Origin of the sequence: Xanthomonas sp. NCPPB 1067 (genome assembly GCF_020783795.1) — a bacterium.
GTDB classification, from domain to species: Bacteria; Pseudomonadota; Gammaproteobacteria; order Xanthomonadales; family Xanthomonadaceae; genus Xanthomonas; species Xanthomonas melonis.
On sequence record NZ_JAJGQG010000006.1, the window covers coordinates 115,344 to 209,697 of the forward strand.

Annotated in this window: 81 protein-coding genes, 1 tRNA gene and 1 pseudogene (1 of these 83 running past the window's edge); 42 read left to right on the forward strand and 41 right to left on the reverse strand. The window is 66.2% G+C overall.

What is annotated here, in order from left to right; genetic code table 11:
- The 4 genes in view from lpxB to lpxD are tightly spaced (at most 24 nt apart) and all read right to left on the reverse strand, a layout consistent with a single transcriptional unit that may run on beyond the window.
- A protein-coding gene (gene lpxB / locus LL962_RS07060; RefSeq protein ID WP_228316417.1) for a lipid-A-disaccharide synthase crosses the window boundary here: on the reverse strand, nt 1–676 show its 5' portion. The gene continues 605 nt to the left of window position 1, outside the view; only the first 676 of its 1,281 coding nucleotides appear in the window; the start codon lies at nt 674–676; its stop codon lies off the left edge, out of view.
- Nucleotides 673–1,464, reverse strand: coding sequence for an acyl-ACP--UDP-N-acetylglucosamine O-acyltransferase (lpxA, locus tag LL962_RS07065; protein WP_104588059.1), 792 nt, complete (start codon nt 1,462–1,464; stop codon nt 673–675). Before lpxA ends, lpxB begins: the two co-directional genes overlap by 4 nt.
- A gap of 24 nt (nt 1,465–1,488) precedes the next feature.
- Nucleotides 1,489–1,950 (reverse strand): 3-hydroxyacyl-ACP dehydratase FabZ, encoded by a 462-nt coding sequence (gene fabZ / locus LL962_RS07070; protein ID WP_104588058.1) that lies wholly within the window; start codon nt 1,948–1,950, stop codon nt 1,489–1,491.
- Complete coding sequence (gene lpxD / locus LL962_RS07075; RefSeq protein ID WP_104588057.1) at nt 1,947–2,960, reverse strand: UDP-3-O-(3-hydroxymyristoyl)glucosamine N-acyltransferase; 1,014 nt, start codon at nt 2,958–2,960, stop codon at nt 1,947–1,949. Before lpxD ends, fabZ begins: the two co-directional genes overlap by 4 nt.
- Nucleotides 2,961–3,088: 128 nt before the next feature.
- Here lpxD and LL962_RS07080 point away from each other — a divergent pair, with 128 nt between their 5' ends.
- Nucleotides 3,089–3,283 carry a hypothetical protein gene (locus LL962_RS07080; protein WP_104588056.1) on the forward strand — a complete coding sequence of 65 codons (195 nt, stop codon included), beginning with the start codon at nt 3,089–3,091 and terminating at the stop codon, nt 3,281–3,283.
- Nucleotides 3,284–3,355: 72 nt separating this feature from the next.
- Here the strand turns inward: LL962_RS07080 and bamA are convergent, their stop codons facing one another.
- The 16 genes from bamA to LL962_RS07160 form a co-directional block, all read right to left on the reverse strand.
- On the reverse strand, nt 3,356–5,764 hold the full coding sequence (gene bamA / locus LL962_RS07085; RefSeq protein ID WP_167395378.1) for an outer membrane protein assembly factor BamA: 2,409 nt from the start codon (nt 5,762–5,764) through the stop codon (nt 3,356–3,358).
- An 83-nt stretch (nt 5,765–5,847) separates the two neighbouring features.
- Nucleotides 5,848–7,194 (reverse strand): RIP metalloprotease RseP, encoded by a 1,347-nt coding sequence (gene rseP, locus LL962_RS07090; protein WP_228316418.1) that lies wholly within the window; start codon nt 7,192–7,194, stop codon nt 5,848–5,850.
- A gap of 26 nt (nt 7,195–7,220) precedes the next feature.
- Nucleotides 7,221–8,411 (reverse strand): 1-deoxy-D-xylulose-5-phosphate reductoisomerase, encoded by a 1,191-nt coding sequence (locus LL962_RS07095; protein WP_228316419.1) that lies wholly within the window; start codon nt 8,409–8,411, stop codon nt 7,221–7,223.
- A 2-nt stretch (nt 8,412–8,413) separates the two neighbouring features.
- Nucleotides 8,414–9,241 (reverse strand): phosphatidate cytidylyltransferase, encoded by an 828-nt coding sequence (locus LL962_RS07100; RefSeq protein WP_104588052.1) that lies wholly within the window; start codon nt 9,239–9,241, stop codon nt 8,414–8,416.
- The gene (uppS, locus tag LL962_RS07105; RefSeq protein ID WP_228316420.1) at nt 9,238–9,999 is read right to left on the reverse strand and encodes a polyprenyl diphosphate synthase; all 762 of its coding nucleotides are present in this window, start codon (nt 9,997–9,999) and stop codon (nt 9,238–9,240) included. The genes LL962_RS07100 and uppS overlap by 4 nt, the downstream gene beginning before the upstream one ends.
- A gap of 17 nt (nt 10,000–10,016) precedes the next feature.
- Nucleotides 10,017–10,574, reverse strand: coding sequence for a ribosome recycling factor (gene frr / locus LL962_RS07110; protein ID WP_104588050.1), 558 nt, complete (start codon nt 10,572–10,574; stop codon nt 10,017–10,019).
- Between the two features lie 196 nt (nt 10,575–10,770).
- A complete protein-coding gene (pyrH, locus tag LL962_RS07115; protein ID WP_104542672.1) occupies nt 10,771–11,493 on the reverse strand; it encodes a UMP kinase in 723 nt (240 codons plus the stop codon).
- A 102-nt stretch (nt 11,494–11,595) separates the two neighbouring features.
- Nucleotides 11,596–13,119 carry a sensor domain-containing diguanylate cyclase gene (locus tag LL962_RS07120; protein WP_104588049.1) on the reverse strand — a complete coding sequence of 508 codons (1,524 nt, stop codon included), beginning with the start codon at nt 13,117–13,119 and terminating at the stop codon, nt 11,596–11,598.
- 267 nt (nt 13,120–13,386) lie between these two features.
- Entirely contained in the window at nt 13,387–14,265 is an 879-nt protein-coding gene (gene tsf / locus LL962_RS07125; RefSeq protein ID WP_228316421.1) for a translation elongation factor Ts, read from the reverse strand.
- A 167-nt stretch (nt 14,266–14,432) separates the two neighbouring features.
- Nucleotides 14,433–15,236, reverse strand: a complete 804-nt coding sequence (gene rpsB / locus LL962_RS07130; RefSeq protein WP_104588047.1) for a 30S ribosomal protein S2 — start codon at nt 15,234–15,236, stop codon at nt 14,433–14,435.
- Between the two features lie 389 nt (nt 15,237–15,625).
- A complete protein-coding gene (locus tag LL962_RS07135; RefSeq protein ID WP_228316422.1) occupies nt 15,626–16,351 on the reverse strand; it encodes a fimbrial biogenesis chaperone in 726 nt (241 codons plus the stop codon).
- Between the two features lie 3 nt (nt 16,352–16,354).
- Nucleotides 16,355–16,660 (reverse strand): hypothetical protein, encoded by a 306-nt coding sequence (locus LL962_RS07140; RefSeq protein ID WP_104588045.1) that lies wholly within the window; start codon nt 16,658–16,660, stop codon nt 16,355–16,357.
- A 65-nt stretch (nt 16,661–16,725) separates the two neighbouring features.
- Entirely contained in the window at nt 16,726–17,760 is a 1,035-nt protein-coding gene (locus LL962_RS07145) for a Csu type fimbrial protein (RefSeq protein WP_228316423.1), read from the reverse strand.
- A complete protein-coding gene (locus LL962_RS07150; protein WP_228316424.1) occupies nt 17,757–20,105 on the reverse strand; it encodes a fimbria/pilus outer membrane usher protein in 2,349 nt (782 codons plus the stop codon). The genes LL962_RS07145 and LL962_RS07150 overlap by 4 nt, the downstream gene beginning before the upstream one ends.
- Before the next feature lie 16 nt (nt 20,106–20,121).
- Nucleotides 20,122–20,889, reverse strand: a complete 768-nt coding sequence (locus LL962_RS07155) for a fimbrial biogenesis chaperone (protein ID WP_228316425.1) — start codon at nt 20,887–20,889, stop codon at nt 20,122–20,124.
- An 8-nt stretch (nt 20,890–20,897) separates the two neighbouring features.
- Nucleotides 20,898–21,422, reverse strand: coding sequence for a Csu type fimbrial protein (locus LL962_RS07160; protein ID WP_167395376.1), 525 nt, complete (start codon nt 21,420–21,422; stop codon nt 20,898–20,900).
- Nucleotides 21,423–21,740: 318 nt separating this feature from the next.
- Here LL962_RS07160 and map point away from each other — a divergent pair, with 318 nt between their 5' ends.
- The 6 genes from map (at nt 21,741) to asnB (LL962_RS07190) (ending at nt 30,334) form a co-directional block, all read left to right on the forward strand.
- The gene (gene map, locus LL962_RS07165) at nt 21,741–22,517 is read left to right on the forward strand and encodes a type I methionyl aminopeptidase (RefSeq protein WP_104588041.1); all 777 of its coding nucleotides are present in this window, start codon (nt 21,741–21,743) and stop codon (nt 22,515–22,517) included.
- The gene (locus LL962_RS07170; RefSeq protein WP_104588040.1) at nt 22,514–25,123 is read left to right on the forward strand and encodes a [protein-PII] uridylyltransferase; all 2,610 of its coding nucleotides are present in this window, start codon (nt 22,514–22,516) and stop codon (nt 25,121–25,123) included. Before map ends, LL962_RS07170 begins: the two co-directional genes overlap by 4 nt.
- 18 nt (nt 25,124–25,141) lie before the next feature.
- On the forward strand, nt 25,142–26,290 hold the full coding sequence (gene dapD, locus LL962_RS07175; protein WP_228316426.1) for a 2,3,4,5-tetrahydropyridine-2,6-dicarboxylate N-succinyltransferase: 1,149 nt from the start codon (nt 25,142–25,144) through the stop codon (nt 26,288–26,290).
- A 456-nt stretch (nt 26,291–26,746) separates the two neighbouring features.
- Nucleotides 26,747–27,103, forward strand: a complete 357-nt coding sequence (locus LL962_RS07180; RefSeq protein WP_228316428.1) for an arsenate reductase — start codon at nt 26,747–26,749, stop codon at nt 27,101–27,103.
- Between the two features lie 108 nt (nt 27,104–27,211).
- Nucleotides 27,212–28,345 carry a succinyl-diaminopimelate desuccinylase gene (gene dapE, locus LL962_RS07185; protein WP_228316429.1) on the forward strand — a complete coding sequence of 378 codons (1,134 nt, stop codon included), beginning with the start codon at nt 27,212–27,214 and terminating at the stop codon, nt 28,343–28,345.
- Between the two features lie 294 nt (nt 28,346–28,639).
- Nucleotides 28,640–30,334 carry an asparagine synthase B gene (gene asnB, locus LL962_RS07190; protein WP_228316430.1) on the forward strand — a complete coding sequence of 565 codons (1,695 nt, stop codon included), beginning with the start codon at nt 28,640–28,642 and terminating at the stop codon, nt 30,332–30,334.
- 50 nt (nt 30,335–30,384) lie between these two features.
- Here asnB (LL962_RS07190) and hpaM read toward each other — a convergent pair whose 3' ends face one another.
- The 3 genes from hpaM to LL962_RS07205 form a co-directional block, all read right to left on the reverse strand.
- Nucleotides 30,385–31,437 carry a type III secretion-associated outer membrane-bound protein HpaM gene (hpaM, locus tag LL962_RS07195; protein ID WP_228316431.1) on the reverse strand — a complete coding sequence of 351 codons (1,053 nt, stop codon included), beginning with the start codon at nt 31,435–31,437 and terminating at the stop codon, nt 30,385–30,387.
- A 233-nt stretch (nt 31,438–31,670) separates the two neighbouring features.
- Entirely contained in the window at nt 31,671–33,812 is a 2,142-nt protein-coding gene (locus tag LL962_RS07200; protein WP_228316432.1) for a TonB-dependent siderophore receptor, read from the reverse strand.
- 322 nt (nt 33,813–34,134) lie between these two features.
- Nucleotides 34,135–36,546 carry a penicillin acylase family protein gene (locus LL962_RS07205; protein ID WP_228316433.1) on the reverse strand — a complete coding sequence of 804 codons (2,412 nt, stop codon included), beginning with the start codon at nt 36,544–36,546 and terminating at the stop codon, nt 34,135–34,137.
- A gap of 146 nt (nt 36,547–36,692) precedes the next feature.
- Between LL962_RS07205 and bfr the strand changes: the two genes are divergently transcribed.
- On the forward strand, nt 36,693–37,178 hold the full coding sequence (bfr, locus tag LL962_RS07210; protein WP_064509054.1) for a bacterioferritin: 486 nt from the start codon (nt 36,693–36,695) through the stop codon (nt 37,176–37,178).
- A gap of 100 nt (nt 37,179–37,278) precedes the next feature.
- Here bfr and LL962_RS07215 read toward each other — a convergent pair whose 3' ends face one another.
- The 3 genes from LL962_RS07215 to LL962_RS07225 all read right to left on the reverse strand — a co-directional run bounded on the left by LL962_RS07215 (nt 37,279) and on the right by LL962_RS07225 (nt 41,423).
- Complete coding sequence (locus tag LL962_RS07215) at nt 37,279–37,935, reverse strand: thiopurine S-methyltransferase (RefSeq protein WP_228316434.1); 657 nt, start codon at nt 37,933–37,935, stop codon at nt 37,279–37,281.
- A 328-nt stretch (nt 37,936–38,263) separates the two neighbouring features.
- Entirely contained in the window at nt 38,264–40,507 is a 2,244-nt protein-coding gene (gene parC, locus LL962_RS07220; RefSeq protein WP_228316435.1) for a DNA topoisomerase IV subunit A, read from the reverse strand.
- A gap of 61 nt (nt 40,508–40,568) precedes the next feature.
- On the reverse strand, nt 40,569–41,423 hold the full coding sequence (locus tag LL962_RS07225; protein ID WP_228316436.1) for an AraC family transcriptional regulator: 855 nt from the start codon (nt 41,421–41,423) through the stop codon (nt 40,569–40,571).
- A gap of 121 nt (nt 41,424–41,544) precedes the next feature.
- On the opposite strand from LL962_RS07225, the gene LL962_RS07230 reads away from it, so the two are divergent.
- The 4 genes from LL962_RS07230 to LL962_RS07245 are packed head-to-tail and all read left to right on the forward strand — an operon-like array spanning nt 41,545 to nt 46,272.
- Nucleotides 41,545–41,985, forward strand: a complete 441-nt coding sequence (locus LL962_RS07230) for a MarR family winged helix-turn-helix transcriptional regulator (protein WP_104588030.1) — start codon at nt 41,545–41,547, stop codon at nt 41,983–41,985.
- Nucleotides 41,982–43,487, forward strand: a complete 1,506-nt coding sequence (locus LL962_RS07235) for an efflux transporter outer membrane subunit (protein WP_228316437.1) — start codon at nt 41,982–41,984, stop codon at nt 43,485–43,487. Before LL962_RS07230 ends, LL962_RS07235 begins: the two co-directional genes overlap by 4 nt.
- A gap of 10 nt (nt 43,488–43,497) precedes the next feature.
- Nucleotides 43,498–44,691, forward strand: a complete 1,194-nt coding sequence (locus tag LL962_RS07240) for an efflux RND transporter periplasmic adaptor subunit (protein ID WP_228316438.1) — start codon at nt 43,498–43,500, stop codon at nt 44,689–44,691.
- 6 nt (nt 44,692–44,697) lie between these two features.
- Complete coding sequence (locus LL962_RS07245; protein WP_228316439.1) at nt 44,698–46,272, forward strand: DHA2 family efflux MFS transporter permease subunit; 1,575 nt, start codon at nt 44,698–44,700, stop codon at nt 46,270–46,272.
- Nucleotides 46,273–46,842: 570 nt separating this feature from the next.
- Here LL962_RS07245 and LL962_RS07250 read toward each other — a convergent pair.
- Nucleotides 46,843–46,929 (reverse strand) — tRNA-Leu (locus tag LL962_RS07250).
- 189 nt (nt 46,930–47,118) lie between these two features.
- Nucleotides 47,119–48,888 carry a M14 family metallopeptidase gene (locus LL962_RS07255; protein ID WP_228316440.1) on the reverse strand — a complete coding sequence of 590 codons (1,770 nt, stop codon included), beginning with the start codon at nt 48,886–48,888 and terminating at the stop codon, nt 47,119–47,121.
- A gap of 274 nt (nt 48,889–49,162) precedes the next feature.
- On the opposite strand from LL962_RS07255, the gene LL962_RS07260 reads away from it, so the two are divergent.
- A complete protein-coding gene (locus LL962_RS07260; protein ID WP_228316441.1) occupies nt 49,163–50,728 on the forward strand; it encodes a POT-type proton-dependent oligopeptide transporter in 1,566 nt (521 codons plus the stop codon).
- Nucleotides 50,729–50,735: 7 nt separating this feature from the next.
- Nucleotides 50,736–51,344, forward strand: coding sequence for a rhomboid family intramembrane serine protease (locus tag LL962_RS07265; protein ID WP_104588024.1), 609 nt, complete (start codon nt 50,736–50,738; stop codon nt 51,342–51,344).
- Nucleotides 51,345–51,452: 108 nt separating this feature from the next.
- Here the strand turns inward: LL962_RS07265 and LL962_RS07270 are convergent, their stop codons facing one another.
- Nucleotides 51,453–51,653 (reverse strand): hypothetical protein, encoded by a 201-nt coding sequence (locus LL962_RS07270; protein ID WP_104588023.1) that lies wholly within the window; start codon nt 51,651–51,653, stop codon nt 51,453–51,455.
- Between the two features lie 224 nt (nt 51,654–51,877).
- Here LL962_RS07270 and LL962_RS07275 point away from each other — a divergent pair, with 224 nt between their 5' ends.
- From LL962_RS07275 to LL962_RS07285, 3 genes are all read left to right on the forward strand, one after another.
- On the forward strand, nt 51,878–52,147 hold the full coding sequence (locus LL962_RS07275; protein ID WP_228316466.1) for a GNAT family N-acetyltransferase: 270 nt from the start codon (nt 51,878–51,880) through the stop codon (nt 52,145–52,147).
- A 38-nt stretch (nt 52,148–52,185) separates the two neighbouring features.
- On the forward strand, nt 52,186–53,025 hold the full coding sequence (locus tag LL962_RS07280; RefSeq protein WP_228316467.1) for a DUF3298 and DUF4163 domain-containing protein: 840 nt from the start codon (nt 52,186–52,188) through the stop codon (nt 53,023–53,025).
- Between the two features lie 66 nt (nt 53,026–53,091).
- Entirely contained in the window at nt 53,092–53,592 is a 501-nt protein-coding gene (locus LL962_RS07285; RefSeq protein ID WP_228316468.1) for a MarR family winged helix-turn-helix transcriptional regulator, read from the forward strand.
- Between the two features lie 83 nt (nt 53,593–53,675).
- On the opposite strand, the gene LL962_RS07290 is transcribed toward LL962_RS07285, so the two are convergent.
- Nucleotides 53,676–55,874 carry a M3 family metallopeptidase gene (locus LL962_RS07290; RefSeq protein ID WP_228316442.1) on the reverse strand — a complete coding sequence of 733 codons (2,199 nt, stop codon included), beginning with the start codon at nt 55,872–55,874 and terminating at the stop codon, nt 53,676–53,678.
- 395 nt (nt 55,875–56,269) lie between these two features.
- Between LL962_RS07290 and LL962_RS07295 the strand changes: the two genes are divergently transcribed.
- Nucleotides 56,270–56,755, forward strand: coding sequence for a glutathione peroxidase (locus tag LL962_RS07295; RefSeq protein ID WP_228316443.1), 486 nt, complete (start codon nt 56,270–56,272; stop codon nt 56,753–56,755).
- Nucleotides 56,756–56,840: 85 nt separating this feature from the next.
- Here the strand turns inward: LL962_RS07295 and LL962_RS07300 are convergent, their stop codons facing one another.
- On the reverse strand, nt 56,841–57,620 hold the full coding sequence (locus tag LL962_RS07300) for a ferredoxin--NADP reductase (RefSeq protein WP_228316444.1): 780 nt from the start codon (nt 57,618–57,620) through the stop codon (nt 56,841–56,843).
- Nucleotides 57,621–57,822: 202 nt separating this feature from the next.
- Nucleotides 57,823–59,700 (reverse strand): ABC transporter ATP-binding protein, encoded by a 1,878-nt coding sequence (locus LL962_RS07305; RefSeq protein WP_228316445.1) that lies wholly within the window; start codon nt 59,698–59,700, stop codon nt 57,823–57,825.
- 227 nt (nt 59,701–59,927) lie between these two features.
- Here LL962_RS07305 and LL962_RS07310 point away from each other — a divergent pair, with 227 nt between their 5' ends.
- The 4 genes from LL962_RS07310 (at nt 59,928) to LL962_RS07320 (ending at nt 63,359) form a co-directional block, all read left to right on the forward strand.
- Nucleotides 59,928–61,445 carry a fumarate hydratase gene (locus tag LL962_RS07310; protein ID WP_104588016.1) on the forward strand — a complete coding sequence of 506 codons (1,518 nt, stop codon included), beginning with the start codon at nt 59,928–59,930 and terminating at the stop codon, nt 61,443–61,445.
- Nucleotides 61,446–61,763: 318 nt separating this feature from the next.
- Nucleotides 61,764–61,886, forward strand: coding sequence for a hypothetical protein (locus tag LL962_RS20890; protein WP_255626224.1), 123 nt, complete (start codon nt 61,764–61,766; stop codon nt 61,884–61,886).
- 12 nt (nt 61,887–61,898) lie between these two features.
- A complete protein-coding gene (locus tag LL962_RS07315) occupies nt 61,899–62,534 on the forward strand; it encodes a glutathione S-transferase family protein (protein ID WP_228316446.1) in 636 nt (211 codons plus the stop codon).
- A 111-nt stretch (nt 62,535–62,645) separates the two neighbouring features.
- Nucleotides 62,646–63,359, forward strand: coding sequence for a carbonic anhydrase (locus LL962_RS07320; protein WP_228316469.1), 714 nt, complete (start codon nt 62,646–62,648; stop codon nt 63,357–63,359).
- Between the two features lie 201 nt (nt 63,360–63,560).
- Here LL962_RS07320 and LL962_RS07325 read toward each other — a convergent pair whose 3' ends face one another.
- Complete coding sequence (locus tag LL962_RS07325) at nt 63,561–64,691, reverse strand: phospholipase A (protein ID WP_228316447.1); 1,131 nt, start codon at nt 64,689–64,691, stop codon at nt 63,561–63,563.
- 192 nt (nt 64,692–64,883) lie between these two features.
- Nucleotides 64,884–65,369: a DUF456 domain-containing protein gene (locus LL962_RS07330; RefSeq protein WP_228316448.1), complete on the reverse strand. Its 486-nt coding sequence runs from the start codon at nt 65,367–65,369 to the stop codon at nt 64,884–64,886.
- 227 nt (nt 65,370–65,596) lie between these two features.
- On the opposite strand from LL962_RS07330, the gene LL962_RS07335 reads away from it, so the two are divergent.
- A complete protein-coding gene (locus LL962_RS07335) occupies nt 65,597–65,812 on the forward strand; it encodes a cold-shock protein (protein ID WP_104588011.1) in 216 nt (71 codons plus the stop codon).
- Nucleotides 65,813–65,898: 86 nt separating this feature from the next.
- Here the strand turns inward: LL962_RS07335 and LL962_RS07340 are convergent, their stop codons facing one another.
- Together LL962_RS07340 and LL962_RS07345 are read right to left on the reverse strand one after the other, a co-directional pair.
- Nucleotides 65,899–66,381 carry a glycine zipper 2TM domain-containing protein gene (locus LL962_RS07340; RefSeq protein ID WP_104588010.1) on the reverse strand — a complete coding sequence of 161 codons (483 nt, stop codon included), beginning with the start codon at nt 66,379–66,381 and terminating at the stop codon, nt 65,899–65,901.
- Between the two features lie 122 nt (nt 66,382–66,503).
- The gene (locus LL962_RS07345) at nt 66,504–66,932 is read right to left on the reverse strand and encodes a hypothetical protein (protein ID WP_228316449.1); all 429 of its coding nucleotides are present in this window, start codon (nt 66,930–66,932) and stop codon (nt 66,504–66,506) included.
- A gap of 70 nt (nt 66,933–67,002) precedes the next feature.
- Here LL962_RS07345 and LL962_RS07350 point away from each other — a divergent pair, with 70 nt between their 5' ends.
- Nucleotides 67,003–67,839, forward strand: a complete 837-nt coding sequence (locus tag LL962_RS07350; protein ID WP_228316450.1) for a tRNA threonylcarbamoyladenosine dehydratase — start codon at nt 67,003–67,005, stop codon at nt 67,837–67,839.
- 26 nt (nt 67,840–67,865) lie between these two features.
- Here LL962_RS07350 and LL962_RS07355 read toward each other — a convergent pair whose 3' ends face one another.
- Together LL962_RS07355 and LL962_RS07360 are read right to left on the reverse strand one after the other, a co-directional pair.
- On the reverse strand, nt 67,866–68,636 hold the full coding sequence (locus tag LL962_RS07355; protein WP_104588007.1) for a TatD family hydrolase: 771 nt from the start codon (nt 68,634–68,636) through the stop codon (nt 67,866–67,868).
- A complete protein-coding gene (locus LL962_RS07360; protein WP_228316451.1) occupies nt 68,636–68,851 on the reverse strand; it encodes a DUF6116 family protein in 216 nt (71 codons plus the stop codon). Before LL962_RS07360 ends, LL962_RS07355 begins: the two co-directional genes overlap by 1 nt.
- A 144-nt stretch (nt 68,852–68,995) precedes the next feature.
- Here LL962_RS07360 and LL962_RS07365 point away from each other — a divergent pair, with 144 nt between their 5' ends.
- From LL962_RS07365 to LL962_RS07405, 9 genes are all read left to right on the forward strand, one after another.
- Nucleotides 68,996–69,790 carry a glycine zipper 2TM domain-containing protein gene (locus LL962_RS07365; RefSeq protein ID WP_228316452.1) on the forward strand — a complete coding sequence of 265 codons (795 nt, stop codon included), beginning with the start codon at nt 68,996–68,998 and terminating at the stop codon, nt 69,788–69,790.
- Between the two features lie 136 nt (nt 69,791–69,926).
- On the forward strand, nt 69,927–71,090 hold the full coding sequence (locus LL962_RS07370; protein WP_104588004.1) for an acyl-CoA dehydrogenase family protein: 1,164 nt from the start codon (nt 69,927–69,929) through the stop codon (nt 71,088–71,090).
- A gap of 58 nt (nt 71,091–71,148) precedes the next feature.
- Nucleotides 71,149–73,713 (forward strand): DUF3857 domain-containing protein, encoded by a 2,565-nt coding sequence (locus LL962_RS07375; RefSeq protein ID WP_228316470.1) that lies wholly within the window; start codon nt 71,149–71,151, stop codon nt 73,711–73,713.
- A gap of 123 nt (nt 73,714–73,836) precedes the next feature.
- The gene (locus LL962_RS07380) at nt 73,837–74,475 is read left to right on the forward strand and encodes a glutathione S-transferase family protein (RefSeq protein WP_228316453.1); all 639 of its coding nucleotides are present in this window, start codon (nt 73,837–73,839) and stop codon (nt 74,473–74,475) included.
- Nucleotides 74,476–74,632: 157 nt separating this feature from the next.
- The gene (asnB, locus tag LL962_RS07385) at nt 74,633–76,573 is read left to right on the forward strand and encodes an asparagine synthase (glutamine-hydrolyzing) (RefSeq protein ID WP_228316454.1); all 1,941 of its coding nucleotides are present in this window, start codon (nt 74,633–74,635) and stop codon (nt 76,571–76,573) included.
- 70 nt (nt 76,574–76,643) lie between these two features.
- Entirely contained in the window at nt 76,644–77,198 is a 555-nt protein-coding gene (locus tag LL962_RS07390; RefSeq protein ID WP_228316455.1) for an NADPH-dependent FMN reductase, read from the forward strand.
- A gap of 221 nt (nt 77,199–77,419) precedes the next feature.
- Complete coding sequence (locus tag LL962_RS07395) at nt 77,420–78,847, forward strand: replicative DNA helicase (RefSeq protein ID WP_228316456.1); 1,428 nt, start codon at nt 77,420–77,422, stop codon at nt 78,845–78,847.
- A gap of 328 nt (nt 78,848–79,175) precedes the next feature.
- The gene (locus tag LL962_RS07400) at nt 79,176–80,594 is read left to right on the forward strand and encodes a cryptochrome/photolyase family protein (RefSeq protein ID WP_228316457.1); all 1,419 of its coding nucleotides are present in this window, start codon (nt 79,176–79,178) and stop codon (nt 80,592–80,594) included.
- Nucleotides 80,595–80,972: 378 nt separating this feature from the next.
- Nucleotides 80,973–81,701 (forward strand): OmpA family protein, encoded by a 729-nt coding sequence (locus LL962_RS07405; protein WP_104587997.1) that lies wholly within the window; start codon nt 80,973–80,975, stop codon nt 81,699–81,701.
- A gap of 182 nt (nt 81,702–81,883) precedes the next feature.
- On the opposite strand, the gene LL962_RS07410 is transcribed toward LL962_RS07405, so the two are convergent.
- The gene (locus tag LL962_RS07410; RefSeq protein WP_104587996.1) at nt 81,884–82,915 is read right to left on the reverse strand and encodes a LysR family transcriptional regulator; all 1,032 of its coding nucleotides are present in this window, start codon (nt 82,913–82,915) and stop codon (nt 81,884–81,886) included.
- Between the two features lie 127 nt (nt 82,916–83,042).
- Here LL962_RS07410 and LL962_RS20965 point away from each other — a divergent pair, with 127 nt between their 5' ends.
- The 6 genes from LL962_RS20965 (at nt 83,043) to LL962_RS07435 (ending at nt 90,759) form a co-directional block, all read left to right on the forward strand.
- A complete protein-coding gene (locus LL962_RS20965; RefSeq protein WP_329957058.1) occupies nt 83,043–83,270 on the forward strand; it encodes a hypothetical protein in 228 nt (75 codons plus the stop codon).
- A complete protein-coding gene (locus tag LL962_RS07415; RefSeq protein ID WP_104587994.1) occupies nt 83,267–84,025 on the forward strand; it encodes an SDR family oxidoreductase in 759 nt (252 codons plus the stop codon). The genes LL962_RS20965 and LL962_RS07415 overlap by 4 nt, the downstream gene beginning before the upstream one ends.
- An 11-nt stretch (nt 84,026–84,036) precedes the next feature.
- Nucleotides 84,037–85,227, forward strand: a complete 1,191-nt coding sequence (locus LL962_RS07420) for an efflux RND transporter periplasmic adaptor subunit (RefSeq protein ID WP_104587993.1) — start codon at nt 84,037–84,039, stop codon at nt 85,225–85,227.
- A gap of 179 nt (nt 85,228–85,406) precedes the next feature.
- On the forward strand, nt 85,407–88,577 hold the full coding sequence (locus LL962_RS07425; RefSeq protein WP_104587992.1) for an efflux RND transporter permease subunit: 3,171 nt from the start codon (nt 85,407–85,409) through the stop codon (nt 88,575–88,577).
- Nucleotides 88,578–88,609: 32 nt separating this feature from the next.
- Nucleotides 88,610–89,341, forward strand: coding sequence for an SDR family oxidoreductase (locus LL962_RS07430; protein WP_228316458.1), 732 nt, complete (start codon nt 88,610–88,612; stop codon nt 89,339–89,341).
- Nucleotides 89,335–90,759, forward strand: coding sequence for an efflux transporter outer membrane subunit (locus tag LL962_RS07435; RefSeq protein ID WP_228316459.1), 1,425 nt, complete (start codon nt 89,335–89,337; stop codon nt 90,757–90,759). Before LL962_RS07430 ends, LL962_RS07435 begins: the two co-directional genes overlap by 7 nt.
- Before the next feature lie 138 nt (nt 90,760–90,897).
- Here the strand turns inward: LL962_RS07435 and LL962_RS07440 are convergent, their stop codons facing one another.
- The gene (locus LL962_RS07440; protein ID WP_228316460.1) at nt 90,898–91,872 is read right to left on the reverse strand and encodes a GGDEF domain-containing protein; all 975 of its coding nucleotides are present in this window, start codon (nt 91,870–91,872) and stop codon (nt 90,898–90,900) included.
- A 166-nt stretch (nt 91,873–92,038) separates the two neighbouring features.
- Here LL962_RS07440 and LL962_RS07445 point away from each other — a divergent pair, with 166 nt between their 5' ends.
- Nucleotides 92,039–92,272: a hypothetical protein gene (locus LL962_RS07445; RefSeq protein ID WP_230430202.1), complete on the forward strand. Its 234-nt coding sequence runs from the start codon at nt 92,039–92,041 to the stop codon at nt 92,270–92,272.
- A 399-nt stretch (nt 92,273–92,671) separates the two neighbouring features.
- Entirely contained in the window at nt 92,672–92,923 is a 252-nt protein-coding gene (locus LL962_RS07450; RefSeq protein WP_104587987.1) for a hypothetical protein, read from the forward strand.
- Between the two features lie 375 nt (nt 92,924–93,298).
- Here LL962_RS07450 and LL962_RS07455 read toward each other — a convergent pair whose 3' ends face one another.
- On the reverse strand, nt 93,299–93,655 hold the full coding sequence (locus LL962_RS07455) for a hypothetical protein (protein WP_228316461.1): 357 nt from the start codon (nt 93,653–93,655) through the stop codon (nt 93,299–93,301).
- Nucleotides 93,656–93,859: 204 nt separating this feature from the next.
- Between LL962_RS07455 and LL962_RS07460 the strand changes: the two are divergent.
- A pseudogene (locus tag LL962_RS07460) lies at nt 93,860–94,354 on the forward strand (transposase); the annotation flags it as partial.

Consider the following 94,354-nt stretch of genomic DNA (forward strand, 5'->3'; position numbering starts at 1 on the left):
TGCCCGGCAGTACCGCCAGCACGGTACTGGAGGCGGACAGGCCCAGCGCGGCGCGTGCCGCCTCGCGGTCGGCCTGGTAGGCGATGTCGTCGGCCATCGGGTGACCGACGAAGCGCGCGTCCACGCCATGCTTGGCGTAGATCGGCGGCTCCATCGGAAACAGGCACAGCACCAGATCGGCGCTGACACCGATCTTTTCGGCACGCTTCTCGCGCCAGGCCCACACCGACGGGCTGACGTAGTGCACGGTCTTGATGCCGCGCTGCTTGAGCCAGCGCTCCACCGGCAGATTGAAGTCCGGCGCGTCGATGCCGATGAATACGTCCGGCTTCCACGCCAGCACGCGCTCGCGGAATGCGCTGCGCAGCTTGAGCAGGCGTGGCAGATGGCGCAGCACTTCGGTCAGGCCCATCACCGCCAGTTCGCTGGCATCGAACCAGGTCTGGCAGCCGGCCCCGCGCATCGCATCGCCGCCGATGCCGACGAATTCGGCATCCGGATAGCGCAGCCGCAGCTGCGCGATCAGTCCCGCGCCAAGAATGTCGCCAGAGGCTTCGCCGGCGATCAGCGCGATGCGGGGACCCGGGACCCGGGACCCGGGACCCGGAACAGCAACTGCGTTTGTGCTCTGCTTTTCCCGGGTCCCGGGTCCCGGGTCCCCGGTCCCGGTATTCATCGCAGCAACGGCCGTTCCGCCGCTTCGATGAATTCCAGCATGCCGCGCACGTCTTCGCTGTCCCTGGCCTGTTCGGCAAGCTGCGCCTTGGCGTCGGCCAGCGGCAGGCCGGCCACGTACAGCGTGCGGTAGGCGCGCTTGATCGCGGTGATGCGTTCGGCATCGAAGCCGCGGCGCTTGAGGCCTTCGCTGTTGATGCCGCGCGGGCGGCCCAACGAATCGCTGCCGACCATGGTGAACGGCGGCACGTCGCCATTGGTCAGCGCACCCATGCCCAGGAAGGCGTGCGCGCCGATGCGGCAGAACTGGTGCGCGCCGGCGAAGCCGCTGATGATCACGTAGTCGCCGACGCTGACGTGGCCGGCCAGCGTGGTGTTGTTGGAGAACACGCAGTGGTTGCCCACATGGCAGTCGTGCGCCACGTGCGTGTAAGCCAGCATCCAGTTGTCGTTGCCGACGGTGGTGATGCCGCCGCCGCCGCCGGTACCGCGGTTGATGGTGACGAACTCGCGGATCACGTTGCCGTCGCCGATCACCAGTTCGGTGCGTTCGCCGGCGTACTTCTTGTCCTGCGGCTCGCCACCGATCGCCGCGTGGCCGATGAAGCGGTTGTTGCGGCCGATCCGGGTCGGGCCGTGGATCGAGCAATGCGGGCCCACCTCGGTGCCTGCGCCGATCTCCACGTCCGCGCCGATCAGGCAGAACGCGCCGATGCGGACATCGTCGGCCAGCCGCGCCGATGGGTCGACGACGGCGGTGGGATGAATCAAGGGTGCTTGATCACGCATCGTGTCTCACCTCCAGAAAACGGATTATTCCTTGGCGCCGGCACACATGATCTCGGCGCTGGCCACGACCTCGCCGTTGACCTTGGCTTCGCCGTAATAGCATCCCATGTTGCGGATCAGGCGCTTCATCTGCACGTCCAGGATCAGCACATCGCCCGGCACCACCTGCTTGTTGAAGCGGGCATTGTCGACCTTGACCATATAGAACAGCTTGGACAACGCATCGCGCCCGAGGCCGAGCTGGGTCATCACGCCACCTGCCTGTGCCAGCGCCTCGATGATCAGTACGCCCGGCATCACCGGACGTGCGGGGAAGTGGCCCTGGAAGAACGGCTCGTTGATGCTCACGTTCTTCTGCCCGACGATGCGCTTGGCCTCCAGGTCCAGCTCGATGACCCGGTCGATCAGCAGGAACGGGTAGCGGTGCGGGATCAGCGTCTTGATCTGATTGACGTCGATCGGCAGTTCGTAAACGGGGTGACTCATGCGTTCTCCTTGCCCATAGCCAGGATGCGTCTTGCCAATGCATCGAGCTGTTTGAAGCGCGCGGCATTCTTGCGCCACGTGCGGTTGTCGGTGAGAGGGGTGCCGGACGAATACTCGCCCGGCTCATGGATCGAATTGCGCACCACCGACTTGCCGGTGATGACGACCCTGTCGCAGATTTCCAGATGACCGACCACGCCGACATGCCCGCCCAGCAGGCAATAGCGGCCGATCTTGGCGCTGCCGGCGATGCCGGTACAGCCTGCAATCGCACTGTGAGCGCCGATGCGGCAGTTGTGCGCGATCTGCACCAGGTTGTCCACGCGCACGTCCTCTTCCAGTACGGTGTCTTCCAGCGCGCCGCGGTCGATGCAGGTGTTGGCGCCGATCTCGCAATCGTCGCCGATCACCACCCCACCCAGCTGCGGCACCTTGATCCAGTGGCCAGCATCCATCGCCAGGCCGAAGCCGTCGGCACCGATCACCGCGCCGGGGTGAATGCGCACGCGCTTGCCCAGTCGCACCCGGGTCACCAGGGTGACGCGCGCGAGCAGTTCGCTGCCGTCGTCCACCACGCAGTCTTCGCCGATGATGCTGCCGGTACCGATCACGCAGCCATCGCCCACGCGGCTGCGCGCCCCGATGCTGACGAACGGGCCGATATGCGCGGTTGGCGAAATCTGTGCGCTGGGGTCGATCACCGCCGATGGATGGATGCCGGGCGCGCATAACGGCGCTACGTCGAACAGCGCGGCGATCTTGGCAAACGCGGTGTACGGGTCCTTGGCGACCAGCGCGGTGCCGCGCGCATCTGGCGCATCCTCGGCGCGCAGGACCACCACGGCCGCCTGGCTCTGACCCAATTGCGGCCGGTAGCGCGGATTGGACAGAAAGCTCAGTTGTCCGGCGCCGGCCTGTGCCAGGGTGGCGACACCACTGACTTCGACGGCGCTATCGCCGACGACGGTCAGACCAAATTGTTCGGCAATCGCACTGGCGGTCAAACGCATCAGGGTGAACCTCTCGTAAATGTGGGAGCGCCGTCTTAACGGGGAGAAAACACCATTAAACAGTTCCCAACAACGCCTGCGTATCCAGGGTCCTGTCGCAATCGAGCGGCGAATCCAGGAGCAAGCAAATGAAAACCGTTCTTTCCATCCTTGGTGGTCTGGTCATGATGGGCGCGGTCGCGAGTGCATCGGCCCAATCCTTCGATATCGAGCAGGGCAAGGCAACCGGTGAACAGCAGTTGCAGTGTCTCAGCCTGCCTGCCGACGCAATCGCCGGCTGCCTGTCCAATGCCGTCTCCACCTGGTTCGACAGCTGGTTCTGACCGGCCCCCATCCCACCGGCGATAGACGGGCGGCCCGCACACGCGGGCCGCCTTCCGTGCTGCGGTTGGCGTTTAGAACTGGCCGCCGAAGGTGAACTGCAGGCGCTCGATTTCGTCGTTGTCTTCCTTCTTCAGCGGGAATGCATAGCTGATCGAAATGGGGCCCACCGGCGCGCGCCACAACAGGGCCACACCGGTCGAGGCGCGCAATTCGTTGGCCTTGAAGTTGTCCACGCCGCTGTAGACGTTGCCGAAATCGAAGAACGCCGAGATACGCGCCGATGGGCTGTCGAACAGCTTGGGGAAATACATTTCCACCGAGCCCACGGTCTTGAACGAGCCGCCCAGCGGCTGGCCACGGTTGAAGCCGTTGATGGGTTCCGAACGCGGACCCAGGGTGTTGTCTTCGAAACCACGCACCGAGTTGGTACCGCCGGCGTAGAAGTTCTCGTAGAACGGCAGCCCGGTGGCGGTGACGCTGCGGATGCGGTTGCTGCCGTTGCAGGCCTGCTCGGTCAGGGTTGCATTGTTGACCACGCCGCAGATGTCGCGCGTGCTGTCCTTGCCGTAGCTGTCGCCGTAGCCGAGCTCGAAACGGGTGTTCAGCACCAGCGCCGGAATGATCGGCCAGTAGTTGGAGATCTGGTAGTTGAGCTTGTAGTACTCGACCGTGGAGCCGGGCAGGGTGGTTTCCAGGCCGACGCGCTGGAACATGCCGCGGGTCGGCATGAAGAAGTCGTTGCGGGTGTCGCGCGCCCAACCGAATTCGGTGCGCACGGCCTTGAAGGTATCCGTGCCCACCGCCCGGATGTAGTCCACGATCGCCTGCGGCGTGGTACCGGGAAAGGTGGTGATCTGGTTGCTGTCCACGCCCACCATCGCCGACACGGTGTCGTTTTCGGTGATCGGCACGCCGAAGATCACCTGCGCCGAGCCGTTCTTGCTGTTGAACTGCGCGGTGTTGAAGTCCGAGTAGTCCAGCGAACGCCACGACAGGTTGTAGCCCAGCGACACGCCGTCGTCGGTAAAGAACGGATTGGTGTAGGAGAACGCATAGCGCTGCTGGAAGGTGCTGCGCGAGGCCTCCACCGCCACCCGGTTGCCGCCGCCCAGGAAGTTGTTCTGCGACAACTGCACCGAGGTGGTCACGCCGAAGGCCTGCGAGAAGCCCAGGCCGAACACGAAGCTGCCGGAGGTGGTCTCCTTGACGTTGTAGACCACGTCCACCTGGTCGTTGCTGCCCGGCACGGCGGGGGTCTCCACGTCCACGCTCTCAAAATAGCCCAGGCGTTGCAGACGGATCTTGGAACGGTCGATCGCCGCCTGCGAGTACCAGGTGTTCTCGAACTGGCGCATTTCGCGGCGCAACACTTCGTCGGAGGTACGGCTATTGCCCTTGTAGAGGATGCGGCGCACGGTCACGCGCGGGCCGGGCACCACCTGCAGGTTCACTGCAACCGTGCGGTCCTCACGGTTCGGAGTGGGAATCGGGTTGACCTTGGCGAAGGCGTAGCCGACGTTGCTCAAGGTGTTGGTGATGGCGTCGGAGGTGTACTCCAGCAACGCGCGCGAGAAGATGTCGCCGGCCTTGGGAATGACCAGGCGCTCGATGTCGGCCTGCGGCAGCACGGTGTCGCCGGTGACTTTGATCTCGGAGATCTTGTACTGCTCGCCCTCGGTGACGCCGGCGCTGATGAACATGTCGCGCTTGTCGGGGCTGATCGACACCTGGGTGGAGTCGATGCTGAAGTCCACGTAGCCGCGGTCCAGGTACCACGAGTTGAGCTTCTCCAGGTCGCCGGACATCTTTTCCTTGGAGTACTGGTCGTCGCGGCGGTACCACGAGGCCCAGTTGTGCTCCTTGGACTCCCAGTTCTCCAGGATGTCCTCATTGGCGAACTTTTCCGTACCGATCAGGTTGACGTGGCGGATCTTGGCCGCCTTGCCTTCCTTGATCGCGATGGCCACATCCACGCGGTTGCGGTCCAGCGGGCTCACCGTCGGGGTGATCTCGACGTTGTACTTGCCGCGGTTGTTGTACTGGCGGGTCAGTTCCTGGGTCACCCGGTCCAGGCTCAGCCGATCGAAGGTGCCGCCTTCGGACAGGCCGATGTCGCCCAGGCCCTTGAGCAGTTCCTCGGACTTGATGTCCTTGTTGCCAGTCACGGTGAGCTTGTTGATCGCCGGGCGTTCCTTGACCGTGATCACCAGGATATTGCCCTGGCGGTCCAGCTGTACGTCCTCGAAGAAGCCGGTGCGGTACAGCGCCCGGATCGAATCGGCCACCTTGGCATCGTCCACGGTGTCGCCACGGTTCACCGGCAGATAGGTGAACACGGTGCCGGAAGCGATGCGCTGCAGGCCGTCCACGCGGATGTCGCTGGCGACGAACGGCTCGGCGGCCAGGGCTGCGGCGGCTGGCAGGCTGAGGCCGGCGGCAAGAGCGAGGGCAAGCAGGCGGCGAGTGGGAAGACGCGTCATGTCACATCCGGTTGGAGTCGATTGCGGGTGTTGCTGGGTGCCGGCGTATGACGACGACAACAGGCGGAAAGAGTGGAGCAGCTTCATCGTGGAACCAGGCCAAGGATGTCGTTGTAGAACGCCAGTCCCATCAAGCCTGCCAGGACCGCCAGGCCGACATATTGCCCGGCAATCATGGCCCGTTCGCTGATCGGGCTGCCCTTGATCAACTCGATAAGGTAATACAGCAGATGCCCACCGTCCAAGATTGGGATGGGCATCAGGTTGATGATCGCCAGGCTCAGCGACAGCAGGCCGAGAAAATACAGGAACCAGTCGAGCCCGCGTTCGGCCGAGGCGTTGGCTGCGCGCGCGATGGTGACCGGGCCGGAGATGTTCTTGACCGAGGCCTGGCCGGTCAGCATGCGCTTCATCATGCCCAGCGAGTCGGCGGTCATCCTGCCGGTCTCGCGGATGGCCGCCGGCACCGCCGCGAAGACGCCGTACTGTTGGCGGCTGTCGTAGGGCGGCGCGGCCGGCGCCGCCGGGCGCACGCCGATCATCCACTGGCCCTGCGGGGACTTGCGCGGAGTCACTTCCAGCGCCAGGCGGTCTTCGCCGCGGGTCACTTCGATCATGCCCGGTCCACCGTGCTCGCCCAGCGTCTGTACCTGGGGGGCGATGTCCTGGGCCGCGCGGGTCGGCTGGCCGTCGATGGCCAGGATGCGGTCGCCCGGCTTGAGCAGGCCTTCGGCCGCCGAGCCGGGCACGACCTCGGCGATCACCGGCGGCTGCAGCATGAACTGCCAGCCGATCCCGGCCAGCGACGCCACGCGGCGTTCGTCGAAGCCGACCGGCAGCTGCGACAGACGCAGGCTGTGTTCGCGGGAGCCGGCGCCTTCGGCCACCGTGCGCACCTGGATGTCGCGCCGGTCCATCGCTGCCGTGGTCAGCTGCATGCTGGCATCGCTCCAGCTGCTCACACTGCGGCCGTCGATACCGACGATGCGCTCGCCCGGGCGCAGCCCGGCTTCGGCGGCCAGACCATCGGCGCTGCCGACGGTGGCCGAATAATCCTGCTTGCCGACCACGAACATCGCCCACAGCATCGCCATGCACAGCAGCAGGTTGGCGATCGGGCCGGCGGCGACGATGGCGATGCGCTGCCAGACGGTCTTGCGGTTGAAAGCCTGATCCTGCTCGGCCGGGTGCACGTCGCCTTCGCGCTCGTCGAGCATCTTGACGTAGCCGCCCAGCGGAATGGCGGCCACCACGAACTCGGTGCCATGGCGGTCGCGGCGCATCCACAGCGGCTTGCCGAAGCCCACCGAGAACCGCAGCACCTTGACCCCGCAGCGGCGCGCGACCCAGAAATGCCCGAATTCGTGGAAGGTCACCAACACGCCCAGGCTGACGATCATCCACCAGACCGACCCGATGAAATCACCCATGGATGCAACTCGGCTGCGTAGGACGGTCAGGCATGAAGAGCGTAATGGGCCAGGGCGCGTTCAGTGATCTGCCGCGCTTGCGCATCGGCAGAAAGCAGGGTGTCCAGGGAGTCGGCAGGGTGCCGGGGGAGCGTTGCCAGTGTGTGTTCGACCAACGCGGGGATCGCTAGGAAACCTATTTGGCCCTGAAGAAACGCTGAAACGGCCACTTCGTTGGCCGCGTTCAGGATGGCCGGGGCGGTTCCACCGGCGCGCAGTGCGTCCCAGGCCAGGCGCAGGCAGGGGAAGGCGTCCGTATCCGGCGCCTCGAACTCCAGCCGGCCGTGCTGCAACAGATCCAGCCCGGAAACCCCGGAATCGATCCGCTCCGGCCATGCCAGGCCGACCGCCAGGGTGGTGCGCATGTCCGGCAGGCCGAGCTGGGCCAGGGTGGAACCATCGACGAATTCGACCAGCGAATGCACCAGGCTCTGTGGATGCACCAGCACGTCGATCTGCGTGCCGGACAGACCGAACAGATGATGCGCCTCGATGACCTCCAGGCCCTTGTTCATCAGGGTCGCCGAATCCACCGAAATCTTCGGTCCCATCGACCATTTGGGGTGCGCCACCGCCTGTGCGGGCGTCACGGCCGACAATGCGGCCCGATCCCAGCCGCGGAACGGGCCGCCGGAGGCGGTCAGGATGACCCGACGCACACCGGCACTGGCATCGCACGAACGCAGGCACTGGAAGATGGCGCTGTGCTCGCTGTCGATGGGGATGATGTCGGCGCCGGCCGCGCTCGCGGTATGGGTCAGGAGTTCGCCCGCCAGCACCAGCGACTCCTTGTTGGCCAGCAACAGGCGCTTGCCGGCGCGCGCGGCGGCAAGCGTAGAGGGCAGGCCGGCGGCACCCACGACCGCGGCGACCACGGTGTCGCAGGCATCGCTGCCGGCCAGCGCATCCAGCGCTGCGCTGCCGGCATGCGCCTGGGTGGCGAGACCGGCGGCGCGCAGGCCGTCGCGCAGCGCCGGGTACAGCGTGGCGTCGGCGATCACTGCATGCGCGGGCCGGTGGATGGCGCACAGGGCCAGCAAGGCCTCGACCTGGCGGCCGGCCGACAGCACGCTGGCGCGCAGCCGGCCCGGGTGGCGCGCGATCACATCCAGTGCCGACGTGCCGATCGAACCGGTGGCGCCGAACACGGCAACCTGGCGGGGAGAAGGTCCGGCCATGCTCAGAATCCGAGAATTTCCTTGCCGAGTGCGAACACCGGCAGGGCGGCGAGGACGCCATCGATACGGTCCAGGACGCCGCCATGGCCCGGAATCACCGTGCCCGAGTCCTTCGCGCCGGCGTGGCGCTTGAGCAGGCTTTCGAACAGGTCACCGAGCACCGAGGCCAGCACGGCGACCGCGGCAACCAGGATCAGCTGCGGGGCGTGCGACAGCGTCAGCCCGGCCAGCCAGCCGAAGGCGCAGGCGACCACGATCCCGGCCAGCATGCCGCCGATCAGCCCTTCGATGGTCTTGTTGGGGCTGATCCGCGGCGCCAGCTTGTGTTTGCCGAACGTGCGCCCGGCGAAATACGCACCGGAGTCGGCCGCCCACACCATGGTCAGCGCGGTCAGCAACCACAGGTTGCCCTTGTCCGGACTGGCATGCAGCACCACCAGCGCGGCCCATGCCGGCAACACCGCCAGCGAACCGGCCGCCAGCTTGAGCGCGCGCGCCTGGCCGTTGCCGTGATCGGCGCCGAAGGTGAAAAATCGCAGCCAGGCCAGCGCCAGCACCCACCACACCACGCCCACCAGCGCGGCGATCTGGAACAGCACCATGGAGCCGGCCGAGGCCCACACCATCAGCACCATCAGCAGCAGGTTGAGCATCAGCAGCACGGTGCGCGGCAGGCTGTCGTCGATGCCGGAGAGCTTGAGCCACTCCCACAGGCCGGTCAGGAACAGCACCGCCGCCAATGCGGCCAGCCACTGGGTGGGCAGCAGGACGATCGCGCAGATGGCGAGCGGCGCCATGATCAGCGCGGCGATCACGCGGGTCTTGGTCATGCCAGGGTGGTCTCCGTCGCCTGCACGGCGATCTGGGCGCTGGTCAGGCCGAAGCGGCGTTCGCGTCCGGCGTAATCGTCCAGCGCCTGCTGCAGCACGCTGGCATCGAACTCCGGCCACAGGGTCTCGGTGAACCACAGCTCGGTATAGGCCAGCTGCCAGAGCAGGAAGTTGCTGATGCGGGTGTCGCCACCGGTACGGATGAACAGGTCCGGGGCCGGCAGATCCGCCAGGGCGACCCGGCTGGCAAGCAGGGCCTCGTCGATCTGCTGCGGTTGCAGGCGGCCGGTGGCGACCTCTTCGGCCAACGCGCGCGCGGCCTGCGCGATGTCCTGGCGGCCGCCGTAGCTGGCGGCAATGCTCAGCACCAGCCGCGCGTTGCCGGCGGTGGCACGCTCGGCGGCGGCCATGCGCTCGCGCAGCGCCGCGGCGAAGCGGCTGCGTTCGCCGATGAAGCGCACCTGCACGCCGCGGCGCTGCAGCTCGTCGACCTCGCGGTCCAGCGCATGCAGGAACAGCTTCATCAAGGCGTCCACTTCTTCCTGCGGGCGGCCCCAGTTTTCGCTGGAGAACGCGAACAGGGTCAGTGCGCCGACGCCCTTTTCCAGGCAGAAGTCGATGGTGCGGTTGACCGCCCGCGCACCGGCGCGGTGGCCGATCATGCGCGGACGTCGGCGACGCTGCGCCCAACGCCCGTTGCCATCCATGATGATGGCAAGATGGCGCGGCACCGCGTCGTTGGGAGGGGCTGGATGCATGGCAGGCGATGCCACGATCAGACCGTCATCAATTCCTGTTCCTTGGCCTTGACGACCTCATCCACGTCCTTGATGGCCTTGTCGGTCAGTTTCTGGATCTCGTCCTCGGAACGGCGCACCTCGTCCTCGGTGACCGCCTTGTCCTTGAGCAGATCCTTGACCTGCTGGTTGGCGTCGCGGCGGATGTTGCGAATGGCCACCTTGGTATCCTCGCCTTCGCCATGCACGGCCTTGCTGAGCTCCTTGCGGCGCTCTTCGGTCAGCGGAGGCAGGTTGAGACGGATCACGGTTCCCACCACGGTCGGGGTCAGGCCCAGATCCGAGGCGTAGATGGCCTTCTCGACATCCTTGATCATGCCCTTGTCGAACAGGGTGATGACCAGCGAGCGGCCTTCGGACACGCTGATGCTGGCGACCTGATTGAGCGGAGTGTCGGTGCCGTAGGCCTTGACCTTGATGCCGTCGAGCAGGGCCGGCGACGCGCGGCCGGTGCGCACCGTGGTCAGGGAATGGCGCAGAGCATCGATGCTCTTGGTCATGCGCGTGAGCGCGTCTTGTTTGATCTGGGTGAGCATCGCCGGAATCCGTGTGGAGCTGAATCCGGGGATTATAGCCGGGACTGGGGTTTCACGACTCGCGGGTCGCAAGGACCCGCGCAGCCGGTTCACTCGCCGCCCCGTCTTGATGCCGGGTAAGGGGTTGGAGATCGCTGCGCAGCCTGCAGCACTGGGTGCTTGCAAATCCCCAATCCCGACTCCCGAATCCCCAGCCTCAGCTCCGGCCCTGCACCAGGGTGCCGATCTGCTCGCCGCGCAGGATGCGCAGCAGCACGCCGGGCTCGCTCATGCCGAAGATGCGCAGCGGCAGGTCACTGTCGCGCGCCAGTGCGAAGGCGGCGGTATCCATCACTTCCAGGCCCTGCAGGATGACCTCGTCATAGGTGAGGCTGTCGTAGCGCACCGCGTCGCTGTGCTTCTTGGGGTCCTTGTCGTAGACGCCATCGACCTTGGTCGCCTTCAGCAGCAGATCGGCGCCGATCTCGATCGCGCGCAGCGCGGCACCCGAGTCGGTGGTGAAGAACGGGTTGCCGGTGCCGGCGGCGAAGATCGCGATGCGGCCCTTTTCCAGGTGGCGCATGGCGCGACGGCGGATGAAGTCTTCGCAGACGTCGTTGATCTTGATCGCGCTCATCACGCGCACCTTGGCGCCGAGCTTTTCCAGTGCGTCCTGCATCGCCAGCGCGTTGATCACCGTGGCCAGCATGCCCATGTGATCGCCGGTGACGCGGTCCATGCCGCTGGCGGCCAGGCCGGCGCCGCGGAAGATGTTGCCGCCGCCGATCACCAGGGCCACCTGCGCACCGGCCTGCTGGGCCTCGATCACTTCCAGGGCCAGGCGGTTGATGACCTTGGGATCGATGCCGTAATCCCCGTCTCCCATCAGCGCCTCCCCGGAAAGTTTGAGAAGAATGCGGCGATAGGAAAGTTCGGACATGGGAGGCCTCGGGGGTGGGGGATCGGCAAACGCCGGCAATTCTAGCGGAAGCCTGCCGCCGGGCGTGCTAAAAGTTCCTTTGGCCTGGACCGGCGTGCGCGCTCAATGCGCCCGCGGGCTCGGTGCAGCGGTGAGCTCGGTCGCGTCGTAGGCAGTGACGCGGTTGCGGCCGCGGTGCTTGGAGCGATACAGCGTGCTGTCGGCCGCCTGCAGCAGATGATCGATGCTGTCGAACTGGCGCTCGACGCCGCCATGCGTGGCCAGGCCCGCCGAAAACGTGATGTGCAACGGCCCGCCTTGCAGCTGCGCCATCGGCGTGCGGCCGGTTTCGGCCAGGATGCGCTCGATCACCATCAACGCCGCTTCGGCCGGAGTGTTGGGCAGGATCACCAGGAATTCCTCGCCGCCGTAGCGCGCGACCAGATCGCTGGTGCGCACCATGCGCTGCAGCGTCTGCGCGAAGTTGCGCAACACCTCGTCGCCCACCAGGTGGCCGTGCGCATCGTTGACGCGCTTGAAGTTGTCCAGATCGATGAAGGCGATCGACAGCGGCCAACCCTGGCGCGAAGCCAGATCGAACTCATGCGCCAGGGCAGTGCCGAGCTGGTGCCGGTTGAACACCCCGGTCAATGCGTCGCGGCTGGCCTGTTCGGTCAGATGGCGCATGCGGTTTTCCGATTCGTCGGCGTGGCGACGCGCCTCGGCCACCTCCTGCAGCTCGCGCAGGTTGCGCAGCATCGCCAGTTCGCGCGCCTGCTCGAAGATCATCTGGATGTGTTCGGGCTGCGGCACGCGGATGTCGAACAGCGCTTCGAGCTCGGGCAGCGATTCGGCGATGCGTTCGATCACCTTTTCGAAGCGCTCGGCGTCCAGCTCCAGTACGTCCTGCGCCTGCCGTTGTGCGTGTTCGGTGGCGGCGGCCGCGCTGGCCGACAGCCAGATGTCGGCCAGGCGTCCGGACAGCGCCACGCAGGCCATGAAGGGCTCCAGGCTGGCCGGATCCTCTTCGCTCTGCGCGATCGCATTCTGCAGATAGGGCGGCAGCTGCCACTGATGCGCCAGCCAGGCGCCGACTTCCGCATGTGTGGCGCCCAGATGTTCGCGCTCGGCCTGCAGCAACGCGGCGTTGTCCGGTGCCTGTTCGAACAATGGCGTATAGGTCTCAGGCGCACCCTGCAGCAGCGCCAGCGTGCCGATATCCTGCAGCAGCCCGGCCAGCATCAATTCTTCCGGCTTGCGGATGCCATACGCCTGGCCGAGGATGCGGCTGGCCAATGCCGATAGCCCGGCGCGGCGCCAGATGCGCTCGTGCAAGGGATGTGCTGTGAAGGTGCTGCGCACGCCATGCACCATCGAGAACCCCAGCGCCAGGCTCAAGGTGGCGTTGAGGCCGAGCATGGTCAGTGCCTGGCCGAGATTGTCGATGCGGCGGCGGCTGGCGTACAGCGGCGAATTGGCCACCCGCAGCATGCGCGCGCTCAAGGCCATGTCCATGCCGATGACATTGGCCGTGGTGGTCATGTCCACGTCCGGATCCTGCGCCAGCTCGATGATGCGCAGCGCGACGCCGGGCGGCGAGGGCAGGTTGCGGCAGTAGTGAAGGGCGGCCTGGAGATCTGGTTGCATGAGTCATCGCCGACAGTGGGCGCCAGCATACCGCCGCGCTCGTTTGAATGGGCGCGCCATGCTCCGCGTTCGCCGTCGGCGGCAACGCGTGCGCGAAAGACGCTGGAAGCCTGGTCGCCACCCAGGTTGTAACGGCCACCGCCGGGACATCTGTAGCCTGGCGGTCGATCGGGCGCGACGGCGGTGCGCGCGCTGGACGCGCCTGCGCAGCGGTAGCAGGCACAAAAAAGCCGCGGCATGCCGCGGCTTCTTCGGGTGTCGCAACGATCAGGCCAGGCCGGCCTGCTTCATCACTTCGGCGGCGTAGTCTTCCACCACCTTCTCGATGCCTTCGCCCACGGCCAGGCGCTGGAAGCCGATGACCTCGGCGCCGGCGGCCTTGACCGCCTGCTCGACGGTCTGGTCGGTGTTGAGCACGTACGGCTGGCCGTACAGCGTCACTTCGTTGACGATCTTGCTGATCTTGCCGCTGATGATCTTTTCCAGGATCTCGGCCGGCTTGGCCTTGTCCTTTTCGGACATCTTGGCCAGTTCGATTTCCTTTTCCTTGGCAACGAACTCGGCCGGCACGTCGGAGGCCTTGATGTGCGGGGGATTCATCGCGGCGATATGCATGGCGATGCCGCGGGCCAGCTCGCTGTCGCCGCCCTTCAGCTCCACCAGCACGCCGATGCGGCCGCCGTGCACGTAGGCAGCGACGTTGTTGGCGCTGTCGATACGGACCAGGCGACGCACCTGCAGGTTCTCGCCGACCTTGGCGATGACCGCCGCGCGACGCTCTTCGATGGTCTCGCCGCTGTCCAGCTTGACGCTCTTGAGCGCTTCGGCATCGGCCGCGTCCGCGTTCAGTGCGGCCTTGGCGACGACTTCAGTGAAGGCGAGGAAGTTCTCGTCCTTGGCGACGAAGTCGGTTTCGGAGTTGACTTCGACCAGCACGGCCTTGCCGCCGGTCTGCGCGGTGGCGATGCGGCCTTCGGCGGCAACGCGATCGGACTTCTTGTCGGCCTTGGCCAGGCCCGACTTGCGCAGCCATTCGGCGGCGGCGTCGATGTCGCCAGCGTTTTCGACGAGTGCCTTCTTGCACTCCATCATGCCGGCGCCGGTGCGCTCGCGCAGTTCCTTGACCAGGGAAGCAGTGATTTCCACGGGATTACCTCATTGGACGAATACGTGCGGCGGAGTGTTTCCGCCAGTAGAAGACGGTGCAGCGTGCTGACCGCCCCCATGGTGTCTTCGATAGCCCGGACGACGGGACGCGACGGACCCGTCGGGGCTGCGGCCGCACAGCATGGTGCGGCCGCATTGCAGGCCGATTACTCGGCAGCGGCGTCAGCGGACTTCTTGTCGCCCTTCTTGGCCGGGGCGCGGCGGCCCTTGCCTTCGTCGGCGGATTCGGCCGAGAACTCTTCCTCGCGCACCGACGCGGCGTTCGGCGCGGCGGCCTTGCCTTCCAGCACGGCATCGGCAGCGGCGCGAGCGTACAGCTGCACGGCGCGGATGGCGTCGTCGTTACCCGGGATGGCGTAGTCGACCAGGGCCGGATCGTAGTTGGTATCGACCACGGCGATCACCGGGATGCCGAGCTTCTTGGCTTCCTTGATGGCGATGTCTTCATGGCCGATGTCGATCACGAAGATGGCGTCCGGCAGACGGTTCATTTCCTTGATGCCGCCCAGCGAGGCATCCAGCTTCTCGCGCTCGCGGCGCAGGCCCAGCACTTCGTGCTTGACCAGCTTGTCGAAGGTGCCGTCGGTCTCTGCCGATTCCAGTTCCTTCAGGCGGGCGACCGACTGCTTGACGGTGCGGAAGTTGGTCAGCGTGCCGCCCAGCCAGCGCTGGGTCATGAACGGCATGCCGCAGCGCTCGGCTTCTTCCTTGATGGATTCGCGCGCGCTGCGCTTGGTGCCCAGGAACAGCACGGTGCCGCGCTTCTGCGCGACCGAGGACAGGAAGTTCATCGCGTCGTTGAAGAGCGGAACGGTCTTCTCGAGGTTGATGATGTGGATCTTGCCGCGTGCGCCGAAGATGTACGGCGCCATCTTGGGGTTCCAGTAGCGGGTCTGGTGGCCGAAGTGGACGCCGGCTTCCAGCATCTGACGCATGGTGACCTGAGGCATTGAAAAAACTCCTGGTAGCGGAATCGCCGTGCGCGGCTCGGACTTTTTTAAAGAGTCCGCACATGGAGGTGCGGGCCGCTGCGAGAGACTCGCATCAAAACGCACACGATTCCGGGGTTGGGCTTCCCTGTTGCCTCCGTGGCGAACCCCTTGTGGGGGCACCCCGGCACGGATGGCGGCAGCAGGTGTGGATTCGTCGGTGACGTCCGACGTGGACGGCGCGATGCATCGCAGGACGCAAAACAGCCGGCGGAGTATAGCCGGCCGGTTGGCGTGGCGCAATTGGCGGGAATCGGGAATCGGGAATCGGGAATCGCAGAGCCTGGTTCGCTCGAGCGTTCACCAGTCCACGATCAGTTGACGCGATCCGCCTTCCCCATTCCCGGGCCTCAATTGCCGATTCCCGGCTCCACCGCCAAGGTACTTTCGATCTCGCTGTTGATCCGGGCCACCACGCGGCCGCGACCGGCCGGGAGGTCGGTCGGCAGCGGCCAGTGCCGGGTCTGCCCCGGCAGGATGTAGCCGGCCAGGTTGTCACGGATGCTGCGACGGCTACCGCCGGCATCGATATAGGCCAGGTCAGCCAGGCGCGCGTGGCGCAGCCCCGCGTTGTGGACGCGTAGGGTGCGGCCCATGCCGCGCCCCGAGACCGTGGCCTGCAGCGCCGGATGCGGGTCTGCGGCCTGGGCGGGCAGGGCGAACACCGGCGTGGAGTAGCGCAGCAACTGGCTCTCGCCGCTGTCGGCATGCTGGGTCACCACCAGCCGGTAGCTGTCTTCGGTCTGTGCCGGACTGGGGGTCAGCCGGATCACCCGCAGCAACTGCCGGCCCTGCGGGGGAATCTCGAAGTGGCCGGGGCTGACCGTGGCGCCGGTGGCCGGTTCCAATATCTCGCGCTCGCCATCCTGGCGCCAGCGGTAGAGCTTGGCATCGGCAGGCCATGGCAGGGCCGCCTGGTTGTACAGCCAGACCGCGGTCTGGTCGCTGTCGGCCGGAATATAGGCGGTGGTCGGCGCGATCGCGATCTCGGCTCCGGTCGCAGCGCCAAGGGCCGCAAGACAGGCCAGCGTCAGGACCAGGGCAGGCAGCATGCGGCGCGTGAGGACGGTGGCCATGGCTCAGAAGGCGATGGTGGTGACGCGCGCAGCGTCGGCGGGAGCTGGGCCGGCCAGGGCGCTGGCGTCCTGACCAGTGGTGGACGCAGCGTCGTCGGCGCTGCGTGCTGGCGGCGCGATCGCCATGGGCGTGCCCCTGGAGCAGCTGGCGCGCGGTGGCGTGGTGCGCAGTTCGCAGCCGCTGAGCAGGCGCAGGCCGATGTGCAGGGTGGAATTCTCCGGCCCGCGGTTGCCGGCCGCGTAGGCCGCCGGCGCGCCGCAAACCAGGGTGGCCAGCATCAGGCGCTGCAGAAAGGCGATCGGCGTCATAAGGCAATCGTTTGCACTGGAGTCGTAGCAGATAACGACGCCGCCGAAGCGAACTTTATTAACTGTCAGTAAGTGATCGAGACGGTCACCGTGTCGTTGTAGTTGCCGGCGATCGGCAGTTGCGGAGCGGGCGCACGCCCGTAGACGGTGACCGTCTGGGCCACGCCATTGCCGGTGCCGGCCAGGGTATCGACCCCGATCGTGCTGCCCCAGCGGTTGCTGCGCCCGGCGTCGCGGTACAACTCATAGACGATGTAGTTGGCGCTACTGGCGTGGCGCATGCGGCGGCCCCCCCCGCTGGCATTGCTGCCGAGATCCAGGCCGATGTTCCAGGCGGTACGGTTGGTGCAGGCCAGGCTGATGGTGGAGCTGCGGTCGATGGCGCTTTCGATGCTGCCGGCGATGCTGCCGAAATCCAGGTCGGTGGTGACATAGGTATTGCAGCGCGCCGGCACGTTGGCCGATGCGGTGAACGGGAAGGCATTGCTGGCGGTCTTGGTGCCGCTGCCGGCGGCATTGCAGTCGGCGGGCTGCTGGATGCCGCCGATGATGCTTTCGTTGTAGGCGTAGCGCACCACCGTATCGGCGCCGCCGAAGGTGCTGGTGTGGTTGCCCACCGACAGGATCTGGTTGCCCGGGATGCGCCCGTACAGCGTGACGGTGGTGGTTTGGGAGCCGCCGGTGATGACCGGGACCGGATAGGCGAAGGTGAGAACCAGGGGCGATGGCGTGGTCGAGCCGGTCGCCCCCCAGATCTGGGTACGCGCCGCATCGCTGTAGATCTGGTAGCCCAGGCTGTCGCCGGTGGCATTGCTCATGCGTCGCGGTGTGTACACGCCGGCACTGGCGCTGCCGGCGCCCAGGTCCAGGCACAGCGTCACCCGCGCGTTGCCCAGCACGCTGAGCGCGGCGGTGGCGCAGGACACATTCAAGGTGGCCACCCCATCGGTGGCGCCGTTGGCGGCCACGTTGCCGAATGCCAGCGGCGTGCCCAGGGTGACGGTGCAGACGGTGTCGGCCCGCGCCACGGCGCAGGGTGCCAGCCACAGCATGGCCAGGATCAGCACCAGCAGCGCGCCGCGGCGTCCATGCATGGTCATGGCGCTCGCTCGGGCAGGCAGGGCAGCGGACCCACCCGCGGAATGCCGCCTGCAACCGCGGGGTAGGTGAACGTCGCAACGCAACGTCCCTGGGGCGTGTCGACCAGGATGCGGTTGTCGCCGCGCAGGTTGTCCAGATAGGTTTCGCCGTCGTAGCCGACCACCACCTGTGCGGCGTCGCCCTCGCGCTGCGCCACGCTGCCGACCGGCAGCGCTGCACCGGTGGCGTCGTGCAGCACGATGACCGCTGCCTGCACGCGGGTGATGCCGAAGCGCACCGCCACGCCGGATTGCTGGCGCGGGGTGACCGTGGTGTCGACCCGGTCCACGCGCAGCTCGGCCGGCAGGTCCAGAGTGTCGATCGAGAGCTGGTTGCGTTGCCAGGATTGCAGGGGCGTCACCAGCAGCGTGCCGCGTGCGTCGGTCACGCCGATCAGGCGGTTTTCCAGCCGGACCGGGATGCCGGCCTGCCCATCGGTGGACACCACCGCAAAGGAGTCCTGGATGTCGCGCGCCGCGAAACCGCGCCCGTTCATCCAGACCAGGCTGCCGCTGGCGCTGGCGTAGCCGAACGTGTCGCCGTCCTGGCTGGCCGCGCCCAGCGTGTAACGGCCCACCCGGTTCAACCAGCCCAGTTCGGCCAGTCCGCCACTGGCGTCGTCGCCGGCGCGCCCCTGTACGCGCCAGCCGATGCCCCCCAGATCGCCATCGCCGGGTAGCGGCTGGCTGACGTCGGCCACCAGACCGGTGCGGTTGCCGTTGCGCTGCATCGAGGCACTGGCCTGGCGCAGCTCGCCGAAGGTGGTGGACAGCGACAGATACATGCTGCGGTCGCTGCGTACGTCCAGGTTCTGGTTGGCCGACAGGTTGGCCGCCCAGTTGCGCCCGAAGCTGCGCGACCAGAACACGCTGGCGTAGCGCGAGGTGTCGCCCTGCGGGTAACTCAGCCGGACATAGCTGGTGCCCAGCGAACCGATCGACGACAGGTTGACGCCGGCCACCGCGCGGTCGCTGATGCGCGCTGGCACGCTGCCTTGCAGCGCGCCCAGATCGCGATAGGCGCCGTGGGTACGCTGGGTGCCCAGGTTGAAGTTGAAGCGGCGGTTGTTCCAGGCATAGCCCAGCACGTACTGGCCGCCGCGCAAGTCGTGCATGCGGCTATGCGCGTAAGCGGCATTGATCACGCCGCCGGCGCCGAGCAGCCAGATGCCGCCGGCACCGGCGGTGACCACGCCACCACCGGCTTCGGTGTGCGCCTCGATGGTGAAGTCGTCGCGCAGGCCGCGGCGCAGGGTGGCGCTGGCCACCGGTTGAGAGGCGTAGGAGAACGAGCGCACCCCGTAATCGCGGCGCAGATGGCCGATGCCGGCCGACCATTCGGAGATGCCGCGCGCCAGCAATTGCGGCGTGCCATAGAAGGCGAAGTCCAGGCGGCGCACGCGGCCGAAGGCGTCGGTCACCACGATCTGGGCCTGCCCTGTGCCGCTGATGCCCGGTTGCGCGGCCAGCTGGAAGGGGCCGGCCGGCACCTGGCCGCTGTACTGGCGTAGGCCATCGACATACAGCTCCACCGTGGAGGGCACGGCCGCTTCGCCGAGAAAGCTCGGCGTCGGGGTCAGCACCCGATACGGTTGCAGGGCGTAATTGCGCCCGATCTGCACCCCGCCCAGGCGGATCGAGCGGCTCCAGTCGACGAAGCCGCTATAGAAATCGCCGACCCGCAGGCTGGTGGCGGTTTCGGGAAAATCCATCTGCCAGGCGCTGTCCAGGCGCACCGCCTCGCTGCGCCAGCGCTCGTCCTGGGGGCGGTCGTAAGCCAGAAAGACGGCAGTGGTATCGATCATGCCGCGGCCGATGCCGAAGCCGCGCAGCTCGGTGGCCAGCGACACGCTGCTGGCGCCGGTGTTGCGCGTGGCGTACAGGTCGTAATTGAGCAGCGCGCCGGGCGAGGCGGTCGCATCGGGTGGGGCGATCTCCTCGGCCTTCAACACCGTGGTGGACAGCGACAACTGCGCCAGCGGCACCTGCAGGGCGAGTCGCTGCAATGCGGCGTCGTAGCGCACCTGCGCATCGGGCAGGCTGTCCAGTTCGATCGTTTCCTCGGGTGCGCGGTCGGCCAGTACGAAGCCGAGCTTGCGCAGCGTTTCGACCGAGCCACGCAGGCGGCCATCCACCAGTTCGAACGGTGCCAGGCCGCGATCGGCCTGATTCAGGGTGACATCGAGATACAGCGTCTGCGGTTGGGCAGCAGCGCTGCGCACGGGCAGGTCCGGCAGCGTGGTCATATCGGCCAGATCGCTGGCCGCGACGGTGCCCGGGCAGCCGGTGGTGGCGAGCAGCAGCATCGCCAGCAGGGCCGCATCACGGGGCTGCAGGCACGGCCAGCAAGGTGCGTTCGTCGGCCTCACCATTGATCCTTGCGACGATGGAGCCGCGCGCGAACTGCGCCACCGGGGCGCCCAGCGACCAACGCATGGTCTGGCCGGGCAGGACATAGCCGACCAGGCCGTTCAACGCGGTCCTGGTGGCGCCGTCGACGCGATGCTGCAGGTCCGCGACCTGGGCATGCCCGTCGCCGGTGTTGCGGATCTGGATCTGCGCCGTGCCGTCGTTGCCGGCGATCACCTCCGCGCTCAGCTTCGGTGTCGGCTCGCCCTTGCCGGGCGGCAGCACGAAGATCGGCACCGAATAGCGCAGCACGAACTGCATGCCCTTGCGGTCGGCGTCGGCGCTGGGCAGTTCGTCGACGATGATGCGGTAGCACCGTTCCTCGCCCGTCGGCGGTGGCCCGGCACGGATCACCCGGATCAGCTGGCGTTCGCCGGCGGCCAGGGTGCGCATCGGCGGGCTGACCAGCAACTCCTGGGTCGGCTCGAGCTGGTCCTGGCCGTCGCGCTGGGTCCAGCGATAGGCGCGGGTCTGTACCTGTACCGGCGCCCCGCCGCTATTGCTCAGCCACAGCCCGTCGGCAGACTGTTCCGCGCTCAGGCTGAGCGAGGTCGGCGCCAGCTGCAGGCTGGCCGCGTGCGCCGCCGGCAACATCCAGCCGCTACCGGGCACCAGCAGCAGCGCCAACACGGCCGGGATCAGCCAGGGCGGCAGGCGGAATGGCAGGGGGGGCAGTGGCATGCGTGGCCTCAGTAGATGATCGTGGCGGTGATCGTGTCCTGGTAGCTACCGGTGGCGGGGTTGTTGGCCGAGGGGTTGGTCACGCGGCCGTAGACCGGGTAGACCTGATTGATGCCGGTAGCGGTGCGGCTGAGCGTGTTGGTGCCGGTGGTGCTGCCCCAGACGGTGCTGCGGCCCAGATCCTGGTAGAGCTGGTAGGCGATGTAGTTGTTGGTGGTGACCAGCGGATCGGCGTTCTTCATCCGGCGGGTGGTGACGTCGTTGGCGGTGCCCGCGTTGCTGCCTGCGCTCAGTGCGATGTTGTAGGGAGTCAAGGCGGTGCATTGGGCGGTCACGCTGCCGTTGGCATCGGCATTGGCAGTCGAGGTCGACAGCACCGAACCGAAGTCCACGTCGGTAGCGGAAGCGGCGGTGATGGTGCAGGCCTTGGTCACGGCGATCTTGACGTTGAAGGTGGTGGTATCTGCTGCGTTCGCGACGCCGACGATCGAGAACAGGCCGAGGGACAGCAGGACAGGGCGGACAGTACGCATGGACATTTCCTTGACCGGTCAGGTCATTGATGACGCGACCACTCGTCGCACCCCATGCAATGCATCCGCCGTGCCAAACATAACGGCGAATTCAGCTTGCATCTACCTGTTTTCGCTGGCGCTTTTGTCGGAAATGCGATGTCTTGCGCATGACTTCGCTGGTGCGTAATTTGACGCTGCGTGCACACCGTCACGGATGAATAGGGGGTTAGTGGCGGTTTCCTGCTGCCCGGTCTGCTTGCGCAGCGGCCCGGCGGCGCTCAAATAAGCCGGGTGCGGGTCGTTCAGATTCAGCCCGAATCGGCGATAATCCCCGCCATGAGCGTCAATCTGAAAACCAAAGAAGAAATCGAACTGATGCGTATCGCCGGCCGCCTGGCCGCCGAGGTGCTCGACGTGGTGGCCCCGCATGTGAAACCGGGGGTGACCACGGCCGAGCTGGACCGCATCTGCCACGACCACATCATCAACGTGCAGGGCACCATTCCTGCCAACGTGGGCTATCGCGGCTTTCCCAAGAGCGTGTGCACCTCGGTCAACAACGTGATCTGCCACGGCATTCCAAGCGCAGCCAAGGTCCTGAAGGAGGGCGACATCGTCAACATCGATGTCACCGTCATCAAGGATGGCTGGCATGGCGACACCAGCCGAATGTATTACGTGGGCACGCCCTCGGTGATGGCCAAACGGCTGGTGGAAACCACGTATGAAGCCATGTGGCGCGGCATCCGTGCGGTCAAGCCGGGCGCCACGCTGGGCGACGTGGGCCATGCGATCCAGAAGTTCGCCGAAGCCGAGCGCTTCAGCGTGGTGCGTGACTATTGCGGCCACGGCATCGGCAAGGTCTACCACGACGAGCCACAGGTGATGCATTACGGCCGTCCGGGCGAGGGCCTGGTGCTCAAGCCGGGCATGACCTTCACCATCGAGCCGATGATCAACGAAGGGACCTATCACCATAAGACCCTGCCCGACGGCTGGACCGTGGTGACCAAGGACCGCAAGCTGTCCGCGCAGTGGGAACACATGGTGGCCGTCACCGAAGACGGCGTGGATGTGCTGACGCTGTCGGCCAATTCGCCCGCGCCGGTATGACGGACGCGCCGGCGGAGCGACCCGACCCGGGCGTCGCCGGCGACGCGGACTGGGCCGCTCAGGCCCGTCCGCTGCTGGTGCATGCGGACATGCGCCTGTGCAAACGCTTCGATCAGGGCGAGCCGATCGAGCGGCTGGTGGCCCTGCGCGCGCGCGCAGTCGATCAACTGATGCGCAACGCCTGGATCCGCTGCATCCCGGCCGAGAGTGGCCTGTCGCTGCATGCGGTGGGCGGCTACGGGCGCGGTGAGCTGTTCCCGCGCTCGGATGTGGATGTGCTGATCCTCGGCGAGGGCGCCGCCCAGCAGCAGCATGAGCAGGCGCTGGCCCGCCTGTTCGCATTGCTATGGGATGTGGGCCTGCCGATCAGCCATGCGGTGCGTTCGCCCGCGCAGTGCACTGCTGCCGCCGCTGACCAGACCGTGTTGACCGCGTTGATCGAATCGCGCCCATTGGTCGCCGACGGCGCCGCGCGTGCGGCCCTGACGGCGGCGATCGCGCCGCAGCGGGTCTGGCCGCCGCGCGATTTCTTCCAGGCCAAACGCGAGGAATTGCTGGCGCGTCACCAGCGCTTCGGTGATACCGCCGACAACCTCGAGCCCGACATCAAGGACGGCCCGGGCGGCCTGCGCGATCTGCAGACGCTGGGCTGGATGGCATTGCGCGCGTTCGGGGTCAAGGATCTCGAGGCCCTGGTCGGCCTTGGGCATGTGGGTTTCGATGAAGCGGTGGCGCTGCGGCGCGAGCGCGAAGAACTGGCGCGGCTGCGCTTCGGCCTGCACATCGTCGCCAACCGTCCGGAAGAGCGCCTGCGTTTCGATTACCAGAAGACCCTGGCGCAGCGCCTGGGCTATGCCGACGACCTGGAAAGCCTGGGCGTGGAAAAGATGATGCAGCGCTTCTACCGCAGCGCTGCGGTGATCCGTCGCGTCAGCGACCGGTTGTTGCAACGGTTCGAAGAGCAATTCGATGGCGAGGCGGTGCCCGAGCCGCTGGGCGCTGGTTTCAGCCTGCGGCGTGGCTATCTGGCCGCCGATGCCGACAGCTGGCCCGAGGGCGATGTGCTGCAGGTGTTCGCGCTATTCGCGCAATGGGCGGCGCATCGCGAGGTGCGTGGGCTGCATTCGCTGACTGCGCGCGCGCTGGCCGAGGTGCTGCACGAGCTGCCGGCCTACGACGTGGCCGATGCGGCCACACGCGAGCGCTTCATGGCGCTGCTGCGCGGCCCGCGTGCGGTGGAAACGCTCAACCGCATGGCGCGGCTGGGCGTGCTGGGGCAGTGGATTCCCGCCTTCGCCAGCGTCTCCGGGCGCATGCAGTTCGATCTGTTCCACGTCTACACGGTGGACCAGCACACCTTGATGGTGCTGCGGAACATCGCCCTGTTCGCTGCCGGCCGCGCCGACGAGCGTTTTTCGATCACCCATGAAGTCTGGCCGCGCCTGCGCAAGCCGGAGTTGCTGTTGCTGGCCGGGCTGTTCCACGACATCGCCAAGGGCCGTGGCGGCGATCATTCCGAACTCGGGGCGGTGGATGCGCGTGCGTTCTGCCTGGCGCATCGCCTGAGCGAAGGCGATACCGAGCTGGTGACCTGGCTGGTGGAGCAGCACCTGCGCATGTCGGTCACCGCGCAGAAGCAGGACATCTCCGACCCTGAGGTGATCCATCGCTTCGCCACGCTGGTGGGCACGCGCGAGCGCCTGGATTACCTCTATCTGCTGACCTGCGCCGATATCGCCGGCACCAGTCCCAAGCTGTGGAATGCGTGGAAGGATCGCCTGTTGGCCGACCTGTATTTCGCTGCACGTCGCGCCTTGCGCGAGGGGTTGGAACACCCGCCGCCGCGCGAGGAACGCCTGCGCGAAGCGCGCGAATCGGCGCGTGCGCTGATGCAGGCGCAAGGGCATGACGATGTCACCATCGATCGTCAGTTCGCCGGCATGCCGGACGAGAACTTCCTACGCTTCCGGCCCGAGCAACTGGCCTGGCAGGCCGCCTCGCTGATCGAGGTGGAGATCGGCCAGACCCTGGTCAAGGCGCGGCGCGCGGTGCCGGACAACGATGCGCTGGAAGTGTTCGTGTACTCGCCCGACCGCGACGGCCTGTTCTCGGCGATCGTGGCCACGCTGGACCGCAAGGGCTACGGCATCCACCGCGCGCGCGTGCTGGACGCACCGCACGATGCGATCTTCGACGTGTTCGAAGTCTTGCCGCAGGACAGCTTCGCAGATGGCGACCCGCAGCGGCTGGCCGCCACCTTGCGCCAGGTGCTGGCAGGCGACCTGGCGAAGGTGCGGCCGGCGCGGCGCGCGGTACCGCGCCAGCTGCGGCATTTCCGCTTCGCCCCACGGGTGGAGTTCAGTGAAAGCGCCGGCGGGCGCCGCACCCGTATCAGCCTGGTCGCACCCGACCGCCCCGGCCTGCTCGCCGATGTGGCACACGTGTTGCGCATGCAGCACCTGCGCGTGCACGACGCACGCATCGCCACCTTCGGCGAGCGTGCCGAAGACCAGTTCCAGATCACCGACGAGCACGACCGCCCGTTGTCCGAATCCGCCCGGCAGGCCCTGCGCGATGCGTTGTGCGCCTGTCTCGACCCCGCCTAGTACCTTCCGGAGACCCCCATGGCCACCACCAAGAAGAGCGCGCGCAAGTCCAGCGCGACCACCGCCGGCGCCGCGTCCAAGCGCACCGGCGCGCGCAGCAGCACCGTCGCCAACACCAAGCCGGCCGGCAAGGCGAAACCGCTGGCGGCTGTCGACAAGAAAGCGGCGTCCAAGCCTGCCGTCGCCAAGAAAGCTGCGGTGAAGAAGGTCGCCGGTGCAGCACGCGTTGCCAGCCGGCCGACCACCGTGGTGGCGGCGCCGGCCAGCAAGAAAGCCGCTGCCGCGAAGAAGCAGCCGATCGCCGAGCAGGCCATGCAGGCCGCCCTGCAGGTGGGCAACGACGAATTGAAGTTCGGCATCGAAAGTGCCTTCGAGCGCCGCGCCACCCTCACCGTGGACGAGATCGAAGGCTCGACCCGCGCCATCGTCAACCGCGTGATCGACGGCCTGGAAAGCGGCGAGTTCCGCGTGGCCGAGCCGGACGGGCAGGGCGGCTGGACCGTCAACGAGTGGTTGAAAAAGGCGGTGCTGCTGTACTTCCGCGTCAACGAGATGGCGGTGATCGACGCCCAGCCGGCGCCGTTCTGGGACAAGGTGGAGTCACGCTTCGCCGACTTCCACGAAGCGGAGTTCCGCAAGGCCGGCGTGCGCGTGGTGCCGGGTGCGGTGGCGCGGCGCGGCAGCTACTTCGGCAAGGACGTGGTGCTGATGCCCAGCTTCACCAACATCGGCGCCCATGTCGGCGAGGGCACCATGGTCGACACCTGGGCCACGGTGGGCTCGTGCGCGCAGATCGGCAAGCATTGTCATCTGTCCGGCGGTGCCGGCATCGGCGGCGTCCTCGAGCCATTGCAGGCCAGCCCGACCATCATCGAAGACCACTGTTTCATCGGTGCGCGTTCGGAGGTGGTCGAAGGCGTGGTCATCGGTCACCACAGCGTGATCGGCATGGGCGTGTTCATCAGCCAGAGCACGCGCATCTACAACCGCGCTACCGGCGAGATTTCCTACGGTTACGTGCCGCCTTACAGCGTGGTCGTCTCCGGACAGCTGCCGTCCAAGGACGGGACGCACTCGCTGTATTGCGCGGTGATCGTCAAGCAGGTGGACGCGAAAACGCGCAGCAAGACCAGCGTCAACGAGCTGCTGCGTGGGTTGGCGGACTAATTCCTTTTCCCCTGCGGAGATAATTCTGCAGATAGTCGCGCGGTAGGTGACGGCGCGAGTGCCTCCCTTCTCCCATCGGGAGAAGGTGGCGCGAAGCGCCGGATGAGGGTACGGGCGAAGCCTGGCAGTCATTGTTACACGAGTCTTCGCACGTACCCTCACCCCAACCCCTCTCCCGACGGGAGAGGGGCTTCGTCGCGCGTTAAGTGACGGCGCGAGTGCTTTCCTTCTCCCACGGGGAGAGGGTGGCGCGAAGCGCCGGATGAGGGCGCGAGCGAAGCCTGATGCAGGGTCTGCACAAGGCCTCGCCCGTCCCCTCACCCTAACCCCCGCTCCGCGCCCCGGCCCGCGCTTGCGGCGCGGGCGCTCCAAGGCACGCGCGCCAATGGCGCGCAAGCTGTGCCTTCTCGCCCCGACGGGAGAGGGGCTTTATAGGCCGATTTACCGGGAACAGAGATGACCACGCTCTACGGATTGAAAAACTGCGACACCTGCAAGAAAGCCACCAAGTGGCTGGACCGTTTCGGTGTCGCGCATACGTTTGTGGATTACCGTGACAACAAGCCGTCGCCGGAAACACTGCTGGAGTGGGCTGGCAAGGCGGGCGGATTCGACGCGCTGATCAACAAGTCTTCCACTACCTGGCGGCAGTTGCCCGACAACAAGAAGACGCCCGGTTCTGAGGCGGAGTGGAAGTTGCTGTTGCGCGAGTACCCGCAACTGATCCGCCGCCCGGTGGTAGTGACCGACGACGGCAGCGTCAGCCAGGGCTTCTCCGACAACGGTTTCAAGACGCGCTTTTCGATCGGCTGACGCCAATGCGGCCATCGTTTCGCCTGATGGGCTGCACAGCGCTGCATGCAAGCGCAGGCTGCCCGTTTCCACGCATGCGCGGCATGCATCCACCGGCAAGAGATCACGATGACCAGCGACGTCCTGCAATTGACCTGTGACCTGATCGCGCGCGCGTCGGTGACGCCCGACGATGCCGGCTGCCAGGCGCTGCTCGCCGAGCGGCTGGCTGCGGCGGGCTTTGCCTGCGAACACCTGCGCCTGGGCGAGGTCGACAATCTGTGGGCCACGCACGGGAGCGGCGCGCCGGTGCTGGTGCTGCTCGGGCATACCGACGTGGTACCGCCGGGGCCATGCGAGACCTGGACCAGCGATCCGTTCGATCCGCAGGTGCGCGACGGCGTGCTGTATGGACGTGGCGCGGCCGACATGAAGGGCAGCGTGGCTGCGTTCGCGATCGCCGCCGAAGGATTCGCCGCTGCGCATCCGGATCACCCCGGTACGCTGGCGGTACTGCTGACCTCCGACGAAGAGGGCGATGCCATCGACGGCGTGCGCCGCGTTGCCGAGCTGTTCCGCACGCGTGGGCAGCGCATCGACTGGTGCATCACCGGCGAGCCTTCGTCCACCGAGCGGCTGGGCGACCTGTTGCGCGTGGGACGGCGCGGCAGCCTGTCCGGCACGCTGACGGTGCGCGGCGTACAGGGGCACGTGGCGTATCCGCACAAGGCGCGCAACCCCATCCATCAGGCCGCGCCGGCACTGGCCGAACTGGTGGCCCGGCAGTGGGACCAGGGCTTCGAAAGTTTTCCGCCCACCAGCCTGCAACTTTCCAATATCCATGCCGGCACCGGCGCCAACAACGTGATTCCCGGCGAGCTGCAGGTTGCCTTCAACCTGCGCTACACCCCGCACTGGGACGCGCCGCGATTGGAGGCGGAAATCACCGCCATGTTCGACCGCCACGGGTTGGAGTATTCGCTACGCTGGCATCGCAGTGGCGAGCCGTTCTATACCCCGGAAGGCCGCCTGCGTCGCGTCGCACGCGAGGTGCTGGGCCAGTTCGCCGGCGCGCCGCCGGAGGAAAGTACCGGCGGCGGCACCTCCGATGCGCGCTTCATCGCGCCGCTGGGCGCGCAGTGCATCGAGGTGGGCCCGGTCAATGCCAGCATCCATCAAGTCGACGAGCACGTACGTGTGGCCGATCTGGAGGCTTTGCCGGCGCTGTACCGCACGCTGATCGAGCGCTTGCTGATCGAGTGAGTGGTCGCGGGCACGGCGTCGTTGCCGCTGAAACAGTTGCGCCAGTCAAAACGAAGGGTTAGCGTCAGCTGCATGGTCGTCCGCCTCGCCAACCTCATTAATGCCAACCGCAATGGCCTGCGCGCGAATAATCGTGCGCGGCCGATGCGGGTCTGCGACTAGGCGAAGTACCACCAAACGCCCAGGAACCAGAAAACCCGCATCGGCCGATGCGGGTTTTTTTTATGGGTGTCGTTTTCGTGCAGCACGCTAGCCACCGGCCATCAATCCCGCTGTGTCATCAGGAGTGTTTCCATGTGTTCCATCTTCGGTATCTTCGACCTGCAACCCGGCGACGATCTGCAGGCACTGCGCCGGCAGGCGCTGGAGTGTTCGCAGCGGCAGCGCCATCGCGGCCCGGACTGGAGCGGTGTGTACGTCGACAGCGGCGCGATCCTGGTGCATGAGCGCCTGGCCATCGTCGACCCGGCCGGCGGTTCGCAGCCGTTGCTGTCCGAAGACGGGCAATTGGTGCTGGCGGTCAACGGCGAGATCTACAACCATCGCGAACTCAAGACCGAACTGCTGCAGCCGTATGCGTTCCAGACCGGCTCCGATTGCGAGGTGATCAATGCGCTGTACCGCGAGGACGCGCCGGCCTCGTACCTCAACCGTCTCAACGGTATCTTCGCGTTCGCGCTATGGGACAAGGCGGCTGGCCGGGTGATCATCGCGCGCGATCCGATCGGCGTGGTGCCGCTGTACTGGGGACATGATCGCGAAGGGCGGCTGCGGGTGGCCTCGGAGCTGAAGTCTTTGGTGGATACCTGCGCCGATGCGGCGCAGTTCCCGCCCGGCCATTGGTATGACAGCGCCACCGGCGCGCTCAGCCGCTACTACGAGCGCGCCTGGCGCGAATACGGCGAAGTGGAGGGCGTGCAGGTGCCGCTGCAGGAATTGCGACAGGCCTTCGAGCGGGCAGTGCACCGCCAGCTGATGACCGACGTGCCGTACGGCGTGCTGTTGTCCGGTGGCCTGGATTCGTCGTTGGTTGCCGCAGTTGCCGCCCGCTACGCACGCCATCGCATCGAGGAGAACGACACCACCGAGGCGTGGTGGCCGCGGCTGCATTCGTTCGCGATCGGCCTGAAGGGCTCGCCCGATCTCGCCGCAGCCGAAGTGGCGGCCGCGGCGATCGGCACCGTGCATCACGGCTTCGAATACACCTTCGAAGAGGGGCTGGATGCGTTGCCGGAAGTGATACGCCATATCGAGACCTATGACGTCACCACCATCCGCGCCTCCACGCCGATGTTTCTGCTGGCACGACGGATCAAGGCCATGGGCGTCAAGATGGTGCTGTCGGGCGAAGGCAGCGACGAAATCTTCGGCGGTTACCTGTATTTCCACAAGGCGCCCAACGCCCGCGAATTCCACGAGGAACTGGTGCGCAAGCTCGACGCGCTCAACAACTACGATTGCCTGCGTGCCAACAAGTCGATGATGGCCTGGGGGGTGGAGCCGCGGGTGCCTTTCCTGGATCGCGAGTTCCTGGATGTGGCCATGCGCATGGACGCCAGCGACAAGATGATCGACAAGACCAGCAGCGGCGCAACGCGCATGGAGAAGGGCGTGCTGCGCGAGGCGTTCGCCGGCTACCTGCCCGATTCCATCCTGTGGCGGCAGAAAGAGCAGTTCAGCGACGGCGTGGGCTATGGCTGGATCGACGGGCTCAAGGCGCACGCCGCTGCGCATGTCAGCGATCGTGAGCTGGCTGCAGCGAACCGGCGTTTCCCGGTCAATCCGCCGCAGACCAAGGAAGCGTATTTCTATCGCAGCCTGTTCGAGCAGTTCTTCCCGGGCCAGGCGGCGGCCGAGACGGTGCCGGGTGGCAAGTCGATCGCGTGTTCCTCGCCGACGGCCATTGCCTGGGATGCGAGTTTTGCCGCGATGGCCGATCCTTCCGGCCGCGCCATCGCAGGGGTGCATGCGCAGGCACTGGCGTCCTGATCCGTTGCAACGGCGGCGGGCGGTGCCCGCCCTGGCGCCGCCGGCTGCTCTTATTGCTCGTGGCGCACGCAGTAACCGTAACGCTGTGGTTCGATATCTACTCCTGCCACATCGGCCTGATTGTTGCGCCACAGATTCGGCTTGAAGTCGGCGGCAGTGCAGTTGGCTGCACGGTCCACGCCGATGGTGTAGGTGAACGGCGTATTGGCGAAACGATTGTTCTCGAACACGTTGTCCTGGCTCATGCTGTTGTCCCAGCACAGGATTTCCGGCGTGCGGTAACGGATGGCACAGGCCAGGAACACGCCGGCGGCCTTGTTGCCATCGAACACGTTGTTGCTGAAGCGGTTGCGTCGCGCATCGGACAGGTAGATGCCCTGGCTGCCGTTGCGCTCGAAGCGGTTGTTGCGGATCTCGCTGTCTTCCAGATGTTCGGTAGTCAGGCCGGCGGCCACGTTGTCGTGGATGTAGTTGTTGACCATCGTGACCTTGGCGGTGCGGTTGAACGACACGCCGTCCCAGATCGCGCCGGAAACGTCGTTGTTCTCGATGGTGATCTCGCGCGTGTCGTACTCGCTCAACAGGCAGGCGCTGCGGCATTTGTTGACCTGCAGACCGGCCAGGTGGATGCCCTGGCCGGAACGCACCACCACCGCGCTATTGCTCAGATACGGACGCTCGGGCATGAATTCCTTGTCGCCGGTGCTGGCGACGATCTGCATGTCTTCGATGCTGACATTGCGGATCACTCCGGTCGGCTGCTGGTTCTCGTAGTCGCCGACCACCAGTACCGGTTGCTGCACTCCATCGGCCATGCGCAGCACGGTGGCGGGACCCTTGCCGCGCAGGGTGAGATTGCCGCGGTGGATGGAGACCAGCCCGTTCAGTGGAAACTCGCCTTTGTCTAGGCAGAGCACCGACGGCGTGTCGCTGTGCGGCAGCTTGTCGATGGCGTTTTGCAGACTCTGCCCCGGCTTCACCTTGGCGGTACAACCGGCGACCGGTGCCGGCGGAGGGCCGGGAGGAGCGGGCGGCGCGGCCGAACAGGCAGCGGCGAACACGAGCGGCAGCAAGGCGGAAGCGGTGCGGGCAAGCGGGGGCATGCGGATTCCGGTCAGTGGGGAGAGGAGGGCGATCGCGCTGGCGTGCAGCTTCGATCGCGACGGCCTCTAGTGTGTCCCACGCGACGTTAAGTTCCAGCCCATGCATGCCCGTCCGATTGGGCGCAGGTTCATTGCCTGGCTGGCGACGCGGCACCGATCGTCCGCCATGCGGCAGCGACCGCAGGGCGTTCGCCGCGACCAGATGCGACGAACGCCGTCGCGGTGCGCCACGCTCAGAAGCTGTAGGCCAGCTGCGCGTAGATGCGTCGCGGCTCGCCGGGGAAGTGCCCACCGCGTGCATTGAAGCCGCTCACTGCGTACACCTTGTCGAACAGGTTCTTGACGTTGACCTGCAGCTTCCACGCGTCCCACTGGGTCTGCCAGCTGATGTCGTAGATGGCGTACGGTTTGACGCGTTGACCCTCCAGGCTGACGCGCTCGCCCACGTAGTCGGCGCCGAAGGCGATGGCCGAGCGCCAGGCCGGCAGATCGTAGCGTGTCCACAGGCCGAAGGTATTGCGTGGCGCATTGGCGAAGCGATCGCCGGAAGCGTTGGTGATGCCGTTGGTGCCGGCATCGATGACGCGTGCGTCGTTGTAGGCGTAGGTAAGATTGAAGACCCAGCGCTCGGTGAGGTCGGCCAGCAGATCCACTTCCAATCCCTCGCTGCGGACCAGGCCGAGCGCGGACAGCTGGTTGACGCCGTCCACGATCGCGCCGTTGGCCTGCACGATGTTGCTGCGCTCGATGCGATACAGCGCGGTGTTCAAGCTGAGCCCGCCATCGTTGAGTGCGGTCTTCAGGCCCAGCTCCCATTGCGTGCTGCGCTCCGGCTCGAAGGGCCCGCCGACGCTGGCGTCCTGGCTGGCAGCATCCTGGGGCACGAATCCGCTGGCGTAACTGGCGTAGGCATTGATGCCCTCGCGCAACACCACGGTGCTGCCGAGACGCCAGCTCAGATCGTTGCCGGTGACGCGCGAATCATCCAGCCGGTTGTCGTCCTTGAAGCCGTCCCAGCGCAGGCCCGCCATCGCATGCCAGCGCGGGGTGAGGGTGAGTTCATCCTGCAGATAGGCGCCGTAGCGCTGGCTGCGGGTGCTGGTGGCGCGCCAGGGCAGCGTGTCCAGGCCGTAGTCGTAGAAGCCGCTGCGGCCATAAGCCGGGTTGAACAGGTCGATGCCCGGCACCGGCCCGCGGACACGCCCGGTATCTGCGGTATTGGCGGTCTGCGCGCGGAAGTCGGCATCCAGCCGGTAGTAATCGGCGCCCATCAGCAGCTTGTGCGCGATGTCGCCGGTGCTGGTGCGGAACACCGCATTGACGTTGCTGGAGATCGCATCGTTGTCGCGGTACTGGTTACGCAACTGGCGCGTCATCCACTCGGCGGTGCCGTCGCGGTTGCGATCGATCAGCCCCATCGGCTCGTGATAGATCTGGTGTTCGTCGTTCTTGAACCAGCGTAGCGCCATGTCCAGATCCCATGCGCTGGACGGTGAGAAGCGATACTGCGCGAACGCCACCTTGGCGCGCATGTCCAGGAAGTCGGTAGGCTCGTTGTGGTTCCAGCGGCGGTTGGTGAGGAAGGTGCCGGCATCGTCCACCGGCACACCGCGCAGCCGGTTGCCGCCGAGGTTCTGGGTGATGTCGGTGTACTGCAGGGTCAGTTCGCCGGTCTGGCCGATGTCGAACGCCACCGACGCATCACCGATCTGGCTCTGGCTGTCGGTGTTCCAGCGAAATCCGTCTTCGCCGTCGGCATACGCACCGATGCGGTAGCGCACGCGTCCGTCCTCGCGCACCGGGCCGGTGGCTTCGAACGAGGCCGCGCCGAAGGATTGGTTGCCCACCTGCAGCTCCACCCGCCGCTGCGCCTGGTGCCCAGGCTTGCGGGTGACGTAGTTGATGACGCCGCCCGGTTCGCCGCCGCCGTACAGGGCGCCGGCCGGTCCCTTGAGCACTTCCACGCGTTCGATGTTGAACAGCTGCGGCACCGAAAAGCCCGCATACGGATCGCCGCGCAAGCCGTCGTACAGCACGTTTTCCTGCCGGAAACCGCGCAAGGTGACGCCGGCGTAGCTGAAGAAACTGATGCCGCTGATGCTGCGATACAGATCGGTGATCTGGCGTGCGGCCTGATCGTCGATCAGCTCGCGCGGCAGCACCTGCACCGATTGCGGCACCAGCGCCAGTGGCGTGTCGGTACGTGTCGCCACCGCTGCGTCTTCGGATTTGTACAGGGTCTGCGCGCGGCCGACCACGTTGACGCCATCCAGGTCGGTGACGGTTGCAGCGCCGGTGCGTTGTTGGGCGACGGCACAGGGGGAGGTTGAAGCCAGGGCGACGGCGAGCGCGGTGACAAGGAGCGTGGGGCGCATTGATCACTAATGGGAATGGTTATCAAATGCATCTTAGCATGCTGTGCTCGCTTGATGGATTGGAGCGCTCATCCCTTCTCCCGCCGGGAGAGGGTGCCCCAAGGGCGGATGAGGGTGCGCGCGCAGCCAGGTGCCGTCTGTCACCTAGCAAGCCGTTCGTCGACATGGAACGCTGGTTGAGGCCGGCGCGGAATGCGTGGCATCGCAGGCGACCGGTCGCATGACGTGGGTGCGTCCTCTTCTCCAGCTCCCGTTCCGCGCCCCGGCCAGCGCCCGCAGCGCGGGTTGCGCGCGTGTCGATCAACGAGGCAATACGCCACGCCTATTCCGGCTGCAACTGCAGCGTATGGCGGGTAGCGGTCGGCAGAAATGGCGTCGGCCGGCCATGCACCCAATCGTCGTGCCCGGCGCCCCAGAACGGCGATAGCGGGTGTCCGCTCTGGCCGCCCGGCATGTGCACGATGCCGTCCTGCTCGTGGCCGGGCGACACCACCATGCGTTCGGAGGCGCCGAACGCCGGGCCTTGCACGCGCGGCATGTCGCGATCGCCCGGCAGTTGATCCGGTGGCATGCACAGCCAGCGCTGGACGAGTGGCAAAGCGCGCGCGATCGGGTGGCAGATGGCGGCGGTATTGCGCTCGCCCCAGGTGTGATCGGCAAGCGACTGGCCCGGCTCGCCCTGCGCAAGCAGCGCGGTCTGCGCATCGCGTGCGGCATCGATGAGCAGCCGATCCCAGCTGGCATGGCCCGGTGGCAGCAGATGCGCCGGGCGCTGCTGCAGCAATGGCCAGACGATGCCTTCCAGCTGTGCACGCCGTGGTGGCTGGAACGCCTCGCCCAGCGCGGACCTGGCTGGCGTCAGCAAACCGGCTTCCACCGTTGCGATGGTGTTGCTGCGGAAGTCGCGCACGATGCGGTAGCTGGCCGATCCGGCGGATGCGCGGCCGTCCCACTGCCGCGTGGCGCGTTCGATCTGCTGCAGCGCCGGATCCTTGCTGTGTTCGACCACGCCGCGCAGCAGCTGCCACCAGCGGGTCAGCAGCAGGGCGCGGTCGTCCAGCTGGATCGCGAGCAAGTCGCGCTCGGTGAAGCGTTGTCTGGCGAACAAATCGTCGCGGATCTGCTGCGCCCGCGCACCAAGGTCGTAGCCGGCGTTGCCGAGGATGGCCAGCTGTTGCGCGTCGACGACGCGACTGTTGGCGGTCCACAGCCGGTGCGAGGGTGGGTCGATCAAGGCAGGCGCCGCGTCGCTGCGCACCGGCCAGGGCTGGCAGCCGGTTGGCGGGGGCGGCGTTGCCGCCTGGGCAGGCGCGGGCGAGGTTGCAGCCGCACCGGCGAACGAGCTCGCCAATTCGGCGATGCCACTGGGGCTGCAGCCCGCATTGCGCTCAGGGCGCGCGCCGATCAGGCGCCAGGCGATGCGTCCGCTGCGGTCTGCCACCAGCAGGTTCTGCGCGGGAATTCCCGAGCGGTCTGCCACTGCGAATGCATCTTCCAGGTCGCCGGCACTGCTCATCTGCGCAAAATCCAGGCCGATCGCGCCCGGCAGCTGCGCCGCCCAGCGCAACGCCAGCAGGCTGCCGTCCGGGTTGACGTGCACGATCGGTCCCCAGGCCGCCTCGCGCACCCGCAACTGCACCGGCGCTGCACCGGCGACGCGGATGGTTTCGACATGCGTGGTCAACGCCTGCCGATGCCCGGGCGCGGGCGCCGGAATGCGTGCGAAGTCGGCGGTATCGATATAGCTGTTGGTGAATGCCCAGGCCACGTGCCCATTGCTGCCCACCACCACCGCAGGCAGGCCGGGCAGGGTGAAGCCGGTGACGTCCACCTTGCCGCCCGCTGCTTCGGCATCCGGGTAACGCAGCCGCGCGCGGAACCAGATATTGGGTGCGCGCAATCCCAGATGCATGTCGTCGGCGACGATGGCGCGGCCGTCGGCGGTGAGCGTGCCGTCCACGGCGAAGTTGTTGCTGCCCGGGGTGGGCGGCTCGGCACGCGGCATGGCGGGGGCATGCGGCAGGCGGCGCAGGTCCAGCGCGGTTGCGTCGGGAAGCACGGCATCGCCCTGTGCCGGACCGAACAGGGGCGCGTCCCAGCTGGAGCCCTGGTGATCGAGCAGTCCGGCCAGGGCCGGCGGCACCACGGCGCGGATGCGCGCGGTCGCCAGTTCGGTCTGGTTGTCGTTGTCCTGCAGATCGGCGTACATCGCCATGCCGGTCAGGATGGAGTCGTCCAGGGTCCAGGCGCGCGGGCGCTGGCGCAGCAGCAGGTAAGGCCATGGCCGCACCTGCAGGGCTGCCAGCCCGGCGTTCACGCCATCGGTATAGGCCTGCAGCGCGTCGCGCTGGCTGCCGACGGCGATGTCCAGGCTGGCATGCACGCGTGCGCGCAGCCGATGCACGCGATTGCGTCTGTCCAGCTCCAGCGCCTTGGCACCGAACAGTTCGGACAGCTCGCCAGCCGGCGCGCGGCGCATCAGGTCCATCTCGAAGTAGCGTTCCTGTGCGTGGATGTAGCCCAGCGCACGCAGCGCATCGAGCCGGCTCCGCGCATCGATGGTGACCACGCCATTGGCGTCGCGCTGAACCTGCACCGCAGTATCCAGCCCGCCGAGCGCGGCGGCACCGTCCAGCTGCGGCAGGCTGCCGCGCAGCAGCAAGTAGACGCACGCAACGACGAGCAATGCCAGTATCACGAATCCCAGCGACAGCCGGACCAGCCATTGGCGCATCGTCGTTCCCTCACGAAAGGTGCAAGTGTGGCTGCCGGGCATGACCGTGGTGCGTCTGGCCGCAAGCGCAACTGAAAGTGATTCCGATTAGATCATTGCCTGGCCGCATAGGGCACCATGCGCGCATTGCGTCGCTGGAGCACACCATGAAAGGCCATCCCGAAGTCGTCGATTACCTCAAGCAGCTGCTGCGCGGCGAGCTGGCGGCACGCGACCAGTATTTCCTGCATTCGCGCCGCTACGAGGATCAGGGCCTGATGGCGCTGTACGAGCGCATCAACCACGAGATGCAGGAAGAAACCGAACACGCGGACGCGTTGTTGCGGCGCATCCTGTTCCTGGAAGGCGATCCGGACATGCGCCCGGCCGAATTCACTCCGGGCAAGACGGTGGTGGAAATGCTGGAACGCGATCTTGTCGTGGAATACGAAGTGCGTGCCGCGCTCGCCGCCGGCATGAAACTGTGCGAAGAACATGGCGACTACGTCAGCCGCGACGTGTTGCTCAAGCAATTGCAGGACACCGAAGAAGACCACGCCTGGTGGCTGGAACAGCAGCTGGGCCTGATCAAGCGGATCGGCCTGGAGCTGTACCAGACCTCGAAGATCGACAAGGGCCACGTGGCCGGCTGATCGCGCGCGGAACTCCGCCCCGGCCCTGCAAGGCCGTGCGCCGATGGGCCGCCGCCGGTCCGGATGCGCTGCGCCACTGCCAGCAGCGCACCGGGCGCAGTCAGTGGCGTTGCAGGCGATACACTGCGGTGGACAGGGCGGTCACGCCATCGGCACGGAAGCGCGGTTCCTGGTCGAGGATGTCGCGCTGTTCCAGTCGCTGCACCCGCCACTGCGCATCGAATAGCGCGTGCACTTCGCCGGGATCCACCGCGAAGGGCGGCCCGGCTTTTTCGGCCTGTGGATAGTCCAGGGTGATCAACAGGCCGCGGCAGTCGGCCGGCAGGCGCGCGTAGGTCGTCTGCAGGTACTGCCGGCGCAGGTCGGCGGGCAGCGCCACCAGTGCGGCGCGGTCGTACACCGCGCTGCAATCGGCCAGCACGCTGGGATCCAGCGCAAACGCGTCGCCACAGACGATCTCGATGGGGCCGGCGATGAAGTGCTCGCCGGCATTGCTGGCGTGGCGCTGCGGCTGCAGGCCCGCTTCGGCGAAGAACTGCGCCACGGCCAGCGGCGACAGCTCCACGCCCAGCACGCGATGTCCCTGCGCGGCCAGCCAATGCATGTCCAGCGTCTTGCCGCACAGCGGTACCAATACGCGTGCAGCGTGTGGCAGCTGCAGTGCCGGCCAGTGCTTCTGCAGCAGCGGCATCACCTCATCCTGGTGAAAGCCGATCTGTCCGTCCTGCCAACGTTGCAACCAGAAGTCTGTATCCATGGTCTCGTCGTATCGGTGCAATGCAGTGCGGTATCGCACTGATAAAGAGTGCGCCTGTGTGGGCAGCGCGTCAGGGTTAGCCAGTGTTGCGGGCGGCGGAGTGCGTTTTGCAGCCAGGCGCATCGCTCGAATCCACGGTACTGCATATCGATCTGGATAAGACCGCCGGCTTTCGATTCTTGGCCATCCGCGTACAGCAGTGAATCTCCGGGCCAATCCGCTGCAACGCGGGTGATTCTCTGCCTCGGCTGCGTGCCGCGCCTCAGTGATCCGAGGCGACGGCAGCTACAGCCGCGCCGCTGCGCGTCCGGCGAGTGAATACCCGCGACTACTGCACCTCCAGCCCATCCACCTTCTGCCACCCCCTCGGCAACAACGAACCACGGCTGGCACGCGCGCCCACATACGTATCCAGATCCTTGAACGACAGGCTCATGGTGCGTGCGCCGCTGCGCACCAGCAGCGTGTTGCCGGGTGCCACCGCGACCACCGCGACCACGCGCTCGGTGCCGAGCTTGGCCTTGGGAATCTCGATGATCTTGTTGCCCTTGCCCTTGTCCAGCTCGGGCACCTCGGTGGCCGGCACGGCGAGCAGGTTGCCGGCGCTGGTGACCGCAACGATCCGGTCGGTCTGCGGGTTGCTCACCTGTGCAGGCGTGAGCACATGCGAACCGGCGGTGAGATTGAGCATCGCCTTGCCGGCCTTGTTGCGGCCGGTGAGGTTCTCGAAGCGGGTCACGAAGCCGTAGCCGTGCGAGGACGCCAGCACGAAGCGGGTGGCGTTGTCGGCGCTGGCCATGACCTGGAACGCCGCGCCCGAGGCCGGCGAGAAGCGCCCGGTCAGCGGCTCACCGTTGCCGCGCGCCGAGGGCAGGGTGTGCACGGCGGTGGAATAGGCGCGCCCGTCCGAATCCAGGAAGGCTACCTGATGCGTGCTGCGGCTGCGCACTGCCGCCAGCAGGCCATCGCCTTCGCGGTAGGACATGCCGGCCGGGTCCACCTCGTGGCCCTTGGCCGCACGTACCCAGCCTTTTTCCGACAGCACCACGGTCATCGGTTCGCTGGCGACCATCTCGGTTTCGTCGATCGCCTGCGCCGCGCCACGCTGCACCAGCGGCGAGCGGCGCGCGTCGCCGAACTTCTTGGCGTCGGCGGTGAGTTCGTCCTTGATCAGCTTCTTCAGTTTGGGCTTGCTGTCCAGGATGGCCAGGATCTGTGCGCGTTCCTTGGCCAGTGCTTCCTGCTCGCCGCGGATCTTCATTTCTTCCAGGCGCGCCAGCTGGCGCAGCTTGGTTTCCAGGATGTATTCGGCCTGTTCCTCGCTCAGCGCGAAGCGGGCGATCAGCACCGGCTTGGGTTCGTCCTCGCTGCGGACGATGCGGATCACCTCGTCCAGGTTGAGGAAGGCGACCAACAGGCCTTCCAACAGGTGCAGGCGGCGCTCGACCTTCTGCAGGCGATGGTTGAGGCGGCGGGTCACCGTGTTGCTGCGGAAGCTCAGCCATTCGCTCAGCAGGTGCTTGAGGTTCTTGACCTGCGGGCGGCCATCCAGGCCGATCACATTGAGGTTGACGCGGTAGCTGCGTTCCAGATCGGTGGTGACGAACAGATGGCCCATCAGCTGTTCGGCGTCCACGCGGCTGGAACGCGGCACCAGGACCACCCGCACCGGGCTGGTGTGGTCGGATTCGTCGCGGATGTCTTCCAGCCACGGCAGCTTCTTGGCGCGCATCTGCTGGGCGATCTGTTCGATCACCTTGGACGGCGAGACCTGGTACGGCAACGCGTCGATGACGATGTTGGCGTGTTCTTTCTTGTAGGTGGCGCGCGCACGCACGCTGCCATGGCCGGTCTCGTAGATCGCGCGCAGGTCGGCGGGCGGCGTGATGATCTCGGCGGTGGTGGGGTAATCCGGTCCGCGCACGTGTTCGCACAGCTCGGCCACGCTGGCATCTGGGTCGTCGAGCAGGCGCAGCAGCGCGCTGACGATCTCGTTGAGGTTGTGCGGCGGTACGTCGGTGGCCATGCCGACCGCAATGCCGGTGGTGCCGTTGAGCAGCAGGTGCGGCAGACGCGCCGGCAGCCAGGTGGGCTCTTCCAGGGTGCCGTCGAAGTTGGGCGCCCAGTCGGTGGTGCCCTGGCCTAGCTCGCCCAGCAGCACTTCGGCGATCGGGGTCAGCTTGGATTCGGTGTAGCGCATCGCCGCGAACGACTTGGGATCGTCGGTGGAGCCGAAGTTGCCCTGGCCTTCGATCAGCGGATACCGATACGAGAACGGCTGCGCCATCAGCACCAGCGCCTCATAGCAGGCGCTGTCGCCATGCGGGTGGTACTTACCGATCACATCGCCCACGGTGCGCGCGGACTTCTTCGGCTTGGCGGCCGCGTTCAGGCCCAGCTCGCTCATCGCATAGACGATGCGGCGCTGCACCGGTTTCAGGCCGTCGCCCAGGAATGGCAGGGCGCGGTCGAGCACCACGTACATCGAGTAGTCGAGATAGGCGCGTTCGGCGTATTCGCGTAGCGGCAGCTGTTCGAAGCCGTGGAAGGTGGGGCGGGTCAGATCGGTCATGTAAAGCCAGGTCCTGCGTGAAGAAGAACCCGCGCCAGGGCGCGGACTCGAAGAGCGCCGATTATCCGGATGCGGCGGGGGATGCCAAGCCGCGCGCGTTGGGGCCAGCCAGATAGCGCATGGGTGGGGCGCCGAAGTGGCGGTGGAACACGCTGACGAAGGCGCTGGGGCTGCTGTAGCCGAGCTGGTCGGCCACCGTGGCCACCGCGCTGCCCTGACTGAGCCGGCGCAGACCTTCGGCCAGCCGGGCCTGCTGCCGCCACTGCGCAAAACTCAGGCCGGTCTCGGCACGGAAATGCCGGCTCAGACTACGCGGCGACAGCCCGCCCCAGGCGGCCCACGCTTCCAGCGGGCGCGGATCGGAGGGGGTCTCGAGCAACTGGCGTGCGATGCGCAGCAGCCGGCGGTCGGCCGGCATGGGCAGATGCAGGTGGTCGATCTGCACCTGGCATAGCTCGTCCAGCAACACCGCGGCCAAGCGTTGCCGGGCTGCGTCCAGCGGCTGATCCAGGGGCCAGCCGGCAGCGCGCATGATCGCTTCGCGTGCCAATCCGGTCAGCCGGATCACGCCGATCTGCTCAGGCAGGCCATGGCAGGCGTCCGGTCGTATCACCACGCCCCAGCCACGCAGCGGCCCGGCCAGCTCCACGGTGTGCTGCCGGCCCGGCGGCATCCAGCCGGCACAGCCTGGCGGCAGCGACAAGCTGCCTTGTTCGGTGTGCACGGTCAGCACGCCGTGTTCAACGAACATCAGCTGGCCGCGCACATGCGCATGCCAGGCGGTCTCCGGCGCCCAGACCGCGCGCAGATCGGCCAGGAACGCGATCAGCACCGGGCCATCGGCCCACTCGAAGCTGTCGCGTACGCCGGGCGGCAAGGCGTCGACGGTCGTGGTTGGCCGGTTTTCGATAGGCATTGGCGCAATTGTATTACCAGGCCAGCGTGGGCGCGGCGTATGGTGGCAACCCTTGCGTCTGGTTTAATCGCGGCCAACATATTTGCGTTGACAAATATTTTATTCGAAATAAAATCTCCGCATGAGCGATCACCCCGACACCCCGCCGTCGTTCGGACTGCTGCTGCGCCAGGTACGCGATGCGTTGATGCGTCAGCTCGAGGCAGAGATGAAGGGCGAGCTGCCCGACTTCGGCTTCAGCCACTACGTCGGCCTGAAGATTCTTGCCGTGCGCTCGCCGTGCACGGCCAACGAGCTGGCGCTGGCGCTGGACCAGACTCCGAGCGCCGTGACCCGCCTGCTCGACAAGCTCGAGGCGCTGGGTGCGGTGCGGCGCGAGCCGCACGCCCAGGATCGGCGCGCGCTGCAGATCGTCATGACCGAGCAGGGCGTGGCGTTGTGGGAGCGACTGCGTCTGCGCGGCGAACGTGCAATCGAGTACGGCCTGCGCGATCTGTCCGCTTCTGAGCGCGAGCAACTCACCTCTCTTCTCATCCGTGTCCGCGATGCACTCAACTCATGAACACCGCTAGTTTCCACCGACGATCTTCGCGCCCACGCGTGCTGCGCTTGTTGCTGCCGGCTGCCGCGGCACTGGTGCTGACGGCCTGCGCCAGCAGCCGCGGTCTGACGCCGCAGGGCACGCTGCTGGAAGCCGGTGCGCTGCATGCCGAGCGGACGCTCGGACCGGCGTCGCTGAGTCCGGCAGCCTGGCCGGCAAGCGATTGGTGGCGCGCGCTCGGCGATGCGCAACTCGACGCGTTGATCGCCGAGGGGCTGCAGCATAGCCCCAGCCTGGCCGCAGCCGACGCACGCCTGCGTCAGGCGCAGGCGCGCACCGGGACCGCCCAGGCCGAGCGTGGCCCGAGCCTGTCGGTATCCGGTGGCTACACCGGCCTGCAGCTGCCCGAAGCCATGGTCGGCGAGGAGCTGGGAGGCAGTTACGGCGGCAGTGCGCAGGCCGTGCTGGATTTCCGCTACGGCGTGGATCTGTGGGGCGGCAAGCGGGCGGCCTGGGAAGCGGCAGTGGATCAGGCGCATGCCGCCGCCATCGACGCGCAGGCCGCACGGCTGAACCTGTCGGCGGCGATCGCCGAGGGCTACGCGCAGCTCGCCTATGCGTGGAGCCTGCACGATGTGGCCAGCGACGAGCTGACCCGCGCGCAGAAGACGTTGCAGCTCACCCGCCAACGTCGCAGCGCCGGCATCGACAGCGAGCTGCAGGTCCGTCAGGCGCAGGCGCGCGTGCCGGCCGCGCAGCAGCAATTGCAGTCCGCACAGCAGCAGATCGACGAGGCGCGCACCGCGCTGGCTGCGCTGGTCGGCCAGGGCCCGGACCGTGGGCTGCAGATCGCACGCCCGACCCTGGGCACCGCGCTTGCCATGCAACTGCCGAGCAATCTGCCGGCCGATCTGCTCGGCCGTCGCCCGGATGTCGTGGCCGCGCGCTGGCGGGTGGAAGCGGCCGACAAGGACATCGCCGTCGCCAGGACCCGCTTCTATCCCAGTCTCAACCTGATTGCGCTGGGCGGAGTGGTCAACCCGGATGTCGGCAAGCTGCTGGAAAGCGGCTCGGTGTTCGGGCTGGTGGCACCGGCGCTGAGCCTGCCGATCTTCGACGGCGGCAAATTGCGCGCCAACCTGGCCGGCAGCGATGCGCAGTACGACCTGGCGGTGGCCGACTACAACCAGAAAGTGATTTCCGCCCTGCGCGAAGTCGCCGATCAGGTCAATGCGGTGCGCTCGCTGGAGCAGCGCGCCCAGGCGCAGGACCAGGCCGTGCAGACGGTGAGCGCCGCGTTCGACCTTGCGCAACAGCGCTTCCGTGCCGGTATCGGCAGCTACCTGGATGTGCTCAGCGTGCAGGAGCAGCAGCTGCTGGCACGCCAGCGCATGGCCGCATTGCAATCGCAACAACTGCTGGCCTCGGTGAGGTTGCAGCGTGCGCTGGGCGGCGGCTACATGCCCGAGCCCGCACGCGATACCGCACATACCGCAGCCAGTTCCGCACAACCGCATTCCTGAGACAGCGCCAATGAGCCAGACCCCTTCAGCTTCCTCCCAGCCCGCGCCGGCCGCACCGAACAAGCGCCGTGCGGCGCTGCGCATCGTGGCCCTCGCAGTCATCGTGGCGATCATCGGTATCGTGGCGTGGTATCTGCTCGTCGGCCGCTGGCACGAAGACACCGACGATGCCTATGTGCAGGGCAACCAGGTGCAGATCACCCCGATGGTGGGTGGCACCGTGGTCAGCATCGGCGCCGAAGACGGCATGCGCGTGGAACGCGGCCAGCTGCTGGTGCAGCTGGACCCAGCCGATACCGCGGTGGCGCTGCAGCAGGCCGAGGCCAACCTGGCCAAGACCGTGCGCCAGGTGCGCGGGCTGTACCGCACGGTGGAGGGCGCACAGGCAGAGGTGTCTGCGCGCGAGGTGACGCTGCGCAGTGCCCGTGCCGACTTTGCCCGCCGCAAGAATCTGGCCGCCACCGGTGCCATCTCCAACGAAGAACTGGCGCATGCCCGCGACGAGCTGGCTGCTGCCGAGGCGGCGGTGAGCGGTTCGCGCGAAAGTCTGGAACGCAATCGCGCGCTGGTGGACGATGGCGCGCTGGCCAACCAGCCGGACGTGCAGACCGCCGCCGCGCAGCTGCGTCAGGCCTATCTCAATCATGCGCGCACCGGCGTGGTGGCGCCGGTGTCGGGCTATGTCGCGCGGCGTTCGGCGCAGGTTGGCCAGCGCGTGCAGCCGGGCAGCGTGCTGATGGCGGTGGTGCCGCTGGAGCAGGTGTGGGTGGAAGCCAACTTCAAGGAGACCCAGCTCAAGCACATGCGGCTTGGACAGGAAGTGGAGCTGCATTCGGATCTGTATGGCGGCGGTGTCGCCTACAGTGGCCGTATCCAGAGCCTGGGGCTGGGCACCGGTAGCGCGTTCTCGCTGCTGCCGGCCCAGAATGCCAGCGGCAACTGGATCAAGATCGTGCAACGGGTTCCGGTACGCATCGCGGTGGACGCCAGGCAACTGGCGGCCAATCCGCTACGCATCGGCCTGTCGATGAAGGTCGATGTGAACCTGCACGATCAGCAGGGGCAAGTGCTGCCGGCCAAGGCCGCCAGCGGTGCGGTGTTCTCCACCGATGTGTATGCACAGCAGCTCAAGGCGGCCGACGCCGATATCCATCGCATCATCCAGGCCAACCTGCCGACGCAGGCTGCCGCCAAGCTGGGCTGAGCCGGCATGTCTTCGCAAGCTGCTACTGCGCCCGGTGGCCCGGCGGCGCCCGCGGCCGGCTTTCGCCCGGCGAGCGTGGCGCTGTGCACCGTGGGCCTGGCGATGGCCTCGTTCATGCAGGTGCTGGACACCACCATCGCCAACGTCTCGCTGCCCACCATCGCCGGCAATCTCGGCGCCAGTTCGCAGCAGGCCACCTGGGTCATCACCTCGTTCGCGGTGAGCACCGCGATCGCGTTGCCGCTGACCGGCTGGTTGAGCCGTCGCTTCGGCGAAACCAAGTTGTTCGTGTGGTCGACGCTGGCCTTCACCGTCGCCTCGCTGCTGTGCGGGCTTGCGCAGAGCATGGGCATGCTGGTGGTGGCGCGCGCGCTGCAGGGCTTCGTGGCCGGGCCGATGTATCCCATCACCCAGAGCTTGTTGGTGTCGATCTATCCGCGCGAAAAACGTGGGCAGGCGCTGGCGCTGCTGGCGATGATCACCGTGGTGGCGCCGATCGCCGGGCCGATCCTGGGCGGCTGGATCACCGACAACTACAGCTGGGAATGGATCTTCCTGATCAACGTGCCGCTGGGCATCCTCGCCAGCAGCATCGTCGGCTCGCAGTTGCGGCACCGTCCGGAGCAGTTGGAAAAGCCGCGCATGGATTACATCGGCCTGATTCTGCTGGTAGTGGGCGTGGGCGCGCTGCAGCTGGTGCTGGATCTGGGCAACGACGAAGACTGGTTCGCTTCGGACAAGATCATCGTGCTGGCCTGCATCGCCGCGGTGGCCCTGGTGGTGTTCGTGATCTGGGAGCTGACCGACAAGGATCCCATCGTCGATCTCAAGCTGTTCCGGCACCGCAACTTCCGCGCCGGCACGCTGGCGATGGTGGTGGCGTACGCCGCGTTCTTCAGCGTGAGTTTGCTGATTCCGCAATGGCTGCAGCGCGACATGGGCTACACCGCGATCTGGGCGGGCCTTGCCACCGCGCCGATCGGCATCCTGCCGGTGCTGATGACGCCGTTCGTGGGCAAGTACGCGCTGCGGTTCGACCTGCGCATGCTGGCCACCATCGCCTTCATCTTCATGTCGTTCACCAGCTTCTTCCGTTCCAACTTCAACCTGCAGGTGGATTTCGGCCATGTGGCCACCATCCAGCTGGTGATGGGCGTGGGCGTGGCGCTGTTCTTCATGCCGGTGCTGCAGATCCTGTTGTCGGATCTGGATGGTCGCGAGATCGCGGCAGGCTCGGGCCTGGCCACCTTCCTGCGCACGCTGGGCGGCAGCTTCGCGGCCTCGTTGACCACCTACCTGTGGGCGCGACGCACGCAAGTGCACCACGCGCACCTCACCGAACACATTTCGGTCTACACGCCCGGCATGCAGGAGCAGGTTGCCGCGATGGGGCAGGGCGACCTGCAACGCGGCGCAGCCTTCCTCAACAACATGATCAATCACCAGGCCTCGCAGATGGGCTTCAACGACATCTTCTACCTGCTGGGCTGGACCTTCCTGGCGATCATCTTCTTCCTGTGGCTGGCCAAGCCGCCGTTCGGCGCAGGCGCCGGTGGCGCAGCGGCGGCTGGCGGGCATTGAGCGCGGGTGACAGGGCGCTTGGCCGCTCTGACATCGGCCAGGAGACATATCACGCCGGTCTACTGCAGAGCGGGTGATCTGCGACTTGGCTGCAGGGCCCTTGCCCGCCCACGCCGGCTCTCGACACCTACGCTGCCACACTTCGAACAGATAAGGCTCTGACGCGGCATCCATGCCGCGTAAGGTGGGCAAGGACCAGCCGGGATATCGGTGTGCGTAGTGCTTTTCAAGGCAACCAGCAAACCGTTTGGAGCGGTGGGGGTATCGCGGTTTCGACCGACGCAGCCCCGGCGCAGATGCGGCTATTCGTGTATTCGCGCTGGACGTGCTGCTGTTTCCGGCGTCCGGCAATGCGCTGGACAGCCTTGCCTGGGCGCATGAGGCAGGCGAACGTGAGGAGGCGTGAGGCCTCAGCTATCTGTTGCTGATTGCGGCTCGATTGCCTGGTGCCGCGATGCGTCGTCGTTTGCGTAGTTCTGCTGCGCTGTTGATCGGCATGCTCACCAATGCCATCGCCCAAACGCAAAAAACCTCGCCGAGGCGAGGTTTTCTACGATCTACCGTGAGTCGTGGTGCCCAGGAGAGGACTCGAACCTCCACGAAGTTGCCCCCGCTAGCACCTGAAGCTAGTGCGTCTACCAATTCCGCCACCTGGGCGACTCAGGAGGCGAATTGTGCAAGCTGCGCGTGCGGCTGTCAACGTGTCTTCGGCAAAATGTTCGTGCTCGCCTGCGCTGCGCGTTGCGAGAACGGCAGCGCGATCGAGGACGCAGGTTGCGTGCGTCCGTTACCGCGACGCACGGCAACCGATAGCGCTCTGCCGCGCCCGGCCGTGCGGGCGGGCGGTCAGAAGTCGGTCTGCGCGGTTCGCAGCACCGGGTACAACCGGTAGCGCTCATCCCATGAGGAATGGCGCCGGGCGAAGAACTCCAGCCGTGCCTGCGGGTCGCCGGCGAAGACCTTGTCGTTGGCGAGGCGTTGCTCGAACTGCGCCTTCAATGCGGCATCGCGGGCCAGCATCTCGCGCGCCACGTCTTCGGCGACATAGGCCTCCATGTATTCCTTGCGTTCGAAGGCCGTATTGAAAAAGCCCCATTGCAGCAGCGAATCCGGCGCCTGCGGTTCCAGCATCGCCATCACCAGGCGCGCCTTGGGTTGGGCGATCGGCACGAACAGTGAGCCGGCCGGCACGGCGCGGCGTTCCTCACGCCATTGCCCGACGACTTCCACGGTCTGGTGACCTTCGTTGGAGCGTACCGCGAAGGTGGCGGTGTCGGCGCGGAAGGTCTGCACCTGGCGCTCTGCAGCCGTGCCGATGGTTCGGAAGTCGACACCGTGCAGGCGCAGTTTTTCCGCCACCAGTGCAGCCTGTGCGGCCGGCACCAGATACCCGCCGCGCGGCGCATCCACCACCACATCGGGCTTGACCTGATCGCGCAACGGCACCTTCCAGACTTGCGGGGTGTTCTCGTCGTAGCGCGTCATCAGCGCGCCGGAGATCGGCGAGGGCGTGCGTGTGTAGGCATAGCCGCGAAACGCGACGGTGCGCGCGGCGGGGCCAGCCGCAAAACTCAGCGGCTCGGGCGTGCCGGCCAGGCGGCTGGCACGTTGATCGGCCGCCAGCGCATCGGCGCGCCAGGCGGTTCCGTGTCTGGCCGCCTGCTGCAGCACCGACACGATGGTGTTGCGGGTGACCCGCACGCGGGTGGGGTAATCCTTCCACGAATGCGTTTCCACCAGCATGCCGAAGCGGTTGCGCAACAGGAAATAGCCATGCGAGAAGCGCGGCGGCGAGACGTCGTCGGCGAATCCGGAGCTGGGGTCGTCTTCGCGGACGAAGGAGGGGTAGTACGGCAGCGGCAGCGAGCCCTGCTTTTTGAGATCGGCAAGTACGGCGTCACGCCAACGCGTGCCATCGCGCTGCAGGGCGGCGTCGCCCGCATGCACCGGTTCGACCTGCACCGAGACATCGTGCTCGAACTTGGCGCCGTCGGTGACATGCAGGTCCACATACATCAGTGGGTCCCACTGCTGCAGCAGCCGCAGCATGGCCTGCATTTCGGGCGCATCGGCCTTGACGTAGTCGCGGTTGAGATTGAGGTTTTGCGCGGTGGTGCGCCAGCCCATCTGCTCCGGCCCGCGCTGGTTGGGGCGGTTCCAGGCGCCGAAACGCTCGTGGCCATCCACGTTGAACACCGGCACGAACACCCACACCAGCTTGTCGAGGACGCCCTTGCCGGCCTTGCCGTCCAGCAGCTCGCGCAAGGCCAGAAAGCCGGCGTCCTTGCCGTCGATCTCGCCGGCATGGATACCGCCCTGGATCAGAACGACTGGCAGCTTGCGTTGCGCGGCGGCATCCGGATCCAGCACGCCGCTGGTGGAGACGACCAGCGCCTTCATCGGGCGGCCTTCGGGCGTGGTGCCGAATTGTGTGCAGCGCACCGCCTGCGGATAGCGTTGTGCGAACGCATCGCAGAGCGCGATGACCTCGTCATAGCGACCGGTCTGCACGAAGCCGCTGCGTTCGGCCACGCTGGTCAGCGATTCGGCAGCACCTACAGCAGGGAGGGAGGCGCACAACAAAAGGCCCAAGGCCAGGCGGGTGAAGCGGAGCATGCGGGGGTCCGGCGATCTGGGGAAACCCTTTGCAATGTAGCCGAGCCGGCGGCACAGGCCAATCCGCACCGTGACCTGGCGCGCGCGGATGCGCGCTATCGGATCAGGCCCGCGGCGCGCAATGCCGCGGCGCATACGCCCGCCGGCAGGACGCCATGCTGGGCCTGCCGGCACGAAGGGCATGCCGGCAGGCGAGGCGAGATGCCAGTCGCATGGCAGCGAGCCCACCGGCGCCGGTACGATAGGGCCTGCCTACCGTTGGACCGGACCGCCTTTGACCACCCCGACCTTGCCCGGCGCCGCTGCCGGCGCGCGCCTGCCGCGCCAGATTCCCTTCATCATCGGCAATGAAGCCTGCGAGCGCTTCAGCTTCTACGGAATGCGCAACATCCTGGTGCAGTTCCTGATCACCTCGCTGCTGCTGCAGGAGATCAGCGGCCCAGGCCGCGAGGCCGAGGCCAAGCACATCCTGCACAGTTTCATGATCGGGGTGTACTTCTTCCCGTTGCTGGGCGGCTGGCTCGCCGATCGGTTGTTCGGCAAATACAACACGATCCTGTGGTTCAGCCTGGTCTATTGTGCCGGGCACGCGTGTCTTGCGCTGTTCGAAGACAGCCGCAGCGGCTTTTTCGTCGGATTGAGCCTGATCGCGCTGGGGGCGGGTGGTATCAAGCCACTGGTGGCCTCGTTCATGGGCGACCAGTTCGATCAGTCCAACAAGCACCTGGCGAAGGTCGTTTTCGACGCGTTCTACTGGATCATCAATTTCGGCTCGCTGTTCGCCTCGCTGCTGATTCCGCTGGCACTGAAGAACCTGGGGCCATCCTGGGCGTTCGGCATTCCCGGCATCTTGATGTTCGTGGCCACGCTGGTGTTCTGGCTGGGACGCAACCGCTATGTGCGGGTGCCCTTGCCGCCCAAGGACCCGCACGGGTTCGGCGCGGTGGTGCGCACCGCGCTGCTGACACGCGCATCGGGGCAGGGCCGCCCGGGCTTGGTGCTGGCGCTGCTGTCGGTGTTGCTGGCGCTGGCCTGCTTCGTGCTCATCGAACCGTTGGGCATCGTCATCTGCCTGTGCATGGCGCTGGTGCTGCTGCTGGCCGGCATCGGCGGCGGCACCTGGTGGCAGCTGGAACGTGCGCGGGGCACGCATCCGGATGCGGCGGTGGAAGGCGTACGGGCGTTGCTGCGGGTGCTGGTGGTCTTCGCCCTGGTCACCCCGTTCTTTTCGCTGTTCGACCAGAAGGCCTCGACCTGGGTGCTGCAGGGGCGTGAGATGCGCATGCCGGTCTGGTTCACCGCCTCGCAGATGCAGGCGCTCAATCCGCTGCTGGTGATGCTGTTGATCCCCTTCAACAACCTGGTGCTGTATCCGGTGCTGCGCCGGATCGGCTGGGAACCCACGCCGTTGCGGCGGATGACCAGCGGCATCGCTTTCAGCGGCGTGGCCTGGATCGCGGTCGGGCTGATCCAGGTGGTGATGGATGGCGGCGAGCCGATGCACATCGCCTGGCAGATCCTCCCGTATGCGCTGCTCACCTTCGGCGAGGTACTGGTGTCGGCCACCGGCATCGAGTTCGCCTACAGCCAGGCGCCGCCGTCGATGAAAGGTGTGGTGATGAGTTTCTGGTACCTGACCACCACGGTCGGCAATCTGTGGGTGCTGCTATCGAACGTGGCGGTACGCAATGAGACGGTGACCGCACATATCGCCGATACTGGGCTCAGCGAAGCGGCGTTTCTGATGTTCTTCTTCGCGGCCTTCGCATTCCTGGCGGCACTGGCCTTCGGCCTGTATGCGCGCGGTTATCGCATGGTCGACAATTACCGTTCTGCCTGAGGTCTGCATGATTACCCTGATCCTGATCGCCATCAACGGCATCGTCTCCTGGATGGCGTTCAACAACCGCAGGTTGAACGACCGCCTGATCCTGTGGCCGCCGGCCGTGGACAAGTACAAGCAGTACGACCGGTTGGTGACCTATGGCTTCATCCACGCCGACCTGGGCCACCTGGTCTTCAACATGATCACGCTGTTCTTCTTCGGGCGGGTCATCGAACGGGTGATGCTGCAGGTCACCGGCAGCGTGCTGACCTATCCGCTGTTCTATCTGGCGGCGCTGGTGGTATCGATCCTGCCCAGCTATCTGAAGAACCAGAAGAATCCCAACTATCTGAGTCTGGGCGCATCCGGGGCAGTGTCGGCGGTGCTATTCGCCTTCATCCTGCTGCAGCCGTGGACGATCATCCTGGTGCTGTTCATTCCGGCCCCGGCGATCATCTATGCCGTGTTCTACGTTGGATACAGCCTGTGGATGGATCGCCGTGGCGGCGATCGCATCAACCACAGCGCGCACCTGGCCGGTGCGGCGTTCGGGGTGATGTTCATGCTGATCATGGCGCCAGAGGTGTGGCAGATCTTCCTGCAACAGCTCGTCAATCCGCGCTTCGGCTAAGCCAACCAGGGGGGAGGGAGGGGCGGCACCGTCGTGAACGGGTCGGGCTACTTCCTGCGCCGGGATTGTCGCAGTGGCGCGACGTCCCGGCGGATACCGCCAAGCCGCTCAGGCCGCGCTGCGGTCCTGGTCGCTTGCGGTGGCACTGCTGGACGTTGCGCCATAGGCCTGCTGCAGGCGCTGATACACCGTATCGTTGAGCTGTGCGAAGTCCGCGCTATGGGTGTCGCCGGTCAGGGCGAACTGGAACAAGCCTTCCAGCAGCGAGCTGTCGCTCGGGGCGTTGTTTCCTGCCGAATCGTTGTGCATGCGATGACTCCTCGTAGGTGAGCAAGAGCCTCGTCCAGTGCCCGGAGCCGGGTGCTGCGAGTGCTCTTGAGCTCAGCTATCGGCGCAGGCGAAACGAACTTGAGTGACGGCCCTCCAATTCGTGCGGAGTGCGTGGCGTGGGTTCATTTTCACGCTGGCGCGGCGTGGCGCTGTTCACACTCAAGGCCCATTCCCTGGCTGCAGACCACACGGAGTCAGCGACCATGCGCGCCGAACACCAACCCGCCGAGCAGCGATTCCATCTATCGGCTGATGGCCAGCGCGCCGAGCTGCAATACCGTCGCGACGACGCGCGCCTGACCATTACGCACACGGTGGTACCCGATGCGATCGCCGGGCGCGGCATCGCGTCGGCCCTGGTCGAGGCCGCATTACAGTACGCACGCGACAGCGGCCTGAAAGTCGTGCCCGCATGCAGTTACGCCGAGGCATACATGCGCCGGCATCATCAGTATCACGACCTGCTGGCCTGATGCCGGCAACAACGTTTGGATCAGGGGAGTTGGCAGGAATGGGGCGGTTGGCGCAAGTGAATGGATGGGTGGGGATCGTGCTGCTGGCCATGCTGGCGGGTTGCACGCAGCGCGAGGCGACGACCGCCGAACCGGCGGCGCCGGCTGCCGATGCTGTGCCGACGCCGGTCGCCGAACCGGTCATGGTGAGCAGTGGTCCGTTGCAGGACGTGATCGAGCATGCGCCGGCATACATGGTGGGCATCAGTTATCCGCGTGGCCTGGACGCCTATCCGGAATTGGCTGGCCTGGTCCGCGACTATGCACAGGATGCGCGCGACGAGCTGATGCAGGCAGTGTCGGGACTGGGCAACGACAAGCCTGCAGCGCCCTATGAACTGTCGCTGTCGTTCGAGAAACTGTTGCAGACTCCCGAGCTGATCGTGGTGTCCGCCGACGGCAGCCGCTACACCGGCGGCGCGCATGGCGAACCACTGGTGGCGCGTTTCGTCTGGCTGGTCAAGGAGCGCAGGCAGCTGACCGCACAGGCACTGATCGCAGATCCCGCTGGCTGGGAAAAGATCGGTCGCGAGGTCGCCATGCAGCTGCATGCCGCCGCAGCCGAGCGCGTAGTGGCCGAGCGCGTGCCGATCGAGGAACAGGCAGAGCAGGTTGCCTCGGCCGACCGCATGATCGCCGAAGGAACCACGGCGCAGGTAGGCAATTTCGCTCAGTTCGTTCCGGTATTGAATGCGGCCGGCAAGATCGCCGCACTGCGTTTCGTGTTTCCGCCGTATCAGGTCGGGCCGTATTCGGACGGCACGCAAACGGCGGAAATCACAACTGCGACGTTGCTCCCGTGGGTCGCGCCGGAATATGCACATCTCTTCGCTCGCTGATCCATCGCCTTGCAGGTGATGTGTTTGAATGGCCGCGCCATTCAGTATTGGAATCAGACCGGCGATATGAGTAGTTTCGATGCGACCGAGAACTGCGTGAACCACACAAGCGAGCGTTACACGGCATTTCCGCGGGAATCGGCCGTCGTGGTGAGGTTGATCAAGCATCTTTACAAGCGACTGCATACGATCACTTGCATCCGGCTCAGGCCTTACGGACTCAGCCCGCCGGAATACGAGATCCTGATGACGTTGTATGGCACGCCGGACCAAGCGATCACGCCGACCGAGGCGGCCGAGGCGGTTAGCGAGAAGCCGGCCAACATCACCCGGCTCACGGACCAGCTATGCGAAAAAGGCCTGATTGCGCGCGGCACCAGCGCAGATGATCGGCGCAAGATCATGTTGACCCTGCAACCGGCTGGGCTGGCGTTGATTGAGAGCTTGCTGCCGGAAGCCTGCGAGCTGCTGGCGCAGCAGACCTCCCACATCAGCGAGACCGAACAGGTGCGTCTGGAAAAGCTGCTGAAGAAACTGCTCATTGGCGTGGACTCGGTCGAGCCCTGAGCCGGTACGACGGCGCGCGTCGCCATCAACGACAACGCCGCCCGGAGCGATCCGGGCGGCGTTGTCGTTCTCAGGACTGGACGTTACGGCTTGGACTGCGGAGTCTCCGGTGTTGCGCCGTCGCCGCCCTGCGCGCTCAGGCCGCGCTTTTCCAGTAGCGGCTCGATCTGCGGCGCGTGACCGGCGAAGTTCTGGAACAACTCCATGGCATCCACGCTGCCGCCGCGCGAGAGCAGGGTCTTGCGGAAGCGGTCGCCGTTGGCGCGGCTCAGGCCGCCGTGCTGCTTGAACCATTGCTGGGTGTTGGCATCCAGCACTTCCGACCAGATGTAGGCGTAGTAGCCGGCGGCATAGCCTCCCATGATGTGGCTGAAGTAGGGAGTCTTGTAGCGCGGCGGCACCGGTGCGTAGGCAATGCCGTCCTGCTGCAGGGCCTTGGCTTCGAACGCCATGACGCCGGCTGCATCGGGCACCTGGCTGGCGCTGATCTGATGCCAGTTCTGGTCCAGCATCGCCGCACCCAGGTATTCGGTGGTGGCGAATCCCTGATTGAACTTGGACGCGGCGATCACCTTGTCCAGCAATGCCTGCGGCATCGGCGTGCCGCTCTGGTAATGCTTGGCATAGTTCTTCAGGATCGACGGCTCGTCGGCCCACATCTCGTTGACCTGCGAGGGAAATTCGACGAAGTCACGCGGCACGCTGGTGCCGGAGAAATACGGGTATTTGACGTCCGAGAACATGCCGTGCAGCGCATGCCCGAACTCATGGAACATGGTGGTCACTTCATCCCAGGTCAGCAGCGTTGGCTGGCCGGCCGGCGGCTTGGGAATATTGAGATGATTGGCCACCACCGGCTTGAAACCGGTCAGGTCCGACTGCGAGACATACGAGTTCATCCATGCGCCACCACGCTTGGATTCGCGTGCGTACATGTCGGCGATGAAGATCGCCAGCTGCTTGCCATCGGCATCGAACACGTCGTAGACGGTGATGTCGTCGCGGTAGGTCGGCAGATCGGTGCGCTGCTTGAAGGTCAGGCCGTATTCCTGGGTGGCGGCGTAGAACACGCCGTTTTCCAGCACGTTCTTCAGTTCGAAGTAGGGCTTGAGCTGGGATTCGTCGAAGTTGTACTTGGCCTGGCGCACCTTCTCGCTGTAGTAGGCCCAATCCCAGGCTTCGAGCTTGAAGGTGGGCTTGCGTGCAGCTTTTTGTTCCTTGTCGATCATCGCCTGCAGATCGGCGGCTTCGCGCTTGGCGTTGGCGACCGCAGCAGGTGCCAGCTTGCCGAGCATCGCATTGACCGCTTCCGGAGTCTTGGCGGTCTGGTTTTCCAGGGAATAGGCTGCGTAGGTGGGGAAGCCGAGCAGCTTGGCCTTGTCGGCGCGCAGCTTCATGATGCGCGACACCAGCGCGGTGTTGTCGTACTGGCCGCCATGGCTGCCACGCGACACCGAGGCGTCGTAGATCTTCTTGCGCAGGTCGCGGTTCTTGAGTTGGGTCAGCGGCGGTTGGCCGGTGGTGTTGAGCAGGGCGATCACGTACTTGCCATCGAGCTTGCGCGCCTTGGCCGCTTCGGCGGCCGCAGCGATCTGTTCTTCGGACAGGCCGTCGAGCTGCTTGACGTCATCCACGACCACCGCGGCGGCGTTGACCTCGGCCAGTACGTTCTGGCTGAAGGTGGTGCCCAGCTTGGCCAGCTCGGCATTCATCGCCTTGAGCGTGGTCTTGTCCGCATCGGAGAGCCTGGCGCCGTCGCGTACGAAGTCGCTGTAGTACTTCTCGACCAGGCGCACACCTTGCGCATCGAGGCCCAGCTTGGCGCGTTGGTCGTACAGGGTCTGGATGCGCGCAAACAGCTTGCCGTTGAGCGAGATCGCATCGCGGTGCGCGGCGAACTTGGCCGAGTAATCGGCCTGCAGCTTCTTGCGTACATCGTTGGTGTCGGCACCGACCAGGTTGAAGAACACGGTGGTCGCCCGATCCAGGGTGGCGCCGCTCTTCTCCAGCGCGAGGAGGGTGTTCTCGAAGCTCGGTTTGGCCTTCTGGTTGGCGATCTTCTCCACTTCCTTCAGCTGCTCCGCCATGCCGGCGTCGAAAGCGGGGGCGAAATCGCTGTCCTTGATCTTGTCGAACTGCGGGTAATGCAACGGCAGGTCGCTGTCGGCGAAGAACGGGTTGGCCTGGGTGGCGGCCTGGGTGGCAGCGGGGGCGGCAATGCTGTAGGACGGCATGGCAAGTCCCAGGGAAGCGGCCAGGGCAAAAGCGAGACGGGTGGTCAAGAGAGTTGCTCCAAAGTGCGACCCGTGAGGCTAACCCGGGCCGGGGGGTACTGGCTTGTGACAAAAGGCATGGCCGGGCAGCGGACGCGAGCGTTGGCAGTTGCGGTTCTGGCGTGGTGGCGACCAGTACGCTGGGGCGATCTGACGGCGAGCCACACGCTGCAGGGTCTGCAGGCAAGGGCGATTCTTCAGGCGGCATCTGCCGTTCGCCTGCCGGCGCACTGCGTTGCTGCCAGTGTCTGCGACGTCTGGCATCGCGAATGAAATGCGCGAGCGGCCTTATTCCGGGCCGCACACGTGGCTCGCCGCAGGGCAACCTTGCCACTCCGGCCAACTGCAACGTGCGGCCCTGCATCGTCCTGCGCTAGGCTGACGTCTTTGCAGTGGAGACTGGCATGACGGCGCTTTCGGCCCAGCAGTTCACCGACCTCGATGGGCGCGCGCACGCCTTGGCCGACTACGCCGGCAAGGTCCTGCTGGTCGTCAATGTGGCCTCCAAGTGCGGTTTTACCCCGCAGTACGCGGGCCTGCAGGACTTATGGCAGCGCTACCGTGCGCGTGGTCTGGTCGTGATCGGCTTTCCGTGCGATCAGTTCGGCCACCAGGAGCCAGGTGACGCCGCGCAGATCCGCCAGTTCTGTTCGCTGGACTACGCGGTGGATTTTCCGTTGTCTTCGAAGATCGAAGTCAACGGCAGCGGCGCGCATCCGTTGTGGCAGTGGCTCAAGCACGAACGCCCCGGCCTGCTCGGATCGGAGGCCATCAAGTGGAATTTCACCAAGTTCCTGATCGGCCGCGATGGGCGCGTACTGGAACGTTATGCGCCCACCACCAAGCCGGAAGCGTTGGCTGCCGACATCGAGCGCGCGCTGGGCGCATGATCCGGTAGGGCATGGTGCTCGAACCGACGGCATCGGGTCCTTCAGATGAAACGCCGCGCCGCGCTGGCGTTTCACCCGTGTCAGGTCACTTCTCGACGAAGGCACGCTCGAATACGTAATGCCCCAGCGTACCGATGCGCGGCGAGGTCTGGAAGCCGCGGCCGTCCAGCAGCGTACGCAGGTCGGCCAGCATCTGCGGGCTGCCGCAGATCATGAAGCGGTCGTTGGCCGGATCCAGCGTTGGCAGGCCCAGCGTCTGCTGCATGCGTCCATCGGCCATCAGCTCGGTCAGCCGGCCCTGGTTGGTGAAGGCTTCGCGGGTGACTGCCGGGTAGTACAGCAGCTTGTCGCGCAGGATATCGCCGAGGAACTCGTGCTGCGGCAGCTCGCGCTCGAAGTAGTCGCGATAGGCCAGATCCTGCTCGAAGCGGACGCCGTGGGTGAGGATCACCTTGTCGAAGCGCTCGTAGGTTTCCGGGTCCTTGATGACCGACAGCCATGGCGCCAGGCCGGTGCCGGTCCCCAGCAGGTACAGGTTGCGGCCCGGGTGCAGGTCGCTGATCAACAGCGTGCCGGTGGGCTTCTTGCCGACCAGCACCTTGTCGCCGGGCTGGATGTGCTGCAGCCGCGAGGTCAGCGGACCATCGGGCACCTTGATGCTGAAGAACTCCAGCTGTTCTTCCCAGTTGGCACTGGCGATCGAATACGCGCGCAGCAACGGGCGCGTCTCGGTCTCCAGTCCGATCATCACGAACTGCCCGTTCTCGAAACGGAAACCGGGGTCGCGGGTGGTGGTGAAGCTGAAGTAGGCATCGGTCCAGTGGCGGACCTCGAGCACCGTTTCGGCGCCGAAAGCGGAAGACATACCGGTGAGTGTCGTGGGAGGAATACCGGGCGATTCTACCTCAAGCCCGCCAAATGAGATGAACTCTCATTTGGCGGGCCGGGATTCGGGAGTCGGAATTGGGGATTCGCAAGAGCAGATCCCGGGTTCCGGGCGCATCAGGGCTCGTGGATGAGCTGGCAGCTCTTTCCAATCCCCAATCCCGACTCCCGAATCCCCAACCTCACCGATACCCAGCCGCCTGCAGCTCGAACAGCTCCGCATAGCGCCCGCCCTGCGCCATCAGCTCCGCATGGGTGCCGTTGGCCTCGATGCGCCCTGCCACCAGTACCAGGATGCGGTCGGCCATGCGTACGCTGGAGAAGCGGTGCGAGATCAGTACCGCGGTGCGGTTGTCCGACAGCTCCTTGAAGCGCTGGAATACCTCGAACTCGCTGCGCGCGTCCAGCGCGGCGGTGGGTTCGTCCAGGATCATCAGCTGCGCATCGCGCATGTAGGCGCGCGCAATGGCGATCTTCTGCCACTGCCCGCCGGACAGGTCCACGCTGTTCTTGAAGCGGCGGCCGATCAGCTGGTCGTACCCATGCGGCAGGCCGGCGATCAGCTCGCCCGCCATCGCGCGCTGCGCGGCGGCCTGGATGCGGCCGGTGTCGTCCATCGCATCCACCTGGCCCACGCCGATGTTCTCGCCCACGCTCAGGTGATAGCGCACGAAATCCTGGAAGATCACCCCCAGATTGGCGCGCAGATCGTCCAGGTCATAGTCGCGCAGATCGTGGCCATCGAGCAGGATGCGGCCTTCGGTCGGGTCGTAGAGCCGCGCCAGCAGCTTCACCAGGGTGGTCTTGCCGGCGCCGTTCTCGCCCACCAGTGCCAGCACTTCGCCGGCGCGCAGTTCGAAGTCCAGATGGCGCACCGTCCATTGCTCCGCCTCCGGGTAGCGGAAGCCCACGTCCTCGAACACGAAGCCCCGGCGGATCGGGCGCGGCACCGGCAACGCGCCGGGGCGCGAGCGGATCTCCGGCACGATATTGAAGAACGAGTACAGGTCGTCCAGGTACAAGGCCTGACCGGCGACCTGCGAGAACCCGATCAGCAGGCCTTCCAGCAACTGGCGCAGGCGCAGGAAGCTGCCCGCCAGGAAGGTCAGGTCGCCGATGCTGAAGTCGCCACGCACGGTGCGCCAGGCGATATAGCCGTACGCGGCGTAATAGCCCAGGGTGCCCAGCGCCGCCAGCAGCGCGCCCCACAGCGCACGCTTGCGCGCCAGTGCGCGGTTGGCCTGGAAGAACTTGTCGGCCAGTCGCCGGTAGCGCGCGATCAGGAACCGGTGCAGGTTGAGGATCTTGACTTCCTTGGCGGTCTCCACGCTGGCGCCGACCTGGCGCAGGTAGTCGAGCTGACGCCGTTCCGGCGTCCACTGGAAGTTGAGCGAGTAGCCCAGTGCGTTGAAGTGGGCCTCGCCGATGAACGCGGGAATCAAGGCGATCGCCAGCAACACGATCAGCCAGGGCGCATACACCACCAGGCCCACCGCCAGGCTGATCACCGTGATGGCGTCCTGCACCTGACCGAACAACTGGCTCATCAGGTTCATGCGGTTCATGGTCTGGCGCCGCGCGCGATCCAGCTTGTCCTGCCGGTCGGGATCTTCGAAGTCCTTCAGATCCAGCTGCGCAGCGTGTTCCATCAGGCGCACGCTGGCCGCGTTGTTGAACAGCTCCGACAGCAGCGCATCGGCATAGCCGACCATGCGTCCGAGTAGATCCGAACCGATCGCCAGGGCCAGCTCCAGTGCCAGCAATTCCAGCAACCGGTTCAGGCGCCCACTGCCCAGCGCCTGGGCGAATGACTCGAACGCCGGCGGCTGGCCCACCAGGTGGATCGCCTCGTCGATGATCAGCTTGCCGATGTAGAGCGTGGCAATCGGCATCAGCGCGCGCAACACGCGCAGGCCGATGCTGCTGGCGCTCAACCAGCGGCTGGTCTGCCAGATCTGACGCAGGAAGGGGGGCAGATTGCGCAGCGCATCCAGGCGTTCGCGCAGGGTGGGGCCGGTACGGGGAGTGGGCGCGGCGGCGCCGGAATGGGAAGCTGACATTCGCCCAGTGTGCCGGGCGCGGCGTGCTTCGGGAGTGTTGAACCTTGCCGGAGGGGGAGCGCATCGCCGCCGGACAGCTTGGCCCGGCCCGGGCACTGCGGTGCGAAGGGCTGCAGCGCTGCCGCAGACGCGCCATTCGCAACGCAGCCTTCCCCTGGCTACGCCGGTGCGGCCGGCGGTTTGTTCTAAAATGCCCGGATTGACCCCCGCCAGCCGTAGAGCCAGCCGTGACCTCGATCAAGCAGGAAGACCTCATCCAGTCCGTCGCCGATGCGCTGCAGTACATCAGCTACTACCACCCGGTCGACTACATCAAGAATCTGTCCGCTGCCTACGAGCGCGAAGAGTCGCCGGCGGCCAAGGACGCCATCGCGCAGATCCTGATCAATTCGCGCATGTGCGCCGAAGGCCATCGCCCGATCTGCCAGGACACCGGCATCGTCACCGTATTCCTGGAAATCGGCATGAACGTGCGCTGGGACGATGCCACGATGGGTGTGGAAGACATGGTCAACGAGGGCGTGCGTCGCGCCTATAACCACCCGGACAACAAACTGCGCGCCAGCGTGCTGGCCGACCCGGCCGGCAAGCGCGCCAATACCCGTGACAACACGCCGGCGGTGGTCAACACCAAGATCGTGCCGGGCGACCATGTCGAAGTGATCGTCGCCGCCAAGGGTGGCGGCTCGGAAGCCAAGAGCAAGTTCGCCATGCTCAACCCGTCCGATTCCATCGTCGATTGGGTGCTCAAGACCGTGCCGACCATGGGCGCCGGCTGGTGCCCGCCGGGCATGCTGGGCATCGGCATCGGTGGCACCGCCGAGAAGGCGATGCTGCTGGCCAAGGAAGCGCTGATGGAGCCGATCGACATCGTCGACCTGCAGGCGCGCGGCGCCTCCAATCGCGCCGAAGAACTGCGGCTGGAGCTGTACGAAAAGGTCAATGCGCTCGGCATCGGCGCACAGGGCCTGGGTGGCCTGACCACGGTGCTGGACATCAAGGTCAAGGATTACCCGACCCATGCCGCCAACCTGCCGGTGGCGCTGATTCCCAATTGCGCGGCCACCCGCCATGCGCATTTCACCCTGGACGGCAGCGGCCCGGTGATGCTGGACCCGCCCTCGCTGGAAGACTGGCCCAAGCTCACCTACAACCCGACCAATGCGCGCCGGGTCAACCTGGATACCATCACCCGCGAAGAAGTGGCCAGCTTCAAGCCGGGCGAGGTGATCCTGCTCAACGGCAAGCTGCTGACCGGCCGCGACGCCGCGCACAAGCGCATGATCGACATGCTCAACAAGGGTGAAACCCTGCCGGTCGATTTCACCAATCGCTTCATCTATTACGTCGGCCCGGTCGACCCGGTGCGCGATGAAGTGGTGGGCCCGGCCGGCCCGACCACCGCCACGCGCATGGACAAGTTCACCCGCCAGATGCTCGAACAGACCGGGCTGCTGGGCATGGTCGGCAAGTCCGAGCGTGGCGATGCCGCCATCGATGCGATCCGCGACAACAAGGCGGTGTACCTGATGGCGGTCGGCGGTTCGGCCTACCTGGTGTCCAAGGCGATCAAGGCCGCGCGCGTGCTGGCGTTCGAAGATCTCGGCATGGAGGCGATCTACGAATTCGAGGTCAAGGACATGCCGGTCACCGTGGCAGTGGATTCCACCGGCGAGTCGGTGCACAAGACCGGCCCGCGCCAGTGGCAGTCGCGTATCGGCAAGATTCCGGTGGTGGTCGAGTAAGCGCGGCAATCGAGCCGGCTGCGCGGCCGATGGGCTGGCGTGGCCGGTATCGGCAAGCGGCATGGACCAGGCGTTTACGGCGGCTATTGCGAACGCTCGTCTTCGCCAGAGCGGCAACCAGACGGCGTGCGTTTCGACCGTCCGGCCCGGAACGGCGAGGCAGCGCACGCAGCGTCGCACAATCCACCGGCAGTACGGCCCAGTTACAGCGCACCCGGGCGCGACGAAGCGTTAACGGAAATGCATCGCACCCGGGTGCGTACCGCCGCGCAGGAAGCGGCTATGCTCGGCGGACCAGCGGGTCCGCAAGCAGAACGGATGCTCCGACGCATCTGCACCGTGCTGCTGTCGTGCCTGAGCCTGAGTGGGGCGCAACAGCAAGAGGCGGCGACGGTGCTGATTCCGTCCAGCAACGACGCGTCGCGGCCTGCTACCACCTGATCCGGAGCGCGCATGGTCGCCACGCTGTATCACACCCCCAGCACCGCCGCCCTGGTCGTGCACTGGCTGCTGATCGAACTCGACATTCCCCACGTGCTGCATCCGCTGGACTTCGACCGGCGCGAGCAGAAATCGCCGGAGTATCTGGCGCTCAATCCAGCCGGCGTGGTGCCGACCCTGGTGCTGGACGGGCAGGTGCTGACCGAAGCGGCGGCGATCGTGTTGCACCTGGCCGACCTGTACCCGCAGGCCGGCCTGGCACCGCCTGTCGGTACGCCCGAGCGTGCCGACTATTACAAGTGGATGTTCTTCTGCGCCAATACCTTGCAGCCGGCCTATCGCGCCTGGTTCTACCCTGACGAACCAGCCGGTGCCGCGCGTGCCGAAGACGCACAGGTACAGGCGCGCGCGCGGCTGGAGACAGCCTGGACCCAGGTGGATGCGTATCTGCAGGCGCACGGCCCGTACCTGCTGGGCCGGCAGCTGTCGGCGGCCGACTTTCTGCTCACCATGTTGATGCGCTGGTCGCGCAACATGCCGCGACCGACCGATACCTGGCCGGCGCTGCAGGCGCATGCGCAGCGTATGAAAGCGCGCCCGGCCTTTCAGGAAACCTATCGCCGTGAGGGCCTGACGGACTGGACCTGAACCGGCGGCTGGCGACTGCGAAGTTTTGTGCGCATTACCTCCTTCTGGGTCGTTTTGCGGCGTTTGTCACATAGTACGATCGCGGCACCAACCAGAGAGCAGGGGCTCGCCATGTCGCATTCCGCATCCCGTCGAAAACTGCTGCAGTGCGCCTGTTGCGCGCCGATCGCCGCAGCTACCGCGTCGCTTCCATTTGCCGTGCGCGCCGCCCCGTCGAAGAAGACGGACCTCAACGCCGAGCAGGCGCTGCAGATACTGCGCGACGGCAATGCCGCCTTCGTGGAAAACCGCCCCAAGAAGATCATCTCCGACAGCCGCCGCCGCCTGGAACTGGCGTTGGGCCAGACTCCGTTCGTGATCCTGGTGTCGTGCTCGGATTCGCGCGTACCGCCGGAGCTGCTGTTCGGCCGCGGACTGGGCGAGATGTTCATCGTCCGCAATGCCGGCAACACCGTCGATACGACGGCGCTGGGCTCGATCGAATACGCAGTGAGTCAGCTCGGCGTGCCGCTGGTGGTGGTGATGGGCCACGAGAGCTGCGGCGCGGTGGCTGCGGCGGTCTCGGTGGTGGAGCAGAACGCGTTCTTCCCGGGCGCGATCGGCGCCATGATCGAACCCATCGTTCCGGCGGTGCTGACGGCCAAGAGCAAGGGGAGCGACGATCTGCTGGCTGCCTCCGTGAAGGCCAACGTCAAGCGGACCGTCGATCGTCTGCGCGGCGCTTCCGAACCCGCCTTGCTCGAACCCCTGCGCACCGGCGCCTGCAAGGTGGTCGGCGCCTATTACACCCTGAAGGACGGCAAGGTGGATTTCTTCGACGTCTGAGTCGATGGTGCGCCGCTGGCGGTGCGTGATGCGGACTGCCAGGAATGCGCAGTCCGCGCTGCGCAACCCGGCGTGGCGATGGTTTCGCAGCTTCCCGCGCAACGCAAAGAGCCGGCAGTGATGCCGGCTCTTTGCGTGTGTGTCATGTCTGCAGGGCAGGGCGTCGCGTGCGCCGTATGCCGTGGACGGATCGTGCCTGGCTCAGAACCACTCCAGCAGCGACACGCCGACGCCCACATACGTGGCCTTGTGGTTGTAGTCGATCAGGCTTTCGCCGTAGCCATCGAACACCTGCACGTGGCCGCGCAGCAGGTTGTTGATGGGAAACCCATAGTCCAGCTGCACGGAACCATGTGAACGATCGCCTCCGCGCAACGAGTGACGCGCGATCAAGGCGACCTCGTGGCCGTTCTTGTTGTAGACCAGGGTCGCATCGCCACGCCCCATGTAATCCTCGATGTCCGGATTATTGTCGTCGGCGCGGTCTTCCTTGATACGGAACCACGGACGCAGGGTCAGCGCCCAGTTCTCCCGATCCAGTCCGATATTGAGGATCACCCGGTTCCACGAGCGCGACAACGGGTCGGCTCGCCCGTTGGACATGTGGTTGAGGCTGATGCCGCTCATACGGCCCTTCCAGCCGAAGATGCTGTAGTTGTTGCGGAACACCAGCATCGCTTCGGGTTCGTAATTGGTCTCGCGGAACGGGCGCGACGCCTCCGAGTTGTAGGCCTGCCAGCGCGAGCTCTGGGTATAGCCCATCCAGATGTCGCCATTGTCGCCGAACAGATCCTCGGCCACCTTGGTCTTGAAGCTGAGCTGGAACTTCAGTTCGGCGCTGTCCAGCTGTTGCGGCGTGTTGACCGAGTTGGCGGGGTTCAGCGACTGTGGCGTGCGGTTGGTATCGCTGGTCCAGAATGCGGGAAGCAGATAGACCGGCTTGTAGCCGCGTAGCTGGAAAGTGCCCAGTTTGGAATCCTTGGCCAGCTCCCAACGGCGGTCCAGCAGCGAACCACGTCCGGCATTGGCCACCGCTTCCTCGATCGGCCTGTCTTGCGCTTCGGCACGAAAGAAATCGCCGACGCGGCTGAGGGTGCGCGCATCCTCCGGCTTGGCGGCCTGCTTGGCCAGCTGCGCTGCCGCGTCTGCCTGCTGGGTGGCCTGCGGCGTGTAGCCCAGGGCCTGGTCATAGCAGGCCAGGCGTGCGGCGTCCGAGGTGACGGAGGTGCAGGCCTGTGGCGATGCCGGTTGTGGAGCGATTTCCTGTGCCTGGGCCAGCGGGGCGGCTGCCAGTGCGATCAACAGGTAGGAGCGAGAAGAATGGGTGGGCATGGCGCTCGGGCCGAGGAGGGCGCCGGGCCGGCGCGACAGCAGCTAGCTTAACGGTCGCGTCTGCATACGCAGTGTGTATACGGCGGCATAACACCCGCCTGGGGTGCAGCCGCAGCGAGCGCTAGTGAGCGATGCTGGGTCGTTTATCGCCCGCGCCCAGATGAGCGCGTGGCGAGCACGGCGCGTGATGCCTCAAAAAAACCAGGCGATCGCGAACACGCCGAGCATGCATAGCCCCAATGCCAGCTTGGTGGCAGTGCCCAAGACGATGCCCAGCCACGTGCCGACCCCGACCTTGGTGGCTCGATCGGTCTTGCGCGTCTGCAGGTATTCGCCCAGCCAGGCACCGGCGAATGGCCCGACGAACAAGCCGATGGGCATGAACAGCAGTCCGGCGAACGCACCGATCACCGATCCCCACAATGCGGCCTTGCTGGCACCCACGCGGCGGGCGCCGTACACGGTGGCCAGAAAGTCGATCAGGAACGACAGCCCAGTGATCAGCCCGAGAACGAGCAATGGGATCCATCCCACGTGAGCGAAGCCGTCGGCCCAGGCCGCCAGCAGCAACCCGGCAAAGACCAGTGGCAAGCCGGGCAACGCGGGCAGGATCACCCCGGCCAGGCCCACCAGCACCAGTGCTACGGCCAACACGTAGTAGACGACGGTGATATCCATAATGCTTCGAAAATGTCCTATTTCAGACTTGATGGGATTGCACAAGGGGTGCTTGAAAATTGGTTTTGCGCGGGTTAAGTTGCAGCCGCTGCTGTTTGCAAAGGTCACCGTGAATCGTGGCCTGATGGGTAGATCGGCCGATCCGCTACATCCTCGTACCTCGCTTCCTCCTTGCAATCACAGCCACCACCGCCAGTCCATCACAGTGTCGTAGGGAGTCAGTCGAGATGTCCAACATCGAACGCGAACACGGTGTCGTGAAGTGGTTCAACGATGCCAAAGGCTTTGGATTCATCAGCCGCGAGAACGGCGAAGATGTTTTCGTGCATTTTCGCGCGATCCAGATCCAGGGCTTCAAGAGTCTCAAGGAGGGGCAGAAGGTCAGCTTCACCGTTGTGCAGGGACAGAAGGGACTGCAGGCCGATGCGGTGCAGGTGGTTTGAACCGCACGATCGGTCACTGGTATCGCAGATAGCAAAAAGGCCCGTCACCGGGCCTTTTTGCTGTGTATCGCCGACGCTGGTTCCGATCAGCGCAGCACGACGCGGCCGTTGACCACCCGCACATAGGCGTTTTCGCGCACGCCGGCCAGGTCGCGCTGATTCACCACGATCACGCGGCCGTCGTCCATACGCACCTGCACATCGAAGCTGGAACTGGTGACGTTGTTCTGGATGGCATTACCGGCCAGCGCGCCAGCCGCCGCGCCGGCGACGGCCGAGACATTCTTGTTGCCCTTGCTGCCGCCGGTCTCCTTGGAGATCTGGCGGCCGGCCACCGCGCCCACGATGCCACCCAGCACTGCACCGGTACCGGTCGGGGCCGTGCGGGTGGGGCCGACTTCGTCGATGCGGGTCACGATGCCGCAATCCACACAGCGTGGTGCAGGCTGCGAGTAACCCCGGTCATAGCCGCGATCGCCGCGATAGCTGCCGTACTGAGGTTGAGAGGTGGCGCAGCCAACCAGGGTTGCGGTTGCAGCCAGGCCGATAACGAGCAGTCGGGTCTTCATCGTGGTGTCTCCGGGGTGGTTCTGAAGGCGGTCGAGGCCGCGGCGACGTCATCCTGTGATGGTCCGGGTGAACGGTCTGCCAACTGGGTCACTCCAGGCTTAACGAAACCCGAGCGTCGGCTTCACCGGAAATCGCGATGACAGGCATCGCAGGCCGCGGCGACCTGGTCGTGCAGATCGGCCAAGGCCGCGCAATCGGCCGCGCGCATGGCCTGGGCGCGGTCGAGTACCGCACGCAGGGCCTGGGCGTGCTCGCCAAAGCGGCGGTCCTCTCCCAGGCCTGCGAACGCAGGCTCCAGGTCGGCGGCAAGCAGGCGCAAGGTGCGCACCCGCGATTGTTGCTGCGCCGGCGTGCATGCGCTGCCGGGGGGCAGCCGCAGCGCGCGCAGTTGATAGTCCATCACCTGCATCAGGCTGTCGGGGATCGGGTCGCGTCGGGCCTGCAGCACGCGCGCCACCATCACCGTTGCCACCAGTCCGATCAGCACGCCCAGCACCAGCATGAAGGCGTAGCGCGCCGCGCGCGATTGAGGGGCAGGGGAGTCGGTCATGTCGCGTGCTCCGGCAGCAAGGCGGGCGGTTGGGCGGACGCGCCGCGGATGGCGCGCGTAAAATAAGTCGATGAAAGCACAATGGCGTGAACGCTTTGCCGGTATCGACCGGCTGTATGGAGTCGGCACGGTGGAGCGCCTGGCCGCCTGCCGCGTGGCTGTGGTCGGCATGGGTGGCGTGGGCTCGTGGGTGGTGGAGGCGCTGGCACGCACGGGCGTGGGCCATCTGCGCCTGATCGATGCCGACGATCTGTGCGTGTCCAACACCAATCGGCAACTGCCGGCATTGGCCGGGCAGTATGGGCGCAACAAGGCGCAGGCAATGGCCGAACGCTGCGTGGCGATCAATCCGGAGATGGACGCCGAAGCGGTGGAGTCCTTCCTCACCGCCGGCAATATCGACACCCTGCTGGGCGATGGCTTCGATCTGGTGATCGATGCCTGCGACAGCTTCCGGGTCAAGGTGGAAACCATTGCGTGGTGCCGTCGGCGCAAGCTGCCGCTGCTGACCGTGGGTGCTGCTGGCGGACGCACCGATCCCACCCTGGTGCGGGTGCGCGACGTCTCGCGTACCGAGCACGATGCGATGCTGGCACTGATCCGCAAAAAGCTGCGCAGCGAGTTCAACTTCCCCAAGAACCCGCAACGCTACTTCGGCGTGCCGGCGGTGTATTCGCTGGAGAACGTCAAGTATCCGCAGGCCGACGGCAGCGTGTGCGGCATTCGCCCGCAACTCGATGCCGATGCCACGCTCAAGCTCGATTGCGGTGCCGGGCTGGGAGCGGCCACGCATATCACCGGTACCTTCGCGTTCGTGGCGGTGGGCAAGGCGTTGGAGATGCTGCTCAAACCCAAGTCGAAGGCTGGCGCGATCAGCCCGTCGGCTGGCATTGCCGCGGCATCGTAAATCGCCGGGCGTAACGCCCGGTGGCCTCACGCCGCCGGCAAGCCGAACAAGCTGCGTGCGTTGGCCGTCGTCTGTGCGGCGACGCTGGCGGCATCGTCCCCGCGTAGTTGCGCGATGCAATCCAGCACCGTGCGCAGAAAGGCCGGCTCATTGCGCTGGCCGCGATTGCCTGCGTCGGGTTGGTCGGGTGCATCGGTTTCCAGCAGCAGATAGCGCAGCGGCATGCTCGCCGCCAGGCCGCGCAGGCGATTGGCCCGTGGATAGGTGACCGGCCCGCCGAGGCCGATCAGGAAGTCCAGGTTCCACAGTTGCCGGGCCTGTTCCGGACTGCCGGCAAAGCTGTGCACCACGCCGCGCAGGCCGCCGACCGCCTTGATGCGGGCGATGACCTCTTCGGTGGCACGACGTGCATGCACGATCAACGGCAGGTCGTACCGTTTGGCCAGTTGCAGCTGGCCATCGAAATAGCTGCGCTGCGCCTGCGCATCCAGGCCATCCAGGTAGTAATCCAGCCCGCACTCGCCGATGGCGCAGGGGCGCTCGCGCTCGATCCAGTCGGCCAGGACCTCCAGATGCTCGGGACGATGTTGATCCAGGAAGATCGGATGCAGGCCATAGGCCGCATGCAGCCCGGGTGCCTGCGCGCAGACCGCGCGTAGGCCCGTCCAGCTGGCGGCGCTGATGGCCGGCACCACCTGTTGCACCACGCCGGCCGCGCGTGCGCGGGCGATGACTGCGGCGCGGTCGTGGTCGAATTCGCCGGCGTCCAGATGGCAGTGGCTGTCGACCAGTTCCATCAGCTGTGGCGCGACGCTGCGGGGAGCGGCGCTTTGCGGGTTTTCCAGTTCGCCAGCAGCAGTGTCGTGAGGCCGAACAGCAGTTCGTCCAGGAAAGGCAGCGGATCGGGCAACAACAGGTCCACCGCGAACAGGATCGCCGCCAACTTGAACAGTGTGGGGTAGCGCAGTCGGCCGGCCCACTCCAGCGCGCGTGCGGTCAATGGTTTCGGCATGCCTCGGCTCCTGCTGTTAGAAGTGCATGAAGTAACCGCTAGCTGAACTTAACCGCCGCGTTCATGAGCGAGCGCGTTTTCGTTCAGGGTTCCCATGCTGGAATCACGCCGTCAACAACGCGGCGGGTCCGCAGGGAGCTGGTCATGAAGAGCAATACGACAACTATACTGGTCGCTGCCGGTGCCTTGCTGGTCGGGGGCGTTGCCACTGCGGCCTTCATGAACAATCGTCCGTCCTCCGGCGATTTCGTCGCCAACGGCCAGCCGGCTCCGCGTGGCCTGGAATACGCCGACGTGGTCAAGGTGGCACCGATCACCCAGCGCGAGCCGCAGTATGCGCAGGTGATCAACAGCAGCGCGATCCGCGAAACCACCACCAGCTCGTCGCCGCGCGAAGTCTGCCGCGACGTGGTCGTGCAGGAACGGCTGCCCGAGCGCGACGGCAACGTCGGCGGCACCGTGGCTGGCGCCGTCATCGGCGGTCTGATCGGCAACCAGGTGGGCGGCGGCAACGGTCGCAAGCTGGCGACCGCTGCGGGTGCAGTGGGTGGCGGCTTCATCGGCAACCGGGTCGACCGTAATCATGTCGGCGGACGCGTGGTCGACCGTACCGAACGCCAGTGCCATACCGAGAACGCCAATTCGCAGTCCTCGCGCGTGGTGGGCTACGACGTGACCTACCGCAACGCCGATGGCACCACCGGCACCATGCGGATGGACAGCAAGCCGGGCGAGCGCATCTCGCTGGGCGATGCCGACAACACGGTGGGCTACGACGTGACCTACCGCTACGACGGTTTCGAGAAGACCGTGCGCATGAATGATCGGCCGACCAGTGATCGTCTGCCGGTGGTCGATGGTCAGCTGGTCACCCAGACGGCCTCGGCAGCCGGCGACGCGGGCTTCCGCCGCGACGAGATGGGCACCAGCCGCCAGTAATCGGACTGGAAGCATTGCAGAAGAAAGAGCCGGCGCCGCCGGCTCTTTTTTTGCGCCGGGAACCGCCAACGGCTACGGCGCGCCACCGGGCCGGCAAGTGGCAGATAATCGGCGCCTTCTGATGCGAGGAGCGGAGATGCCGGTGCGTTGCGATGACATGTTCGATGTGCGCGCGCTGCTGAGCGAGGACGAGCGGGCCGTGCAGGACGCGGTGGCGCGCTTTACCGATGCCCGTGTGCTGCCGGCGATCGGTGCCGCCTTCGACGCGGGGCGCTTCCCGCGCGAATGGGTGCCGGAGCTGGCAGCGCTTGGCTTGCTGGGTGCCAGCCTGCCGGCAGAGGTCGGCGGTGCGGGATTGGGCGCGGTGTCCTACGGGCTGATCTGCCAGGAACTGGAACGTGGCGACAGCGGCCTGCGCAGTTTCGTCAGCGTGCAGTCCTCGCTGTGCATGTATCCCATCCACGCCTATGGCAGCGACGAGCAGCGTCGGCGCTGGTTGCCGGAGATGGCGGCGGGTCGGGTGATCGGCTGTTTCGGCCTGAGCGAGGCGCAGGGCGGCTCGGACCCGGCGGCGATGAGCACGCGCGCGGTGCGCGAGGGCGACGGCTGGCGTTTGAATGGCGCAAAGATGTGGATCACCAACGGCAGCATCGCCGCGTTGGCCATCATCTGGGCCCACACCGACGACGGTGTGCGCGGGTTTCTGGTCCCCACCGACAGCCCCGGATTCAGCGCGCAGGACATCGTGCACAAGATGAGTCTGCGCGCATCGGTCACCTCGGCACTGTTCCTGGACAATGTGTTCGTGCCCGAGCAGATGCGCCTGCCGGACGCGGCCGGGCTGAAGGCGCCCTTGGGGTGCCTCAGTCAGGCGCGTTACGGCATTGCCTGGGGGGCGATCGGTGCGGCGGTGGCCTGCCTGCGCGAAGCGCTGGCCCACGCGGGCGAGCGCATCCTGTTCGGCCGGCCACTGGCGGCCACGCAAAGCGCGCAGATCCGGCTGGCCGACATGGCGCGGCGGATTTCGACCGCGCAGTTGCTGGCGCTGCAGCTCGGCCGCCTGAAGGACGCAGGCGCAGTGCGGCCGGAACAGATCTCGCTGGCGAAATGGAATAATTGCCGCATGGCGCTGGACGTGGCGCGCGACTGCCGCGACCTGCTCGGCGCGGCCGGCATCACCACCGACCATGTGGCGATCCGGCACGCGCTGAACCTGGAATCGGTGATCACCTACGAGGGCACCGAGACCGTGCATCAGCTGGTGGTGGGCCGTGCGTTGACGGGACTCAACGCGTTTTGACAAGGAGCGGGCGTTGATCGGCAGGGAGGTGGAGCGACGCCTGGGTGGCGTGATGTGGATGTTGTGCGTGGCTGTGGTGGCGACGATCGCGCCCGCGCAGGCCAGCGATGCGCCGCGCATGGCGCCGGCACCGGGTTGGGTGGTGTCCGATGCGGTGCCCGCCGCGGTGCCTGGCGCGGGTGGGTTGCGCTACGAGTTGGTGTCCGATCAGGTCGATCTGACCGGCCGTGCAGTGCGCGCGTATCGACGGCTGAGCTACACCGTGCGGCAGGCCAGGAGCCTGGACGAGGCCGGGCAGATCTCCATCGATTACCACCCGCTTTACCAGCGCCTGGAGCTCAACAGCCTGGACGTGTGGCGCGAGGGCAGGCGCATCGATATGCGCGATCGCGCACATTACGCCCGCTTGCGCCGCGAGAGCGGGCTGGAGAATGGCTTGCTCGATGGCGCCTCGACACTGTCGATTACCGTGCCCGATCTGCGGGTCGGCGATCGGGTCGATTATGCGACCACCGTCACCGGCTCCAATCCGGTGTTCGGCAAGGGCTACTACGATGTATTCGACGCGCGCTACGGCGTGCCCCTGGGCGACCGCCGCGTGCGCCTGCGTTACCCGGCCGGCATGGCGCTGCAGTGGCGGATCAGTGCGCCTGGATTCAGTCGCAAGCTCGACACCGCCGGTGCGGTGGCGACACTGGACATTGCGGCCAGCAACGTGGCGGCCGCGCGGCCGGAAAAACACGCGCCCGACGACATCGATCCGTACGGGATGATCGAGATCTCCACCGCCGGCAGCTGGGCGGCGGTGGCGGACTGGGCGACACGCTTGTATCCGGACCGGTTCCAGAACGCGCAGGTGGCTGCCGACATGGCGCAGAGCCTGCAACTGCGCCGCGAGGACCCACAAGGCGCGCTGCTGCGCGCGGTGGCCTTCGTCCAGGGCGAGATCCGCTACCTCGGCCTGGACATGGGCGAGAACTCGCACGCGCCGCATGCCCCGGAAGCGACCCTGCGCAACCGCTATGGCGACTGCAAGGACAAGGCGACCTTGCTGGTCGCCCTGCTGCAACTGGCCGGTATCCGCGCCGAGCCGGTGCTGGTCAGCAGCGACAAGGGTGGGGTGCTGGACAAGCGCCTGCCCAGCCCGTACGCGTTCGATCATGTCGTGGTGCGCGCGCATCTGCCGCAAGGCGCCGTCTGGGTGGATGCCACCCGCGACCGCGAGGACGGCCCGCTGGCACAGCGCCGGCCGCTGCCGTTCGTGCGTGGACTGCCGGTGTTGGCCGGACAGGCGACCTTGGTCGAGGTACCGGCACCGATGCCGGCATTGCCGCAGGTCGAGGTGCACGAAGACGTCGTGATGTCGTTGCGCAAACCGCAGCGTGTGGCGACCTTTACCGTCGATACCACGTATCGGCAGGGCCGCGGCGAGCGCGTGGCCGCCAGCTTCGAGAACGAGGGCGCACAGGCGGTCGGCGAGCAGTACCTGGACTTCATGCAGCAGTACTACACCGCGCTCACCCAGGTCGAGCCGCCGACCATCGACGCGGCCGACGCGTTGAACGTGCGCACGCACGAGACCTACCGGCTGCAATGGCCGGACAAGGAGGGCGACGAAGTTGGCTTCCCCTTGTTTCAGCTTGCCGACTGGATGGATGCCCTGCCCAAGGGCGCGCGCAAAACGCCGCTGGCGCTGGGCGGACCGCAGCTGGCGCGTCAGACCATCGATGTGCAGGTCGATCCGCCGGTGCGGTTGAAAGCGCAGACCCAGGTCGTCTCCAATCCCTGGTTCCGCTTCTCGCGCACGATCACGATGCACCAGGGGCGTCTGCGCATCGTCGGTCAATGGCAGCGCTTCACCGACCGGATTCCCGCCGATGGGGTGGCGCGCGCCGCAGCCGACATGGAACGCGCACGCGACCTGCTGTACTTCAATCACGATTTCGAACCGCAGCGGCGCATGCAAGCGGCCGACTGGCGTGCGCTGGAGTATCCGCTGGTGGGGCTGCTGGCGCTGATCGTGCTGGTGCTGGCATGCCTGGCCTGGTGGCGCGGCGGGGGCTTGGGCGGGATGCTGTTCGATCCGCACGCGGTTGCGCAGCGCCTGCAGATGCAGGCCGGCGCGCGCCGGAGCGCGTGGTGCGTGTTCGGCCTGATCCTGATGCTCTCGAGCTGGATGTGGGTGTCGCCGCGGCCGCTGTGGGTGCACGCCATCGCCGTGGCGATCATGCTGGCCAGTGCGCTGGTGGGCTGCGTGCTGTTGCAGCGGATGCTGCGCTGGATGGGCGGCGTGGCGCAGCTCGATGCGTTGCTGCCGGCGCTGCTGGGCAGCGCGTTGCCATGGCTGGTCTGCCTGCTGGCGGCGCTGGCCGCGCTCGGTGGCGATCGCGTCCTGCTCGGGACCGGTGTCCACGATCCAGCCGGGCTGGCGCAGGTGGCCATGGCGGTGCTGCTGATGCTGCTCGGCGGGCTGTGGTGGTCGACCGCTGCGGTCCAGGCGGTTGCCGGTGCCACCGGCTGCACCCGCGCGCGCGCCTTCGGTGCGCTGGCATTGACCGTGTCGGTGCTGGGCATGCTGGTCGCCGTGCTGGGTGTGCCGGTGGCGCTGGTGGTGATGCGCTGAGCCACGCGGCCGGCGGTGCACGCACCGCGGCGAGGCCTTGCCGCAGAATCGGTGCAGGGCTTTGCAAACACCCCCGGGGCTGTGACACTGCCAGCCCCCCATCGCTGCCGTGGAGCCAGCTTGATGTCGACCGTGCGTCCCCCGTTGACCGTCCATGGCATGTCCAGTTCCGGCAACTGCTACAAGGTACGTCTGCTGCTGGAACAACTGGGTAGCCGCTACCACTGGGTGGAAGTCGACAGCGTGGCCGGTCAGACCCGTACGCCCGGATACCTGGCCAAGAATCCCAACGGTAAGGTGCCGATGGTCGAGCGCGACGATGGCCGCGTGCTGACCGAATCCAATGCCATCCTGTTCTGGTTGGCCGAAGGCACGCCGTACCTGCCGACCGATGCGTGGCAGCGTGCGCAGGCGCTGAGCTGGATGTTCTTCGAGCAGTACAGCCACGAGCCGTACGTGGCGGTGGCGCGTTTCATCAGCCTGTGGACACCGCGCGATGCGGCGCGCCGCGGCGAACTGCCGCAGCTGCGCGTGCGCGGTGAGCAGGCGCTGGCGGTGATGGACCAGCATCTGCAACAGCACGCCTGGTTCACCGGCAGCGATTACGGTATCGCCGACATCGCGCTGTTCGCCTATACCCATTGCGCCGAAGATGGCGGCTTCGACCTGCAGCGCTGGCCGGCGATCGGCGGCTGGCTGCAGCGCGTGCAGCAGCTGCCCGGATTCGTAGCGATGCCGGCGCCTGCGGTGGTTGCGGCATGAGCCGTGCAGCCGCAGTCGCCAGGGACCGGACGATGGCCGCGTCGATGATGTCGGGTGGTCCTCGCGCGCCGATGGATGCCAGGCATTCGGGTCGACAGCCAGGCGCGCGCCTGGCTGCGGTCGCCGGCCTCCCCGCCGGCACGCAGGGGCGCTGACGATGTGCGGACTGGCAGGACTGCTACTGGCGTCGCCGCGCCTGCATGGCGAACACCTCGAGGCTCTGGTGCGGCCGATGGGCGCGGCATTGCGCCACCGCGGCCCGGACGACGCAGGCACCTGGTGCGACGCGCAGGCCGGCGTGGCGTTGGCGCATCAGCGTCTTAGCATCCTGGACCTGTCGCCGTTGGGGCACCAGCCGATGCGCTCGGCCGATGGCCGCTACGTGTTGGCCTATAACGGCGAGATCTACAACTTCGCGCAATTGCGCGGTGCCCTGTCCGCGCTGGGGCATCGCTTTCGTGGCCATTCCGATACCGAGGTGCTGCTGGCGGCCGTGGTGGAGTGGGGGCTGGACGACACCCTGGCCCGTTGCAACGGCATGTTCGCCATCGCGCTGTGGGACGAGCGCGACAACTGCCTGTTCCTGGCGCGCGATCGCGTGGGCAAGAAGCCGCTGTACTACGGCTGGGCCGGCGACACCCTGGTGTTCGGCTCCGAGCTCAAGGCGCTGTGGCAGCATCCGGATTTCGACAACGGCGTCGACCGCAACGCACTGACGCTGTTGCTGCGGCTGGGCTACATCCCGGCGCCGGCCTGCATCCACGAGCGTACCTTCAAGCTGATGCCGGGCCGGGTGCTGCGGATGGATGCGCAGACCGTGGTCGCCGGGGCAGCCGCACATCGCCCCGATCAGGCGCAGCAACCATTCTGGAATGCCCGCGAAGCGATGCAGCGCGCCTTGGCGGCGCCGTTCGCCGGCACCGAGGCGCAGGCCGAAGAGCAGCTGGACGGCGTGCTGCGCGATGCGGTGGCGCTGCGCATGGTGGCCGACGTGCCGGTGGGCGTGTTCCTTTCCGGCGGCACCGATTCGTCCATCGTCACCGCGATGATGCAGGCGCAGAGCGCGCAGCCGGTGCATACCTTCAGCATCGGCTTCGAGGGCTCGCATCACGACGAGGCGCCGCTGGCGCGCGAGGTGGCCACCCATCTGCAGACCGACCACACCGAGCTCTACGTCAGCGGCGCCGATGCGCTGGCGGTGGTGCCCGGCTTGCCGGACATGTTCGACGAGCCCTTCGCCGATGCCTCGCAGGTGCCCACCGCGCTGGTGGCGCGGCTGGCGCGCGGTGGGGTGACGGTGGCGCTGTCCGGCGATGGCGGAGACGAATTGTTCTTCGGATATGGCCGCTACCAGCGCGCGTTGCGCAACTGGCGCATGCACGGGCTGGTGCCGGGTCCGCTGCGCCGGCTGATGGCGGTGGCCGCGCGCAATGCCGGCGAGTCCTCGCGCACCGGCGGCCTGGCCGCGTTGGTGGCCGAGGCCGGCGCGCGCGGCATCGGCGACATCTACCGCAACCGCATTTCGCGCTGGCGCGATCCGGCCGCCGTGGTCCTGGGCGCGACCGAGCCGGACAGCTTCTACAGCCTGGCCGATCCGTTGCACGGGTCGGGCACGCCGGCCGACGCGATGATGCTGGCCGACTTCGCTGCCTACCTGCCCGACGATCTGCTCTGCAAGGTGGACCGGACCACCATGGCGGTGGGCCTGGAAGCGCGTGCGCCGCTGCTGGACTGGCGCGTGGCCGAGTTCGCCTGGTCGCTGCCGTTGTCGCTCAAGTACCGCGACGGCGTCAGCAAGTACCTGCTCAAGCGCGTGCTGCGGCGCTATCTGCCCGATGCGATGGTCTATCGCGGCAAGCGGGGCTTCGGTGCGCCGGTCAGCGCCTGGCTGCGTGGGGATCTGAACGGCTGGGCGGACGATCTACTGGCACACGGCACGCTCGCATGCGAGGGAGTCTTCGCTGCCGACACCGTGGCCGGGCTATGGCGCGACTTCAACGGGGGCGAGCGCAAGTGGCATACGCATCTGTGGACGGTGCTGATGTTCCAGGCCTGGCAGGCGCACTGGCGCGCGCAGCGCGCGGCGATCGGTCGCTGAGCGAGCCGCTTCACCGCTCGTGTGCGCATTGCCGACTAGAGTCCGGCACTGGTCCCCAATGGAGCGTTCAATGAGCAAGATCACCGTCGCGGTGCTGGTCGGCAGCCTGCGCAAAGAGTCGTACAACCGTCAGCTCGCACGCGCGCTGGAACATCTGGCCGGCGACAAGGCGGTGTTCGAGTACGTGGAGATCGGCGATATCCCGCTCTACAACCAGGATCGCGACGGCGACTTTCCGACCGAAGGCACGCGTCTGAAGCAGCAGATCCGCGCTGCCGACGCGGTGCTGTTCGTGACGCCCGAATACAACCGCTCGATCCCCGGAGTGCTCAAGAACGCGCTGGACACCGGCTCGCGCCCCTACGGCGACAGCGCGTTCTCCGGCAAGCCGGCGGCCGTGGTCGGCATCTCGGTCGGCGCGATCGGCACCGCCACCGCGCAGCAGCATCTGCGCAACGTGCTCGCCTATCTGAACATGCATGTGCTCGGCCAGCCGGAGGTGTTCCTGCAGTACAAGGATGGCCTGTTCGGGCCGGACGACAGCATCGCCAATCCGGATAGCCGCAAGTTCCTGCAGGGCTTCGTCGACGCCTACTTGGGCCTGGTCGGGCATCTGCAGCGCTGAGTTGATCACAGCACGCGCCGGTCCGCTGGCGCGGCCGCAGCAGACGCGGCGGTGCGCGCAGAGCCAGATGGGGCAAGGATCGCAGCCGATGCGACAGGGGCGGCTTACAACGCCGATGCACCGGCTGTCCACCAGTTATCCACAGAGTTGTGCATGGTCGTCGGCTGCGCCGATGACTATGCTTCCTGCCCTCGTGTCTCCCGCGTCAGGTCTGTTTGTCCATGTCCGCTCGTCCTGGTTTCCGTTCCAAGCGCAATCGCGATCGCGACGACGATTACGATCGTCCCGAGCCGCGGCTCGATCAGCTGCGGGTACCGCCGCACTCGGTCGAGGCCGAGCAGGCGGTGCTGGGCGGGCTGATGCTGGCACCGGAGGCGTTCGACCGGGTCAACGATCAACTCACCGAGAACGACTTCTACCGGCGCGACCACCGGTTGATCTATCGTGCCATCCGCGAGCTGGCGGAGAAGGATCGCCCGTTCGATGCGGTGACCCTGGGCGAGTGGTTCGAATCGCAGGGCAAGCTGGAGCAGGTGGGCGATGGCGCCTATCTGATCGAGCTGGCCAGTACCACGCCGTCGGCAGCCAACATCACTGCCTATGCGGAAATCGTACGCGACAAGGCGGTGCTGCGGCAGCTGATCGAGGTGGGCACCACCATCGTCAACGATGGTTTCCAGCCCGAAGGCCGCGAGAGCGTGGAGCTGCTGTCGGCCGCGGAAAAAGCCGTGTTCCAGATCGCCGAGGCGGGCGCGCGCGGGCGCACCGACTTCGTGGCCATGCCCGGTGCGTTGAAGGACGCCTTCGAAGAACTGCGCAACCGCTTCGAGAACGGCGGCAACATCACCGGCCTGCCCACCGGCTACAACGATTTCGATGCGATGACCGCCGGCCTGCAGCCGACCGACCTGATCATCCTGGCCGCCCGCCCGGCCATGGGCAAGACCACCTTCGCGCTCAACATCGCCGAGTACGCCGCGATCAAGTCCAAGAAGGGCGTGGCGGTGTTCTCGATGGAAATGTCGGCATCGCAGCTGGCGATGCGCCTGATCTCTTCCAATGGCCGCATCAACGCGCAGCGCCTGCGTACCGGTGCGCTGGAAGACGAGGACTGGGCGCGCGTGACCGGCGCGATCAAGATGCTGAAGGAAACCAAGATCTTCATCGACGACACCCCAGGCGTGTCGCCGGAAGTGCTGCGTTCCAAGTGCCGCCGACTCAAGCGCGAACACGATCTGGGCCTGATCGTCATCGACTACCTGCAGCTGATGTCGGTGCCGGGCAACAGCGAAAACCGTGCCACCGAAATTTCGGAAATTTCGCGCTCGTTGAAGGGTCTGGCCAAGGAACTCAATGTGCCGGTGATCGCCTTGTCGCAGCTCAACCGCTCGCTGGAAACCCGCACCGACAAGCGCCCGGTGATGGCCGACCTGCGCGAATCCGGCGCGATCGAGCAGGACGCGGACATGATCGTGTTCATCTACCGCGACGACTACTACAACAAGGAAAACTCGCCGGACAAGGGCCTGGCCGAGATCATCATCGGCAAGCACCGCGGCGGCCCGACCGGCTCGTGCAAACTCAAGTTCTTCGGCGAATACACCCGCTTCGACAATCTGGCGCACGATTCGGTGGGCAGTTTCGAGTAGGCGGCAGGTCATGGCGTCGATCACATGACGATTGCGCTCGCCGCTACGCGGGGGAGGGGCGGCGGCTTTGCGCGGGTACGGTGCGGATGTTTCGGGTATAGAGCGTGCGCGACGGTGAGCGGGCAGGGACCAGTCAAGTTGGTCGGTGCGTAGAACTTTCAAAAAAGCACCAGCCAACTGTCTGGAGCGGTGAGGGCACCGCGCACTCGACCGAGGCCGAGGGTTTGCTGCAGGGTCCTTGCCGGCAAGAAACGCCCGCCGCCGCATCGCGCCATCGTTGCATCTGCTGGCTTATGCTGCGCAGCCTTGCCGCCGCTGCCGAGTCCGCATGTCATACGCCATCGTCTGGTTCCGCCGCGATCTGCGCCTGGAAGACAATCCGGCCCTGCGTGCCGCACTTGATGCCGGGCACCATCCGATCCCGCTCTATATCGATGCGCCGCACGAAGAAGGCGAGTGGACGCCGGGGGCGGCGTCGCGCAGTTGGCGGCATCGCTCGCTGGCGTCGCTGGACGTGTCCCTGCGCGCGCTGGGCAGCGGCCTGGTGATCCGCGCCGGCAACAGTGCGCAGGTGCTCGATGAGGTGATCCAGCAGACCGGCGCGGTGGCGGTGTACTGGAATCGCAAGTACGAGCCGGCCACCCAGCCGCGCGATGCGCAGATCAAACGCGACCTGCGCGAGCGTGGCATCGAAGTGCAAAGTTGCAACGCCGCGCTGCTGCTCGAACCCTGGCAATTGACCACCCAGCAGGGCGGCCCGTACAAGGTGTTCACCCCGTTCTGGCGCAATGCGCTGACCCAGCTGCAGTTGCCCGACGCAGTGCCGGCGCCGCGCAGCCTGCCGCCGCTGCCCGCCAGACTGAAGAGCGACGCGCTGGAAACCTTGGGGCTGGTGCCGGCGCTGAGCTGGGATCAGGGCTTCTGGGAGCACTGGCAGCCCGGCGAGGCGGGGGCGCACGAGATGCTGGAAATCTTCATCGACGGCGCGCTTGCCGGCTATCAGGCCGATCGTGACCGGCCCGACCGCGTCGGCACCTCGCAATTGTCGCCGCATCTGCACTTCGGCGAGATCGCGCCATGGCGCATCGCCAGTGCATTGAACGCGCAGCGCAATGCGCGCAATAGCGCGCAGGTCGATGCCTACATCCGCCAATTGGGCTGGCGCGACTTCGCCTACCACCTGCTGCATCACTTCCCGGACACCACCAACCAGAATCTCAATCCCCGCTTCGAAGGGTTCGACTGGGCCAAGGTCGATCCGGTCGCGCTACAGGCCTGGCAACGCGGCCGCACCGGCATACCCATCGTCGATGCCGGCATGCGCCAGCTCTGGCAGACCGGCTGGATGCACAATCGCGTGCGCATGATCGTGGCCAGTCTGCTGTGCAAGCATCTGCGCATGCACTGGATCGAAGGCGCGCGCTGGTTCTGGGACACGCTGGTGGATGCGGACCTGGCCAACAACACGCTCGGTTGGCAATGGGTGGCCGGTACCGGTGCCGATGCTGCGCCCTACTTTCGCGTGTTCAATCCGGTGACGCAGGCGGAAAAATTCGATCCGCAGGCTGCCTATATCAGGCGCTGGGTGCCCGAGCTGGGCAAACTCGCGGTGAAGGAGCGTTTCGCGCCCTGGCAGCATCCGGCGTCGCTGGTGCGTCTGGCGCCGCAGTATCCACGTTCGCCGATCATCGGGCTGGCCGAAGGACGCGACGCTGCTCTTGCGGCGTACGCGAAGACGCGGGGTTAGGACGTTGCCGTGGTGGAAGCACGCTGTCGCCCGGTAGAGCGCGATCGCTGGGAGCCTGTGCACCGCCACCGGATGTCGCTTCGTCGATGCAGTTGATGGAGAGCGACGGATTGCGCTGCGGCAATTGCATTCGCTGCGAACCCGCGCCTGACCACCCGCCCCAGTCGCCGGATGGCATGCGCGATCGCGCGCGTCCACGACCCTGGGGCTGCGGCGATCGATATCGCGCGTCCTCAAGAGCGCTGCGAAAACGTTTTCCTGAATGGAGAGCCAGCTGCGCGCGTCCCACCCGCGTTTTCATCATGTAGCAGTCGCGCGGCGCTGTTTATCCTCGCCGACACGATTGAGTGCCGGACGATCCGGCGATAGGAGACCACCATGTCCTCAGCAGCCACCAAGAGTCTTGCCGTTGCCCTGGCCAGCGCGATCGCATTGTCGGCCTGCGCCACCGGCGGTTCGTACGTGCAGCGCGATCAGTACGGCGATCAGACGCAACAGCAGAATCGCACCGGCCGCAATGCGCTGATCGGCACTGCCATCGGTGTGGCTGCGGGCCTGCTCACCGGCGACAGCGCCACCGAGCGTCGCCAGCACGCGATGATCGGCGCCGGTATCGGCGCGCTGAGTGGTGCGGCGGTGGGCCAGTACCAGGATCGCCAGGAGCGCGCGCTGCGCGAGCGCACCGCCAACACCGGTATCGACGTGCAACGCCAGGGCGACAACATCACCTTGAACCTGCCCGATGGCATCACCTTCGACTTTGGCAAGTCTGCGTTGAAGCCGCAGTTCTACAGTGCGCTCAACGGGGTTGCCTCGACGCTGCGCGAGTACAATCAGACCATGGTGGAAGTGGTGGGCCATACCGATAGCGTGGGCAGCGACGCAGTCAACCAGCGTCTGTCGGAAGAACGTGCCGGCGCGGTGGCGCAGTACCTCACCGCGCAGGGCGTGCAGCGGGAGCGCATGGAAACCATGGGCGCCGGCAAGCGCTACCCGATCGCCGACAACAGCACCGACGCCGGTCGTGCGCAGAACCGCCGTGTCGAAATCCGCTTGATTCCGTTGCGTGCCGAAGGCGCTGCTGCCAGCAATACCGGTATGCGTTGAGCGGCGGTCATCCTGCGTGGCACGGCGAGTGATTCGCCAGCGCCCCAGCACCATGAAAACAGGCCGCGACAGCGGCCTGTTTTCATGGTGTCGACCCACGGTTCGCAAAGTGCTGCTTGCTGGATCCAGTTTCCTTCTCCCAGTGGGAGAAGGATCTCCTCAGTGCGTCATCTCAGTCAGACTTACGCAGTCACGTGTTCCAGAATGCGCTTGCCTTCCGCACGCTCGGCTTCCAGTTCGACTTCCACCTCCGCCTCGCTGTGGGCCTTCTGCGCCGCAAGCCGCGCTGGGCATTGCGCCATCATGTAATCGGCGTCGAAGTTCATGCGCGTGACCAGAAAGTCCACGAAGGCGCGGACCTTGGGCGACACCAGCTTGCCGCCTGCGAACACCGCATTGAAGTCCACTTCCGGCCCCGTCCAGCCGGCGAGTACGCGGCGCACCAGGCCCGATTGCACGAACGGTTTGGCCATCACGTCGCCGGTCAGCAGCAGGCCTTCGCCGCATAGCACCGCTCCATTGAGCGCTGCCGGATCGTTGGCCACCATCAGCGGATTGACCGGGAAATCGCGCAGGTTGCTGCCATCGCTGAGCGACCAGAAGAAGCGATTGTTGTGCACGTTGCGGTTCTTGCGCAGCGCCAGGGTGCGGTGGAACTGCAGTTCGTCCGGATGCAGCGGCTCGCCATAGCGTTCGATATAGGACGGGCTGGCGAACACCTGCGTGCGCAGGCTGCCGAGTTTGCGCGCGACCAGGTTCGAATCGGGCAGGGCACCGACGCGTAGTGCCAGGTCGGCTTCGCCGCCGATCAGGTCCAGCTTCTCGTTGCCCAGGTGCATGTCCAGCTGGATCTCCGGATATTGCGCATGGAATTCGCCCAGCAGCGGCGCGATCCAGGTGATACCCAGCGAATACGGCACGGTGAAACGCAGCCAGCCGCGTGGGCCGGACTGCAGCTGTCCGACCGCGCTTTCGGCTTCTTCCAGCTCCCGGGCGATACGTTGGCAGTGTTCGTGATACACCGAGCCCGCCTCGGTCAGCCCGATGCGGCGGGTGGTCCGGTGCAACAGGCGCGCGCCCAGGCGCGTTTCCAGTTCCTGCACCTTGCGGCTGACGGTGGTCTTGGGCAGGCCGAGCGCGTTGGCGGCGGCGATGAAGCTGCCCTGTTCGACCACCTTGACGAAGATCAGGGTGTCGTTGAGATCGTGAGTCATGGACTGCCTTCCGGGGGTAGGAGGGATTAGACCGCTTGCGGGACGATTATTCCCCTAAATCCGGACTAATCAAGTGCTGCTTTGAGGCCTAGCTTATGCAGCACCCCCTCCACGCAGGAGCACGGCCATGTGGTTGTGCGATGTCCTCGGTTTGTCCTCCCAGTCCCGCAGCGCGATCGAAAGCGCCTTCGATCCGGTGGTTTTGCCGGCCAAAGGCCCGCGTTCGGCTGTGTCGCGCAATTTTGCCGCGTCCCCGAAACGGCAGTCCGGCGGCGCGCCGTTTCAGCGAACTGGACTGGCCGCACGTCGGATCCAACGTCACATTGTCCCGATGTCGGGAACGAAAGTCCCATGAATGGGATGGTTCAATTCGAAACGGCCGTGATTGGTGGCGCCGGCAATGTGGGCGCTGGCATCGTTTCCGCGCTGCTCGATGCCGGCATGCCGGTGCTGGCGATCGGACGCGATAAGGCCAAACTGGCGGGGTTGCGCGCCCGGCATGGCGACTCGCCTCTGCTGGATACCGTGCAGGGATCTGTCGCCGACGATGCGTCCGCGCAGCATCTGGCCACCGAACTGGCCCAGCGCACACGCCCGCTGGGCGCGGTCATCGCCAGCCTCGGCAGTCCGCCCAAGGCAGGGCGCCTGCTGGACCGGCCCGCCAGCGCGCTGCGTCGCCGCCTGGAACGCGATGTGGTGCCGCACCTGGCCGCTGCGCGCCACCTGCTACCGCTGCTGGCCGAAGCCGATGGCGGCGGACGCTATCTGTTGCTCGGCAGCCCCTGTGCACTGCGCGCCTGGTCGGCCCATGGCGATCTCTCGGTGGCGGCCGCCGCGACCCGCATGCTTGCCCAGGTGCTGCACGAGGAAGCCAAGCCGCTGGGCATCCGCGTGCATCTGCTGTCGGTCGAGCAACCGGTTTGCACGCCGGGCCGGGCCAGGGAGGCGTGTCCGGAATGGATTCGCGCCGTGGATGTCGGCCGTGCTGCTGTTTCCCTGATCGCCGGGCCAGGCCAGCCTGCGCAACCCATCGTGACCGTCAGCCGTCGTCCGCATGTCGCCCCCTCGGCGGACCGGCTGGCTGGTCTGCATCACCCTATTTCCACTTGAGAGACGTCCCCATGACTCCGAACGCCACCCCGTTCCGTTTTCCCATGCGCACCGCCCTGACGGCTGCTGTCTTCGCGGTGGTGCTTGCCGCCTGCGGAGGCGGTGCCGCGCAGACCGGCGCACCGCCCCCGCCGAGCGTCAGCGTCGCCCCGGTGCTGATGAAGGAGATCAGCCAGTGGGACGAATTCAGTGGCCGCATCGAGCCAGTGGAAAGCGTGGAACTGCGCCCACGGGTGTCCGGCTACATCGACAAGGTGAACTACACCGAAGGCGCGGAAGTGAAGAAGGGCGATGTGCTCTTCAGCATCGACGACCGTAGCTATCGCGCCGAGTTCGCGCGTGCCAATGCCGCCCTGGTACGTGCACGGACGCAGGCCGCCCTGGCCCGCAGCGAAGCCACGCGCGCGCGCAAACTGTCCGAACAGCAGGCCCTGTCCACCGAGACCTGGGAGCAGCGCCGCGCCGCCGCCGACCAGGCCGATGCCGACCTGCTGGCCGCGCAGGCGGCCGTGGACACCGCCAAACTCAATCTGGACTGGAGCCGCGTGCGGGCGCCCATCGACGGCCGCGCCGGGCGGGCGATGGTCACCGCCGGCAATCTGGTCACCGCCGGCGACAGCGCCAGCGTGCTGACCACCCTGGTGTCGCTGGACAAGGTGTTCGTCTATTTCGATGCCGACGAAGGCACATTCCTGCGGTATTCGCAGATGGCCCGCAACGGCGAGCGCCCGGACGAACGCGGCGGGCAGCTGCCGGTACGCATCGGTCTGGTGGGCGAACAAGGCTTCCCGCACACCGGTCGAGTGGATTTCCTGGACAACCAGGTGACCCGCAGCACCGGCACCATCCGCGTGCGTGCGGTGCTGGACAATGCGCAGCGTCAGTTCACCCCCGGTCTCTACGCGCATGTCCAGCTGTTGGGCAGCGGCCAGTTCAAGGCCATGCTGGTCGACGAAAAGGCCGTGCTGACCGACCAGGACCGCAAGTACGTCTACGTGGTCGACAAGGACGGCAAGGCGCAGCGGCGCGATGTGGAGCTCGGGCGTAGCGCCGATGGGCTGCGGATCGTGCGCACCGGCCTGGCATCCGGCGACCGCGTGGTGGTCGATGGCGTGCAGAAGATCTTCATGCCCGGCATGCCGGTCGATGCCAAGGCGGTGGCCATGGCACCGGCGGCGGACAAGCGCACCGCTTCCAACTAGATATCGCCCGCGCATGCGGCACGCAGTCACGCCCTACCGGGCGACTGCGCACCACCTGCAACGGTTGCACTGTGTCATCGCTGCATCGCAGCCCGTGATCGCCGGCCTTCTCATCAGGCCGGCCAGTGGCCGCTGTGCCGCGCCGCCTCCCGGCGGCAACCTCCTTCAGGACCATCTCCATGGACTTCTCCCGTTTCTTCATCGACCGGCCGATCTTTGCCGCGGTACTGTCGATCATCATCTTCGCGGCCGGCCTGATCGCCATGCCGCTGCTGCCGATCAGTGAATATCCCGAAGTGGTACCGCCGAGCGTGCAGGTGCGCGCGGTGTATCCCGGCGCCAATCCCAAGGTCATCGCCGAGACCGTTGCCACGCCGCTCGAGGAAGCCATCAACGGCGTGGAAAACATGATGTACATGAAATCGGTGGCCGGCTCCGACGGCGTGCTGCTGGTCACCGTGACCTTCAAGCCGGGCACCGACCCCGACCAGGCCCAGGTGCAGGTGCAGAATCGCGTCAGCCAGGCGCAGGCGCGCCTGCCCGAGGACGTGCGCCGGCAGGGTGTGACCACCCAGAAGCAGTCGCCGACGCTGACCATGGTGGTGAATCTGTCCTCGCCCGAGGGCAAGTACAACTCGCTGTACATGAGCAACTACGCCACCTTGAAGATCAAGGACGAGTTGTCGCGCCTGCCGGGCGTTGGCCAGATCCAGATCTTCGGCGCGGGCGACTACGCCATGCGCATCTGGCTGGATCCCAATAAGGTGGCTGCGCGCGGGCTCACTGCCAGCGATGTGGTGGCCGCGATCCGTGAGCAGAACGTGCAGGTCTCCGCCGGCCAGCTCGGTGCCGAGCCGATGCCGAGCAAGAGCGACTTCCTGCTCTCGATCAACGCGCAGGGCCGCCTGACCACCGAAGAAGAGTTCGGCAACATCGTGATCCGCAGCGGCAACAGCGGCGAGATCGTGCGCTTGAGCGATGTGGCGCGGCTGGAGCTGGGCGCCGGTAACTACACCTTGCGCTCGCAACTGGACAACCAGAACGCGGTCGGCATGGGCGTGTTCCAGTCGCCCGGCGCCAACGCGATCGAATTGTCCGACGCAGTGCGCGCCAAGATGGCCGAACTGGAAAAGCAGTTCCCGCAGGGCATGGTGTGGTCGTCGGCCTACGACCCCACCGTGTTCGTGCGCGACTCGATCAGCGCGGTGGTGAGCACGCTGCTGGAAGCGGTGCTGCTGGTGGTGCTGGTGGTGATCCTGTTCCTGCAGACCTGGCGTGCGTCGATCATTCCGCTGCTGGCGGTGCCGGTGTCGGTGGTGGGCACGTTCGCTGCGTTGTACGTGCTGGGCTTTTCGATCAATACCTTGAGCCTGTTCGGCCTGGTGCTGGCGATCGGCATCGTGGTCGACGACGCGATCGTGGTGGTGGAAAACGTCGAACGCAACATCGAGGAGGGACTGAATCCGCTGGAAGCGGCCCATCAGGCCATGCGCGAGGTGTCCGGGCCAATCATCGCCATTGCGCTGGTGCTGTGCGCGGTGTTCGTGCCGATGGCCTTCCTGTCTGGCGTGACCGGCCAGTTCTACAAGCAGTTCGCGGTGACCATCGCCATTTCCACGGTGATCTCGGCGATCAACTCGCTGACCCTGTCGCCCGCGCTGGCGGCGATGCTGCTCAAGTCGCACGACGCGCCCAAGGACGGTCCGTCGCGTCTGATCGATCGCCTGTTCGGCTGGGTGTTCCGTCCGTTCAACCGCTTCTTCACCAGCAGCTCGCACAAGTACCAGGGCGCGGTTTCGCGCACGCTGAGCAAGCGCGGCGCGGTGTTCGTGGTGTATGTGCTGTTGCTGGTGGTCACCGGTTTCATGTTCAAGGCGGTACCGGGCGGCTTCATCCCGACCCAGGACAAGTTGTACCTGATCGCCGGGACCAAGCTGCCGGAAGGCGCCTCGCTGGAGCGCACCAACGAGGTGATCCGTCAGATCACCCAGATCGCGCTGCAGACCGAGGGCGTGGACCATGCGATCGCCTTCCCGGGACTGAATCCGCTGCAGTTCACCAATACGCCCAATACCGGCACGGTGTTCCTGACCCTCAAGCCCTTCAGTGAGCGCAGCCGTACCGCCGAGCAGATCAACGCGGAGATCAACGCCCGCATCAGTCAGATCCAGCAGGGCTTCGCGTTCGCCTTCATGCCGCCGCCGATCCTGGGATTGGGCCAGGGCTCGGGCTATTCGCTGTACATCCAGGACCGTGCCGGTCTGGGCTACGGCCAACTGCAGGGTGCGGTCAATGCGATGTCGGGCGCGATCTCGCAGACGCCGGGCATGCAGTTCCCGATCGGGACCTATCAGGCCAACGTGCCGCAGCTCGATGCCAAGGTCGATCGCGACAAGGCCAAGGCGCAGGGCGTGCCGTTGACCAACCTGTTCGATACCCTGCAGACCTATCTCGGTTCGTCGTACGTCAACGACTTCAACCGGTTCGGGCGTACCTACCAGGTGATCGCCCAGGCCGATGGACCGTTCCGCGACAGCGTCGAAGACATCGCCAACCTGCGTACCCGCAACGCCAACGGCGAGATGGTGCCGATCGGCAGCATGGTCACGCTGGGCCAGACCTACGGCCCGGATCCGGTGATCCGCTACAACGGCTATCCGGCCGCCGACCTGATCGGCGAGGCCGACCCGCGCGTGCTGTCTTCTACCGAGGCGATGCAGAAGCTCTCCGCAATGGCGCCGCAGGTGCTGCCCAATGGCATGAACATCGAATGGACCGACCTGAGCTATCAGCAGTCCACCCAGGGCAATTCGGCGCTGATCGTGTTCCCGATGGCGGTACTGCTGGCGTTCCTGGTGCTGGCCGCGTTGTATGAAAGCTGGACCTTGCCGCTGGCGGTGATCCTGATCGTGCCGATGACGCTGCTGTCCGCCCTGTTCGGCGTGTGGCTGACCGGTGGCGACAACAACGTGTTCGTGCAGGTGGGCCTGGTGGTGCTGATGGGCCTGGCGTGCAAGAACGCCATCCTGATCGTCGAATTCGCCCGCGAGCTGGAAATGCATGGCAAGGGCGTGGTGGAGGCCGCGCTGGAGGCCTGCCGTCTGCGCCTGCGTCCCATCGTGATGACGTCCATCGCCTTCATCGCCGGCACCGTGCCGCTGTTGTTCGGCCACGGCGCCGGGGCCGAAGTGCGCTCGGTCACCGGCATCACGGTGTTCGCCGGCATGCTGGGCGTGACCTTGTTCGGCCTGTTCCTGACTCCCGTGTTCTACGTGGCGCTGCGCAAGTGGGTGACCCGTCGCGGGCCCGCTGCACCGGCCGCCGTTCCGCATGACGCCGTCAAGGCGTAATCCCCCACATCCCTGTTTGAAGGACTGACATCATGAGCAACACCAAGATCGCGCTGGTCACCGGCGCCACCCGCGGCATCGGCCTGGAGACCGTTCGGCAACTGGCCCAGGCCGGTGTCCACACGCTGCTGACCGGGCGCAAGCGCGACGATGCCGTGGCTGCCGCGCTCAAGCTGCAGGCCGAAGGGCTGCCGGTGGAAGCCATCCAGCTCGACGTCAATGACGACATCAGCATCGCCGCGGCGGTCGGCACGGTGGAGCAACGCCATGGCCACCTGGACATTCTGATCAACAACGCCGGCATCGTGGCCGAAGACATCCAGCGCAAGCCGTCCGAGCAGAGCCTGGACAGCTGGAAGCGCACCTTCGACACCAACCTGTTCGCGGTGGTGGGCGTGACCAAGGCCTTCCTGCCGCTGCTGCGTCGCTCGTTGGCCGGGCGTGTGGTCAACGTGTCCAGCATCCTCGGCTCGTTGACCCTGCACAGCCAGCCCGGCTCGCCGATCTACGATTTCAAGGTGCCTGCCTACAACGCGTCCAAGAGCGCATTGAACAGTTGGACCGTGCATCTGGCCTATGAGCTGCGCGAGACCTCGATCAAGGTCAACACGGTGCATCCGGGCTACGTCAAGACCGATATGAACGGCGGTGGGGGTGAGATCGAGGTCGAAGAGGGCGCACGCAGCAGTGTGCAGATGGCATTGATCGATGCGCACGGTCCCACCGGCAGTTTCACGCATCTGGGAGAGACCCTGCCATGGTAAGAACCCTGCTTGGCGCGGCATTGGCCGCGCTGATCCTCGGTGGCTGTGCCGTGGGGCCGGACTATCGGCCCGACCCGCCCGCGGCGGTGACGCTGCAAGGCGCACAGGATGCAGCCTTCAGTCCGCAGTCGCCGGTGGGCAACTGGTGGTCTCAGTTCGACGACCCGGTACTGGAACAACTGGTGCGCGATGCACTGTTCGCCAACCACGACCTGCGCATCGCGGTCTCGCGGGTCAAGCAGGCGCGCGCGGTCTTTGTCGAGCGTCGTCTCGATCAGGCGCCGCACATCACCGCGCAGGGCAGTTTCGATCGCCGTGAGCAGCAGCAGGTGATCGCCGGCAACCAGCGCTTCCTCACCGAACAGACCAGCCTGGGTCTGGATGCGGCCTGGGAGCTGGACCTGTTCGGCCGTCAGCGGCGCGCGTCGGAGGCGGCGCGTGCCGACCTGGATGCCGAGCAGGCCAACCTGCAGGACGTGCAGGTCACCGTCGCTGCGGAAGTGGCACGCAACTATTTCGAGCTGCGCGGTACGCAGAAGCAGCTCGATGTCTCCAGACGCACCCTGACCAATCTGCGCGACACCCAGCGATTGACCCAGACCCGCCGCGACCTGGGTGCAGGCAGCGAACTGGATGTGCAGAGCAGCCTGGCGCGCCTGAAGGCGATCGAGGCGGATATTCCGCTGCTGGAAACCGCCGAGGCGCAGTACCGTCACCGCCTGGCGGTATTGCTCGCACAGCAGCCGGGTGCTCTGGACGCCACCCTGGTCGCACGCAGCATGCCGGCGTTCGCGCGCCCCTTGCCGCTGGGCGATACCGCCGGCCTGTTGCGTCAACGTCCGGACGTGCGCAGCGCCGAACGACGTCTGGCCGCCGCCACCGCGCAGGTCGGTGTGGCGACCGCCGATCTGTTCCCGCGCATCAGCATCAGCGGCTTCGTCGGCTTTCTGTCCGGCGATGCGGCCAGGCTGACCGAAGGCAATGCGAAGGCCTGGTCGATCACCCCGTCGATCAGCTGGGCGGCGTTCGATTTCGGCACCGTGCGGGCGCGGCTGCGCGCCAGCAAGGCCCAGGCCGAAGGTGCGCTGGCGCAGTATCAGCAGGCCGTGCTGCTGGCGCTGGAAGACACCGAGAACGCCTTGATCGGCTACGGCCGCCAGCAGGCACGCCTGGCCATCGTGGTGGAGCAGGCCAATGCGGCGCGGCGTGCCGAGCAGCTGGCGCAGATCCGCTACCGCGAAGGCTCCGAAGACTTTCTCACCCTGCTGGACGCCCAGCGCACCCAACTGGCCGCCGACGATGCCCTGGCGCAAGCCGAGGCAGCTGTGAACGTCGGCGTGGTGGGGGTCTACAAGGCGCTGGGAGGATGGAAGCAGGGCGAGGCCCCGGCAACGCCGGTTGCGGTGACGACGCGTTGAGGCGTGGGCGGGGCGGCCGGCAGGTCGCCCCGTCGATCCGGGGCGAGGCAAGCGCCAGGCCGGGGATCGGGCTGTTGCGTCGGTGTACCCGCAGCAGGCTGGACGCACTGCCGGCGCCGCGCGCTGTCGACGCCGCGCTCAGTCGGCAATACGCACGCTGTCGCGGCCACTGTTCTTGGCCAGATACAGCGCTGCGTCCGCACGCGAGAACCAGTCCTGCCAGTGCGTTTCGCCGTTATGACGCGCCGCTCCCAGCGACACCGTGATGCGTCCACCTGGACCGCGCAAGCCGTTGCGGATCACCTTGCGCAAGCGCTCGGTGGCAGCTTCCAGTTCCGCCAGCGACCCGGCGCGCAGCAGCACCACGAACTCCTCGCCACCGAAGCGGAACACCTGATGCGGTTCGCGGACCTCGAACCGCAGGATGGTGGCCAGATCCGACAGCGCCGCATCGCCTGCGGCGTGGCCATACAGATCGTTGACCTCCTTGAAATGGTCCAGGTCCAGGATGATCAGGCTATTGAGCCGGTCCTGCGGCTGGCGCTGCTCGATCTGATGGGTGAGTGCGCGTTCGAGCATGCGCCGATTGGGCAGGCCGGTCAGCGCATCCAGCGAGGCCAGCTCTTCCAGATGCACGCGGTCGTCCTGCATGCGCAGCGAGAACGCATAGCCCACTGCCAGCGTCACCAGGGTCACCACCACGGTGGACACTCCCTGACCGGGGCTCACGATCAGGCCGGGCAGGAACAGCAGGGCTGCCAGCAAGGGCAGGCTCAGCAACACCGCGCGCTGCGGCCCACACAGGAAGTAATTGGTCGCCAGCACCGGAAACAGCCAGGGCAGGGCGCCATCGCCTCCGGTCCAGCACGCCACCAGGCAGCCGCCGACATTGATCGACGCCAGCCACACGCCACCGGCGCCGGTACGTTCGGCGGCACGCATCTGCCAACCGCGCCAGATCGCCAGGGCGCCCAACGCTGTGGTGATCAGGCACGCCGCCACCTGGCCGGAGATGGCCAGGTACACAGCATAGAGACAGAGCAACAGCGCAGTGATTGGCCCGAGCATCTTGACGATGCCGAGGCGAAAATCCCGCCGCAGGTGGAGGATCACATGGAAGGTTCTGTAGGAGTCGGCATCATTATCGGCCGGGCTCGGCAGAAGTTGAGGGGGCGAATGGCGCGACCGCAGGTCGGAAAATGAAGCGTTGCCTGGCAGGGTTTCGCACCTCCTTGACGGCGTTCCCGCAACCGTATCGCCTTTGCCGTCGGAGCCTGCCATGTCCACCCGCGAAGAACTCGACCGGCGCCTGGACGCGCTGCAGGACGCCTTGCCGCAGCTGGCGGCCGACGAGGATGCAGACTTCGACTACCTGGACTTCCATGCCCGCGCCGAGGCGCTGCTGCGCAGCGCGGGGCCGGACGATGCCAGCTATGCGCGTGACCGCATCGACACCATGCTGGCTGGCGCAGGCCTGATTCCGACCGGCGCAGAGCGGCGTCCCGGTCGCTGAGGCGCCGCCGCGTAGGCGGGATCGGCGCATGGAGCGCAGCCCCGAACGACGCGGCTGTGTTGCAGCCGCAGCCGAAGGTTCCGTTCGCCAGGGCGCTTCCAGGATGCAGTGCGGACCTTCGTGACGATCCCGATGGAAGTGATTCGGGATTCGGGATTGGGGATTCACAACGGCAACGTGTCGTTGGTGGAGCGTGGGAGGCGCTTTCTTGCGATGGTGGAATTGTTGGCGAGGTCGCGCTGCTGTTGGCGTGAGAGGGGTATCTGCCACCATGCCGGTCCCGGGTCCCGGGTCCCCTCTGTCAGCGATACAGCGCCGGTCAGCTGGCAGACGGTGCAACGCTCGCCGCTGCGCCCGTGCGACGGTATGCTGGTGGCACTTCCCAGAGCCGAACGCCCCTTGGTCATTTTTCTCGGTAGCTACCAGCTGACCTGTCAGGCGGCCCAATGCGACGATGGCGCCAACGACGCCTGGAGCGCGGGCTGGCGCATCGACCAGATCGGTCTCGGCAAGCCTGGCGAATTGGCGGGCGCCAGACTGTCGCCCATCTTCCCCGATCATCGCAGCGCCATGGCAGCGGCCCGCATCGCGGGCATGGTCACCCTGGAAGCCATGCACGCCGAAGCGCAGCGACAACTCGAGTACGCCTGAGCGCGCCTTCCGCCCCGGAGGCCGCGCTCGAACGCCGTGCGACCGGCCCCGGTCGCGGACTTGCGCGCGCACGCAATTCACCGTGCGGCTGCAATCAAACAGAGTAGAACAGAGTAGACGCGACGATTGGCAGTGCGGGCGTCAGCGGTGGCGTTTCGCCTGTCGCGTGAGTACGCGCCTCTTTGCTGCGCTGGGTATCTTCTACACTTGTCGCCGTACGCATCCTGCGACTTCGTCATTGGTGCTGGCACGCGCTTTGCTTCGATTTCACCAGGGCGCGGGGAGCGTCGGCGGAGCCTTGGCAATGATTGAGCCCTTCAGGCGCCACGTGGGTGAGCGGCCTGTGGCCACACACCCACCCCGTGGTCGTTCAGATTATGGAGACGCGCAGACGGTATAGATGTTCACGATAGCGGCGCCATTAACGTATCCATACGTTCGCCAGCCATTACCGTTGGGGTAGCTTCCAACCACTGCAAATCTACCGAGATTCATGGACTCGTTGATGTTGTTTTCAGGGCGCCGCCCTGAAAACAGTACACGGTTTGGATCACTTACGTTCCAGCCACCAGAAATGGGGGTAAATCCTGCGGGACATTGGGGAGTTGCATCAACTATGCCCTGGATGTCTCGAGCGAAGCCTTCAACTACGGTTTGATAGGTAGCGGCGTGCGCAGGCAGAACGGAAAGCAATGACGCGGCAGCGATGACGGAAGCAGGCAGAATTTTCATAACATCTCCATGTTTTAGGGGAGCCGGCTAGAGCTTTCTCAAAGCCGCACAGACTGAGCGGCTATCTTGGCCCCGCATCCGGCACGTATAGATTGCGCGCAAATGCCGCAACTGGATACCAGTCAGTACCGCATTTCGGGGTCAGAGTTTCCTTAGTAGGCGCCAGAAGTGGAATTTTCTCGTACCCTTTCCCGGGGAGGTTCCATGAAGAAGTCCCGCTTTACCGACAGCCAGATCATCGCCGTGCTCAAGCAGGCCGAGGCCGGTGCGCCCGTGCCGGAGCTGTGCCGCGAGCACGGCATCAGCTCGGCCACGTTCTACAAGTGGCGCAGCAAGTTCGGCGGCATGAGTGTGCCCGATGCCAAGCGGCTCAAGGATCTGGAGGCCGAGAACACGCGGCTGAAGAAGTTGCTGGCCGAGCAGGTGTTCCAGAACGACCTGATCAAGGATGCCTTGCGAAAAAAATAGTCAGCGCACCGGCGCGTCGTGCGCTGGTGCGCGAGTGGATCCAAGGCGGCGCCAGCGAACGTTGCGCTCTAACAGCGATCGGCATGAGCGCCAGTGCACTGCGCTATTGTCCGCGTGAGGATCGCAATGACGAGCTGCGTGAGCGCATTGTTGCGTTGGCGCATCGCCATCGCCGCTACGGCGTGGGGATGATCTATCTCAAGCTGCGACAGGAAGGACGCCTGGTGAACT

Coding starts and splice junctions, on each gene's coding strand:
- lpxA (WP_104588059.1), bottom strand. CDS start 1,464: ATGCGTGATCAAGCACCCTTGATTCATCCCACCGCCGTCGTCGACCCA.
- fabZ (WP_104588058.1), bottom strand. CDS start 1,950: ATGAGTCACCCCGTTTACGAACTGCCGATCGACGTCAATCAGATCAAG.
- lpxD (WP_104588057.1), bottom strand. CDS start 2,960: ATGCGTTTGACCGCCAGTGCGATTGCCGAACAATTTGGTCTGACCGTC.
- LL962_RS07080 (WP_104588056.1), top strand. CDS start 3,089: ATGAAAACCGTTCTTTCCATCCTTGGTGGTCTGGTCATGATGGGCGCG.
- bamA (WP_167395378.1), bottom strand. CDS start 5,764: ATGACGCGTCTTCCCACTCGCCGCCTGCTTGCCCTCGCTCTTGCCGCC.
- rseP (WP_228316418.1), bottom strand. CDS start 7,194: ATGGGTGATTTCATCGGGTCGGTCTGGTGGATGATCGTCAGCCTGGGC.
- LL962_RS07095 (WP_228316419.1), bottom strand. CDS start 8,411: ATGGCCGGACCTTCTCCCCGCCAGGTTGCCGTGTTCGGCGCCACCGGT.
- LL962_RS07100 (WP_104588052.1), bottom strand. CDS start 9,241: ATGACCAAGACCCGCGTGATCGCCGCGCTGATCATGGCGCCGCTCGCC.
- uppS (WP_228316420.1), bottom strand. CDS start 9,999: ATGCATCCAGCCCCTCCCAACGACGCGGTGCCGCGCCATCTTGCCATC.
- frr (WP_104588050.1), bottom strand. CDS start 10,574: ATGCTCACCCAGATCAAACAAGACGCGCTCACGCGCATGACCAAGAGC.
- pyrH (WP_104542672.1), bottom strand. CDS start 11,493: ATGTCCGAACTTTCCTATCGCCGCATTCTTCTCAAACTTTCCGGGGAG.
- LL962_RS07120 (WP_104588049.1), bottom strand. CDS start 13,119: ATGCAACCAGATCTCCAGGCCGCCCTTCACTACTGCCGCAACCTGCCC.
- rpsB (WP_104588047.1), bottom strand. CDS start 15,236: ATGCCTCAGGTCACCATGCGTCAGATGCTGGAAGCCGGCGTCCACTTC.
- LL962_RS07135 (WP_228316422.1), bottom strand. CDS start 16,351: ATGGCCACCGTCCTCACGCGCCGCATGCTGCCTGCCCTGGTCCTGACG.
- LL962_RS07140 (WP_104588045.1), bottom strand. CDS start 16,660: ATGACGCCGATCGCCTTTCTGCAGCGCCTGATGCTGGCCACCCTGGTT.
- LL962_RS07145 (WP_228316423.1), bottom strand. CDS start 17,760: ATGACCATGCATGGACGCCGCGGCGCGCTGCTGGTGCTGATCCTGGCC.
- LL962_RS07150 (WP_228316424.1), bottom strand. CDS start 20,105: ATGCTGCTGCTCGCCACCACCGGCTGCCCGGGCACCGTCGCGGCCAGC.
- LL962_RS07155 (WP_228316425.1), bottom strand. CDS start 20,889: ATGCCACTGCCCCCCCTGCCATTCCGCCTGCCGCCCTGGCTGATCCCG.
- LL962_RS07160 (WP_167395376.1), bottom strand. CDS start 21,422: ATGCGTACTGTCCGCCCTGTCCTGCTGTCCCTCGGCCTGTTCTCGATC.
- map (WP_104588041.1), top strand. CDS start 21,741: ATGAGCGTCAATCTGAAAACCAAAGAAGAAATCGAACTGATGCGTATC.
- LL962_RS07170 (WP_104588040.1), top strand. CDS start 22,514: ATGACGGACGCGCCGGCGGAGCGACCCGACCCGGGCGTCGCCGGCGAC.
- dapD (WP_228316426.1), top strand. CDS start 25,142: ATGGCCACCACCAAGAAGAGCGCGCGCAAGTCCAGCGCGACCACCGCC.
- LL962_RS07180 (WP_228316428.1), top strand. CDS start 26,747: ATGACCACGCTCTACGGATTGAAAAACTGCGACACCTGCAAGAAAGCC.
- dapE (WP_228316429.1), top strand. CDS start 27,212: ATGACCAGCGACGTCCTGCAATTGACCTGTGACCTGATCGCGCGCGCG.
- asnB (WP_228316430.1), top strand. CDS start 28,640: ATGTGTTCCATCTTCGGTATCTTCGACCTGCAACCCGGCGACGATCTG.
- hpaM (WP_228316431.1), bottom strand. CDS start 31,437: ATGCCCCCGCTTGCCCGCACCGCTTCCGCCTTGCTGCCGCTCGTGTTC.
- LL962_RS07200 (WP_228316432.1), bottom strand. CDS start 33,812: ATGCGCCCCACGCTCCTTGTCACCGCGCTCGCCGTCGCCCTGGCTTCA.
- LL962_RS07205 (WP_228316433.1), bottom strand. CDS start 36,546: ATGCGCCAATGGCTGGTCCGGCTGTCGCTGGGATTCGTGATACTGGCA.
- bfr (WP_064509054.1), top strand. CDS start 36,693: ATGAAAGGCCATCCCGAAGTCGTCGATTACCTCAAGCAGCTGCTGCGC.
- LL962_RS07215 (WP_228316434.1), bottom strand. CDS start 37,935: ATGGATACAGACTTCTGGTTGCAACGTTGGCAGGACGGACAGATCGGC.
- parC (WP_228316435.1), bottom strand. CDS start 40,507: ATGACCGATCTGACCCGCCCCACCTTCCACGGCTTCGAACAGCTGCCG.
- LL962_RS07225 (WP_228316436.1), bottom strand. CDS start 41,423: ATGCCTATCGAAAACCGGCCAACCACGACCGTCGACGCCTTGCCGCCC.
- LL962_RS07230 (WP_104588030.1), top strand. CDS start 41,545: ATGAGCGATCACCCCGACACCCCGCCGTCGTTCGGACTGCTGCTGCGC.
- LL962_RS07235 (WP_228316437.1), top strand. CDS start 41,982: ATGAACACCGCTAGTTTCCACCGACGATCTTCGCGCCCACGCGTGCTG.
- LL962_RS07240 (WP_228316438.1), top strand. CDS start 43,498: ATGAGCCAGACCCCTTCAGCTTCCTCCCAGCCCGCGCCGGCCGCACCG.
- LL962_RS07245 (WP_228316439.1), top strand. CDS start 44,698: ATGTCTTCGCAAGCTGCTACTGCGCCCGGTGGCCCGGCGGCGCCCGCG.
- LL962_RS07255 (WP_228316440.1), bottom strand. CDS start 48,888: ATGCTCCGCTTCACCCGCCTGGCCTTGGGCCTTTTGTTGTGCGCCTCC.
- LL962_RS07265 (WP_104588024.1), top strand. CDS start 50,736: ATGATTACCCTGATCCTGATCGCCATCAACGGCATCGTCTCCTGGATG.
- LL962_RS07270 (WP_104588023.1), bottom strand. CDS start 51,653: ATGCACAACGATTCGGCAGGAAACAACGCCCCGAGCGACAGCTCGCTG.
- LL962_RS07275 (WP_228316466.1), top strand. CDS start 51,878: ATGCGCGCCGAACACCAACCCGCCGAGCAGCGATTCCATCTATCGGCT.
- LL962_RS07280 (WP_228316467.1), top strand. CDS start 52,186: ATGGGGCGGTTGGCGCAAGTGAATGGATGGGTGGGGATCGTGCTGCTG.
- LL962_RS07285 (WP_228316468.1), top strand. CDS start 53,092: ATGAGTAGTTTCGATGCGACCGAGAACTGCGTGAACCACACAAGCGAG.
- LL962_RS07295 (WP_228316443.1), top strand. CDS start 56,270: ATGACGGCGCTTTCGGCCCAGCAGTTCACCGACCTCGATGGGCGCGCG.
- LL962_RS07300 (WP_228316444.1), bottom strand. CDS start 57,620: ATGTCTTCCGCTTTCGGCGCCGAAACGGTGCTCGAGGTCCGCCACTGG.
- LL962_RS07305 (WP_228316445.1), bottom strand. CDS start 59,700: ATGTCAGCTTCCCATTCCGGCGCCGCCGCGCCCACTCCCCGTACCGGC.
- LL962_RS20890 (WP_255626224.1), top strand. CDS start 61,764: ATGCTCCGACGCATCTGCACCGTGCTGCTGTCGTGCCTGAGCCTGAGT.
- LL962_RS07315 (WP_228316446.1), top strand. CDS start 61,899: ATGGTCGCCACGCTGTATCACACCCCCAGCACCGCCGCCCTGGTCGTG.
- LL962_RS07320 (WP_228316469.1), top strand. CDS start 62,646: ATGTCGCATTCCGCATCCCGTCGAAAACTGCTGCAGTGCGCCTGTTGC.
- LL962_RS07325 (WP_228316447.1), bottom strand. CDS start 64,691: ATGCCCACCCATTCTTCTCGCTCCTACCTGTTGATCGCACTGGCAGCC.
- LL962_RS07330 (WP_228316448.1), bottom strand. CDS start 65,369: ATGGATATCACCGTCGTCTACTACGTGTTGGCCGTAGCACTGGTGCTG.
- LL962_RS07335 (WP_104588011.1), top strand. CDS start 65,597: ATGTCCAACATCGAACGCGAACACGGTGTCGTGAAGTGGTTCAACGAT.
- LL962_RS07340 (WP_104588010.1), bottom strand. CDS start 66,381: ATGAAGACCCGACTGCTCGTTATCGGCCTGGCTGCAACCGCAACCCTG.
- LL962_RS07345 (WP_228316449.1), bottom strand. CDS start 66,932: ATGACCGACTCCCCTGCCCCTCAATCGCGCGCGGCGCGCTACGCCTTC.
- LL962_RS07350 (WP_228316450.1), top strand. CDS start 67,003: ATGAAAGCACAATGGCGTGAACGCTTTGCCGGTATCGACCGGCTGTAT.
- LL962_RS07355 (WP_104588007.1), bottom strand. CDS start 68,636: ATGGAACTGGTCGACAGCCACTGCCATCTGGACGCCGGCGAATTCGAC.
- LL962_RS07360 (WP_228316451.1), bottom strand. CDS start 68,851: ATGCCGAAACCATTGACCGCACGCGCGCTGGAGTGGGCCGGCCGACTG.
- LL962_RS07365 (WP_228316452.1), top strand. CDS start 68,996: ATGAAGAGCAATACGACAACTATACTGGTCGCTGCCGGTGCCTTGCTG.
- LL962_RS07370 (WP_104588004.1), top strand. CDS start 69,927: ATGCCGGTGCGTTGCGATGACATGTTCGATGTGCGCGCGCTGCTGAGC.
- LL962_RS07375 (WP_228316470.1), top strand. CDS start 71,149: ATGTTGTGCGTGGCTGTGGTGGCGACGATCGCGCCCGCGCAGGCCAGC.
- LL962_RS07380 (WP_228316453.1), top strand. CDS start 73,837: ATGTCGACCGTGCGTCCCCCGTTGACCGTCCATGGCATGTCCAGTTCC.
- asnB (WP_228316454.1), top strand. CDS start 74,633: ATGTGCGGACTGGCAGGACTGCTACTGGCGTCGCCGCGCCTGCATGGC.
- LL962_RS07390 (WP_228316455.1), top strand. CDS start 76,644: ATGAGCAAGATCACCGTCGCGGTGCTGGTCGGCAGCCTGCGCAAAGAG.
- LL962_RS07395 (WP_228316456.1), top strand. CDS start 77,420: ATGTCCGCTCGTCCTGGTTTCCGTTCCAAGCGCAATCGCGATCGCGAC.
- LL962_RS07400 (WP_228316457.1), top strand. CDS start 79,176: ATGTCATACGCCATCGTCTGGTTCCGCCGCGATCTGCGCCTGGAAGAC.
- LL962_RS07405 (WP_104587997.1), top strand. CDS start 80,973: ATGTCCTCAGCAGCCACCAAGAGTCTTGCCGTTGCCCTGGCCAGCGCG.
- LL962_RS07410 (WP_104587996.1), bottom strand. CDS start 82,915: ATGACTCACGATCTCAACGACACCCTGATCTTCGTCAAGGTGGTCGAA.
- LL962_RS20965 (WP_329957058.1), top strand. CDS start 83,043: ATGTGGTTGTGCGATGTCCTCGGTTTGTCCTCCCAGTCCCGCAGCGCG.
- LL962_RS07415 (WP_104587994.1), top strand. CDS start 83,267: ATGAATGGGATGGTTCAATTCGAAACGGCCGTGATTGGTGGCGCCGGC.
- LL962_RS07420 (WP_104587993.1), top strand. CDS start 84,037: ATGACTCCGAACGCCACCCCGTTCCGTTTTCCCATGCGCACCGCCCTG.
- LL962_RS07425 (WP_104587992.1), top strand. CDS start 85,407: ATGGACTTCTCCCGTTTCTTCATCGACCGGCCGATCTTTGCCGCGGTA.
- LL962_RS07430 (WP_228316458.1), top strand. CDS start 88,610: ATGAGCAACACCAAGATCGCGCTGGTCACCGGCGCCACCCGCGGCATC.
- LL962_RS07435 (WP_228316459.1), top strand. CDS start 89,335: ATGGTAAGAACCCTGCTTGGCGCGGCATTGGCCGCGCTGATCCTCGGT.
- LL962_RS07445 (WP_230430202.1), top strand. CDS start 92,039: ATGTCCACCCGCGAAGAACTCGACCGGCGCCTGGACGCGCTGCAGGAC.
- LL962_RS07455 (WP_228316461.1), bottom strand. CDS start 93,655: ATGAAAATTCTGCCTGCTTCCGTCATCGCTGCCGCGTCATTGCTTTCC.